Source organism: Paenibacillus sp. JT31N11, assembly GCF_056269285.1.
Genome location: NZ_JBWDNQ010000004.1, coordinates 57,672 through 173,014 on the forward strand (window position 1 = coordinate 57,672; position 115,343 = coordinate 173,014).

The 115,343-nt window shown below is 51.3% G+C and carries 89 protein-coding genes and 1 other annotated feature (1 of these 90 only partly in view); of the genes, 75 read left to right on the forward strand and 14 right to left on the reverse strand.

All coding sequences use genetic code 11. From position 1 onward, the window contains the following. The 15 genes from AC0YNV_RS16220 to AC0YNV_RS16290 form a co-directional block, all read left to right on the forward strand. Positions 1–153 carry the end of a TetR/AcrR family transcriptional regulator gene (locus AC0YNV_RS16220; protein ID WP_475768993.1) on the forward strand. 573 nt of this gene lie to the left of the window's left edge, so the window shows 153 of its 726 coding nt (coding positions 574–726); its start codon lies beyond the left edge, outside the window; it ends in the stop codon at positions 151–153. Positions 154–185: 32 nt separating this feature from the next. Beyond that, complete coding sequence (locus AC0YNV_RS16225; protein ID WP_475768994.1) at positions 186–1,166, forward strand: carboxymuconolactone decarboxylase family protein; 981 nt, start codon at positions 186–188, stop codon at positions 1,164–1,166. A 121-nt stretch (positions 1,167–1,287) separates the two neighbouring features. Further along, positions 1,288–1,779 (forward strand): hypothetical protein, encoded by a 492-nt coding sequence (locus tag AC0YNV_RS16230; RefSeq protein ID WP_475768995.1) that lies wholly within the window; start codon positions 1,288–1,290, stop codon positions 1,777–1,779. A gap of 91 nt (positions 1,780–1,870) precedes the next feature. After that, positions 1,871–2,524 (forward strand): TetR/AcrR family transcriptional regulator, encoded by a 654-nt coding sequence (locus tag AC0YNV_RS16235; protein ID WP_475768996.1) that lies wholly within the window; start codon positions 1,871–1,873, stop codon positions 2,522–2,524. A gap of 118 nt (positions 2,525–2,642) precedes the next feature. Further along, positions 2,643–3,887, forward strand: a complete 1,245-nt coding sequence (locus tag AC0YNV_RS16240) for an MFS transporter (protein WP_475768997.1) — start codon at positions 2,643–2,645, stop codon at positions 3,885–3,887. Positions 3,888–4,102: 215 nt separating this feature from the next. Then, entirely contained in the window at positions 4,103–4,639 is a 537-nt protein-coding gene (locus AC0YNV_RS16245; protein WP_475768998.1) for a hypothetical protein, read from the forward strand. A 327-nt stretch (positions 4,640–4,966) separates the two neighbouring features. After that, on the forward strand, positions 4,967–10,237 hold the full coding sequence (locus AC0YNV_RS16250; RefSeq protein WP_475768999.1) for an Ig-like domain-containing protein: 5,271 nt from the start codon (positions 4,967–4,969) through the stop codon (positions 10,235–10,237). 76 nt (positions 10,238–10,313) lie between these two features. Beyond that, entirely contained in the window at positions 10,314–12,119 is a 1,806-nt protein-coding gene (locus AC0YNV_RS16255; RefSeq protein ID WP_475769000.1) for an S-layer homology domain-containing protein, read from the forward strand. Between the two features lie 104 nt (positions 12,120–12,223). Further along, complete coding sequence (locus AC0YNV_RS16260; RefSeq protein WP_475769001.1) at positions 12,224–13,855, forward strand: response regulator; 1,632 nt, start codon at positions 12,224–12,226, stop codon at positions 13,853–13,855. Beyond that, a complete protein-coding gene (locus AC0YNV_RS16265; RefSeq protein ID WP_475769002.1) occupies positions 13,848–15,572 on the forward strand; it encodes a sensor histidine kinase in 1,725 nt (574 codons plus the stop codon). Before AC0YNV_RS16260 ends, AC0YNV_RS16265 begins: the two co-directional genes overlap by 8 nt. Continuing rightward, positions 15,548–16,546 carry a substrate-binding domain-containing protein gene (locus AC0YNV_RS16270; protein WP_475769003.1) on the forward strand — a complete coding sequence of 333 codons (999 nt, stop codon included), beginning with the start codon at positions 15,548–15,550 and terminating at the stop codon, positions 16,544–16,546. Before AC0YNV_RS16265 ends, AC0YNV_RS16270 begins: the two co-directional genes overlap by 25 nt. A 114-nt stretch (positions 16,547–16,660) precedes the next feature. Then, positions 16,661–17,698 (forward strand): galactose ABC transporter substrate-binding protein, encoded by a 1,038-nt coding sequence (locus AC0YNV_RS16275; protein ID WP_210044496.1) that lies wholly within the window; start codon positions 16,661–16,663, stop codon positions 17,696–17,698. 79 nt (positions 17,699–17,777) lie between these two features. Then, positions 17,778–19,313: a sugar ABC transporter ATP-binding protein gene (locus AC0YNV_RS16280; RefSeq protein ID WP_210044498.1), complete on the forward strand. Its 1,536-nt coding sequence runs from the start codon at positions 17,778–17,780 to the stop codon at positions 19,311–19,313. After that, positions 19,310–20,329: a galactose/methyl galactoside ABC transporter permease MglC gene (gene mglC / locus AC0YNV_RS16285; RefSeq protein ID WP_475769004.1), complete on the forward strand. Its 1,020-nt coding sequence runs from the start codon at positions 19,310–19,312 to the stop codon at positions 20,327–20,329. The genes AC0YNV_RS16280 and mglC overlap by 4 nt, the downstream gene beginning before the upstream one ends. A gap of 154 nt (positions 20,330–20,483) precedes the next feature. Further along, a complete protein-coding gene (locus tag AC0YNV_RS16290; RefSeq protein WP_475769005.1) occupies positions 20,484–21,242 on the forward strand; it encodes a cyclase family protein in 759 nt (252 codons plus the stop codon). A gap of 233 nt (positions 21,243–21,475) precedes the next feature. On the opposite strand, the gene AC0YNV_RS16295 is transcribed toward AC0YNV_RS16290, so the two are convergent. Continuing rightward, complete coding sequence (locus tag AC0YNV_RS16295) at positions 21,476–22,378, reverse strand: aldo/keto reductase (RefSeq protein WP_210044510.1); 903 nt, start codon at positions 22,376–22,378, stop codon at positions 21,476–21,478. A 374-nt stretch (positions 22,379–22,752) separates the two neighbouring features. Between AC0YNV_RS16295 and AC0YNV_RS16300 the strand changes: the two genes are divergently transcribed. The 16 genes from AC0YNV_RS16300 (at position 22,753) to AC0YNV_RS16375 (ending at position 48,939) form a co-directional block, all read left to right on the forward strand. Next, positions 22,753–23,316, forward strand: coding sequence for a hypothetical protein (locus AC0YNV_RS16300; RefSeq protein ID WP_475769006.1), 564 nt, complete (start codon positions 22,753–22,755; stop codon positions 23,314–23,316). A gap of 71 nt (positions 23,317–23,387) precedes the next feature. Continuing rightward, the gene (locus AC0YNV_RS16305) at positions 23,388–24,113 is read left to right on the forward strand and encodes a YebC/PmpR family DNA-binding transcriptional regulator (RefSeq protein WP_475769007.1); all 726 of its coding nucleotides are present in this window, start codon (positions 23,388–23,390) and stop codon (positions 24,111–24,113) included. Positions 24,114–24,350: 237 nt separating this feature from the next. Then, positions 24,351–25,655, forward strand: coding sequence for an ABC transporter substrate-binding protein (locus tag AC0YNV_RS16310; RefSeq protein ID WP_475769008.1), 1,305 nt, complete (start codon positions 24,351–24,353; stop codon positions 25,653–25,655). 68 nt (positions 25,656–25,723) lie between these two features. Continuing rightward, entirely contained in the window at positions 25,724–26,518 is a 795-nt protein-coding gene (locus AC0YNV_RS16315) for a Nif3-like dinuclear metal center hexameric protein (RefSeq protein ID WP_475769009.1), read from the forward strand. A 170-nt stretch (positions 26,519–26,688) separates the two neighbouring features. Further along, complete coding sequence (locus tag AC0YNV_RS16320) at positions 26,689–27,651, forward strand: carbohydrate ABC transporter permease (protein ID WP_475769010.1); 963 nt, start codon at positions 26,689–26,691, stop codon at positions 27,649–27,651. Then, the gene (locus tag AC0YNV_RS16325; RefSeq protein WP_475769011.1) at positions 27,648–28,490 is read left to right on the forward strand and encodes a carbohydrate ABC transporter permease; all 843 of its coding nucleotides are present in this window, start codon (positions 27,648–27,650) and stop codon (positions 28,488–28,490) included. The genes AC0YNV_RS16320 and AC0YNV_RS16325 overlap by 4 nt, the downstream gene beginning before the upstream one ends. Positions 28,491–28,593: 103 nt before the next feature. Continuing rightward, complete coding sequence (locus tag AC0YNV_RS16330) at positions 28,594–30,348, forward strand: cache domain-containing sensor histidine kinase (protein WP_475769012.1); 1,755 nt, start codon at positions 28,594–28,596, stop codon at positions 30,346–30,348. A gap of 121 nt (positions 30,349–30,469) precedes the next feature. Next, positions 30,470–32,077, forward strand: a complete 1,608-nt coding sequence (locus AC0YNV_RS16335) for a response regulator (RefSeq protein WP_475769013.1) — start codon at positions 30,470–30,472, stop codon at positions 32,075–32,077. 437 nt (positions 32,078–32,514) lie between these two features. Then, complete coding sequence (locus tag AC0YNV_RS16340) at positions 32,515–34,734, forward strand: helix-turn-helix domain-containing protein (RefSeq protein WP_475769358.1); 2,220 nt, start codon at positions 32,515–32,517, stop codon at positions 34,732–34,734. A gap of 535 nt (positions 34,735–35,269) precedes the next feature. Then, positions 35,270–38,647 (forward strand): glucuronyl esterase domain-containing protein, encoded by a 3,378-nt coding sequence (locus AC0YNV_RS16345; protein ID WP_475769014.1) that lies wholly within the window; start codon positions 35,270–35,272, stop codon positions 38,645–38,647. 88 nt (positions 38,648–38,735) lie between these two features. Further along, on the forward strand, positions 38,736–39,929 hold the full coding sequence (locus tag AC0YNV_RS16350) for an S-layer homology domain-containing protein (RefSeq protein ID WP_475769015.1): 1,194 nt from the start codon (positions 38,736–38,738) through the stop codon (positions 39,927–39,929). A gap of 237 nt (positions 39,930–40,166) precedes the next feature. Beyond that, positions 40,167–41,120: an ABC transporter permease gene (locus AC0YNV_RS16355; protein WP_210044559.1), complete on the forward strand. Its 954-nt coding sequence runs from the start codon at positions 40,167–40,169 to the stop codon at positions 41,118–41,120. Positions 41,121–41,133: 13 nt separating this feature from the next. Continuing rightward, on the forward strand, positions 41,134–42,006 hold the full coding sequence (locus AC0YNV_RS16360; RefSeq protein ID WP_475769016.1) for a carbohydrate ABC transporter permease: 873 nt from the start codon (positions 41,134–41,136) through the stop codon (positions 42,004–42,006). A gap of 96 nt (positions 42,007–42,102) precedes the next feature. Further along, positions 42,103–43,737 carry an extracellular solute-binding protein gene (locus tag AC0YNV_RS16365; RefSeq protein WP_475769017.1) on the forward strand — a complete coding sequence of 545 codons (1,635 nt, stop codon included), beginning with the start codon at positions 42,103–42,105 and terminating at the stop codon, positions 43,735–43,737. Positions 43,738–44,243: 506 nt separating this feature from the next. Next, positions 44,244–47,714 (forward strand): glucuronyl esterase domain-containing protein, encoded by a 3,471-nt coding sequence (locus tag AC0YNV_RS16370; protein ID WP_475769018.1) that lies wholly within the window; start codon positions 44,244–44,246, stop codon positions 47,712–47,714. 466 nt (positions 47,715–48,180) lie between these two features. Next, positions 48,181–48,939, forward strand: coding sequence for a 4'-phosphopantetheinyl transferase family protein (locus AC0YNV_RS16375; protein WP_475769019.1), 759 nt, complete (start codon positions 48,181–48,183; stop codon positions 48,937–48,939). A gap of 304 nt (positions 48,940–49,243) precedes the next feature. Here AC0YNV_RS16375 and AC0YNV_RS16380 read toward each other — a convergent pair whose 3' ends face one another. Both AC0YNV_RS16380 and AC0YNV_RS16385 read right to left on the reverse strand, forming a co-directional pair. Next, positions 49,244–49,525, reverse strand: coding sequence for a DUF6171 family protein (locus AC0YNV_RS16380; protein WP_475769020.1), 282 nt, complete (start codon positions 49,523–49,525; stop codon positions 49,244–49,246). Positions 49,526–49,536: 11 nt separating this feature from the next. Then, positions 49,537–51,039: an alpha-N-arabinofuranosidase gene (locus AC0YNV_RS16385; RefSeq protein ID WP_475769359.1), complete on the reverse strand. Its 1,503-nt coding sequence runs from the start codon at positions 51,037–51,039 to the stop codon at positions 49,537–49,539. A gap of 331 nt (positions 51,040–51,370) precedes the next feature. Between AC0YNV_RS16385 and AC0YNV_RS16390 the strand changes: the two genes are divergently transcribed. The 3 genes from AC0YNV_RS16390 (at position 51,371) to AC0YNV_RS16400 (ending at position 54,569) form a co-directional block, all read left to right on the forward strand. After that, a complete protein-coding gene (locus tag AC0YNV_RS16390; protein ID WP_475769021.1) occupies positions 51,371–51,868 on the forward strand; it encodes an RNA polymerase sigma factor in 498 nt (165 codons plus the stop codon). Positions 51,869–52,357: 489 nt separating this feature from the next. Beyond that, the gene (locus AC0YNV_RS16395; protein WP_475769022.1) at positions 52,358–53,209 is read left to right on the forward strand and encodes an NAD-dependent epimerase/dehydratase family protein; all 852 of its coding nucleotides are present in this window, start codon (positions 52,358–52,360) and stop codon (positions 53,207–53,209) included. A gap of 523 nt (positions 53,210–53,732) precedes the next feature. Next, positions 53,733–54,569, forward strand: a complete 837-nt coding sequence (locus tag AC0YNV_RS16400) for a transglutaminase domain-containing protein (RefSeq protein WP_475769023.1) — start codon at positions 53,733–53,735, stop codon at positions 54,567–54,569. Positions 54,570–54,621: 52 nt separating this feature from the next. Here the strand turns inward: AC0YNV_RS16400 and AC0YNV_RS16405 are convergent, their stop codons facing one another. The 3 genes from AC0YNV_RS16405 to AC0YNV_RS16415 form a co-directional block, all read right to left on the reverse strand. Then, entirely contained in the window at positions 54,622–55,773 is a 1,152-nt protein-coding gene (locus AC0YNV_RS16405; RefSeq protein ID WP_475769024.1) for a metallophosphoesterase, read from the reverse strand. Between the two features lie 262 nt (positions 55,774–56,035). Next, on the reverse strand, positions 56,036–57,016 hold the full coding sequence (locus AC0YNV_RS16410) for an SPL family radical SAM protein (RefSeq protein WP_475769025.1): 981 nt from the start codon (positions 57,014–57,016) through the stop codon (positions 56,036–56,038). Between the two features lie 340 nt (positions 57,017–57,356). Continuing rightward, entirely contained in the window at positions 57,357–58,502 is a 1,146-nt protein-coding gene (locus AC0YNV_RS16415; RefSeq protein ID WP_475769026.1) for a conserved virulence factor C family protein, read from the reverse strand. 223 nt (positions 58,503–58,725) lie between these two features. Between AC0YNV_RS16415 and AC0YNV_RS16420 the strand changes: the two genes are divergently transcribed. From AC0YNV_RS16420 to AC0YNV_RS16445, 6 genes are all read left to right on the forward strand, one after another. Then, on the forward strand, positions 58,726–61,443 hold the full coding sequence (locus AC0YNV_RS16420) for a CHASE3 domain-containing protein (RefSeq protein ID WP_475769027.1): 2,718 nt from the start codon (positions 58,726–58,728) through the stop codon (positions 61,441–61,443). Positions 61,444–61,597: 154 nt separating this feature from the next. Continuing rightward, positions 61,598–63,220, forward strand: coding sequence for an ABC-F family ATP-binding cassette domain-containing protein (locus tag AC0YNV_RS16425; protein ID WP_475769028.1), 1,623 nt, complete (start codon positions 61,598–61,600; stop codon positions 63,218–63,220). 324 nt (positions 63,221–63,544) lie between these two features. Further along, complete coding sequence (locus tag AC0YNV_RS16430; RefSeq protein ID WP_210045475.1) at positions 63,545–64,051, forward strand: zinc ribbon domain-containing protein; 507 nt, start codon at positions 63,545–63,547, stop codon at positions 64,049–64,051. Between the two features lie 420 nt (positions 64,052–64,471). Next, the gene (locus tag AC0YNV_RS16435) at positions 64,472–65,380 is read left to right on the forward strand and encodes a cation diffusion facilitator family transporter (RefSeq protein WP_475769029.1); all 909 of its coding nucleotides are present in this window, start codon (positions 64,472–64,474) and stop codon (positions 65,378–65,380) included. Between the two features lie 277 nt (positions 65,381–65,657). Beyond that, on the forward strand, positions 65,658–65,906 hold the full coding sequence (locus AC0YNV_RS16440; protein ID WP_210045477.1) for a hypothetical protein: 249 nt from the start codon (positions 65,658–65,660) through the stop codon (positions 65,904–65,906). A 483-nt stretch (positions 65,907–66,389) separates the two neighbouring features. Continuing rightward, positions 66,390–67,379 (forward strand): C40 family peptidase, encoded by a 990-nt coding sequence (locus AC0YNV_RS16445; RefSeq protein ID WP_475769030.1) that lies wholly within the window; start codon positions 66,390–66,392, stop codon positions 67,377–67,379. A 190-nt stretch (positions 67,380–67,569) separates the two neighbouring features. Here the strand turns inward: AC0YNV_RS16445 and AC0YNV_RS16450 are convergent, their stop codons facing one another. The 4 genes from AC0YNV_RS16450 to mnmL are packed head-to-tail and all read right to left on the reverse strand — an operon-like array spanning position 67,570 to position 70,591. Further along, positions 67,570–68,538 (reverse strand): type I phosphomannose isomerase catalytic subunit, encoded by a 969-nt coding sequence (locus tag AC0YNV_RS16450; RefSeq protein ID WP_475769031.1) that lies wholly within the window; start codon positions 68,536–68,538, stop codon positions 67,570–67,572. A 40-nt stretch (positions 68,539–68,578) separates the two neighbouring features. Further along, positions 68,579–68,974: a VOC family protein gene (locus AC0YNV_RS16455; RefSeq protein ID WP_475769032.1), complete on the reverse strand. Its 396-nt coding sequence runs from the start codon at positions 68,972–68,974 to the stop codon at positions 68,579–68,581. Positions 68,975–69,015: 41 nt separating this feature from the next. Next, on the reverse strand, positions 69,016–69,618 hold the full coding sequence (gene mnmM, locus AC0YNV_RS16460; RefSeq protein ID WP_475769033.1) for a tRNA 5-(aminomethyl)-2-thiouridylate-methyltransferase MnmM: 603 nt from the start codon (positions 69,616–69,618) through the stop codon (positions 69,016–69,018). A gap of 7 nt (positions 69,619–69,625) precedes the next feature. Further along, positions 69,626–70,591, reverse strand: coding sequence for a tRNA modification radical SAM protein MnmL/YtqA (gene mnmL / locus AC0YNV_RS16465; RefSeq protein WP_475769034.1), 966 nt, complete (start codon positions 70,589–70,591; stop codon positions 69,626–69,628). Between the two features lie 311 nt (positions 70,592–70,902). Between mnmL and AC0YNV_RS16470 the strand changes: the two genes are divergently transcribed. Beyond that, a complete protein-coding gene (locus AC0YNV_RS16470) occupies positions 70,903–71,106 on the forward strand; it encodes a hypothetical protein (protein ID WP_210045483.1) in 204 nt (67 codons plus the stop codon). Between the two features lie 161 nt (positions 71,107–71,267). Continuing rightward, positions 71,268–72,050, forward strand: coding sequence for a tRNA (guanosine(46)-N7)-methyltransferase TrmB (trmB, locus tag AC0YNV_RS16475; RefSeq protein ID WP_475769035.1), 783 nt, complete (start codon positions 71,268–71,270; stop codon positions 72,048–72,050). Here the strand turns inward: trmB and AC0YNV_RS16480 are convergent. Continuing rightward, positions 71,969–72,526 carry a phosphatase PAP2 family protein gene (locus tag AC0YNV_RS16480; protein ID WP_475769036.1) on the reverse strand — a complete coding sequence of 186 codons (558 nt, stop codon included), beginning with the start codon at positions 72,524–72,526 and terminating at the stop codon, positions 71,969–71,971. The genes trmB and AC0YNV_RS16480 overlap by 82 nt on opposite strands. A gap of 706 nt (positions 72,527–73,232) precedes the next feature. On the opposite strand from AC0YNV_RS16480, the gene AC0YNV_RS16485 reads away from it, so the two are divergent. The 5 genes from AC0YNV_RS16485 to AC0YNV_RS16505 all read left to right on the forward strand — a co-directional run bounded on the left by AC0YNV_RS16485 (position 73,233) and on the right by AC0YNV_RS16505 (position 76,578). Next, positions 73,233–74,471 carry a glycosyltransferase family 2 protein gene (locus AC0YNV_RS16485; protein WP_475769037.1) on the forward strand — a complete coding sequence of 413 codons (1,239 nt, stop codon included), beginning with the start codon at positions 73,233–73,235 and terminating at the stop codon, positions 74,469–74,471. A gap of 84 nt (positions 74,472–74,555) precedes the next feature. Beyond that, positions 74,556–74,720: a sequence feature (ribosomal protein L20 leader region), on the forward strand. A 5-nt stretch (positions 74,721–74,725) separates the two neighbouring features. After that, complete coding sequence (gene infC / locus AC0YNV_RS16490) at positions 74,726–75,268, forward strand: translation initiation factor IF-3 (protein WP_379219634.1); 543 nt, start codon at positions 74,726–74,728, stop codon at positions 75,266–75,268. Positions 75,269–75,295: 27 nt separating this feature from the next. Continuing rightward, the gene (gene rpmI, locus AC0YNV_RS16495) at positions 75,296–75,496 is read left to right on the forward strand and encodes a 50S ribosomal protein L35 (RefSeq protein WP_210045487.1); all 201 of its coding nucleotides are present in this window, start codon (positions 75,296–75,298) and stop codon (positions 75,494–75,496) included. A gap of 52 nt (positions 75,497–75,548) precedes the next feature. After that, entirely contained in the window at positions 75,549–75,908 is a 360-nt protein-coding gene (gene rplT, locus AC0YNV_RS16500) for a 50S ribosomal protein L20 (protein ID WP_210045488.1), read from the forward strand. A gap of 310 nt (positions 75,909–76,218) precedes the next feature. Then, a complete protein-coding gene (locus AC0YNV_RS16505; protein WP_210045489.1) occupies positions 76,219–76,578 on the forward strand; it encodes an eL33 family ribosomal protein in 360 nt (119 codons plus the stop codon). A gap of 27 nt (positions 76,579–76,605) precedes the next feature. Here the strand turns inward: AC0YNV_RS16505 and AC0YNV_RS16510 are convergent, their stop codons facing one another. Then, complete coding sequence (locus tag AC0YNV_RS16510) at positions 76,606–77,061, reverse strand: GNAT family N-acetyltransferase (RefSeq protein WP_475769038.1); 456 nt, start codon at positions 77,059–77,061, stop codon at positions 76,606–76,608. Positions 77,062–77,772: 711 nt separating this feature from the next. Here AC0YNV_RS16510 and ilvB point away from each other — a divergent pair. The 23 genes from ilvB to AC0YNV_RS16625 all read left to right on the forward strand — a co-directional run bounded on the left by ilvB (position 77,773) and on the right by AC0YNV_RS16625 (position 104,834). Further along, positions 77,773–79,518 carry a biosynthetic-type acetolactate synthase large subunit gene (gene ilvB / locus AC0YNV_RS16515; RefSeq protein ID WP_475769039.1) on the forward strand — a complete coding sequence of 582 codons (1,746 nt, stop codon included), beginning with the start codon at positions 77,773–77,775 and terminating at the stop codon, positions 79,516–79,518. Then, entirely contained in the window at positions 79,515–80,000 is a 486-nt protein-coding gene (ilvN, locus tag AC0YNV_RS16520) for an acetolactate synthase small subunit (protein WP_210045492.1), read from the forward strand. Before ilvB ends, ilvN begins: the two co-directional genes overlap by 4 nt. A gap of 134 nt (positions 80,001–80,134) precedes the next feature. Then, positions 80,135–81,127 (forward strand): ketol-acid reductoisomerase, encoded by a 993-nt coding sequence (gene ilvC / locus AC0YNV_RS16525; protein WP_210045493.1) that lies wholly within the window; start codon positions 80,135–80,137, stop codon positions 81,125–81,127. 191 nt (positions 81,128–81,318) lie between these two features. Further along, positions 81,319–82,863 (forward strand): 2-isopropylmalate synthase, encoded by a 1,545-nt coding sequence (locus AC0YNV_RS16530; RefSeq protein ID WP_475769040.1) that lies wholly within the window; start codon positions 81,319–81,321, stop codon positions 82,861–82,863. Between the two features lie 201 nt (positions 82,864–83,064). After that, the gene (locus AC0YNV_RS16535; protein ID WP_475769041.1) at positions 83,065–84,426 is read left to right on the forward strand and encodes a sensor histidine kinase; all 1,362 of its coding nucleotides are present in this window, start codon (positions 83,065–83,067) and stop codon (positions 84,424–84,426) included. Further along, positions 84,423–85,085, forward strand: coding sequence for a response regulator (locus AC0YNV_RS16540; protein WP_475769042.1), 663 nt, complete (start codon positions 84,423–84,425; stop codon positions 85,083–85,085). Before AC0YNV_RS16535 ends, AC0YNV_RS16540 begins: the two co-directional genes overlap by 4 nt. A 261-nt stretch (positions 85,086–85,346) precedes the next feature. Further along, positions 85,347–86,426, forward strand: coding sequence for a 3-isopropylmalate dehydrogenase (gene leuB, locus AC0YNV_RS16545; protein ID WP_475769043.1), 1,080 nt, complete (start codon positions 85,347–85,349; stop codon positions 86,424–86,426). A 246-nt stretch (positions 86,427–86,672) separates the two neighbouring features. Beyond that, entirely contained in the window at positions 86,673–87,221 is a 549-nt protein-coding gene (locus AC0YNV_RS16550) for a peroxiredoxin (RefSeq protein ID WP_210045498.1), read from the forward strand. A gap of 216 nt (positions 87,222–87,437) precedes the next feature. Next, the gene (locus tag AC0YNV_RS16555) at positions 87,438–87,863 is read left to right on the forward strand and encodes an FH2 domain-containing protein (protein ID WP_210045499.1); all 426 of its coding nucleotides are present in this window, start codon (positions 87,438–87,440) and stop codon (positions 87,861–87,863) included. A gap of 99 nt (positions 87,864–87,962) precedes the next feature. Beyond that, positions 87,963–88,793, forward strand: coding sequence for an RNA polymerase sigma factor SigI (sigI, locus tag AC0YNV_RS16560; RefSeq protein WP_475769044.1), 831 nt, complete (start codon positions 87,963–87,965; stop codon positions 88,791–88,793). Beyond that, positions 88,790–90,217, forward strand: a complete 1,428-nt coding sequence (locus tag AC0YNV_RS16565) for an anti-sigma factor domain-containing protein (RefSeq protein WP_475769045.1) — start codon at positions 88,790–88,792, stop codon at positions 90,215–90,217. The genes sigI and AC0YNV_RS16565 overlap by 4 nt, the downstream gene beginning before the upstream one ends. A gap of 236 nt (positions 90,218–90,453) precedes the next feature. Continuing rightward, positions 90,454–90,825 (forward strand): ATP-binding protein, encoded by a 372-nt coding sequence (locus AC0YNV_RS16570; RefSeq protein WP_210045501.1) that lies wholly within the window; start codon positions 90,454–90,456, stop codon positions 90,823–90,825. Positions 90,826–90,855: 30 nt separating this feature from the next. Further along, positions 90,856–92,229, forward strand: coding sequence for an ATP-binding protein (locus tag AC0YNV_RS16575; protein ID WP_475769046.1), 1,374 nt, complete (start codon positions 90,856–90,858; stop codon positions 92,227–92,229). Positions 92,230–92,322: 93 nt separating this feature from the next. Then, complete coding sequence (locus tag AC0YNV_RS16580; RefSeq protein ID WP_475769047.1) at positions 92,323–93,846, forward strand: leucyl aminopeptidase; 1,524 nt, start codon at positions 92,323–92,325, stop codon at positions 93,844–93,846. 65 nt (positions 93,847–93,911) lie between these two features. After that, positions 93,912–95,186 carry an MFS transporter gene (locus AC0YNV_RS16585; protein WP_475769048.1) on the forward strand — a complete coding sequence of 425 codons (1,275 nt, stop codon included), beginning with the start codon at positions 93,912–93,914 and terminating at the stop codon, positions 95,184–95,186. Between the two features lie 24 nt (positions 95,187–95,210). Then, positions 95,211–95,819: a sulfite oxidase-like oxidoreductase gene (locus tag AC0YNV_RS16590; RefSeq protein ID WP_379112919.1), complete on the forward strand. Its 609-nt coding sequence runs from the start codon at positions 95,211–95,213 to the stop codon at positions 95,817–95,819. A 351-nt stretch (positions 95,820–96,170) separates the two neighbouring features. Next, on the forward strand, positions 96,171–96,545 hold the full coding sequence (locus tag AC0YNV_RS16595; RefSeq protein WP_210045504.1) for an IDEAL domain-containing protein: 375 nt from the start codon (positions 96,171–96,173) through the stop codon (positions 96,543–96,545). A gap of 203 nt (positions 96,546–96,748) precedes the next feature. After that, positions 96,749–98,530 carry a sensor histidine kinase gene (locus tag AC0YNV_RS16600; protein WP_475769049.1) on the forward strand — a complete coding sequence of 594 codons (1,782 nt, stop codon included), beginning with the start codon at positions 96,749–96,751 and terminating at the stop codon, positions 98,528–98,530. After that, the gene (locus tag AC0YNV_RS16605) at positions 98,531–99,592 is read left to right on the forward strand and encodes a response regulator (protein WP_475769050.1); all 1,062 of its coding nucleotides are present in this window, start codon (positions 98,531–98,533) and stop codon (positions 99,590–99,592) included. A gap of 101 nt (positions 99,593–99,693) precedes the next feature. Then, the gene (locus AC0YNV_RS16610) at positions 99,694–100,998 is read left to right on the forward strand and encodes an ABC transporter substrate-binding protein (protein WP_475769051.1); all 1,305 of its coding nucleotides are present in this window, start codon (positions 99,694–99,696) and stop codon (positions 100,996–100,998) included. A gap of 97 nt (positions 100,999–101,095) precedes the next feature. Then, positions 101,096–101,980 (forward strand): carbohydrate ABC transporter permease, encoded by an 885-nt coding sequence (locus tag AC0YNV_RS16615; RefSeq protein ID WP_210045508.1) that lies wholly within the window; start codon positions 101,096–101,098, stop codon positions 101,978–101,980. Then, positions 101,977–102,804, forward strand: a complete 828-nt coding sequence (locus tag AC0YNV_RS16620; RefSeq protein ID WP_210045509.1) for a carbohydrate ABC transporter permease — start codon at positions 101,977–101,979, stop codon at positions 102,802–102,804. The genes AC0YNV_RS16615 and AC0YNV_RS16620 overlap by 4 nt, the downstream gene beginning before the upstream one ends. Positions 102,805–102,830: 26 nt before the next feature. Further along, positions 102,831–104,834, forward strand: coding sequence for a beta-galactosidase (locus AC0YNV_RS16625; protein ID WP_475769052.1), 2,004 nt, complete (start codon positions 102,831–102,833; stop codon positions 104,832–104,834). A gap of 81 nt (positions 104,835–104,915) precedes the next feature. On the opposite strand, the gene AC0YNV_RS16630 is transcribed toward AC0YNV_RS16625, so the two are convergent. Further along, positions 104,916–105,902 carry a LacI family DNA-binding transcriptional regulator gene (locus tag AC0YNV_RS16630; RefSeq protein ID WP_475769053.1) on the reverse strand — a complete coding sequence of 329 codons (987 nt, stop codon included), beginning with the start codon at positions 105,900–105,902 and terminating at the stop codon, positions 104,916–104,918. A 355-nt stretch (positions 105,903–106,257) separates the two neighbouring features. Here AC0YNV_RS16630 and AC0YNV_RS16635 point away from each other — a divergent pair, with 355 nt between their 5' ends. Genes AC0YNV_RS16635 through AC0YNV_RS16650 form a run of 4 tightly spaced genes read left to right on the forward strand, consistent with a single transcriptional unit; the run spans position 106,258 to position 112,100 of the window. Further along, positions 106,258–107,589: an ABC transporter substrate-binding protein gene (locus AC0YNV_RS16635; RefSeq protein ID WP_210045512.1), complete on the forward strand. Its 1,332-nt coding sequence runs from the start codon at positions 106,258–106,260 to the stop codon at positions 107,587–107,589. A gap of 59 nt (positions 107,590–107,648) precedes the next feature. Beyond that, positions 107,649–108,542, forward strand: coding sequence for a carbohydrate ABC transporter permease (locus tag AC0YNV_RS16640; protein WP_475769054.1), 894 nt, complete (start codon positions 107,649–107,651; stop codon positions 108,540–108,542). 18 nt (positions 108,543–108,560) lie between these two features. Next, complete coding sequence (locus AC0YNV_RS16645; protein WP_475769055.1) at positions 108,561–109,439, forward strand: carbohydrate ABC transporter permease; 879 nt, start codon at positions 108,561–108,563, stop codon at positions 109,437–109,439. 18 nt (positions 109,440–109,457) lie between these two features. Then, a complete protein-coding gene (locus tag AC0YNV_RS16650; protein ID WP_475769056.1) occupies positions 109,458–112,100 on the forward strand; it encodes a GH116 family glycosyl-hydrolase in 2,643 nt (880 codons plus the stop codon). Between the two features lie 130 nt (positions 112,101–112,230). Here AC0YNV_RS16650 and AC0YNV_RS16655 read toward each other — a convergent pair whose 3' ends face one another. Then, positions 112,231–113,100, reverse strand: coding sequence for an AraC family transcriptional regulator (locus AC0YNV_RS16655; protein WP_475769057.1), 870 nt, complete (start codon positions 113,098–113,100; stop codon positions 112,231–112,233). A 320-nt stretch (positions 113,101–113,420) separates the two neighbouring features. On the opposite strand from AC0YNV_RS16655, the gene AC0YNV_RS16660 reads away from it, so the two are divergent. Then, the gene (locus AC0YNV_RS16660; protein WP_475769058.1) at positions 113,421–115,103 is read left to right on the forward strand and encodes a DUF4091 domain-containing protein; all 1,683 of its coding nucleotides are present in this window, start codon (positions 113,421–113,423) and stop codon (positions 115,101–115,103) included. Positions 115,104–115,343 lie beyond the last annotated feature (240 nt).

Here is a 115,343-nt window from a genome sequence, read left to right on the forward strand (position 1 = left end):
ATTGAACGTATTGTCACAGTTCATGCAGCCTATATGGACGCCATCGAGCGTATGCTTGGCGCGCTCCCAAATACCTTATATCGCATTGACGCAGATGTGGTCGAGGTGTGGGTGAATGCAATAAAAGATGATGCAGAGAACGGATTGGACTAAAACAACGTTTTATTTAAAGGAGGAAAAACCTGATGGAAGAGGAAATGAGGAACAAAACGGACGGAGCGGCACAAGTGAACGTCCGGCAGGGGCGTGGAACGATTAAGCGGCCGACGGAGGCTCGGATTCCGCTGTTGGATGTGTCGGCGCTTTCGAAAGATCAGCGTGTGTTGGCTGGTACCGGAGCGTCGAATGTGCTTCGAATGCTTGCACACCGTGGAGACCTGCTGGAGGCCTGGCTTGAGTTCGGGGCGCACCTCACGACCGGAGGACGGGTGTCAATGCGAACACGCGAGCTTCTGATCCTACGTGTTGGACTCCACTCCTCGTGCGAGTACGAGTGGGCCAACCACGTTCCCGGAGCTCTCGGTGCCGGAATGACCGCCGCCGAGATTGCTTCCCTAGCACAAGGCGCTGGCCCGTGGTCCGATGCTGATGCGGCGGTACTAGACTTAATCGACGACCTCTGTGCAGACGACTGCGCTTCGGAGAAGACATGGAAGGCACTGACAGCATCGTACGATGAGGGAGAGATCATCGAATTGCTGATGCTGATTGGCTATTACCGGATGAACGCCGGATTCCTGAATTCGCTCGGAGTGCAGGCTGAGCCTGGGCGCCCCCGTCTCGGCGAAGGTATGTCCTGCGAGTCATCCTTGCCTCCCCAACGGTCGATCAGCAGCTCCACGGCCCGAGAACGATCGGAGGCAAAACCAGATGGGACGTGGCATCTGAAATTTTACCACCCCGCGGCGACACAGGAACTCCGGCTCATGATCGTGACGAGGGAGGGGGTGCTATCCGGCTCGCTCATCAATGAGGTATTGGATGTCACTGTGCCAATCTCAGAGGGAAAGGTATCCGGGCATCAGGTGACATTCACGACTGTCATGACGAAACCGTATCCAATAACCATCACATGGGAAGGGACGATCGATAACGACTTCCTCGCGGGCACAGCCAAGATCGACGGCGCGGCCTCGTTCCCGTTTGATAGCGAGCGGGTTGGATAGTTGGCATCCTGTTGGCGACTCTATGTTTGGTACCAGGGAAAGATAGTACTAGTTAAACATGGCGTTCTGAATTATTGTTAACTCAACCACAACAAGGTGTATATTAGGACGGGCGACTGGCATGCAACAACGGGTGGGAGGGAGAAAGATACTTAATTGGCTATTGAGTGATTGGATGGCAAGTATCGTAATCATTGTATTATTAGTGGTCATTTTCGTTATACTCTTTAGTTCCCTGGTATTCAAAAACTTGGTTATAAAAATCATCTCCGCGGCACTCATACTTACCTTACTGATTTCGATACCCTGTATTGGATACTCGGATTGGAACCGCGAATATCAATTAAAGGCCGGGATCAATAATTTACGTTTAGAAGATATAACGATTTACTCCGATAAGAATGCTATTAAAGAAATAATTGCCAGCCCACACCCGATACAGATCAATGTCCCTAGCGGTTTAAAAATTCAGAATGAAGGAAGTACTCTTTTCTTTACACAAGTTGTGCAAATAGAAGATAAGAGCTACAGCATAAGAATGGCTTGTTATATGTACCCTTTAGCATGGACACCGTATCAAACATGGGAAGTAAATTTAATAAGAAGGGCCTGATTGATCTTCTTTTTTATTTAGCTTGACAATTCTAAAGGGACCCGATATATTAGTTACATACCAACCGAATGTATGAAAGGAGGAAGAAATCTTGGCAAGAAATAAACACCCTGAAGAAACGATAAACCAGATTCTCAACGTTTCGCTGAGCCTGTTTATGGAAAGGGGTTATGAACACACCTCTATTCAGGATATTATAGACGGCCTTGGCGGGCTTACGAAGGGAGCCATTTATCACCATTTCAAGTCAAAGGAGGATATCATGTTGGCGGTGATCGAACAGCTCTTCAAAGGAGTTGACGATAATTTGATCGCCATCCGGGACGACAGTGAGCTTAACGGTCTGGATAAGCTTCGCCGAATCATCCGCGTCTCTTTGGATAATCCCGTACAACTGGAAATGATGTCTACGGCGCCTAATCTCCTGAACAATCCAAGGATGCTGGCAGCCCAAATGCAAAGCATAATTGAGGATGCAGTGCCCATTTATATCCAGCCCATCATCGAGCAGGGAATAGCGGATGGCTCCATCAAAACCGACTATCCCAAGGAGCTTAGTGAAACGATCATGCTTCTCAGCAATCTGTGGCTGACCCCCTTGATTTTTGAAGCTCCAGCCGAGGATATGCTTCGCCGGTGCCGGTTCTTCCAGATCGTATTGCAAGGACTAGGACTTGACCTGCTCGATGAGCAAATGATCGACCGGTATGCGGAGTTTTATCGTTTGTACAGTGAAAAGATATGAAAGCCGACTGAAGGTTGTAGGCTTAAAATAACTGCTTCTGAGGCAGATTATTTTTTGGCATTATACATACCTTCGGTTGGTATCAAAAAAATACGAGCTAAAAAATGGAGGAATACTTATGAAACAGCAATGGAAAAAAACATTCGCCTTAATCTTCAGCGGTCAGCTCTTCTCGATTCTGACCACATCCATGGTTCAATTCTCGATCATTTGGCATTTGACGGCGACGACCGAGTCTGCGATTGTCCTGATGATCGCCGGGCTTGCCGGATTTTTGCCGCAGGTCATTCTGGGTCCTTTTATCGGTGTGTGGCTTGACCGCTGGAACCGCAAGAAAACCATGATTGCAGCGGATGGGACCATTGCCCTCTTCAGCTTGGCTTTAGGTATCTATTATTACGTGGGTGACCCGAGCCTGGTATTTGTTTATGTCATCCTGTTGATCCGCTCGACCGCTTCATCGTTCCATGCTCCGGCTTTCCAGGCGGCAATACCACTGATTGCTCCGGAAGATCAGCTGACCCGGGTGGCAGGCTGGCAGCAGATGATCCAATCTGTCTCGATGATAGCCGGACCTGTCCTCGGCATTGCGGTATACTCGGCCACTTCTCTTGGCATTGTATTGTTTCTGGATGTGTTTGGCGCTTTGATCGCCAATCTGATGCTTTTGCTCACGAGAATCCATCAGCCAAAGGCGGAATCCACTCCATCAGCTCCTTCCTTCTATAGCGAGTTCAAGCTTGGCTGGCAAGCCTTTATTCAGGCAAAACCGATTGTTCTGCTTACCGTCGGCACCGCGATTTTCGGTATTGCGTTCATGCCGCTTCCGACCTTGTTTCCCTTGATGACCCTGTCGCATTTCGGACGCGGCGGCTACAACGCGAGTATGGTCGAAGCCTTATTCGGTATCGGAATGATTCTGGGCGCGATCTTGTTATCCATGCTTGGTTCCCGCTTGAAAGACATTGCGTATATTTGCATCAGCCTGGTTGGAATCGGCCTCACCTGCGTAGCGATCGGTGTCATCAGCCAAGAGTCGTTCATCCTGTTCGTCATCCTTTCCTCCGTCATGGGAATGGCGGCCCCATTCTTCAATGGCCCTTATATGGCGATGCTTCAACGAGCATATGAACCTGCCATACTGGGCCGCGTTATCTCTCTGGTGACCAGCGTCACGCTGCTCTCCGCGCCGATCGGGCTCGCTCTGGCAGGACCGATTGTGAACAAATTCGGCGTGCAAACGTGGTTCTTCTGGTCAGGCATCGCCACGATATTAACGGGCTTCTTCATGTATGTCCAGTTCAAACGCATGCATGCGAGCGAACGTTTAGACAGCCTGGGCAGCGTAAACCAGTCCCTTTAAGGGGGCTGGTTTTTCCGGTTCATATGATCTGTTTACGTGCTAAAGCTGTCGTTAACACAGGATTCAGCCCCGTTGAAAGGAGTGAGGGCAAGGAAAGAGATTGCTGCCAGCAGGCGGGGGGATGAAAGAAACTTTCCAGACACTGGAAACGTATAATGGTTGAGTTGAAAGCTGCAGAAACGTCTTTTTAAGTGTTCTGGTGAGGAGATGGTTTTTTGTCAAAAATAATGAAAATCATTTTATCCATCGCTGTGATATTAATCGTTTCGCTCGGACTGAAGGACGATACACAAGGCATTAAAACGGCTGTTCTTTCTTTAAACCAGCCAATGACAAACCTTGTTCGGATTGAACGATTAGAAAATAAAAATGCTATCGCATTTTATGAATGGGGCGCTGCTCCACAAGAGTATTTCGGTATTGCAATGGTAAAGAAAAATCTATTTGGCTGGCATTTTATTGGCGGCTCCACTTCGCAAACTCCAAAGGGATATAAGTTAGGCTGGTCTTATTCAGACTTAAGGGGGGAGTTCTCAAAGTACACGGAGATTAGTTATGGAAAAATTTTCGACTCCGATGTTGAAAGCGTACTTGTTACGACTAACAAAGGAAAGCAATATCCAGCAAAGATACTTGAATACGATAGCGGCGAAAGGTTATGGTTCTTAATAACAAATGGATTAGACCTGGCAGGTTCCACTGTAATAGGCCGTTCTGCAAATGGAGAAATAATTGAACAGATTCCAAGCTAAGTGACGAGAATAAATATCTGCTGGAAATTTACGAGAATATGAATGATAACATCGATATGAATGCGGGAACGATTATTGACGCAACGGAAACGATCGATCATGTCGGAAGTAGAGGCCGAATGTTACACTTGCTGATTATTCAAAAAAGCGTATTGCTCCCGTCGGCAGTAGGCTTTTTGTCGTTCCGACGCTGACGCAGATATAATTGACAGTCCTGTCAAAGAATATGAGAAATTCGATAGAACGCATGAGAATATTCAATTCCGCCATGGTCTCCCCGGAAGCATAATGAATGAGAAGTAAATCACAATCGGGGAGGTTGTAAGATTGAATCAAATTTTATTGCATTTTAAACTCCGCAAGAGATCATCGTTAGACAAGGCTCCACTGTACCAGGACAGGGTTAAGCAAAGTAAAAATGGAAGCGCAATCAAAAAAACCGTAAGTATGATCTTATGCGGCATACTTGCAGTAACGCTGCTGCCTTCATTCCCGGCAATCGCCGACTCAAACCCGGCAGCTTCGGCTTCGAAGGTTATCACAGCAGTAGCGGAAAATAATGAACGCAGCATTGATTTTAATGACAACTGGCAGTTTTATCTCGCAACCCGTACGCCGGCGCTCATCTCCGGCAATATCGTCAATGGGCTGCAGGATCCTCCCGATGCACCCGCTGCTGCCGACATTGTTAAATCCGGTTTTGACGACCGTTCATGGAGAACGCTGAATGTTCCTCACGACTGGAGCATTGAAGGACAGAAGCTTGCAGGCTCAAGCAACTCGCAAGGTTATTTGCAGGGAGGGCTGGGCTGGTACCGCAAAACCTTCACGCTGCCGGAATCCATGGGAGACAAGAAGATTGCCATCGATTTTGAAGGCGTGTACGCAGACTCCGTTGTTTATGTGAATGGCAATCTGGTTGGCGAATACCCGAGCGGCTATACCGGATTTTCTTACGATATCACTCCTTATGTGACGCTGGGAAGCGATCAGCCGAATGTCATAGCCGTCAAAGTGCAGAATATGGCCCCATCGGGCCGTTGGTACACAGGCTCCGGCATTACAAGACCGGTCAGCCTTGTCGTAACCGACAAAACGCGTTTTCTGCGGCATGGCCTCACCTATACCACGCCTGGACTTGAAGCCGCGTACAAAGCGGATAAAGGCACCGATTTGGCGGTGACCGCGGATATTTACTCTGAAGCTTCCAATGGGGTAACAAACATCCGCACGTCCGTTATTGCTGCTGACGGAAGTGTCGTCGCGACACATACCAGTGATGTGGTCGATTATAATCCGTCTACAAAGCTTACCTTGAACGACAGCTTTAAGGTGCCGGATGTTCACCTCTGGTCGATAGACGATCCGTATCTGTACACGATCCGTACGGAGCTGATTACCGAAATCAACGGCGGCACCGGACCGAATGTCGTCGATTCGATCGATACGTCATACGGCTTCCGTTGGGTTGAAATCAAGGATGTAGATGTGACGGATGCCGATGCGACCGCTAATTCCGGCGGCTTTTATTTGAATGGCGTCTATACGAAGCTCCAGGGCGTCGATCTGCATCATGATGACGGGGCACTGGGAGCAGCCAGCACGCTGGATGCGGCCATGCGGAAATTCAGGATTCTCAAGGATATGGGCGTCAACGCCTTCAGAACCTCGCATAACCCGCCGAGCAAAGAAGTTATTCTTGCTTGCGAGAAGCTGGGGATCGTCGTTATGGAAGAAGCCTTTGACGGTTGGGGGAGCCGCAAGGCTACCTACGATTTTGGCAACTGGTTCCTGACAAGTATGCCCGAGGGCTGGGCGGGCTCAGTCCTTCCGCCGGTTCCGAGCACCAATGGCGCTCAATTTATGTGGAGCGACTGGGTTTTGCAGGAAATGGTAAACCGCGATAAAAACTCTCCGGCCGTCATTATGTGGTCGATCGGCAATGAGGTGCGGGGAGTCGGCACGAAGCCCGCCTGGATGAATACGCAGGAATTGTATGGCGTCGCCTCCTTCAACGAGTACAGCGAAGCCATCCGCCTGAAGCGCGATGTTTTGGCAATCGACCCTTCCCGGCCGGTCGTCATGGGCGGCGACCAGGAGCGGACTCCGCCGACGCCTACCAGCGTTTGGGGTCTCATCAATAATTATCTGGATGGATACGGCTTGAATTACAATACGGCGCAATCCGTGGATACGCTGGCAACGCGGTTCCCGAATACGTTCTTCTTTGAATCGGAATCTTCTTCGCAAACAAGCGCGCGCGGAGTCTATCAGGACGTCCAATTGGTCAATACCGGCGTGAACCAGACACCGGGCTCGCGCGGAACATCGTCGTATGATAACAATTTTGCTTCCTGGACGATGGGCAACGAGTACGGCTTGAAGAAAGACCGGGACAGAAAACCGTTTATTGGCCAGTTTATATGGACGGGCTTCGATTACATAGGCGAGCCCACTCCGTACAATGTATACTCGGTAGGCGTCTCCTCCTTCGGCGCTATTGACACGGCTGGATTCCCCAAGGACTCCTTCTATCTCTTTCAAAGCCAATGGACATCGAAGCCCATGTCGCATATCGTGCCCATGGACTGGACCAGCTGGACGCCAGGGGAGATCGTGGACGTATGGGTCAATACCAACCAGCAAAGTGCGGAGCTGTTCCTGAACGGCGAGTCGCTTGGCCGCAAGAGCTTCGATATCAAGACAACCAATTACAGCAAAAAATACTACGAAACCTCCGAACCGACCAAGGATGACAAGCTGAATACCAGCGGCACCAACACAGGCGGATATTTGAGCCCGACCGGTGAGTACGGCAAGCTTCATCTCACCTGGAAGGTGCCCTTCGCGCCAGGAACACTGGAAGTAAAAACGTACGCGGATCCAACCAGTCCGGTGGTGACGTCCACCGATGTCGTAAAAACGGCAGGCCAGCCCTACACGCTTAAAATGACGGCGGACAAGCCGGTTATTACCGCCGACGGACGCAGCCTGGCTTATATTGAAACCGATGTAGTGGACGAGAACGGCAGCCTGGTTCCGGATGCCAATCAACTGGTTAAATTCAATGTTACGGGCGGCTCGATTGTCGGTGTGGACAATGGGCAGCAGGAAAGCGCGGAGCTCTATAAATGGGACAATGTGGACCGCAGCGCATATTCGGAACGCTCCGCATACAACGGCAAGGTGCTTGTCATTGTCCAGTCGAATAAAGGACAGACAGGCCCGATCACGGTAACCGCCTCCTTCGACGGCTCCGCTCCGGCGCAAGCGACAGTATTTGCCGCTGCTGCAGATGCGACCGGCAATGTTGGAATAACACCGGTCACCCTTCATGTGAAAAAGGGAGACGATGTCAATCTTCCGGCGCAGGTGACCGTAGTCAAGGCGGACGGGACGACTTCCCGGCAAGCCGTCTCCTGGAGCAATATTCCGGCTTCAACGGTGGCGGGATCCTTCCAGGCCACAGCGTCAGTCGGGGGTCCGCAGGCCATTGCTTATGTAGATGTATACGACTTTGCCGAAGCTGGCGTCAGCGTTGCCGCTGCCAAAGGGGACATGCCGGTCTTGCCGGCTAATGTGAAGGTTCGTTATACCAACGGTCTGAGTGTAATGAAGCCCGTAACATGGGAGGAAATTGCGCCAAGCCAGCTGGAGTCAAACGGCGTAATCACGGTGAACGGTCAAATTGCAGGACTGCCGAATCCGGCAAAAGCCACGGTTGTGGTGACGGATCAGTATACGCCTGACGTCAATCTCGCCCGCAGCGCGGCGGGAACTGGAACCCAGGATACCGTTTCGGCTGCCGGACCGCTTGCAACGGCTACATTTACAAACGGCACATCCTATCCTAATTTAATGTTGGACGGCAACAAGGCAAGCGCCGGCTGGAGCAACAGATACAGCATCTCGGCAACGGCGAATCTGCCGGCAGTCAACAATACGCGTCCTTATGAATTTGTGCAGGTGTATTGGCCGAAGCAGCAAAACTTCGATTCCATGAAGCTTTATTTCGCGATTGGCGGTACGGCTCCAACGAATAATCTGCCAAAATCGCTTGATGTTCAATACTGGGACGGCTTGAAGTGGGTATCCGCCGGTAATCAGAACATTGCGTGGGCGGCAGCTGCTAACGAAGCGACCACGATCACATTTGACAGCCTAACATCCGCCAAGGTGCGTGTGGGCATGGAGAATGCCACTCCATACTCCAGCGCGGCCGGAGCCATGACCATTACTGAACTCGAAGTGCTCGGCAATCAGTTCAACGAACCGGTTATCCAGGAAATTCCGGGAATCCATGTGACGACAACAGCGGGGGTCGCGCCGATATTGCCGCCGGTAGTCGAAGCGGTATATTCCGATGGATCGAGGGCCCAGGTTGCAGTAACATGGAATGCTGTTGATCCCGCTTCCTATGCTCAAGCCGGAAGCTTCACCGTTAACGGGACCGTCAGCGGTTCCAATGTGCAGGCGGCAGCGACCGTTGCAGTAACGGAAGATTCCAAAGTGACGGGAGTGAGCTTGAACAAAGATAAACTGTCGCTGACAGTCGGAGGGAGCGAGACGTTAATCGTCACCGTTGAACCTGAAGGGGCGGCCAATAAAACGGTAACATGGTCGGTCTACGATCCGGCAATCGCGGCAGTAAGCGATAACGGTACCGTTACGGCTGTGTCTCCCGGCGAGACCTATGTAACGGCAACGACGGCAGACGGAGGTTTTACCGCCAAAGCCGATGTTACGGTAACGGCAAGCGATGCCCCGAACACATCGTTAACGGGACCGGCGCAGGTGTCGCGCGGTCAAACGTTCGTGACAAGCTATGGTCTTGACCGAGTGCAGGGCAGTGTCATACAAGAGATTTATGCGCAGGATGTCTCGATTACCTTTGATACGGCGGCATTTGAATTTGTGGAGGCCGTATCCGTGAAGGAGGGGCTGGCAGTTGTGGATCATCAATTAACGGATGCAGGGCAGCTTCGCCTCATTCTGGCAAGCCAAGGGCCGGGCGGCGCCATTCGTTCGGACGGACCGCTGGTCGATTTGAAATGGAAAGTGAAAGATAATGCGGGCATCCCGGCAGCTGCGATCCAGGTGGCCTCCGCCACATTAAGCAGCAATACGGGTCAGGAGGCGGCAGCTAACGGCTCTGTCCTGAACATTCAGCTTTTATTGGTGGATAAGTCCGCATTAAACACTCTGATTAGTACAGTGCAGGCAGCTTTAAGCGCGGCAGTGGAAGGTACCAAGTCAGGGCAGTATCCTGCAGGCTCCAAAGCGATTTTGCAAGAGGAGCTGACGTCCGCCGAACAAACAGCTAGTGATTCTGCAGCGACTCAAGCTCAGGTCGATCATGCCGGAGAATCTTTGAACAACGCTCTGCAATTATTCCTGGGCAAGCAAATCGCCGCGATTCCGGGCGATGTCAACGGCGATGGCAAAGTGTCGATCGGTGATCTGGGAATAATTTCGGCGAACTACGGATTGAACAGCGAGGACAGCAGCTGGAACGAGATTAAGCGGCTGGATTTGAACAATGACAACGTCATCGATATTATGGATCTGATCGTGGTCGCCAGAAATATTTTAGTGTAAACGGCTGTGAGGGAAAGGGGTCCGCTATCAATGGGGTCACCCCTTTCCCGTTCAGCAAAACGGAGGCATGGGATACATGGGAAGGAAAGCGCGCCGGAACGGGTTAATGGTTGTAACGGTCATCGGTTTGAGCATCATGTTGTATCTGGTTGGAGCTGCTGCAGCTTCGGCAGAAGCCGTGTTTGCATTGGATACGGATGCGGGGCAGGTGCAGCCAAACGGGGAATTTATTGTCACTGTTCAGGCCAAAGACGTTCAGGACGTTTATGGATATGAATTGAAACTGAGCTATGACAGGCAAAAACTTGAATTTGTAGACGTCGTTCAGTACATGACAGACGCTGGCTATAAGGTTCCTCCCGTTCAGGAGGGGAATCAGGTTACGATTCCATTTACCAAGCTTAGAAATGAAGCCGGAGAATCCGGCGATGTAATGATCGCGAAGGTGAAATTCAAGGCCAAAGCCAATACCGAAGGCAAGGCGGCCATACAACTGGACCGGGTAAAACTAGGGGACAGCCAATTGAATGCGCTGGTATGGGATGCGGGAACAAGTATTGATGTTACCATCACGAACTCTGGCAGTCCCGGCAGTCCGGGGAGCGGTAACGGCAGTCCCGGAAATTCGGCCGTTCCAACTCCCCGATCCGAAATTCCATTGAAGGAAAACGATAAAACAGTAGAAATTACGGAAGCACAAGACGGTACGCAGACGGTTCATGTCAAGGTCAAGCCGTCTATATTGGAGGCCTATCTGGATGAACTTGGCAGGGTTCCGGATGGCGGAAAACTCGTGATTGATGTAGAATCGGCCGATGCGCTATTGTTAGATATACCTGTGCAGGCACTTCAGAGGTATGAATCCGGGAAAACCATCATTTCGATACGCAGCGGGTTTGCATCGTACGATTTGCCTCTGCATGTTCTGCAAACGGCATCATTAGCCGGCAAGCTTGAGGCCGATGCCGGGCAGATGACTCTTGTCATTGCCATCCGCAAGTTAAATGAAGCGGAAACCGGGCTGTTGAAGAGCCGGCTGAATGCCGGCATGACGCTGCTCGGAACGCCTGTCGAGTACCGGATTTCCGTTGCGGCCAACGGAAAGACGATCGGGATCAGCGAATTTGGCCAAACCTTTGTGAACCGCAGCATCATTATTCCCGGTCTCCAGGACTCCGTGACCGCGACAGCGTTCTACACCGATACGGTCAGCGGCGGGATCTTGTTCGCACCGTCGCAATTTGCGCCCCGGACCGACGGAAAGACGGAGGTTGTCATAAAACGCAACGGAAACAGCGTCTACGGCGTCGTTTCCTACAAGCAGACGTTCTCTGATATTAAGTTGCACTGGGCCGCCGGTGAAATTGAAAGATTAGCGTCGAAGCTGATTGTAAAAGGCGACAGCGGAACGTCGTTCTCGCCGAACCGGACGATTAACAGAGCGGAGTTCGCTGCCCTTCTGGTGCGGGCTTTAGGCTTGAAGGGGGAGGGGGAAGCATCCTTTACAGATGTAAATGAAGATGCATGGTATGCGGAGCCGGTTCAGACCGGTGCCGAGTTTGGGCTTATAGACGGCTTTGAAGACGGAACGTTCCGGCCAACTCAGCTTGTTACCCGCGAACAAATGGCCGTGATGGCATCCCGGGCAATAAGCTTGACAGGGTACAGGGCATATACGGCAACCGATCCGGTTACTCTCCTGTCGGGCTATCTCGACAAGGCTGAGGTTGGCGCATGGGCCAGACAGGCTGTGGCCGAGAACATAGACATCGGCTTGCTGACCGGCATGACGGAAAATACGCTGGAACCACGCAGTACCGCTACGCGGGCCCAGGCTGTTATGCTGCTGTCGCGCTTGCTGATGCATATTAATTTCATATAGTCGTTTGGCAGCGTTTTTTGAACGGCTCCCGTATCCGCAGATACGGGGGTCGTTCTTCCTGTTATGAAGCGGCCAAACAGGCACCGCGATATGGGGGATATCGAATGTATAAATTAATGTTGGTTGATGATGAGGCGGATGTGCGCGAAGGCATGCTTGGCGAGGTAGACTGGGCAGGTCTTGGAATTGAGGTCATTGCGACCGCCGAGAACGGAAAAGAAGCGTTGGACATGCTGGACCGGGTTACGCCGGATGTCGTCGTAACAGACATAAGTATGCCGTACATGAACGGTCTTGAATTAGCGGAGAAAATCCGCGAGCTTCGGCCGACTGTGAAAATTATTATCTTTACCGGGTTCGACGAATTCGAATATGCGCGGCGCGCGATCAAGCTTCACATTGATGAATATCTGTTAAAGCCTTTCTCCTCGCAGGAGTTTACGCATGTGCTGCGCAAGGTCAAGCAGACCATCGACGAGGAGATCGATGCCAGAAAAAATATAGAAACGCTCCGCGAGCATTACAGGCAAAGCCTGCCTTTGCTGCAGCAGCTGTTTTTGTCGTCGCTCATGAGCAGAAAGCTGACAATTCTTGAGCTGCACAGCCATTCGGAATTATGCGGCTTGCAGTTGGAGGGGGGCTCCTTCATCGTCGCGGTTATACGCGTGGATTCCCAGCCTGAGGAGGACGTTGGCCTCGCTTCGGATAAAGCGCTCCAATTGTTCGCCCTCTACAACATTGCCGGGGAAATTGCCGGGCGGCTGGAACCGCCGGCCAGGGCATTTATTCACGGCCATGATGTTGTCATTCTGGCTTCGGGTCCGGAAACCTCCCGGAATTCGCTCATCTACCGCATATCCGCCGCAATGGAGGAAATCAGGCAAGGCGTCGAAAATTATTTAAAATGCACCGTCACCATCGGTCTGGGCACGCCTATCGGGCGGCTGGTTGACGCTAAGGAAGCTTACGATTCCGCTGCACAAGCGCTGGATTATCGTCTGCTGCTGGGCAATAACCGGGTCATTCTGATCGGCGACGTTGAGCAGAGGACGCCTACCCCTGCCGCCCGGTTCGATGAGCTGAAGCAGCAAGCGCTTATGCGCTGCATTAAGGTCGGCACGGAACCGGAGCTGCTCACGATTATTAGCGAGCTGTTTCGGGAACTATCCGATACGGGCGGAACGGTGATGGATTTGCAGCTCTATTTGCTTGAGCTGGTAACGGCAATATTTCGCGTTGCGAAGGAGGTTGGAACTGCGATTGAACAGGTGCCGTCCTCCGAGACAAGCCTGTTTGCGCAAATCGACCGGTTTCAAAATCTTGAAGAGGCGAAGCATTGGGCCGTCCATGTCAGCATCCGTCTTATGCGTCAAATTGCGAGTGAACGACGCTCTACGCAAAGATCTCTGATTGAACAAGCCAAAGAATATGTGAAAGGGCATTATGCGGATCCTGAGCTGAGCGTTCAGAAGCTGTGCGGCGAGCTCTACATCAGCGCGGGCTATTTCAGCGGCTTGTTCAAGAAAGAAACCAAGCAAACCTTCGTCGCCTATCTTCAGCAATTCCGTATGGAGATTGCCAAGGAGCTGCTTTGCACGACAGATATGAAAGCGTTTGAAATAGCCGAGAAGGCAGGCTATGCCGATCCGAATTATTTCAGCTTTTCCTTCAAGAAGATGTACGGCATTTCGCCGAAGGAATACCGGAGCAGCGCAAGGGTGCCGGTCGATGAATAATCTCCTGCGGAGTATCCAGTTCTGGATTACAGCCTCGTTCGTGTCTTTGTCCGTGCTGGCGATGCTGCTCGTCGGATTTTTGCTGTACAGCAAATTTGCCGCAACGGCCGGATTGAACGCGGAGAGGAGCACCCAGCAAATTGTGCAGCAGGTTTCCTATAATGTTGAAGCTTATTTGAATGGCACCGCCGGCACCTTCTCACTGATCGAAGATAAAATTCAGAAGTCCCGGCAATTTCCCGACTCTCAGCTGCAGCGGGAGCTGGACACGGTGCTGGATACGAGAGAGGACATTGTATCGATTATCTTTTTTGACCGCCATGGCAATCTTGTAGCCGATATTCCAGAGGGGGTGCAGCGCAAATATACCAATGTCCCGACACAAGGCTGGTTTGTGCAGGCACTGAAGGATCGGGATCCTGTCTCGTTCTCGTCCCCCCATATTCAGAATCTGTTCAAAGGCAGGTATCCCTGGGTCGTATCCTTGAGCAAAAAATTGACACTTGAGAAGGAAGGCCAAGCCATCGAAGGCGTGCTGCTGCTCGACGTCAACTTCAAGACCATCGACACGTTGATGCAGAAGGTCAGCCTGGGGGAAAAAGGATACGTCTATATGATTGACTCCTACGGTAATATTGTCTATCACCCGCAGCAGCAGCTTATTTATGCGGGGCTGAAAAGCGAGAATGTCGAGAAGGTAAGCCGGGTCTCCAATGCTTCCTTTAAAGACACCGCTTTAGGAGAGGAACGGCTTATTACGGTTCAGACCATCCCCGGCATCCAGTGGAAGGTGATTGGCGTATCGTTTATGGACGAGGCGGTTACGACGCGCAGGGAAATGACGGAATTCATGCTCAAGCTGATGCTTGCCGTTCTGGGCTTCGTCGTCATTTTGGCTTATTTTGTCTCCTCTTATTTGTCGCGGCCGATCAAAAGTCTGGAGCGTTCCATGAAACGGGTCGAGCAGGGCAATTTCGGCACGACGATTAATGTGCGCGGCTACGTCGAAGTCGTGAAGCTGTCGGCCCGTTTCAATATTATGGTCACGCGGATAAGAGATTTGATGAAGCAGATCGTTGAAGAGCAGGAAGAGAAGCGCAAACGTGAATTTGAAGTGCTTCAGGCGCAAATTAATCCGCACTTTTTATATAATACCTTGAATTCAGTCGTCCGATTGGCCAGCTCCGGGAAGAACGAGGATGTTGTCCGGATGATTACCTCGCTGTCCCGGTTTTTCCGGATTTCGCTGAGCCGGGGAGACAATATTATTTTGCTTAGCGACGAGCTTGAGCATATCCGCAGTTATTTGACGATCCAGGAAATCCGGTTTAAAAAGAAATTCACCTTTTCCATTGAAGCAAGCGAAAAGGTGCTGATGTGCAAAACGATAAAGCTGATCCTGCAGCCGATTGTGGAAAATTCGATTTATCACGGCTTTGAGAAAATGGTGGATCCCGGTATGATCCGGATTTCGGCTGAAGCGGTCGGGGACCGGATCCGTCTTCAGGTAAAGGACAACGGACTGGGCATTCCGCCTGACCGGCTGCGTGTACTGCTGCGGGGCTCGCGCACGGAAGGAGAAGGCTCGGGTGTGGGACTGCGCAATGTGCATGAAAGGATTCAATTGTATTTCGGCATGCAGTACGGCATTGAAGTGGCAAGCGAGCTGGAGGAAGGAACGGAGGTGAATGTATGGATTCCGCTTGGGTTGGAATAAAGCCTGCGTCTGCAGCCAGATGCCTGCTTCTCATAAGTGCCTTGATCCTGCTTGTAACCGGATGCAGCGGAGGCAGCGACGCAATGGCTTCGGTCGGCAGGAAGAAAATCGCCATGGTCGTGAAGATGAACCAGGGCGAGTATTGGGGAACGGTGCAGATGGGAGCGGAGGTTGCGGCGAAGGAATTCGGGGTTGATCTGCGTTTTACGGCCCCGCCCCTGGAAACGGATGTCCGCGGGCAAATCCGGTTGGTCGAGCAGGCCATCGACTGGAAGGTCGATGCTCTTATATTGGCTGCCAACGATTATTTATCGCTCGGCCAGGCGACTGACAAGGCCGGAAGCGCCGGAATTCCCGTTATCTCGATTGATACCGAGGTGGCTTCAACGAAAGCGAAAAGCTACATCGGCACCGATAATTATGCCGCCGGGCGGAAGGCCGGGATGGAGCTGATCGAGCAGACCGGCGACAACAGCAGGGTCGCCGTCGTCAGCTTCGTCGAAGGCGCGCGAAATGCCGTGCAGAGAGAGGAGGGCCTGCTCAATTTGCTTGCGCAGTATTCCGGCGTGCAGGTCGTCGATCTGCGGTATGCCCAGTCGGATATTGCGACCGCGGAGCAGGTTACAAGAGAAATTCTTCAGGAATACGGCCAAATAGACGGCATTGTTGCATTGAATGCCATTGCGACGATCGGCGTCATGAACGTGGTGGCAGAGCTTGGTATGGGCGAAAAAATCAAGGTAATCGGCTTTGACAGCACTTCGGAAATTATGGAGATGCTGCAGGAAGGCGTCATCCAGTCCACGATTGTGCAAAATCCCTTTACGATGGGTTATCTGAGCGTCAAGTATGCGGTGGAGGCGGCAGACGGGAAAAAGCTCCCGGAGCGGGTGGACAGCGGTACGGTCGTTATTGATATAAACAATATGCTGGACGAGAAAAACCAGAAGCTGCTGTTTCCCTTTATCAAATAAAGGCATGAGAAAATCGATAGAACACATGAGAATAATCAATTCCGCCAAGGCCCTCCCGGGAGCATAATGATAACGTAGCGGGAACAAATACACATTAATCGGGAGGTTGTATGCATGAAAAAGATGATTTCAGTACTTGCCATTGGCGCGATGCTGTCCACGGCAGCGGTCGGCTGTTCGAATGAGCCAAATACGGCATCAAACGGGGGCAGCGGCGGTGATTTGCCGACAGTCGGCGTGGCCATTTACAAATTTGACGACACGTTTATGACGGGCGTCCGCAACGCCATTTCCGAGGCGGCAAGCGGAGTGGCGACTGTCGATATCGTCGACAGCCAAAACTCGCAGCCTACGCAGAACGACAAGGTTGATTTGTTCATTACGAAAAAGGTGAGCGCTTTGGCTATCAACTCGGTAGACCGGACAGCGGCAGGCACTCTGATCGATAAAGCAAAGGCAGCGGATACGCCGATTGTATTCTTCAACCGCGAGCCGCTGCCGGAGGATATGCAGAAGTGGGATAAAGTGTATTATGTCGGCGCAAAGGCCGAGGAGTCGGGCACGATGTCCGGGGAGCTGATCGTAGACTACTGGAAAGCCAACCCGGCAGCGGACAAGAATGGCGATGGCGTGCTGCAGTATGTCATGCTCAAGGGCGAGCCGGGCCACCAGGACGCGGAGCTTCGTACGGAGTATTCGGTCAAGGCAATTGAAGCGGCAGGCATCAAGGTAGAGAAGGTTGCGGAAGATACGGCGATGTGGGACAGAGTGAAGGGACAGGAAAAGATGTCGGCGTTCCTTGCAGCCAATGGCGATAAAATCGAAGCGGTGCTGGCGAACAACGACGATATGGCTCTGGGAGCGATCGAGGCGTTAAAGGCGGCTGGCTATTTCACAGGCGATAAAACAATGCCTGTCGTCGGCGTAGATGCAACGGCTCCCGCGCTGCAGGCGCTGCAGGACGGGACGATGCTGGGCACTGTCCTGAACGATGCGGTCAATCAGGGCAAAGCGACGCTGAACATTGCCGCAGCAGTCGCCAAGGGCGAGACGCCCAACAAGGAAACGACCGGCTACGACCTTGTAGACGGCAAGTATGTATGGGTACCGTACGTGAAAATCACGAAGGACAACATGGACGACGCAAAGTAAAAAGGGAAGCCGGAAAGGGGCAGGCGGAAAGCTCGTCTGGCCCTTTCTGCTGCATTAAACGGGGAGTGGAGGGATCGTAATGGGCGAATATCTTTTGGAAATGAACGGCATTTCGAAGGAATTTCCGGGTGTGAAGGCCCTTGATCAGGTTGCGCTGCATGTCCGGCCGGGGACCGTTCATGCGCTGATGGGGGAGAACGGCGCAGGCAAATCAACGTTAATGAAATGTTTATTCGGCATTTATCAACCGGACTCGGGCGAGATTAAACTTAGCGGTCAGCAGGTAGCGATCCAGAATTCCAGAGATGCCCTGAATCTGGGCGTCTCCATGATTCATCAGGAGCTGCATCCGGTGCCCTACCGCAATGTGATGGAAAATATTTGGCTCGGACGGTTTCCCACCTTCGGCTATGGGCCATTCCGGTTAGTAAATGAAAAAAAAATGTATCAGGATACATTGGAGATCTTCCGCGACCTTGATATCGATATCGATCCGCGGGCTCAGACGGGATCGCTGTCCGTCTCGAAGATCCAGTCGCTTGAAATCGTCAAGGCCGTATCGTTCCATTCGAAGGTAATCGTCATGGACGAACCGACATCCTCGCTTACCGGCAACGAGGTGGAGCAGCTGTTCACCATCATTAACCGGCTTCGCTCGCGCGGTGTATCCATCATCTATATCTCTCACAAAATGGAGGAAATCCTGCGTATTTCCGACGATGTGACAATTATGCGTGACGGCAAGCGGGTAGGGACATGGGCGGCTGGCGAGCTGACGATGGATCTGATCATTAAACGGATGGTCGGCCGCGACTTGACGGAGCGCTTCCCGGAACGGACGCATGTGCCGGGGGATACGCTGATGAAGGTCGAGTCCTTAAGCTCGGCGAATCCGAAATCGTTCCAGAACGTATCCTTTGAACTGCGCAAAGGGGAGATTCTGGGTCTTGGCGGACTTGTCGGCGCGCAGCGGACCGAGCTGGTCGAAGCGCTTTTCGGTCTTCGCAGCGTCGCTTCCGGCACCGTATCGATCCATGGCAAAGCCGTAAGGATCAAATCGCCTTCCGATGCGAAGAGGCATAGAATCGCCCTGCTGACAGAGGAGAGGCGGGCCACCGGCATATTTCCCGTGCTGTCGGTGTACGAGAATACGATTATAGCCAATTTGGGCCGCTACCAGAACCGGGCCGGCCTGCTGAATGAGCGCAAAGGAAGAGAAGAGGCGCAGCAGAATGTCGAGAAGCTGCGGACGAAGACGCCGTCGGTGAATACCCAGATCCGTAATCTGTCGGGAGGGAATCAGCAGAAGGTGCTGCTTGCGCGCTGGCTGCTTACCGAGCCGGATATTTTGCTTCTGGATGAGCCTACGCGCGGCATTGATGTCGGCGCCAAATATGAAATTTATACGATTATTGCACAGCTGGCCAAACAGGGAAAAAGCATTATTATGATTTCCTCCGAAATGCCGGAGCTGATTGGCATGTCCGACCGGATCATGGTCATGTCCGAGGGCCGTAAGACGGGAATCGTAGAGGGCGGCGCGGCAACGGAGCAGGAGATCATGAGGCTGGCCGCACAGCAGCGGTCGGTCGAATCAGGGAGGGTTAACGAATGAATACACAAACCATGATGAAAGTCAGAACTTATTTGGCGCAGCGCGCTATATTCGTTGTATTGATACTGCTGGTTATCGGAATCGCGATTGCGGATCCGCATTTTTTGGGCTTTTCGACGCTGCGCGACATTCTGCAGCAATCCTCAACAAGATTGATTATCGCGCTGGGCGCGGCGTTCATTCTCATAACGGGCGGGGTGGATTTATCCGCGGGCCGGGTTGTCGGGCTGACAGCCGTCATCTCGGCTTCCATGCTTCAGATCGAGTCGTACACAAACCGGTTTTTTCCGGATCTCCCACAGCTGTGGGTGGGCACTCCCATTATTGTGGGCATTATCGCGGGCTTGCTGGTGGGACTGGTGAACGGCTTGATCATCGCCAAGCTTCACGTGCCCCCGTTCATCGCCACGCTGGGCACAATGGTCGGCATATACGGCGTCAACTCCATCTACTTCGACATGGAGCCGAACCAGTCGCAGCCGATCGGAGGCCTCCGCCCGGATTTCACGAAATGGGGCTCCGGCTTTATCGATCTCGGGGGCGGCTACTCGATCCCCAACATTGTCATTATCGCAGTCATTGTCGCCTTGATTTGCTGGGTCGTGTTCAATAAAACGCGGCTTGGCAAAAACATGTACGCCATCGGCGGCAACGTTCAGGCGGCGCATGTATCGGGCATTAATGTTGCCCGCAGCCTCATTGCCGTCTATTCCATCTCCGGGGCGCTCTACGGACTCGCGGGAGTGCTGGAGGCGGCGCGCACCGGCGGAGCGACGAACAATTACGGCAATATGTACGAGCTTGACGCCATTGCGGCCTGCGTGGTCGGGGGTGTTTCAACGGCCGGCGGCATCGGTACGGTGCCAGGCGTTATGGCGGGCGTGCTGATCTTCGGCGTGATCAACTACGGTCTGACCTTTATCGGCGTCAGCCCTTATTGGCAGCTGATCATTAAAGGTCTCATTATCGTCGCAGCCGTTGCATTCGATATCCGCAAGTATATGGCTAAAAAATAATTGGCTCCTGGAGCGCTTATTCAGATACATCAGTTGACTGATGTATCTGAATAAACTGAAAGATTAAGTTATCGTAAATGTTCATAACGGCAGGTGATCTGCAGTTAGAGCAATATGGTATAATACCCGGTGACAATGAAGGGGGATTTATGTGATGAAGCTTATCGACTTGAGCGTGCCGATCAGTCCGAGCATCCGCGAGCCGCTGCCGGCGAAAATCGAGTATGCGACTCATGAGGACGGGGCGCTGCAAGCGGCGGAGGCACTCGGCCTCAAGCAGGAGGATTTTCCGGAAGGCAAGGCGTGGGCGACGGAAACGGTGACGCTGAACACGCATGCTGGCACTCATATTGATGCGCCGTGGCACTACTGGCCGACTTCGGAAGGAAAACAGGCAAGGACGATTGACGAGCTGCCGCTGGAATGGTTTTATTCTGATGGCGTGGTGCTCGATTTCAGCGGGAAGCCGCCTGGTTACGAGATTCAGACGGATGACCTGATTACCGAGCTGAAACGGATCGGGTATACGCTGAAACCGCTCGATATCGTACTTATCCGGAGCGATGCGGACAAACGGCTGTATCACGAGCATTATGCGTTCCTTCACGCCGGGGTATCAGCCGAGGCTACGCTGTGGCTGCTGGATCAAGGGATCAAGGTAGTCGGTACTGACGGCTGGGGCTGGGATATCCCGCTCAACCTGCAGGCTGAAGCGTATAAGAAGCAGCCGAGGGAAGGCGTCCTCTGGGCAGCGCATTATGTCGGCAAGGACCGCGAATATTGCCAAATCGAGAAGCTGGCCAATTTGGAGCAAATTCCGAAGCCGTTTGGCTTCAAAGTCAGCTGCTTTCCGGTCAAAGTCGAAAAGGCGAGTGCCGGCTGGGCTCGTCCGGTCGCAATCGTGGAGGAGTAATACGAGAAAACAAAAGCCGATTTTTCCTGCGACAAGAGAGGAAGAATCGGCTTTGTTCAAATAGAAGAATGTTTTAAACCCACTATGCCTTTGCTTATATTTCTGAGGGAAGAAACTCGTTGCGCTCCCAGAGGACGGCGTTAGCCGGTTCTTCTTGGTTTCAACAGATCCCCCCGTTACAGACCAGAGCAAGGGGACTTTCATCCCAACTTATAGACTTTATAAGCTGCGGCTCAGCCGAGTCCGCGCCAGTCCGGCTCGGCCCTTTCCTTCCAAACAGCGCGGATCGCTTCATATTCGGCCTGCCCGAGTACTCCATTCTGCAGATAGGCGGCATTCTGCTGCCATCTGCCTTCCCTGGCCGTGCCGACGATCGCCGAATGGACGCCGGGAACGGCCAGGGTGAAGCGGAGCGCCGTCTTCAGCACGGCTTCGCCGTCCTTTTGCAGAAAATCGTAGTCCAGCTTCTGCAGCCGGTTCCAGTTCTCCTGATGGCGCTCGTTATTGATATTCTCCGGCGCGAACCAGACTGCGTTGGCGACGGGGCGCTTGGCCACCACGCCGATGCCCTGCCTGGCCGCCTCCGGCAAAGTCAGCTCGATCGCTTCCTGATCGGCGATGCTGACAGAAGTCTGGAGCGACTGGAACGCTCCGCACTGCACGGCATAAAGCGCGGCGTAATGGTCGCCGCTGTAGCCCGCGAAGCGGATTTTCCCCTTCTCTCTGGCCCGCAGCAGCACCTCGATCACGTCGCCCTGACGCAAAATGTCCTCGGAGCAGTTATGCAGATGAATGACGTCGATATAGTCCGTCCTCAGCCGCTTCAGGCTGCGGTCGATCGTCTCCTCCAGCAGCGAAGGCTCCCAGTCCGGGCGCTCATATCCCGCCACCTTGCCATGCCCGCATTTGGTAAACAAATAATAATCGCTCCGGCGATGGCCGACTGCTTGCCCGATCAGTTCTTCGCTGTCGCCGTAGCATTCGCCGGTATCGATCAGATTCAATCCCGAATCAAGCGCGCTGCCGAGCAGCCGTTCAATTGTCCTGGCCTCTGCTTGAATAAACCCGATTTCTGCCGCGCCAAAGCCCAGCATGCTCACCTGCATGCCGGTATTGCCGTATTCCCTTCGTTCCATTTCCGCCACTCCTCTTCTTCAGCATTGAAGTTGAATTGCCTGTCATCATCATTATGGCATATGCCTGGCGTTCGTAATGTAGAGGATTCTGACCTGTTTAACAAAATCACAATGGAGGCTCGTGGTTCGAAAATACGGATCGCAGGCTGCAAGCTGCAGCGTGCAGTCCGCACTGTGAAGGCTGCAGTCTCAGGAGCAGCGGTTTGAGTTGATTTTGCTTGGCATGAGCTTTAAAATTCATATAGTCAGAGTAAGATATAAAAGGGAGTGCTGCTTTATTGAGTGTGACTGATTAATTTGTGGAAGAATGAATGGCCTTCTCGATAAACAATATGGGGGACTTATAAAAGCTTGTTCAAAACAGGGAGCGCTTTATGACTAAATTGATAGTAATTCTAGCAGTATTGTCTCTAAGTGTAATAGGCTGTCAAAAAGAAACTGAAAGCAAAAAAGAGTCTCAAGAATATTCGGATCAAGCAATTGCAGAAGAAATAAAGAACGATATCGATCCGAACATTATTGACAGTACATATTATACAGAAGACCCGTTTAATGGAATTGCCCAACTCAGCGTAGAACATGGCGAGATTTTAAATGTAATACAATTGTATTTCGGCAATTATAACGATATAAATCGGTGGAAGGAGTACGCTTCAACTAAATTCATAGAATCAGTAATTGAAAATAAAATTGATATTTCCAATAAATCATTGGATGAAATGGTTAAAGAATATTCGAAACTTGGAAAACAGGATGGTGTCTATAAAATTACAGAGTATGCATTAAAGCAGGTGAAATGGATAAATGACAGTGAAATTTTAATCCTGGTAACTTATCTTAATGAAGATGGATATGGAATAGATCGTACTTATCGAATAAATAAATTGGAAAATAAATGGTTGTTTGATGAATTCTTGCTGGATTTCGAGTGGTTCTAGTTGCAAGACTGGCCTACAGCTTAATAAATCGGCTATAATTAATGTAAAGCAAAGTAGAAAGCGGGGACAGTATGGGACGTAAGTGGAACAATATTAAAGAAAAGAAAGCATCCAAGGATGCGAACGTGAGCCGTATTTATGCAAAGTTTGGCCTGGAAATTTATGTGGCGGCCAAGAAGGGCGAGCCCGATCCGGAATCAAACCGGACGCTGAGGGTTGTACTCGAACGGGCTAAAACATACAATGTGCCAAAAGCGATCATTGACCGCGCAATTGAAAAAGCAAAAGGCAGCGGCGATGAAAACTATGTAGAACTGCGGTACGAGGGCTTCGGACCGAACGGCTCTATGGTCATCGTGGATACGTTGACGAATAACGTAAACCGCACGGCTCCGGAGGTTCGCTCCGCATTTAATAAGAATGGCGGCAGCATGGGAGTCAGCGGTTCGGTATCGTATATGTTCGATTCAACGGCTGTTTTTGGCCTGGCGGACAAGTCATTGGATGAGGTCATGGAGCTATTGCTGGAATCTGGCGTTGATGTGAGGGACATTGTGGAGGAAGACGGGATTATTATTGTTTATGCTGAGCCCGATCAATTCCATGCCGTCCAGGAGGCGTTCAAGAATGCCGGTATTACCGAATTTACCGTTGCGGAGCTGACCATGCTTGCCCAGAATTACGTAACTCTTCCAGAGGATTCCCAGGCGCAATTCGAGAAATTAATTGACGCGCTGGAGGATTTGGAGGATGTTCAACAGGTCTATCACAATGTGGAGCTGGGCGAATCGGACTAGCTTGTGAACCATGCTGGCGGGATTCAAAATCAGGATCATTCCACGGGAAGCCGCGTATATCGCGGCTTTTTTTGACCTTATAGCCCCGCAGCCTCCGGTCGGGCGGGTGAACTGATCCTGAGAAATCGGGCTATTTTAAAATAATTCGTGCATCGCTCTTATATGAACTTTCATGCTAACTTGTTACTCTTAATAGCAGAGCAGGATATTCATTGTTCAAAAACAGGAGGGTTAACGATGTTGAAATGGAAGCGTTCTCTGACAGTCTTCGCTGCAATTGCTTTAGTGGGCTTGCTGGCCGCATGCGGCGGCGGAAATGAGCCAAACAACGGTTCGGAGTCTGCGGGCTCTGCAGCAGAAACGGGAGATAAGCCGGTCAAGCTGCGCATTATGTGGTGGGGTGCCCAGGAGCGGCATGAGGCAACACTGGCGGCGCTTGATCTGTACACGAAAAATAATCCGAATGTTACGTTCGAACCGGAGTATTCCGGCATAGACGGTTATCTGGACAAGCTGTCAACGCAGGCTGCGGCCAATAACGCGCCGGATGTTATTCAACTCGATCCGGGCTGGACTCCGGATTGGGCGGCCCGTAATCAACTGGCTCTCTTGACGCCGGAAGTCGATGTAAGTAAAATTGATCCGAAATTGCTGGCCGGTGGACAAGCAGACGGCAATCAATACGCCGTGCCGCTGGGTTCTGTCGCTTATGGAATGATCTTCGACAAGGCGGCGCTGGATAAGCTCGGAGTTAAAACGCCTGCCAATGACTGGACGTGGGACGATTTCTTCGCGTTGGCGGAGGAAACCAAAAGCAAGCTGCCGGACGGACAGTACTTTACCAAGGATTATGCAGGCGACTATTTTGCCTATTCGGCATTCCAGTACAGCAAAGGCAAAGGCACGATTGTGTCGAAGGACGGCAAATTCAACGTGGATGAGGCTACTTTTCTGGAATGGACCAAAAAATTCGAAGAGCTGCGCAAGGAAGGAATCGTTCCTCCGGCAGATATCAATTCATCAGACAAAGAATTTGATCCCCAGCTGGATCTGATGGTTGCCGGCAAGATTCTCATTCGTTTCAGTTTTTCCAATAATTACGGTTCATGGGACAGCTTAAAGCAGGGCGCTTACGCGCTTGTAGAAATGCCTCGTTCGACAGAAGCGGGCGGATGGCTCAAGCCTTCCATGTATCTGGCAGTTTCCGCAGCCTCCAAGAAAACAGACGAAGCCAAAAAATTCGTCAATTGGTTCGTAAACGACCCTGAGGCGGCTAAAATATTGAAGACCTCGCGCGGGCTGCCGGTTAATAAGGACAATGCGGCCGCACTGGAAGCCAGTATGAGCGATATCGATAAAGTCGGCATGGGGCTTCTTCGCGAAACGCAGAAGGACGGACAAACCTGGACAGCCGGACCTGGGGGCTGGACGAATTATGTGGACAAGGATTGGCCGCTTGTCCGCGATTCGCTCAGCTTCAACAAAATAACACCGGAGCAGGCTTTCGAGCAGCTGAAGTCGGCAGCAAAGGCATATGAATAACAAATAAAGAACGTGAGGCCCGGAACAGACATTGTTCCGGGCCTGGCGTTATTGAGGGGGAGGCAGCCATGACGATATCCATTAATGATGTCTTGAATAAATTAACGGAGCCCGTTGACCGGCTTGAGCAAACGGTAGACGGGCTGGAGTCAGGAGATCCGTCCACAGCTGTGAAGGGAATCGCGACCACGTTCATGGCGACGCAGGACGTGATTGAACAGGCAATTGCAGCGGGAGCGAATCTGATTATCTCGCATGAGGGAACATTTTACAGCCACCATAACCAAGGAGAAGCCCTGCAGCATGATCCGGTCTATCAGCAAAAACAAAAGCTTGTCGACGAGTCCGGCATCGCTATTTACAGGTTTCACGATTATTGGCACCGTTATCGGCCTGACGGGATTATGGCAGGGTTAATCGAGGAATTGGGCTGGGCATCCTGTGTGATTGAGCATCAGCCGGCGGCTTCAATTGTCACTGTTCCGGCTATGACTGTCCAAGAAATAGCCGAATGCGCGAAGCGCAATCTGGACATCCCCAACGTACGCGTGGTCGGGGATTTATCCATGACATGTACTCGGATCGGGTTGCTGGTAGGGTACAGAGGCGGAGGCGCCTTGTCCATCCCGCTCTTGGGGAAAGAGAATGTGGACTTGATTATAGCAGGGGAAGGCCCGGAATGGGAGACTCCGGAATATGTGCGCGATGCTGTCCATCAGCACGGACGGAAGGCTTTGATCATGCTGGGTCATGCCCAAAGCGAAGAACCCGGCATGAAGTATCTGTCCAAGCGGATCGAAGACTGGTTTCCTGCAATTCCGGTTCATTTTATTTCCGGGAAGCATATCTTCCGAATGGTGTAACCCCGGGGGAGCGGCGTGACCGCGGGACCTTCTGGAAGAAGCGGCGAGAATGCCGCTTCTTCTTTTTTTTTCGTTATATTTTGAAAGAATTCGAGGATTCCTCTCCTTTAGTCTAGGGGAACCCGCCTTTATACTTAAAGTATAAAATTGATTACAAGAGGTGACTACACATGAAACGTTCCACAGCCGTTACCGCAAACATTACTGAGAACGCCAGGAAAAAGCGTTCTACCCCAAGCAGATGGAACGCTCCCGTTGCGGGCTACTTGTTTATTTCACCTTGGCTGCTCGGCTTTATCGGACTTACCGCGTATCCACTATTCTTGTCATTGTATTATTCGCTTACCGACTACACCTTGATGGAGCCCATCAAATGGGTAGGCACCCGCAACTACGAGCTTATATTTACGGAAGATCCCAAATTCGTGCAGTCCGTAAAAGTAACGTTCATGTACGTCATTGCATCCGTTCCGTTGAAGCTCGCCGCTGCCCTGTTCGTAGCATTGGTGCTTAATAAGGCGATAAAGGGTATCAGCTTCTACCGCACAGCGATATATTTCCCTTCGCTGATTGGCGGAAGCATAGCGGTGTCGCTGCTGTGGCGGAATATTTTCGGCGTTGATGGGATATTCAATAAAATTATTGCGGTCTTCGGCATAGAGGGAAAAGGATGGATCACAAGCCCCGATACGGCACTGGGGACGCTCGTTCTGCTCACGGTCTGGCAATTCGGCTCGACCATGGTCATTTTTCTTGCAGGACTGAAGCAGATTCCAAACGATCTGTACGAAGCCTCGTCGGTGGACGGCGCCAACAAGCCCATTCAGTTTTTCAGAATTACGCTGCCCATGCTTTCGCCGATCTTGTACTTCAATCTTGTCATGGCCGTTATCGGCGCGTTCCAGATGTTCACTTCGGCTTTTGTCATTACGAACGGGGGGCCGATGAACTCCACCTATGTCTATGCTCTTTACTTGTATGAGCGGGCATTCAGCCGGTATCAGCTGGGCTACTCCTCGGCATTGGCCTGGATTATGCTCGTCATCATTGTGGTGGCAACGGTCGTTATCGCCGGCACCTCGAAATATTGGGTGTTCTACGAAGCTCAGCCGGGAGGGAGAAAGCGCAAATGACAAAAAAATGGAGTCTGGCTGTCCGGCATATTTTCATGATCGTCTTCAGCATCTTGATGCTGTACCCGGTCCTTTGGTGGATCGGCGCATCGCTCAAACAAAACAGCGAGCTTAGCTCGCCGAACATATTTCCTTCCGTACCCCAATGGAGCAACTTTGTAAAAGGCTGGAACTCGGTTCCCGGGCATTCCTTCACGGATTTTTATCTCAACACATTCGGACTGGAGCTTGCCGTGCTCATTGCTACGCTTATTTCCAGCACGCTTGTTGCGTTCGGATTCGCAAGGCTGGACTTTCCGCTCAAAAGCTTCTGGTTCGCACTGCTCATGCTGACGCTGATGATGCCGGGACAGGTGCTGATTATTCCTCAATATGCCTTGTTTTATCAGCTGGGCTGGGTCAACACGTATCTGCCGTTTATCGTGCCTCACCTGCTGGCAAGCGGGGCGGGCGGAACGTTCTTTGTCTTCCTGCTGATTCAATTTGTGCGCGGGATTCCGAGAGAGCTTGACGAATCGGCCAAAATGGACGGCTGCACCTGGTTCGATATTTATTGGAGAGTCGTCATGCCCCTGACCAAGCCTGCTATCGTTACCGTCATGATCTTCTGCTTCCTGTGGAATTGGGACGATTTCCTCGGTCATCTGCTGTACATCAACTCGGTAGACAAATATACGGTCGGCCTGGCGCTGCGGATGATCAACGATTCCCAATCCGCCCAGCAATGGGGCCAGCTGCTGGCGATGTCGCTTGTATCCATCATTCCTGCCACGCTCGTCTTTATGTTCCTGCAGAAGTATTTTGTTGAAGGAATTGCAACAACCGGGATAAAAGGATAAGATGAAGAACAATTAGGAGTCCAATAGCGGTAAAGCGGCGAATCTCATTCGCGGCTTTACCGTTTCTTTCGCCTGAGACGGAAGATAAAGGAAGTGAATCGGCATGACCAATCCGTTCAAAAAATTCAGAATCGACCGCCTCTTCTTCCGCAGCTTCGCCTTGCTGATCATAGTGGTCCTTGCCTTCGTCGCATGGACAAGCTACAACCTCTCGTCGAAGGCGCTTGTGCGGACCACCTCCCACTACCAGCAGCAATTGCTCGATGAGCTGAATAATGAAATCACGACGCGTCTTGTCATGATCGAGCAAATCTCGCTGTCTACCTCCCGGGACAATGAGCTGATCACCTTTCTTGTGAACACGCAGGATGAATTTGACCGGTACCGGGGGTACGTGGGAGTTGAACGCGCGCTGGCGAATCTGACCTATTCCATACCGCTTATCCAGGGGATCGATTTGTACATGGACCGCCCTCAAAGCGGGGATGCCAAAAGCTATATCCAATTTCGCAATATCAAGGATCTGAATAAACAGGATTGGTCTCAATATCTCGTCAACAGCGATTTTGCGTGGTCCAGCGAGCATGAGATTCCGAGCTTTCAAGGCGATGTTCCCGTGCTCAGCTTTGCCAGAAAGATTGTGTATGAAGACAAATATTTAGGTGTGCTTGTCGTTCATGTGAAGGCCAAGGAAATTCAGACGCTGCTGAAGGGCAATTCCTCGGGATCGAATCGTATGATGACGAACACCGAGGGGCAGCAGTTTCTGAAGATCGGCCAGGCGCTGAATCAGACGGAGCTGTCCAAATGGATCGATGTCAAAAGCGACCAATCCGGTTATGTCCATATCCGGGGAAATCCGGAGGTGCGTGATTCACTCCTTGTTTATTCGAAGCTGACTGATTCCAGTTGGACTTTGGTGGAAATCACGCCATGGGATCAAATTACGGCAAGCAGCTTCCAGTTGGCCGAGGTGATTGTACTCATCGGCATTGCAGCCGTTCTGTTGGTGCTGCTGCTTACCCACTATCTAAGCGGACAGTTCACGAAGCCGATCAAAGAGATGGTAACGGCGATGAGACAGTATTCTGTAAGCGGCAACAATGTGGAGCTCCCGGCGGATTACGAGAATGAATTCGGTTATTTGTTTGCTGGTTACCGTAAACAGAATGAGCGCATCGAGGAATTGTATCTATCCGTTCAACGCCGGTATGAGCAGCAGAAAAAAGCCGAGATTGAGGCGCTGCAGGCCAATATCAACCCGCATTTTCTGTACAATATGCTGGATCAGCTCAACTGGATGGCCATTGAAGCCGGACAGGGCGAGCTCAGCCGGATTCTGGAGCTGATGGGGCGTATGTTCCGGATCGGCTTGTCCAATGGCGAGAGCTTTATCACAATCAGCGAGGAGCTTGAGCATATCAATTGCTATCTGGAGATCCAGCAGCTGCGCTGGGGAGGCGGATTGCAGTATACGATAGAGGTTCCGCAAGACATCCAGCATTTGTTTATTCCGAAGCTAACCCTTCAACCGTTCGTGGAGAATTCGGTCGTCCACGGCTTTAATAAGCGAATTAACGGTCACATCCGTATTCAGATGAGCAGCAGGAACCATTCTTTACAAATCATCATTGATGATGACGGTACCGGACTCAAGCGCGTGGCGGAGGGGAAACAGAAACGTCGTACGGGAGGCTACGGCATCCGTAATGTACGGGAGAGAATCGCCGGTTATTTCGGAGATTGCTATGGTGTTGTCCTGACGGATCGGGAAGAAGGGGGAACCAGGGTCGAAATTACCCTTCCGCTGCTGACCGAGCCGCAGCCTAAAGAGCAGGCAGATAACAATCCCGTATAAATTGTTAAGCTTTTAAAAATAAAGGGTGAATCTCTAAGATTTGCATGTCTGATACGGATTGGTAGTATAAAGAGTGAAAGCGATTTCTTCACTGCTGTTGAAGTTAAAGGAGGTCTGTTTTGTGTGGAAGATTGCCATCATTGACGATGAACGCCATGTGCTGCAAGGAATGAAGCGCGTTATACCCTGGGATGAGCTGAATGCGCAGTGGGCGGGGGAAGCCTTGAACGGCGAAGACGGACTGGACTTGATCCGGGAGACCGAGCCGGATATTGTGATCACCGATATTTATATGCCGGTGATGAACGGCCTGGATATGATGGAGCAGCTGCGGAAAGAAGGGTTTAACGGCAAAATCATCATTCTTAGCGGATATTCGGATTTCGAGCATGCCAGACAGGCGCTGAGGCATAACGTAAGCGATTATGTATCCAAGCCGATCAGCGTGCCGACTTTAAAATCAATAATAGGTAAAGTTATTCAGGAGCTGGTGGAAGAAGAAGAGAAAAGAGTCCGGCAAGGCGAGCTTGAGCATAAGCTGATGCTGTACGAGCCTTTCATCGAGAAGGAGTGGGTGCGATCGGCTGCGGTCGGCACACTGGACAGCTCCTACCAGAATGGCAGCCATCTGCCGCAGCCTTACCTCTACTGGCTGGAGAGCAATCATGCAACGCTCGGCGTTGATCTGGTCCGCGATGTTCGTGCAAGCGAGCTTTCCCTGTCTGACTGGAACCTGTTTCGTTTTGCCATCAGCAATATCGCATGCGAGGTCGCCGGTAAAGTGTTCCCCCATATGGAATACACGGAGCTCCACAGCACAAGAGCGCTGATCATCGTCCACCCGGGAGCCGGAAGCCCGGAGCAGGTGGAGAAGAAGCTGGAGGAACTGGGCCTCAAGCTGATCGACAGCATCAAGCTTTACCTGAAGCTGGTTATTCGCGTCGGGATCGGTGGCGTCAAGGGGGAATGGGTGAAAATCCCGGATTCGACGGAGGAAGCCTTCCGAGCTATTGATTTGAGGGACCGGCGGGTTGTCCCTGCTTACGATTTGTTTGCCTACAGACAGAAAATAAGAGAGCAGGAAGCGGTTGTCCTGTTTCCCGTCAAATTCTCTTATAAACTGGCAAGCGCCATCAAAGCGTCCAAGGAGGCCGAAGCGCATCAGCTTGTTGCCGATTATATCGGAAAGCTGGAGAAGCAAGGCGGGATGACGCAGGATTATATACAGATGCTGGGAAGCGAACTATGGGGCATTTTTACGTATTGCCTGTATGAAGCAGGCCTGGTGCTTGACGATCTGTTCGCGAATGATCAGATTGCCAAAGAATTGTTCGGCCTGACCCGGCCGGAGCAATTGGCGGAATGGCTCACAACCAAAATATCCGTGATTTGCAGCAACCGGCAGTGGAAAGGGAGCAGCAAGCACAGGCAGGTCGTAGATTTTATGACGCATTTTATTCATGAGCATTACGCGGAGGAAGTGACTCTTGCCGAGCTGTCGGACAAGGTTTTTATTTCGCGGAATCATTTATCTATTATTTTCAAAAATATGACGGGTGAAACCTTCAACAACTATCTTACCCGGGTGCGGATCGAGAAGGCGAGAGAGCTGCTGCTTGAGCAGAATCTGATGGTATACGAGGTAGCCGAACGGGTCGGCTATAAGAATGTCCCCTATTTCAGTACCCTGTTCAAAAAAATCACCGGCATGAATCCGACAGAGCTGTGAAGGGCCCGGCCTGCCGCCGCCATGTATGACAATTTCAATTTCAGCAAATCAGAAAGGCATGCTTGAATTCCAGATGTTGAATCCGGAATTCCGGCATGCCTTTCTTCCTGATGTTCAATAGAAAGGCAAACCATTTAACCCGAAGAAAATGGAAAGGCCTCTCGATCTTCCGATAAATAAATGTATACGCTTACAAATATCGTGCTATTTTAAAGCAAATCGTGCATCATTCGCATATGAATTTCTATCCATAGTTGATACAATTTTCCCCATAGTCTGATTTGCTCGTCAGGTGAGCGTGAGAGGGTGGTGACCGATAAAATCAATAAGGCGTAATAATCCGGACCCCATTACATACCCGGTGGCGATTCCCGACTGACCTTCTGCTTTTTTTTCTAATCGAAACGCCGAGAACAGGAGCGTGGATTCGATTGAGGATGAATTGGTATTACCGCATGCTGCTTTCGTATACTCCGATTTTCTTCGTAGTTATTTCTTCCATTATTTTTGTGTTTTTCACCGTGCTCAATAATGCCTCCGAGAACAGATACATGGATACGAATCGAACAATTGTCGAGCAAATGATGCGCAATACCGATGCGAACCTGAAGCTGATCGAACGCAACGTCGTCAGCGGACTGGTGAATAATAACGCGATACAGGACTATTTCTCCGACAGGCCCAAAACCGTCTATGATTACTTCGTCATTCAAAAGAACCTGATCGATTTGAAATCGTTGTTTCCTTTTGTCCATTCCATCTATCTGTACAAGGAGTCCGACAGGCGGGTACTAGCCGACTCGGGAGCCTATCAGCTGGCGTCGTTTGCCGACAAGCCGTTTCTGATGTCCGCCTACGGCAGCCAGGGGCTGTCCGGCTGGACGAACCCGAGGGCTTATTCCCTGTCGATGCCGGACCATAATCCCCAGAAGGTCGTTTCTCTCGTCAAGTTATTCCCGAACGCATCGTTGAAGCAAGGAGCGGTGGTCGTCAGCATTTATACCGACTCCATCGTCGAGTTTCTGAACAGTTTCGTTGAGAAAAGCAGCGGCTCCGTCTGGTTGCTGGATTCGGAGCGACAGCCTTTTCAAACAAGAAGCGCAGCGGTCGATCCGCCGCAAATATATGCTCATTCCCCCTATACGGGATGGTATTACTATACCGACAGCGTGCATGCGAAGCAGTTTACTGTGCTGTCCTTTCTCTCGAATGTTTGGGTAATTGTTGTGCTGATCATGATCGTGCTTGCGCTCGGCGGATTTACATTCATTACCCATATGCACTACAAGCCGCTTGAGGCTATCTTCGGAAAGGTCGGCGGTTATACGGCCCGCAAAGGCGAAGAGATTGGCAGGAAGACCCCCCGCAACGAGTTTGCTTTCATCGAGACCGCACTGGATCATTTGCTCAAAAAGTCGCTTGATTACGACAATCTGTATAAAGAAGACACGGCACTGCGCCAGCAGCAGCTGTTTCAGGAGCTTCTGGCGGGACACCGGACATCAAGCCAGGCCGAGTGGGGGCGGCAAATGGCCGCACTCAGCCTGCCGCATGCATTCGACCGTCTTGGTATCGTCGCGCTGGAAATCGATCATTATACTGCATTTACCAAAAAGTATAAGCAGAGCGACCAGCATCTATTGAAATTCATTTTGGAAAGCGCTTTCCGGGAGCTGGCACAGCAGCGGGATTTGTTCGTATGGCATGCCTGGATGAAGCCTTATCAAATTGTGTTTGCCGTTCATTTGTTTGAATCGGGAACGCCATACGGCGACACGATGCAATTGATATGCGAGGAATTTCGGACATGGATCAACCGCCATCTGGAGCTGACCATTTCGGCAGGGATCGGCGAAGAATCAAGTTCCGTCCCTATGATCGTTCAATCCTGTCGCAATGCGCAGGAAAATGTCTCCTACAAAGCGGTTTTCGGAACGAATACCGTTATCGATAATCGAATGAGGCAAACAAAGGCTGACGGGGATGCCTATTTCTATTTCCAGGCCGTTCAGGATATGACGCAGTCCTTCCGAAAAGACGAGAAGAGCTGGAAGGAGAAGCTCATCCGAATTTTCGAATCGATGAATGCGACTTTGGTGACCAAACAGGCGATGGAAGAGTTTATGAGCAATATGACGAGGCAGCTGACGAAAGAGCTAGGCATGTTGTCCCCGGATATTCAGCTCCTCTGGATGGAGTATTATGAGCTTTTATTCGAGGAGCTGGTGGACGATTCCGAAACGCTGGCTGAGCTGCAGAAGCAGCTGACGGCTGCGATGGAAAAGCTCGAAGGCGAGCTCATGCGGCAGCGCATCAACAGAAAGCATCATAGCGTTGCCTTCCAGGTGAAAAATTATATTGATGAGCATTACGCGGACCCAGGCTTGTCGCTCATACAGATTAGCGACAGATTCGGCCTGGAGTCCAGCACGCTCAGTCATTTGTTCAAAGAAGAGCTTGGTGAGAAGTTTATCGACTATGTACTGAAGCTGCGGTTTGGCCATGCCAAACGGCTGCTCGTGGAGTCGGATGAACCTATCTTAATCATCGCGGAGAAGGTCGGATACAATCATGTCATTTCCTTCCACCGGGCCTTCAAGAAGCTGTACAACCTCCCTCCCGGAGAATACCGCAGCCTGCACCGTTCCGACCGTTAGATTACTGCGTTTTCCGGGGAAATTCCCCGGTTTTCAAGAATGGTTAAGTCTGTTAAAACCGTAATAATCACGTTGTGCAGGGCTTGTTTGGTGCGGGTTAGTTGCCCAATTATTGTTAATTTCCAAGTGTGGCGGACGGGTGTTAGATTGGTGGTCAAGAATGTTTGCCACAATCAGGAAGGGGAGGGCTCATGCGGCTGCTGCACCGGCAAACAGGCAAGAAGACAGCAGCCGCGCACGGCATGTCCGCTGTTAATAGATGACAGCGGGATTGGCAACGCTCGAAGCGAACAAACGGCACCGGAAGGGGAACATGATTTGAAGGAATGGAAGCGATTTCATTTCTGGCCGTGCCGCTGCAAGGCAAAATAACAGCTGATTTCGAAAGGGAGGTGGAGCTGCTTCCAAGCGGCAATGCTGCCTTAAACTGCAAAGTCAATCAAACAGCAGCGGATAAATGGAACCGAAGCTCTGGCTGTTGGCTGGTTCCAATGTAAATGAACAATGTCTACTCAAAAAAACAGGAGGAAGATGCATGAAAACCAAGAAAAAACTGTTAAGTGCCATCCTGGGCGTACTTCTGAGCTTCTCAATGGTGCCCTCCGTCTTCGCTACAAATGCGTATTATCCATCCAACCAGGGTCCGTCCCAAGCCCAGCCTCCCGCGGGACGCGAGTATTTCCCTACGGACATCAATAAGCTGCCCAGCTCCGACGGCCTGCCCGACCTGTTTAAATTCCTTGACCCGACGAAGGGAACGAACGGTTATGCGACCACAAAGGCTGAGTGGGATCAGCGCCGGGCGGAGATCTCCGACGAACTGCAGTACTACTACTACGGCCATAAGGAACAGACCAGGAAGGAGGATGTTACCTATTCCGGCACCTTCGGTACGAGCAACGCAGCGTTGACGGTTACCGTCAATAACCCGGAAAACGGAAAATCCGGCAGCTACAACGTGACCGGCATTTACATCCCGACCTATAAGGAAGGTGTGGCGGATGCCGATCTGAAAAACGGCGAAACGAACATCGCGCCTCCCTATCCCTTTGTTATCGGCGTAGGCGGCGGCGTTTCCGCCAATATGCGCAACGCCTTCCTGCGTCATGGCTATGCCGTGATGAACAACCCCACCGGCACGATCTACAGCGACAGCGCCAGCCGCACCGGCCTGTACACCACGTTGTATCCATTCAACAAGGATACGTACGAGGGCGATTCCGGCGCGCTGATGGCATGGGCATGGGGCATCTCCCGGACCATTGACGCGCTCGAGAACGGCGCGTATCAAGGCCTTATCGACCCGACCCGCTCGGTCGTCACCGGCGTGTCCCGCAACGGCAAGGGCGCGGCTCTCGCCGGGGCGTTCGACGAGCGCATCAGCATTGTTGTGCCCGTAGATCCCGGTCAGGGCGGCATAGCGTCCATGCGCTATTCCTCCGAGGGCCGCATCTACAACTACAACGTGCCGAACAGCGCGAACGGGGCTCCCAATGCCTCCTACAGCAACTCCAACATGAACCGCAGCTTCTTCCGCAACGAGAAGCCGACAAACCTGCTGTCTCCAAGCGAAGCCCACTGGCTTGGCGTCAAGGCCGAGGATTTCCGCTTTGACCTTGACAAGCTTCCGTTTGATTCGCATGCTCTTGCGGCGCTGGTCGCTCCGAGGCCGCTTATCACCTTTACCGGGGAAGGCTTTGATTGGCTGGGCTCCCCGTCCAACGTGCTTGCCACTGTCGCCGCCAAAGAGGTCTATGAGCTGCTCGGCGCAGGCGGCAATATCGGCGTATATGTCCATGACGGCGCGCATGCCTTTCAGGACCGCGACCACGCCTATGTGCTGGCTATGATGGACCGCGAGTTCCACGGCGGAAAATACGGCGATCCTCTCAAGGTTGAGGGACCCGATACGCTCGGCGTTAACGTCAACCCGCCGGTTCGCCCGGCGGCAACCTACGGCAGCGTATGGGAAATGTCGAGCTATCCGTTTGAGGTAGACAGCTCGTATATTCAATGGTCACGGCCGGGCAAATATTCACTCTATACCACGAACGAGATGGTAACAGCAGGTTATCCGGCAACGATCAAGGCGTATTCCGACGCTTCGCAGGTGATGTTGAACACGGGTGCTGGCGTCTATACCGCTGATGTTGTTGGCGGCGTCGCCACCTTCACCCTCAGCGCCGACAAGGTTGCGGCGGGCCGCTACACGCTCTCCACCATCGGCAAGGCCAAGGACAGCCAGACGGTCTATCTCCAGAGCTATGACCTGACGGGTATCCTCCGTACCAGCCTCACGGCTGACGACACCGGCGACAATCAACGCTGGATCTTCGGCTTCACGAGCAAAGTAGACGAGAATGCCATCAAGATCTTCGCCAACGACGTGCCGGTTCCGGCCAGCGTGAACGAAGCACAGGAGCCCGGCTGGATTCTTCCTTACGGCGCTTCTATCCTGACAGGCTATTCCAGCGCCGATGCGGACAACACCAACAAGCACTCATTCTTCCAGGAAGATGTTCCCGGCTTCCCGGCCGTTTATACAGCAGGAGTGAACAGGGTTGTCCGTCTTGAGGATGTCAAACTCGAATCATTGCCCGATTATAATTTCCAGTTCTCTTATGATTTGAACATGGCCAAGGCTGTCCTGCCGCCGTCCTGGCCGTCCACCAATATCAAGATCGGGCCGAGTCCCAACTGGCCGCAGTTCCCGAACAAGAACACTGATACGGGCGAAAGGCCGGAATCGCTTCCGTGGCCGACCACCAAGCTGGGAGACGTTACCTTCAATCCCAAGAACACGATGATCACGGCGGCCGACACCAGCGTATCCGTAGGCTTTGCGAATCCGATGGATCCGCAGAACTTCGGCTTCGGCACAAATTTCGCCGAGGATTACACCGTCCAGTGGAGTGAGAACAACACCATCGTCACCATCGGCTTTGACAAGCCTCTCTCTGCAGGCAGCGAACTCACGCTTGTCCGGCTGAAGGATGCGGCGGGCAACGTCAATGTCAAGCCTTACGTCTTTGATCTCGCGCCGAAGGCCGTTACCGGCATCACCGTCACGCCGCCGAACAAGGTGGAGTACAAGGTTGGCGAGCGCATTGATCTGACGGGGCTTGTTGTTACCGCAGCCTTTGAGGATGGCACATCCAAGGCAGTCAGCAGCTATGAAACCGACGTGAAGGACGGTACGCTGGTGCAAAAAGCCGGCACCACAGAGGCGACAGTCAGCTTCTCCGGCTTCACCGCCAAGTTCAATATTACGGCCACATTGCCCGAGAGCATCATCTACACGGTCAATGTGCCGGAAAGCGTCATCGTCAACAGCAAAGATAAGGAAACATCTGTAAAATTCACGCTTGACGCAGGAAATTACACCGGCTTGCAGGGCTTCAACGCCAGGGTGAAATACGACGCGGATCTCACATACGTAAGCGCAGTCGGCAAATCCGGCGTATCGGTTGTAGACGCCAAGAACGACGCAGACAAGAAGGAGCTTCAGCTTGCCGTTGCCAAGCTGGGCGCTCCTATCTCCTCCGGAGAGAATCTTTTGAACCTGCTTGATCTGAACTTTACCGTTCCCGCGGGTTATGTCGGCGACGTGAGCGTGGAGATCATCATTGAGTTTGCAAGCAATGGCAAAAACGAATTAGCTGTCACTCCGCTGAATAACACGGCGACGGTGACGGTGGGCTCCTATATGGTGCTTACCTACGATATTAACAACGACAAAGTCGTTGACTGGAACGACTTCTATGCCGTTGCCGGCTACTACGGAGCCTCCAGCCTCGACAGCAACTGGCGGGAGAACGCCTATCGCGCCGATTATACGGGCGATGGCAAGGTGGGCATAGACGACCTGCTGGTCTTCATCCAGGTTCTTAATGACAACAGCATAGGATTTTAACAGCAGCCAAATCGTTCATTCAGGAAAGATTGTGACCGGCGCCGGGAGTACGTTATCCCGGTGCCGACACGCTTAGGAGGAAAATATCATGAGAGTTTTGAGAAAATCGCGTCACGCAGTATGTATTGCGCTCTCATTTGTTCTATTGGTTTGTATGGCCGGCCTGCAGGTGAATGCCGCTCCATCGAATGCCGAAGCCGCACCGATCAATGTGGAAACTGCACTGACCGAATTCACGGTGACGATTTCCCTCACGGAAAAAGAAAAATATGCCGGCGTGGAGATGTCGGTAGAATTGTCGGATGGCATAAAGTATGTAAGCCATGAGATGGAGTCGAGTTTTACAAGCCTTTATCAGTATAACGGCACCCGGCACCTCATTGGCGGCATGACGACAGAAGGAAAGAATGTTTTCTCCGGCAAGCTTGAGGTAGGTGTGTTGAAATTAAATTATCAGGGTAACGCGAATGAAACCATCTCTATTTCTCCCGCGGTAAGCCGTTATGACGGCGACGGCAAACCGGTTTCCACTCCAAAGAAAGAACAGACCATTCAGATTTCCCGTCCTGGCAGCGAGGCCAATCCCGGCGGAGAAAATTCCGGTACAGGCGGCGGCAGTGGCGGCGGCAAAACCATTATCCTGGATGAGCAAAACGCAAATATTGAGATCGTGCTTGACGATGCTGTCCCTCTCGCCGGTTTGCCCAGCTTCACCGATATAAGCGGACACTGGGCGGAAAGCTACATTCTTTCTCTCGCCGCACAGCAGGTTGTGTCCGGCGTTGGAAACGGCAAGTTCAGTCCGAACGGCAAGCTCACCCGCGCCGAATTTGTGCAGATGTTCTACAACGCGTTTGGCAGCGGAGCGCAGCCCGGCGGCCCGCTGACCTTCAGGGACACTGTAACCGGCGGATGGTATACGAACGCCATAGCCTGGGCCACGGACAACGGGATTGTGACCGGCTACACCGAAAAAGCGTTTGGCCCGAACGATCCGATCAGGCGTCAGGACATCACGGTCATTATGTCGCGCCTTGCTTCCACTTTCGACATGGATCTCAAGGCAGGACAGGAGAAAGCAGCATTTGCGGATGATCAATTGATAGGCGGCTATGCAAAAGCTGCCGTGTATCAAATGCAGTCGGCCTCCATCATCGCAGGCAAGGGGAACAACATTTTTGATCCTCTCGGCAACACAACGCGCGCCGAAGCCGCCAAAATTCTTTACATTATTCTTGAAAAAGCCGGCAAGATCGACCCGGCTTACGCGATTCCCTCCTGATGGAGCGCTAACGCCGCTGAGAATTTCTTCATACTAAGCGGGGTTTTGCCTGTGGATCAAGGGAAATTCTCCGTTTTCAAGAAAGGTTAAGTTCATTAAAAAGTGTTAACTGCCCCGGCGCCTAGCAGATTTTGGTCAGGTTAACCTCCCGATTATTGTTAATTTCCAAGCGTGGCGGACGGGTGTTAGACTGGTGCTCAAGAACGGTTTGTCACATTTAGGAAGAGGAGGCTTACCATGGCTACTGCAACGACCAGCCGGCAAGAAAAGACGGCAGTCCGCGTACGGCGTATCCGTTTCAAGACGCTGAAGCGGGATTGGCAATTATATGCGCTGTTGATATTGCCCTTGGTTTATTTTGTCTTGTTCAAGTATGTTCCCATGTTTGGCATCATTATTGCGTTCAAGGACTACAACATGTTTAAAGGAGTTCTGGCAAGCCCCTGGATCGGTTTTGAGACATTCCGGGAAGTGTTCGCCATGGATGCTTTCTACAATGCGCTGCGCAACACCTTTGTACTGAATTTTCTGGATTTGGTGATCAGCTTCCCCATCCCGATTATTCTGGCGATCCTGCTTAACGAGCTGCGTGTGAAGTGGTTCAAGAAGGGAGCCCAGACGATCCTGTATTTGCCGCATTTCATTTCCTGGGTCATTATTGGCGGGATGGCTCTCCAATTGCTCGCAACGAACACCGGTATCGTGAACATTATTTTAAAATCATTCGGATTGGAAGCGATTCCATTCCTGACCGAGCCGCTGTATTGGGTTCTCTCTTACCTGGGCATCGGCATATGGCAAAGCGCAGGGTGGGGAACCATCATCTATCTGGCCGCTCTGACCGGCATCAACAGAGACCTGTATGAAGCGGCAGATGTGGACGGAGCGAACCGGATGCGGAAAATCTGGCATATTACCATGCCTGGCATCAAGCCGACGATTATCATTCTATTAATCATTAATATCGGACATATGGCCAGCATTGGCTTTGACCGTCCTTTCGTCCTGAGCAATCCCCTTGTAACGGATGTATCTGAAGTGATCAGCACCTATGTGTACAAGATCGGGATCCAGTCGGCGCGTTATACGATCGCTACCGCTATCGGCCTGTTCCAGGCTGTTGTCGGGCTCATCTTCCTGCTGTCCGCCGATTTTATTTCCCGCAAAGTCAACGATCAAGGCATTTGGTAGGGGGAGGAGAATTATGACCAGAAACGGAAACGAAAGAGTCGTCGATGCGATCATTATATGCTTTATCACCGTAGCGGGAGTATTATGCCTCGTGCCTATGCTCCATATCTTCGCCCTGTCGCTTAGCTCCAACAGCCCGATCATGGCCGGTAAGGTCACCATTATTCCCATGGACATCGATTTGACGGCTTACAAGACCGTATTCGGCAATCCGGAAATGATTCGCTCCCTGGTGTTTACCATCGGGCTTGTCACGCTGTTTACCGTTTTCTCTATGATTATGACGGTTATGGCTGCTTACCCGCTAACCAAAGAGAGGCTGAAGGGGAGAACTCTGTTCCTGCTCATCATCGTGCTGACCATGTTCTTCAGCGGCGGCATCATTCCGGAATATTTGCTGATCAAAAACCTGCATCTGCTCGATACGGTCTGGGCGCTCATTCTGCCGGGAGCGATTAATGCCTTCTATCTGCTCATTATCAAGACGTTCTTCTCTTCTATTCCGCTGGAGCTGGAAGAATCCGCGCGTATGGACGGAGCAGGCCATTTCAAGATTCTGATCCGACTGGTGCTGCCCTTGTCTCTCCCGGTGCTGGCTACGCTCAGCCTGTTCTACGCCGTAGGACGCTGGAACGGGTTTATGGACGCGCTTCTGTATATCACCAAATCGGAGCTGTACCCGCTTCAATTGAGGCTGTACGAGATGGTTATCAACAGTCAGGTCATTGATATGGCTACCGCAGAGGGGATGAATGCCGCTGCTCCGGTGCCGGAGAGTCTCAAGGCAGCGTCCATTATGTTCGCAACCCTGCCCATTCTTCTTATCTATCCATGGCTGCAGCGGTATTTTATCTCAGGCATGATGATCGGGGCAGTCAAAGGCTGATAGTCGCTCTTCGTCAGATCATACGGCCCTTAAGCCGTCCTCGCGAAGGTTGCTATAGATAGAAAAATACCAAAATATGAAGGGAGCCAAAGTCTGATGAAACTCGCAATCCGAAAAACAGGCATGATTATGTTCACCCTGCTGTTGTTTGCATCCGTATTGGCAGGCTGCAGCAGCGGCAACAATTCGGACAACGGCACAGCGCCAGCAAACACGCCGGCTGAAGCGCCAGCGGACAATCAGGGGGATGAAAACAAGCCGGCAGCAGAAGAGCCTAAAGGAGATCCAATCACACTGCGGGTAGAGCTGTTTGACCGCAATAACACGCCGGCCGGAGCGCCGCCTATCACGGACAACTTTATGACCCAGTTTATTCAAAAGAATTTCGGCGATCCGAACAACATCAAGGTGGAGTTCGTCACCGTCCCGCGCTCGCAGGAGGTGGATAAGCTGAACGTGCTGATGGCTGCGAACCAGGCCCCGGATATCGCCTACACGTATGACCAGCCAACCGTTCAGAAATATGTCAAAGACGGCGGGTTGACCGATCTTGGTCCCCTGATCGAGCAGTTTGGCCCGAACCTGAAGAAGACGATGGGCGATGAGCTCCTCAGTTACGGGATATTTGACGGCAAGCAGTACACGGTTCCGGCAAAACGTGTGCTGACCGCGCAAATGACGACGTTTATCCGCGAGGATTGGCTGAAGGAGCTCAATTTGCCGCTGCCGGAAACGACAGAACAATTTTACGAAACATTGAAAGCGTTCAAGGAGAAGAAACCGGGAAAATCCGGCGATAACGTCATTCCATACGGCTATATCGACTATTTCCATATGCACGCCCTGCAGTATTCATTCTGGGAGTGGGATAAAATCTCGCAGGAAGACCTGTATGCGAATGCGGAATGGCTGATGCCGGGAAATAAGGAAGCCTACCGTTTCCTGAACAAGCTGTATAATGAAGGGCTGATCGATCCCGACTTCCCGCTGCAAATGAACAAGGATACGCAGCAGTTCCAGAAGGACCTGATCAATGGCCGGGTCGGCGCCGCTACACCGAATACCAACGAGCCCGTATACATGGGGTATTACACGGAATTGAAGAAGGCGGATCCGAACGCAAGCTTGGCGCTGATTGACCCGTTCACGGACGCAAGCGGCAAGCATCCCAAGCCGGTGTATTCCCCGAACGGCATGTATATTTTGGTTCCGAAGGCCAGCAAAAACGCCGAGGCCGCAGTCAAATACCTGGACTGGATGTCCCAGCCGGAAAATATTATTACGCTGCAGAACGGTACGGAAGGCGAAACCTACAAGATGGAGAACGGTCTTCCCTATACACTTGACAATGATTTGGTCAATCAAACGCTGTATAACTATTTCGATTACTGCATTATTCTGAACGGCAAATATGTAAGCAACACGGACGAAAAGCTGAATATCGAAGCGAACGCATCCGATCCGGCATTTAAGGATTTTACGGTAGAGAGCATCGAGAAAGGCATGTCCGATGGGATCGTCAAGCCTCGCGTCTTAACCCCAATCGAGTCGGAGATCAAATATGCGACCACCCTGGATGCCAAGAACGACGAGATTATGGTCAAAGTCGTAACGGCGAAAACAGCAGACTTTGACAAGGTCTACGACAAGGAAGTTCAGGATTATATGAAAATCGGCGGACAGGAAGTCATGGACGAGAAACGCAAAGCGTTTAAAACGGAGAATCCATAAGCTCCGTACTTAGAAGCTGGGAACCGTCCGGCAGACTGCCAAGCAGGTATTGAGTGCGGGAATCAAAGAAAGCTGCAGGAAAGCAGCCGGCGTGAAGAACAGGGTTGTGGATTATGAAAGATAAGAGAAACTGCTGTTTAAGGCGGTTTCTCTTTTTTTTTAAAATATCGGAAAGTATAACTTCTGCTGCTCTGGCAGCAATAGTTTTTGGAATTTTGATATGAATAGGAAAAAGGTTATTAGACGGGAATATCGCTGGTTTCATTACAGGCTAGCAGTAGGATAATGGATAATATTCAAATAGATAAGAAGATGATAAGTTGTTTGAAAGCGCTTGTATGACTTGTATACATGGTACAAGCAGCTAATTGAATACAGGACAGGGGGTTACATTCTCGCAGCCTATATCAAGCACAAACCGGACTTGAATACCGCAGCGTCCCGCATTTTTCACAGGCCAACTAACATGCAAAGTGCTATTAATTCTAACAAAGGAGATGTTTGTAATGAAAAAGCCAAAACGCATCATCGGCCTTATCCTGGCCGCTCTGATGCTCATGCCCGTTCCCCTGAACACGGCGCAGGCAGGTTCGGCTGACAGCAATCTGGAGAAAGTCGCGTTTTCCGTCAGAGGATATGCCTCGACTCAGTTGGCTGCCGCTGACTTTACCGTTTCATTCCAAACAAACGGTGGCAATGCTGTACCGGAGCAAAGTGTTGCAGCCGGGGAACCGGCAAAAAAACCTGCTGACCCTGTAAGAGAGGGGAAAGAATTTGCAGGCTGGTTCTCTAATGAAGATTTAACATCCGCCTATTATTTCAATGCACCTGTAATTGGAAGCCGGACCCTATATGCAAAGTGGATATCTGCTGCAACAGAATTCAAAAGCGCAGCGGAATTGGACAAGGTCTATGAGCTTCCGAACCCCTTCCGGTTTTATGATGGAACGATGGTGACTGATCCTTCCCAGTGGCCGGAAAGACGGGCAGAGCTCGATGAAATGTATCAAACCTATTTTATGGGCAATATTCCTGATGCGCCGGAGGAATTAAGCGCCATGAGAAATGGAAACAAGCTTACCATTACAATGAAGGTTGGAGAAGTTACGCAGTCGGTAGATGTTACCATCACATTGCCTACGGAAGCGCAGGCCGCTGCGGCAGGCGTTACCGCTCCTTATCCGCTCGTCATTGGCGATAGCGGCACTGCTTATACCAATGCCGGTTACGCTACAACCTCCATACCGGCGTTTGCCAGCCAGAACGCGGCAAGAACAGGTATTCTGAATAATCTGTTCCCGTACGATGCCAAAACCAATGATTTTACCTACATTTCGGCCCAAGGCTGGGGTGTCCGCCGTTTTATGGATGCTCTGGAAGTTGTGACTGCTGACGGCAAGGTGCTTTTTCCGGAAATCAATTCCAAGCAGGTTATGTCGATGGGACTTTCAATAGGCGGCAAGCTTTCGCTGGCTATGGCGGCTTTCGAGCCCCGTATCGCAATTGGTGGCTCCGATCAATCCGGTCAATTCGGCGCAGCAAGCATACGTCTCGGATATGACGGCAGAGTCTATCCATGGAGAATGGGCCAGTCCAACGAATCCATGCCGGCTGCAAGCCAGAGCAGCGGCTCATGGACGTCGCTGAATCTCCAAGAAATGGCCATTGTCGGTTCGACGAACGGCTATACGGATGGCAAAGGATTCGGAGGGGCCGGCACAGCCAAACAGTATCCTTGGGGACTGTCCGTTCCAAAGGACGGGATTACCTTCGAAGGAACAACCACTCCCGGTTATGATGACCTGTTCAAAGTGCCTGTAGACGCAAACTCGCTGGTTGCTCTGATGGCGCCGCGTCCTGTCATCGTAATGGGCGGTACGGAACACGGCTGGACGATTGCCGAAAGCCAGGCACAATCTGTCTTCGCCGCCAGAAAGGTATATGAATTTCTTGGCGCTGACCCGCGCCGCGCTCAGGTTACCCTTACCGTCCAGGGCCATACCATTACTTCGTATAACCGCAACGCCTTGCTGATGATGGGTCAGAAATATTTCCGCGGTATCGATAATCCGATCCTTGACCAGGACATCCGCTGGACTGAAGCGTCGTCCCTGGGGATTACATCTGCGACAAACACCGCATATGCGGATGCAAACGCATACACCACTCCGTATACGCCTTCTTATGATGCCATTCCCTGGGGGATTCCAGGCCACTATAATATCGATCTTGATGCCAGCAGATTCCTGCAGGGCTACGGCGCTTCGTTTACGGCGAGCACAACGGCGGATACCATTTCCATTTATGAACCGTTCGGAGCTTTAATCCGTACCGTTGCGGTTGCAGACGGAAAAGCGAAAATTACGCTTTCGCCCGGGGAAACGAAGGAATACGGTTCATACAAGCTCGTAGCCAAAGGCGCAGGCTTGAAGGACGGTGTTCAATACATCGAAGTGGCTACGAACAAAATAACATTCTTTGGCAGCAATAACATGTTCAAATATGCCAAGGTTATTTTCGATCCTTTGATCACCACGGTCAAAAACAACAATGATGTTGCCGCTGACAACGGCAGCAGCGTCAGATTCATTTTCGGCGCGAGAATAGACCCGACGAATGTCAAAGTGAAGGTAAACGGAAATGAGAAATTCAACGGCGAAGTGATCGACCGTTCGGGTTATACACAGGAAGGCCAGGAGCCGTATTGGTATTTTCCTGCACCAGGCTACTATTCGAACAATGCTGTCGCCGTTAACGATGTTTCATTGGCCAATTATCAAGAGGCAGAATTCACCGGTGTGAGATTCCTTGATTTCTTCCCTGATCTTACGTTCAGCTTTAATTTCTTCAAAAAAGCAGGAGAGCCGACAAGCAGCTATGATCAGCTTCCATCCTGGACAGTCGATAACTATCAAGCGATCGGCGTTTCCGGTGACAGAATCCTGCTTTCATGGCCTAAAGCCAATAATGCACAAAGCTATTCCGTGTTTGTTGACGGCAAGCTTGTTGGAAGCACTGAGGATAATGTATTTCAGCTTAACGAATTGGCTTCCGGAACAAGCTATAATGTCAAGGTAGCTGCCGTTAATCAAACAGGCACCGCTGCAGAGAATCTTGCTGCTGACATTCGTACACTGGAAGGCCCTGCGCCTGAGGGAGTTGTTCTAAACGGGACCGATGCCGTCAAAGCAGGCCAATCCTTCGACCTGACTTATGGCTTGAATGGGGTCGAAGCCGAGATCCTGGCTCAGGATATCACTATAGAATACGATGCGGACTTAATCGGGCTTGTATCTCCTCCGGTCTCGACGGACGATAAGAAATTCGTCGTCGTCGATTACGAGGATGAGCCAGGAAAGCTTCGTATCCTTGGCATTCATCTTGGCGAGCTTCAGGCTGACCCGAACGGCGGACTGATTACATTATCCTTCAAAGCGAAATCGGATGCCATGGCAGGTATCGCCAATATCAAGGTTGCGAATGTGATCGCGGCCAACAAAGAAGGCGTTGAATCGACACTTGAGGGAACCACTCATAATGTACAAATCGACGTTATCAATAAAACGGCTCTGAACGAGCTTATTGACGAGGCGCAAGGGGCACACGATCATGCGGTGGAGGGCAAGCTTCCAGGACAGTATCCTGCAGGCTCGAAAGCGCTTCTGCAAGCGGCAATTGATCTGGCCCAGGGCGTGGCAGCCAATGAGGATGCTTCACAAACCGAGGTGGAGCAGGCTGCGTCCGCATTGAACGAGGCTCTGCAGACATTCAAAGCATCGGTTATTGAGAAAATTCCAGGCGACAACAACTACGATAACAAAATAAGTATTGGCGACCTGGCGATCATGGCGGCTGCTTACGGCAAAACGTCGGCGGACGCAGACTGGGATTCGGTGAAGAACTATGATAGGAATGCGGATGGAGCGATCGATATTCTGGATTTGGTTACGTTGGCAAGAGAAATTCTTAACTGGTGATGATAGAGCAGATTTTACCATCAGGGGATAACAGCATTTATGAATGCGAAGGGTTTAAGGAGCAGATGAAATGGCCGGGATGACTACAGTTTAAGCAATAAGGCCCTCGGAAATGTTATTGGAGTGATCAGGGCTCGCTGCCCGTCGGCTCCACCAAGAAAACCCAGACTATATGCGTCTGGGTTTTCTTGCATTTTTTGTAAACGACAGGTTAAATCAAATAGAGCAGACTCATATATGATGAGCAGCAGTCGGCAGGAATTATGCCATATTCCCGGCTAAAAGCTAAGACTATTGGTTGACAAATGATTGATTTTACTGGAAGGTCAGATTAATGATATCCTATTTTCCAAAACAACGCGGAGGATTCTATGAATAGCTTCAACCATATCAATTACCCCGTGCAGGCGGCAGGCGGCCATCGACTTCGTTCAGGGGGAATTATTGCGAGCAGGAGGGGACCGGGATGAGAGTGACGGCAGTGCGCGTCCATACGGAAGGAAGCCGCGGGCGATATGCTGAAGTGCTGGGGCACATATCGTCCGGAAAGCTGGACAGGCTGCAGCGTTTCCGTCATAACAAAGATTTTAATTTAGGACTGATGGCGGAGCTGCTCATACGTACCATGATTGGCGAGGAGCTTGGGCTAGACAATTCGGCATTGCGGATCGTGCCTGACAACTACGGGAAACCGCAGCTCGAAGGGATTGCAGACTTTCATTTCAACGTTGCGCATTCAGGAGAGTGGGTAGCCTGCATCACGGACCGGCAGCCAGTCGGCATTGATGTAGAGCAGATCAAAGAGGTTGAGCCCGGCATTGCAAGACGATTTTTCACGGAGCAGGAAGCGGCGGATCTCGATAGATTGACAGGCATCGAGCGTACGAGGGCCTTCTACCGGCTGTGGACGCTGAAGGAAAGTTATATGAAGGCCGACGGGCGGGGGATGCGGCTTGGACTTGATACGTTCAACTTCTCTATTGACGATAGCGTCGGGAGCCCCGGAATTAAGTTGAACACAGAGCTTCTGCTGCAGCATTGCAGTTTTCGGCTGTACGATTGCTGCCCAGGATATGAGCTTGCGGTATGCGCCATGCATGATTCGTTCCCTGATGAAGCATCGGTGTGGGACGAGGAAGAGCTTCTCCGGCGATTCGAATCCATCCGTTCACCTTATAATTTCCTGCAGGCAGGGAAAAGGCGATGGGAGGGAGAGCATCTATGAGCAATCCGTTTGAAAACATGGACGGAGCTTACCTCATAAAATCAAATTTGTTTGCCTCCCCCTAGCGGGAGGTTTTTTGTTGGCGCTTAATAATGCCGCCAATCAGATTCATCCAAGGATTCGTGATTGCAGTATCCGTTTGTCGTTTTGTCCAGCACCGGCTTTGTAAATGGGGCCTTCAGCGCTGCTACTTGCCGAACAGCATAAGATTTCATGTATCGGCGTTGAACACATCCAGTAGAAAACAGATAAACAAGGGGAGTTCAGCATGATAATCATGATGCACTCCCCTTGCTGGCTTCATTTATGGCTCTGCCATCCACCGGTCTCCGCCCGGATGGGGACAGCGCTTTTCCGCAAACTTGGCGGAGACGCGGACAATACAGCCGCACAGCATGCAGGTTGTGCCATCCAGCAGCCTGGCGCATTCGCGGCAGGCGCCGAGTCTTCGCTCGTACAGCTCATCGGGCACACAGCTGCCGTGCTTGACCAGATTCGACGACAAGATCCGGATGATTTGCTCTTCCGTCACCTTGTAATGATCGGAGCAGCCTTTGCAGGAAGAGGTATGATTCATAGGATTCATGGAGATGGTTCCTATTCCGCAGCAATTTCAAGCAAGACTACTGACATCGGCGCAAGCTTCGCCTTGATTGCGGAGCCTTCTCTGGTGAAGGACTGGAATGGGGCTGGCTTCACATTGTTGGGCTGATCAAACGTATTATGGGCATCGATGACATCGGCAGACAGCCCTGTGCCTGTGATGGAGAGCGTTTTGTTTTCCAATCCCCGAAGCTCAATCTCAACTTCAGCTCCGTCCTGATGGCTTATATTGCATAAGCTGACATGAATGCGGCCTTGCCCATCTTCAGTGGCGGAAGCGGAGATCTGCGGTATGCTGCCGCTTTCTCCTTCATAGTCCTGCGATATGCTATGTGTATGCAGACGGGCCGCATCCTGATGAACCTTGAACAGGTCGAACAAATGATAGGTCGGCGTCAGAAGCATTTTCTCCCCCTCCGTCAAGATCACGGACTGCAGCACATTCACAATTTGGGCAAGGTTCGCCATCTGCACTCTGTCGCAGTGCTCTTGGAAGATATGAAGGGTGATCCCGGCTACGAGCGCATCGCGAATCGTATTCTGCTGGTACAGGAAGCCCGGATTGGTGCCAGGCTCTACGTCGAACCAGGTCCCCCACTCATCCACAATCAATCCGACCCGCTTGCCGGGGTCATACTGGTCCATAATGGCGGAGTGCTTCGCGATCAACTCCTCCATATAAAGCGCTTTCTTCATGGTTAGATGCCACTCGTTTTCCGGGAAGCCTGTCGCTGCTCCTTTTCCATCCCAGAAGCTGCCGGGAACCGTATAATAATGAAGACTGATCGCATCCATCTTCGTATGGGCTTCCTTCATCAGCGTTTCCATCCAGCGGTAATCTGCTCCGTTAGGGCCGCAGGCGATTTTGTATATCCGGTTGTCTTCGTAATTGCGGACATACGTCTGGTATTGCCGATAGAGATCGGCGTAATATTCAGGACGCATATTGCCGCCGCAGCCCCAGTTTTCGTTGCCCACGCCAAAATATTTGATGTGCCACGGCTTCTCCCGGCCGTTCTGCTTGCGCAGATCCGCCATCGGGGACACGCCGCCCGAGGTCATATATTCCACCCACTCCGACATTTCCTGTACCGTCCCGCTGCCAACGTTGCCGGATATGTAGGGCTCGCATTCCAGCATTTCACACAGCATCAGAAATTCATGGGTACCGAAGTGGTTATTCTCAATGACACCGCCCCAATGCGTATTGATCATCCGCTTGCGGGATTCTCTTGGACCGATGCCGTCCTTCCAATGATACTCGTCGGCGAAGCAGCCTCCCGGCCAGCGCAGTACAGGAATTTTAAGCTTCTTGAGCGAAGCAACAACATCATTACGGATACCATTCGTATTCGGAATGGGAGAATCCTCGCCAACCCAGATTCCTTCATAAATACATCTACCCAAATGCTCGGAGAAATGACCGTATAGATTGCGGTTGACTGTGCCCTCTTTTAAATCCGTATTCACAATGACTTTGTTGGTTACTGTTTTCAGATCTGCCACTGCCAGCTTCATCTCCTTGGATTAATATTATTATTAATTAATATAATGATTATATTAATTAATATCATAATAGGAGTTTTTGGAGTTATTTGCAACTTTTTCTGCTTGGTGAACAGAGGGATTAAAAGACGGGTAACTTTGTTACATGCTTTTTACAAGTTGGAGAAGCTTTATTCATATCGAACTTATAGGATAAGAGAGGGATAGACCCGGTTAAGGAGAGAAAGATCGTCATGACAGGGTGAACGATGATGGGGGAGATCATCTTTCGAGAGGGTGGGCTTCTATGCTAAAGGATGAACAGACAGCGAAGGATGGAGCAATGGACGAAGCTTTCAGCGCTTTATATCAAAAGCACTACAAGCAAGTTTATTATTCTGCCTATTCGATTATAAGAGACCACTTTCTGGCTCAGGATGTGGTACAGGAAACCTTCATGAAGATTTTCCGCCGTTTCCATACGTTGAAGGATAAAGAAAAGAAGGAAGCCTGGCTAAACGCCATTTCCAGAAATACAGCTATCGACTTTTACCGGAAAAGACTTAGAAGACAGGAAATATGGAACGATAATATCGAATTCATCACTGGGGCTTCCGAAGAAGGAATGGAGCATTCACTAGAAATGAAAACCGTCCACGAGCTGCTCTTGTCATTGGAACCGGAGCATCGGCAGTCTCTTTTGCTTATATATGAATACGGGATGTCCTATGAACAGCTGGCACGTTTTCAGAACACCTCCGTTAGTGCAGTGAAGTCACAGCTACACCGCTCAAAAAAGAAACTGCAGTCCATGGCACGGGAAATGGAACAGTCATGCTGACCCTATATTGGACAGATGGTTAAAAGAGATTTTAGCCAATCTGCAGGAGATTGGTCGGTAAGCAGACAATGATGGGATTGAATCGGCATCAGTCTCATCCCCGGAACATGGAGCGGGAGCGGTTTTGTGAGCCAATAAGAGACCAGGCTCGGCATGGAGTCCAGAAAACAGCAGGCTTGTGATTGATGGACAGAAGCCGTATGTACGAGAGATAAGGTCTGCGTCTGTGACTACTGCAGTCCAGGCAGCAGATAATGAGCCTTTTATTATAGAATTTCAATGAAATGCGTTGAGCAGTCGATCAAGGTACAGATGATAATAATCAGAAGGGCAACGATTATATGGAGGTATTATAAAGTATAGTAGATATATCATCTATAATTAAATGTAAATAAATTCACTACTTTTAATTGTATAGGGCGGAACGTATACTATAAGAGGTTTATAGAAAAGTTCTGGTGAAAGACCAAATAGGAGGAGGCCAGTAGAATGGCGAAAGTAGTGGTTACCGGCGGAAGCGGGATGCTGGGCAAATGGGTGGTCAGGCATTTTGTCGAACAGGGCTATGACGTAATAAACGCGGACGTAAAGCATCCTGAGGAACCGATTTGTCAGACGCTTCTCATAGATCTGAACAACCTTGGCGAAACATACGGCGTACTGGCGGGAGCGGATGCCGTTGTGCATCTTGCGGCTATTCCGGCTGCGCATATCAAGCCAAGCGAAGTGACCTTCAACAACAATGTCATGTCTACGTACAATATTTTGGAAGCGGCTGCAGGACTCGGAATCAAGAAGGCGGTTATCGCTTCAAGCGAGTCTTCCTACGGCATCGTGTTTGCGGTTAACCGCTTTGGTCCGCAGTATGTGCCGGTCGATGAGGAGCATCCGCAGCTGCCTCAGGACAGCTACGGCCTGTCCAAGGTAGTGAATGAGCAGACAGCGGACATGTTCCACCGCCGCACCGGCATGCAGGTCGTATCGATGCGGATCGGCAACGTTATTGCGCCGGATGCATACAAGGGGTTCCCGCGTTTCATTCATAATCCGGACATGCGTGACCGGATTCTGTGGAGCTATGTGGATACCCGCGATGTTGCCGAAGCATGCCGTCTGGCGATAGAAACGGACGGGCTCGGTTCGGTCGCCCTCAATCTGGCCGCCGACGATACGAGCATGGCTGTGACGAGCCGCGACCTGATGGCTGCGCGTTTTCCCGAGGTGAACGATTTCCGCCAACCGCTTGCCGGCTACGAATCGCTGCTGAGCAACGAGAAAGCGAAGCGGCTGCTCGGCTGGCAGCCCAAGCATGTCTGGCGCGATTATGTAAAAGAAGAGTAGGAAATTTACAGGGAAGATTGCGTAAAAAAAACGCAGTATAAGCGGTAAATATGAACGCCTCTTGATTCGGCTATGCCGGGTTGATGGGCGTTTTTGCGTTGAACATGATATGAAGGGCAGCAACGGCAAAGTGTATCAGATTGCCGCCAAGCTCTTGCTATCAGGATGTGAAATATTTTAACCGCGTGTTCAAGAAAGAGTTCTCTCTTACGCCCGAGGAATCTGCGAACTGTGCAGGCAGACTGATCGTCTGGGCCGTGAATAACGTCTTTGTTTCGTTTCCCCTATAATCATAAACCTTATACGGGTCCGCTTATTTAGACTGTTTTTTTCCTGCAAACGGTATGAGAAGAACTTGTGCCAAATACTGTGCCGAAATCTTGATAGACGGGACAGGCGGGAAGGACAAACAGCAGGATTTGCACTATAAAGATAACGGATCATGATTAATTGCCGCCAAAGCTTTATTCCCCCTTCTGCGTTAGGGTATAATGGAACAAAATGGAGAAAAGGGAGGCGGACTATGAACAGGCTTTCTTCTATCATGGGGGTTATCATCATCCTGCTAACCTTTGTGCTCGGCTCGGATTTCAGCTTCACCAAGGTTAAAGCCGCTTCGGACCTGTCCACGCTTGGGGAGCTTAAAGACCATGTGAAGCAGCAGCTGCTGCTGCAGAAAACCGAGATGAATATTGATTATTCAGGGAACAAAGATGAGCTCTCGGCTCATATTGCTAGCCTGCTCAAGGAAGCCTTCGAAGCGGATGATTATACGGCGTATATCGTGGATTCTTATCTGTATGCGGTTCATACATGGGGCGGAGACGCCAATATCAAGCTGACGGTCAAATACCGGGAGACCCCGGAGCAGAAGCTTATCGTGCAGGAGAAGGTCCGTGATCTGCTGCCCGACATTATACAACCATCAATGTCCCAGAGGGAAAAGGTAAAGGCGATCCACGACTGGATCGTGCTGCATCTGGCGTATGACGAATCCCTGCAGCGTTATACGGCCTATGAGGCGCTTGAATACAGGCAGGCGGTATGTCAGGGCTATGCGCTGCTTCTATATCGAATGCTGTCCTCAGCAGGTATCGAATCCCGTATGATTGAGGGCAAAGTCGGTGAAATCAGCCATGTCTGGAACTTGGTCAATATCGATTCCAACTGGTATCATCTGGATGCAACATGGGATGATCCCACACCGGACCAGGCAGGAGTTGTCAGCTACAATTATTTTCTGAAAACCGACGCCCAGATGAGGATTGACCACCAATGGGTCAAACGCTATCCTGCAGCTGTCACCAATGATTCAGCCGCTGCTGCTCCAACATCTCTTAACCTGCCGCCTTCTGGGTAAGGATACTCCATAAACCAAAAGCAAATGCTATTCCGATCAAATAATCTTCAGCTTAATGATCGAAAATGATATCTCTCATCGTTACGGATGAGCCGGATTCGGGTGAATCGCTGGTTAAGACGGCACTGCGGGTTAACCCGGCGGCTGTGGCATCCAACTGATCCGGGCTCATATCATCCATGAATGGATGATCGCTCAAGCCTGCTGACAAGGGATCCTGAAGAGGAGCATGGTCGAAAACCTCTCCTATGGGCCGATCCAGCCATAGCTGTGTCTGCTGCTCATGCCGCTCGGTTAATTTCATGATCTGGATGTCGGGCTGAACGGTTTCATTCGTAAAGATAAGCGAGGCCGTTTTCTGGGCAATCATCCACGCCTCCTTTCGTTTGACCAGCTGAATGCTGACTTTACCAAGTGCCAGCCCATTACAGCCAGGCTGCAAAATCGTCACCCCGTTTACCTCATCGGTCAGCAGCTGGTGCTGATGGCCGGTGAGCAGCACATCCACTCCCTCCAGCTCGGTGCACATCGCATAGGCCTGATTCTCGCCGCTTAAAACTTCGACGGCTTCTCCAGTATCCGGATCCCGCTCAAGACCGCCATGATAGGAAATGATCATGACGTCCGGCTTCTCCACATTCCGTATAAGCTCCACCCATTTCTTCGCTGCGCTCAGCGCATCGATGAAGGTTAACCCGCGAATAAATTCGGGAATTTCCCATTGAGGAATGAAGTGTGTCGTAAGACCAAGAATCGCTACTTTGGCTTCTTGACGAATTTGTCTGATGAGATAAGGCTGGCCGAACGCCGGCTGCCTGGTCCGGGAATCGATGATATTGGCAGACAGCCAAGGGAAAGCCGAGTCATGGACAGCCTGCCGGAGGATTTCGAGGCCATAGTTGAAATCGTGATTCCCGAGCACCGCAGCATTGTAGCCCAGATGATTAAGAGTCATAATGGCAGGATGAATGCCCGACCGGTTATATTTGACAAAGTGGTGCATCAACGGCGTTCCCTGAAGCAGATCGCCATTATCGATCAGAAGCAGCTGCGGATCCCGCTCACGCTCCTGCCGGATCATAGCAGCCAGCTTCGCCAGTCCCAGATGCTTGATTTGCCGGCTTTGGTAGTCCGTGGGGTAGATATGGCCATGAATGTCGCTTGTGCAAAGTAAAGTGAACGACTGAGTATCCGTATGCACCATTTTTTGTAGGGGCTCCTTCTTCAATTTTGCTTTTCAAAAGCGCAGCAGCATGAGTACGGGTCTGTATTAGGTTTGCATAATACGAAGAAATTATGAGCCGCTTTACGAAAAAAAATGTGATCTAATTTGGCCAAATAAAAACATGGCGGGCACAATCCGGTTAATTCGGATAATCCCGCCTTGTTTTCATGTCTATAGGGCTTATGAGAAGAAACTTGCAGTGTCTTCAAAGGGCGGCAAGTTTCTACTTGAAGACACAGAATCAAAATAGAAATTCAAGCTGCTCAACCGCTCCGCCTGCAACGGAACGGGACTGACGTAATTCCTGTTCGGGGGGTCTGGAACCCGTTTGTAAATCCCTGCGGCGCTGCGGTCGACCGGACAAGCCGTATTGCTCGAGCAGCTTATGCACCATCTCCATCAGTTGATCCGCATAAGCGCGGTTGGCGTATGCGCCCGGAAACAGATTGCGGTAAGCGGCAAGAAGCTGGGGGAAATGGAGCTCCAGCATATGCAGATACCATGCTTTCACGTCAGGAGACAAACGCAGCAGGGAAGCGTGCGCGAATGCGGTGCCGTGGTCCCGGGCGGCGGCAATCAGCTGCTCAAGATCCCTGCCAGAGTCGGTCAGACAAGGGAGAATCGGAGCTATGAAAATTCCGGCCCGAATGTCCCGCTTCATAAGAGCTTCGACGGTTTCCAGCCGTTTGGCCGGAAAAGGGGTTGCGGGCTCCATCTTGCGTGTAACATCGGCACGCAGCGTGTTGATGCTGATGTTAATGGACGAGATGCGCATCTCTGACAGCAGGTCGAGGTCGCGCAAAATGAGCGGCGAGCGTGTAGTAATCGAGGTGAGAATCCGGTACTTGGCCAGCACCTTAAGGATTTCCCTTGTTATCATCGCCTTGCCTTCAATGGGCTGATAAGGGTCGGTTGCCGTACCAATTGCAATCAGACCGATCTGATCTGCAGCTGCATCGAGATCTCCGCCGAATTTTTTGGCTTTTTTGGCCAACTGGGCTTCAAGCGCTTCTGCCGCGTTTTGCTTGATCGTGATCCGGTTTTGAAATTCATCGTCGGCTTCACGGCCGATAAAGCTCTGAAACGCACGCGCATAGCAGAAGCTGCAGCCATGGGTGCAGCCGCGGTACGGATTAATGGACCACTCGAACGGCATTGATTTGGCAGTGACTTTATTCAGCGTTTGCTTCGCCACCGCGTATTCATATATTTTTTTCGCCAATTTTCATGTACCTCTTTCTTGGATTGGGAACGGATTGCTCCATGCTGCAAATCAGCTGAGGTCAGAACATTAACCGGAACATATGTTTGATAGAACAACTATACCAAACGTACGTTCTCGTGTAAACAGGAAGATAAATCCGGGATTATTCATGGAGCGGATTGGATTCATGCATGCAAAAAAGGACAGCCCCTACGAAGCAGCAGCTCGCTTGGGGTCTGTCCTTTTATTTTCGGCTATTGGTGTACAACCTGACTGGGTGCCCAGCAATCAAGGAATGAAGAGATTACCGAGCGATTAAATGAAGCAGCAGAGGCTGCATCCTGCATATCCGGTATACTTAATCGCGGTTTCGTGAGGTCATTTGCTGCCAGACGGAGCCGGCGGCTTCTTCGCCGCGCTCGATCCGTTCAAGCGCAATCCGCGCCTGCAGGCTGACTTCGAACTCGGAATCCGCAGCAGCCTCACGCAGCGCCTCGACGGCTGTCTCGTCTCCGGCCTCGTAGAGAAACCGGGCCGCGCGCCAGCGGACCAGCTTGTTGCGGTCCAGCAAGGCTTCGATCATCGGACCGGTGGCCGAAGGATCGCCCAGATCCGAGAGCGTATCGCCGGCGGTGCGCCGTACGGAAGCGGAGGAGTCGCGCAGCGCCTGAAACAACAGCGGCAGCGCCTCGGGCACGCGCAGATCGCCCAGATAAACGACGGCCAGTCTGCGGATGGAGACGTTGTCGTCGGCAATTGCCTTGGCGAGCAGCGGCAGCATCGCCGGCTCCGGCGAAGTGCGCGAGAGCGCCTCGTAGCGTACGCTCCAGTCCGGCGAAGCGAGCCGCTCGTCAAGCTCGGCCGCCGACAGCGGGGCGGGCCGCACCGGGGCTGCCGCCGCTTGGGCATCGCCGCCGCTTTGACCGGCAGCGGCAGCGGCGGCCACAAGCTCGTCAAGCCGCTCCTGCGGGTAGGCGGCTTCGAGCTCCTTCACGAGCTCCGCGGCAATCTCCTCGGGCTCGCCGTAGCGGATCCCGAGCTCCTCCAGTTTGCGCTCGCGAATGAGGGAAGCGGCAGCCGCGGCGGTTACCGCTTCTGTGAATGCCGCAGGCAGGGCGGCCTTGATCTCGTGGTCCCCCATACGGACGCGCACCTGCATCGGGATGCCGCGGTACATTTGCACCGATGCGTGGGCTTCGCCATAATGCTCCTGCGATATCCCGCCGCCGGCTTCCTGCTCGTCTTCGCCGCTTTGCAGCAGAGCCCGCGCCTCTGCCAGAATTCGCTCCCAGTCGGCACCCGGCTTGCGGTCCAGGGCAATGAAATCCGCTGCGCGGAACAATCCGCGCACTCCGTCTATGTCCAGCAGCCCGCGCAGCTGCTCCGGCGCGTCGCCTGCATTTTCTTTCTTATAGCTGAGCCGTTGTCCCTGCGGAAGCTTCTCGTCAACGTTGAGCTTCATGGAATTGGGGCTTGGCGTCGGTTCAATGGATAATAGCTTCATGATAATGCCTCCATTTCGGATTGATTCATTCCCTTACAAGTTTAAACCATTACCGATTCCATCACAAACGTCTCCAGGCGGTACGATGCCAATGGCATATCATTTATCGTCTGAAAATTGCCATTAAGTTTTATGCAAAACTATCAGGATATAGTATATTATTTAGTAAGAATGACACTGGGCAGAAGCAAAATCTGTTACGAAACAAGGGCAGGAGCAGATAATGATGTCGATTTATTCAGGGCGGAGCATACGTTTCAAAATATTTATCGGTTACCTTGTAGTAGTCTTATGTTTGGCATTATCCGTTTTCCTCGTCTCGACCCGTATCTCATCGCTGCAGAACGAAATTGATTTTATTTCTGATCACGATATCGAAGTTCACAATCTGACCAATGAAATCGAGAAGAAATTTCTTAATATGGAAACCGCGCAGCGCGGCTATATCATTACAGGCGATACCAATTATCTTGCCCCTTATAATGAAGCGATAGACAGCTGGAAAGATGATTATACCCGGCTATATGCTCTTCTGACCGATAATGCCAGCCAGCAGGACAAACTTGCAAAGCTGAAGGTGACGCTTCAGCATTGGATCGATATTGCCGGAGCTCCGACGATCGACATGAAGAGAGAGAATAAGACAGCCGAAATTTTTGAATTTTTCAAGACGGATCCGGGCAAAGCGGATATGGATTCGATCCGTTCCCAGTTTGAGGATTTCCGCGCAACGGAGAAAGTGCTGACAAACGACCGCGCGGAGCGGCTGAAAGAGCAGAATAATATTTTGAAAATCGGAATGTACAGCCTGTTGGTCATCGTCGCCTTGATCTCGGTCTCGGCTGCCTTGATTATTTCGCGTGCGATCGTGAACACGATCAAGGAAGTGACCCGGTCAATCGGCGAAATCGCCTCTTCCGGCGGCGACCTGACCCAAAGAATCGAAATCAAGACCAGGGACGAAATCCGCGATCTTGCCATTGCTACCAACAACCTGCTGGAGTCGCAGGAGCAGCAGAACTGGAAGCAGATGAAGCTGACCGAGGTGGTCAGCATGTATCAGGGGGTAGGAGAACTCGATTTGCTGGCCAGGCTTTTTATTGCCAAAATAACGCCTCTCCTGGATGCCTCTTACGGTGTGTTTTATATCCATAGCGGTCAGGGCGAGCATTTCAGGCTTGTCAACAAAGCCTCTTATGCCGCGTCAGGCGCCGAGATTGGAGCAAGGAGCTTTCGGCTTGGTGAAGGCCTTGTGGGACAAGCCGCAAGAGATAAAAGGATTATTCAACTGGACCGGGTACCCGGCGATTATATCCAGATCAGCTCGGGACTGGGACAAACCGCTGCAAGCCAGATTCTGATCGCTCCTGTGGAGTTCGAGGGAGAAGTCGTGGCCGTTATTGAATTGGCGACGCTCGGGGCCTTCAATGACCTGCAGTTAAAGCTCCTCAGTACAGTTCTGGAGACCTTCGGGACGACGATTAACAGCGTTGAAAGCCGGATGGAGGTTGAGCGGCTGCTGAAGGATTCCCAAACGATGACCGAGGAGCTGCAGGTGCAATCCGAAGAAATGCAGACGCAGCAGGAAGAACTGCGCGTTGCCAACGAGCATCTGGAGGAGCAGAACCGTTTTGCCGAGGAGAAATCCAACGAGCTTGAGAAAACGCGCATTGTGCTTGAGGAGCATGCGGGCAAGCTTGAGCAAAGCTCCATCTATAAATCGCAGTTTCTGGCCAATATGTCGCATGAGCTGCGCACCCCGCTTAACAGCATGCTGATCCTGTCGCAGATGCTGGGTGAGAACCGCAATGGCACGCATACCCCTGAGGAGCAGGAATATGCCCGCATTATACATTCGGCAGGCCAGGATCTCCTGACGCTGATTAACGATATACTGGATTTGTCCAAGGTCGAGTCAGGCAAAATGGACATTGTCATAGAGCCCATGAATATGACGGAGCTTCCCTCCATGCTGGAGCAGCAATTCTCCAAAGTGGCGGAGCAGAAAGGGCTTGATTTTGTTATCGAATGGGGGCCTGATGTTCCCGAGCTGTTCTATACCGATACGCAGCGGCTGCTGCAAATTATCAAGAACCTGCTGTCCAACGGCTTCAAATTTACGGAGAAGGGCTCGGTTATGTTCAAGGTCAGCAGGCTTGACGCCGAGGAAATGGGCAGATTGCTTGGGGTGGACAAGAGCAGGGTGGAATATGGGCTGTCAATTTCCGTTACGGATACGGGAATCGGAATCGCGCCGGACAAGCTTACTCTCATCTTCGATGCTTTCCAGCAGGCGGACGGCACCACGAGCAGGCATTACGGCGGAACGGGTCTGGGCTTGTCCATCAGCCGCGAATTTGCCAAATTGCTCGGCGGGGAAATAAGGGTCGAAAGCGAAGAAGGCGCAGGAAGCACCTTCACTTTGATTGTGCCTTCCAAGGAACAGGAGATTTTGGAGCTGCTTGCCGCTCAGGCGGAATTTATGGCTGCGGAAGAGAAGCAGGCTTCTGGCGGTGGCTCTGTGGAACAAGCGGCTGCCGTTCATATGGAAACTTCCGGTTTCAAGAAGAAGAAGATCCTTGTGGTCGACGATGATATCCGGAATGTATTCGCGCTGACGAATGCTTTGGAGAACGAAGGAATGAACGTGCTGTCGGCTCAGGATGGGCAGGAATGCCTGAGTATTTTGCAGACGGAGACGGATATTGATATGGTGCTGATGGATATCATGATGCCGGTAATGGACGGATACGATACGATGAGGGCAATCCGGAGAATTCCGCGCCTGGAGCAGCTGCCTATTATAGCAGTTACGGCCAAGGCGATGAAGCAGGACCGCGAGAAATGCCTGGAGGCGGGAGCGTCGGATTATATCAGCAAGCCGCTTGACATGAATCAGCTGTTCTCCCTGATGCAGGTATGGCTGAGAAAAAGATCGTAGTCAAAGCTTGAAAATAGAGATGGCGGAGATTGACGTGATTTCTGAATCTTCAAAAACGGGCGCAGAAGTGAAGCTCTCATGGGAATAATGCGCCTTCATGTGTTATAATGGTGTGATGAACTAGATTTTGGAGTGAAGGACGGGATCACACACAATGATTAGTACAAGCGGCATTACGCTTCGCTACGGCAAGCGGGCGCTATTCGAAGATGTGAATATTAAATTCACGCCGGGCAACTGTTATGGATTGATCGGCGCCAACGGAGCGGGCAAATCGACGTTTCTGAAGATATTGTCCGGCGAGGTTGAGCAATCAAGCGGCGAAGTTCATATTACTCCGGGAGAGCGCTTGGCGGTCCTGAAGCAAAACCATTACGAGTACGATGAGTTTCGTGTACTTGAGACGGTCATCATGGGCTACAAGAAGCTGTTCGAGGTAATGAAAGAGAAAGACGCCATCTATTCCAAAACGGAATTTACCGATGAAGACGGGATGCGCGCCGGCGAGCTGGAAGCGGAATTCGCCGATATGAACGGCTGGGAAGCGGAGTCCGAAGCGGCCAGCATGCTGAACGGTCTGGGCATTCCGCCGGAGCTGCATGACAAGACGATGGCAGAGATCTCCGGCAACGAGAAGGTACGGGTCCTGCTCGCGCAAGCTTTGTTCGGAACGCCGAACATTCTGTTGCTCGATGAGCCTACCAACTACCTCGATATGGAATCGATCCACTGGCTTGAGGATTTCCTGGGCAATTATGAGGGCACCGTCATTGTCGTTTCTCATGACCGGCATTTCCTTAATCAGGTATGTACGCATATTGCGGACATTGATTTCGGCAAAATCCAGCTGTACGTGGGCAACTACGATTTCTGGTACGAGTCCAGCCAGCTTGCTCTCTCCCTGATGAGGGATTCGAACAAGAAGAAGGAAGACAAGATCAAGGAGCTGCAGGCGTTCATTCAACGCTTCAGCGCGAACAAATCCAAGTCGAAGCAGGCAACTTCACGTAAGAAGCTGCTCGACAAAATTTCACTTGACGACATTCGTCCGTCGAACCGCAAATATCCGTTTATCAACTTCAAGCCGGAGCGCGAAGCGGGCAAACAGCTTCTGCTGACCGAAGGGCTGACGAAGGCAGTAGACGGAGTTACGCTGATCGACAACTGGACGCTGGCCGTCAATAAAGGCGATAAGATCGCTCTAGTTGGTCCGAATACGCTGCCTAAGACGGTGCTGTTTCAGGTGCTGACCGGCGAGCTCGAGCCGGACTCCGGAAATTATCAATGGGGAGTCACCACGACACAGGCTTATTTTCCGAAGGACAATGCGGCCTATTTTGATGGCGTGGAGATGAACCTTGTCGACTGGCTTCGCCAATATTCCAAGGATCAGGATGAGAGCTTTATCCGCGGCTTCCTGGGCCGGATGCTGTTCTCGGGGGACGAAGCGCTTAAGAAGGCAAGCGTATTGTCCGGGGGTGAGAAAGTCCGCTGCATGCTCTCCAAGATGATGCTTTCGGGCTCGAACGTACTGCTGATGGACGAACCGACCAACCATTTGGATCTCGAATCCATTACCGCGCTGAATAATGGTCTCATTGATTTTGACGGTACATTGATCTTCACCTCGCATGACCATCAGTTCGTCCAAACGATCGCGAACCGGATTATCGAAATTACGCCAAACGGCGTAATTGACAGGATTATGTCCTATGATGAATACCTGGAAAACGATGAAGTCAAGGCGCTTCGCGAGCGGATGTATCCGCCCGAGTAAGATCTATCCTTGAGCAGCATAATGTTCTGGCTTGTCTTGAATGATCAGGCTGGCAGCGGAGTGGTTGAGTTTCCTCTTATGAGGAGGCTCAGCTGCTTTTTTTTGTTGATCCGGTAATAAGTAAGTGCTCTGTGCCTCCTTTGGCAATCGATTGGATCGGTTGCTGAGGCAAGCAAAGGAAGGGAACGGCGATGGAACAGCTGAATAAGAACCGTTCGCTCATCGTGCTGCTTATCATCCGCACAGACATAGCTTGAAGGATACTCATGTGTTAATATAAAAGAATTATAGAAAAATTTTGACGAAACGAGGGAGAAGATAGCTATGTCTTTTTTCGATAAAATGAAGCAGGGAGCAAGCGACGCGGCCAGGAAGGCGCAGCAGACCGTAGAAATCACGAAGCTCAAATCGCAAATATCCGGCAAAGAGAAAGAAAAGGATAAATTATTTTATCTCATTGGAACAGCTATACATGCCTCTCACCAGGAGGGGAATATTGCGCAATCCGAAGAAGAGGTTGTAAGCCACTGTCTGAAGGTGGATGGCCTGAATCAGGAGATTCAGTTTCTGGAAGAGCGCATCAAGAACATCCGGTTTGAGAAAACCTGCCCGACCTGCAGCATTGTTGTTCCATTGGATACGAGATTTTGCCCCGGATGCGGGACGCCTTTTCCTGAGGAGCCAAGACCTGAGAACACGATTGGCGAGATCCGTGTCATCTGCAATCATTGTCTGACGGAGAATGATCTTAGCAGCAAGCACTGCCTGTCTTGTGGAAATAAGCTCTCGGGCGGTGAACCGGAGCGGCTCGAGGAAGAACCGGGATATTAAACACAGCGCACTGTTCTTATTTCATGTGATGGCAGCCTTCGAGGAAGGCTGTTTTTATTTTGTCCTTTATAAGTATGATTTGAAGAATTAACGTTACTGGCAAGCTGTGCCGGTATGGCATAATCGATACTATTGTTTTTGTGAATACGCTAGGAGTTGATGCTCTCCCGCCATCCAGAGGCAGGGTTCTTTTGTCGTTGTGCAGCATAAGTTTCATTTTCTCCCGGAACGGATATGCTAGAATGCAGCAGGCGGAAACGCCAATTTGAGCCGGCGCAAACAAGTTGTGCCGCGGCATAAATGTAAGGTCTTTGCCAACACTGTTTCTCTAGACCCACACGATATTGGTTTAGTATGATAACGACATCAGAAAAAAATGGCACGAGCGTAAGTTACATAAACAGAAAGAGGTGCCTGGCATTGAATCAGTATCAGGAGATAAGACAGGGCGAGAAGGGAGCCTTGGTGAGTATCGGGGCGTATATCGTGCTGTCGGGCTGCAAGCTCGTGGCCGGGTACGGGTTTGACTCCTCGGCGCTTGTCGCCGACGGTTTTAATAACCTGACGGATATTGTCGCCTCGACCGCGGTCCTGGTTGGACTGCGGATCTCACAAAAACCGCCGGATAAGGACCATCCTTATGGACATTTCCGTGCGGAAACGATCGCGGCTCTGATCGCTTCTTTCATTATGGCAACAGTAGGGATTCAAGTGCTGATTGATGCCTTCAAGTCTTTGTTCGCCGATCATAAGGCTGTTCCAGGTCTAGTCTCAGCATGGATAGCGCTGGCGGCCGGAGCGGTAATGGCGGGTGTCTACATATATAATAAAAGATTGGCCAAACGGATTAATAACCAGGCTTTGCTCGCAGCGGCCAAAGATAATTTGTCGGACGCGCTTGTCAGCGTTGGAGCGGCTGTGGGGATAATCGGCGCACAATTCGGTTTGCCGTGGCTGGATCCGGTAGCTGCACTGGCGGTAGGCGCTATTATTTGCAAAACGGCCTGGGAAATCTTCTACAGCTCGACTCATGCGCTCACGGATGGTTTCAATGAGAACGAGCTTCACTCCTTGCGTGGGACGATTGAGAGCACACATGGTGTCCGTTCCATCAAAGACATTAAAGCCCGTGTTCATGGCAGCAATGTCTTGATCGATGTCGTAGTGCAGGTCGATCCGGAGCTGACGCTTGTTGAGAGCCACCGGATAAGCGATGAGATTGAGCGGCGCATGGAGCGCAAGCATAATATAATGAGTGTTCATGTTCATGTGGAGCCTCTGGGAATGGAAGATGGGGAGCAGCCTGGCTCAGAACCGGCTCAGACCTGATAGCATTAACCGGCGCGTATAGCGCTGGTTTTTTTTGTCACCATTCTAATGCGGGAGAGCCAAACATATAATAGCCATCTAACGGATATTTTTTCTCCATGATTCCAAAAAAATGGGTTTCTGTCCAGAGAATATGGGTAAGGATACAGTAGAGCCTTTAGTTGGCTTATGTTGCTGTTCATTGAGGCAGAGATTTCTCTATCATAAAAGCAGCAGCATTGGGGAAAAAGATACAAGCAAGGCTGTGTGCATACTCAGATACAAAGGAGGCGTTTTTATGCTTTTGCCAGTGGAATCCAAACAAATTGCTTTCTGCTCTTATAACGAAAATGAGTCCTTGCTGCATGTCTATTTTCATACCGGTGAAATTATTGCGTTTCCTTCTATAAAAAAAGGGGAATATCAATCCATCATTGACGCGACAAACCGCTATGACGTATTAATGGATATCACGCAGAAGGGACATGAGGTGCCGGGCTATCGTGTGGATTGGCAAACAAGTGCCGAGGCTTGGCAGAACATGTAATTGAAAGGATTTCCAATGAATGAATTATGAGACAAATTTAATGCAGAAGAACCATAAATGTAAAATATGAAAGACCGGATTGATAATGGAAACAATTACCTCGGAACTAAAACTACTGGGATAAAATAGTTCCAAAGTACTTATATAGGACCGATTGTAAAAGGTATATTAATGTCATGAAAGTAAGATTTGGCAATGGTTTTATTCCAAAAGCATCCCCTCGGGGGTGCTTTTTTTTATTATTTATGTAATCGCTTTCATGATCCTAATATCCTATACCTGCCATGGTAAATTAAGCCGAAGGTATGATTTATCCTTGAAACGGGTGGAAAGTACAATGGGAAAGGGCGAGCAGGATTGACCTAAATTGGCAGATCAAGGAGGGGTATGCTAAAGGAACTAAATTGTTATCCATCGGAACATGAGAATTGAAATCACTGCGAAAATATCAAAAGCAAGCGAAAAATGGAGGTCATTACTGGAATGAAAAAGCGTACAACTATGATTTTGGCCCTTATTCTGATTGCTTTATTGAATGTCCCCTTGACGGCTATGGCAGCATCGGCAGAAATTGTCGCCTCGGTCAGCTTTCGAAGCGGCCCATCGACATCCAGCAGTGTGATGAAGTATCTGCATGCCGGTGACAAGGTTGAAATATTGTCTGAAGTCAACGACTATTGGTACCAGGTGAAAGATGCCGGGGGCAGCACCGGTTATGTGTCCACCTCCAGCCGTTATATCAAGCCGTCGGCAGCATCGGGAGGCAGCGCGCCGGCAGGTACGGGAACTGGAACAATTATATCCTCCGTTTCCTTTCGTGAAGGACCTTCCACCAGCGCTGCGCGCATGCGTTATCTGGCCAGAGGTGAAACGGTAACCATTCTGAGCCAGCCGAACTCATACTGGTACAACGTAAGGGATTCGCACGGAGTGACGGGATATATCAGCACGGACAAGCAGTACATACAAGTAAGCGGACAGCCGACGGCTCCTGTTAATCCGGGCAATGGAAACAGCGGAGGCGGCGATCAGAACGCACTGGTAGAAAAGGTGATTGCTGCCGGTATGAAATATTTGGGCACGCCTTATGAGTTCGGCTCCGACCGCAATACGACGACAACCTTTGACTGCTCCGATTTTGTCCGGACGGCATTCAAAGACGGCATCAACCTTACTTTGCCGGCAGATTCCCGCCAACAGGGAACTTATGTCAAGCAAAAGGGCCATACCACAACAAACTGGCAGCAGCTGAAGCGCGGAGATCTCATGTTCTTTATGTCCTATAAAGGAACCTCCAAATCGGCCTATTCCGGCATTGATAAATCAAAACAGACGATTACCCATGTTGGAATCTATCTGGGCAATGGCCAAATCCTGCAGACGTACTCCAAGGAATCAGGCGGCGTCCGCACGGACACGATTGCCGGCAAGCATTGGGAATACCGCTTCATGTTCGGCGGAAGCGCGATTTGATGATAGAACCGGGCATCATGCTCATAAGGATCAACTGAAGCCCGATAGCTAATTAAAAATAAATCCCCGTCAGGAAGCGTGATCGAAACGGTCTCGTTCTGGCGGGGATTTTTTATTGGACTGCGGATAGCTTCTTGGATACACTCGCCCTCGCAAAACATGGGGAGTCAATGCTGATTATGCGCGAAAGTTAAGGAGTGGTGCTGCGCAGGACGGTCATTTCGCCGTCAAGCTCATAGGCGCCAAGACTGGCGGGAAGCAGAAAGCATTCTCCTGCCTTGATCTCCTGCTTGCCTCCGCTCCAGCCAATGGCTCCCGTGCCTTCGGCCACCACGAGGATTACGAAGCTCTCTGCAGTCGTGGAGAGCTTCCACGGTGCCCGCACCAACCCTTTTTCAACGATAAAATAGGGTGATTTGGCAATTTGCAGCCATTCATTGGCCTTGGCCGCATCCGTCTTCATCCTGGTTGCGCCTGCGCCCTCATAAGCAATGACATTCAGTGAATCTTCAACATGCAGCTCGCGGAGCTTGCCGTCCAGACCTGGGCGGTTGTAGTCGTACACCCGATAGGTCGTATCGGAATTTTGCTGAATTTCGGCTACGACGACACCGGCGCACAAAGCGTGAACGGTCCCTGCCGGAATATAGAAGGCATCTCCTGCTTCCACGGGGACCTCCTGCAGACAGTCCATAACCTTGCCTTCCTCAATGGCTTTGGCGAGAATGCCGCGGTCAACGCCGTCTTTGAGGCCATAAATGATTTTCGCACCAGGTTTGGCTTCAAGAATATACCACATTTCCGTCTTTCCGAGCTCGCCAGCGGGCAGGCCTTCGTAAGAATCAGTCGGGTGGACCTGAATGGACAGGTCATCATTGCAATCCAGCAGCTTGATCAGCAGCGGGAAGCGGCCGTTACGCTCGGAAAATCCTTTTGTTCCGAAGAATTCCCGTCCGTATTTTTCTCTGATGTCGTCAAGTCCAAGTCCGGCCAGCTCGCCATTCATAACTTTGGTTATACCGTTAGGATGATCGCCAATCATCCATCCTTCGCCAATAGCGCCATCCGGAAGCTCGAGTCCAAACTGTTCAAGGGCGCGGCCGCCCCAAATGCGTTCTTTCATTTCGGCTTTGAATTGCAGGGGATAAGCTTGTGTCAAGTGGATCTCTCCTTTATTTATGTATAGTGGTGTGCCGGTTCTATCGGCCAGGGGCAGGCTGGAACATCTCGAGAAACTCGCCATCGGGGCCATAAAAGAAAAAATAACGCGCTCCATTGGGCAATGTCGTGATTTCGGTGTCTTTTAATGGAACGCCAAGCTGCTTGATACGGGCAAATTCTGCCTCAACATCATCCACGGTGAAAGCGGTATGATGAGTTCTGCCTTCAACAGCCAGCTCTCCTTCGTAGCCTTCCACCAGCTCAAGCTGGGATTCCTGGGCGTCAGCCCCCGCGAGAAAAGCAAGACGTATGATGCCGTTGGTGTGCGTCATGGTATACAGATGCTTCAAACCGACTACTTCGGTATAAAAGGGAAGTGATTGATCCAAATCCTTAACCATGATGCCTACATGCTCCAGTTTACGTACAGCCATTATAAATTCCTCCTTATAAATTTCAAGCGATTGCCCCGGGATTAGTCTTTGGTCTGGATTGATTTCTTCTCTACCGCCAGCAGGAAAGGCGAGGCAGGCTTCTGCGGCATGCGGTACAGCACGGCTTGTCCTGCACCCTGGGGCAGCGAGGACGCCCATTGCTCCACAGCAGCGGCTTCCTGATCGCCTCCGGGGTGGCCGGGATACAGCACGATTGTCAAAATGCCGCCCGGACGAAGCAGCCCAAGGGACGCATCCAGGGCGGCGAGCGTAGATGCGGTCTTTGTGATAATGGAAGTATCGGCCTCAGGTCCCGGGAGGAAGCCAAGATTGAACATGACAGCGCCCAGGCGCTTCCTGGAATCCTCCGCGATATGCATGGCCATGCCGGCATGGCTGCCATGGATCAGACACAGCTCGGGAAGCCGGTCCCGGGGGAGGGCCGAAGCAAGCCGCTCCTTCGTGCGCCGGAGAGCCTGCTCCTGAATATCGAAGGCATACACACGGCCGCGGGGGCCGATCTGCTCGGCCAGGAACAGAGTGTCATTGCCATTGCCGCATGTCGCATCAACAGCTGTATCTCCGGGAGACAGGCGGTCGGCAGCCAGCTTGTGCGCCATGCCCAGAACGGATAGGAACCCCATTCTCAGCCTATGCCTCCCATAACCGGCCCTGCCAGGTATTGCGGCGGCTGAGCTCATCATCAATGGCATTGAGTACTTCCCACTTCTTCAGGCTCCACATGGGTCCGATAAGCAGGTCGCGGGGAGCGTCGCCGGTCAGCCGGTGGACAATCATCTCCGGAGGGAGCAGTTCCAGCGTATCGGCGATCAGACCAATATATTCATCCTGGTCAAGAAAACGCAGCAGACCGGCTTCATATTGCTTGACCATGGGTGTCTTGCGCATCAGATGCAGCAGGTGGATTTTGATTCCCTGTATATCCATGGCTGCCACCGCGCGCCCTGTATCCAGCATCATCTCATGTGTTTCCTGGGGCAGCCCGTAGATAATATGCGCGCATACGCGTATTCCTCGCGCCCGCAGACGTGCGACGGCATCCTTATAGCATTCGGTATCATGCGCCCGGTTGATCAATTTCGACGTGGATTCGTGAACCGTCTGCAGTCCCATCTCTACCCATAGATAGGTGCGTTCGTTCAGCTCCGCCAAATAGTCCACCACATCATCCGGCAGACAATCCGGTCTTGTCGCGATCGACAAACCAACGACACCAGGCTGGCTCAGAATCGCTTCATAATATTCACGGAGCTCTTCAACAGGAGCATAGGTGTTGGTATAAGCCTGAAAATATCCAATATAACGCGCCTCGGGCCATTTTAGATGCTGCAGATCCCTGACCGTATTAAACTGCGTGACCAGATCGTCCCGGCGGCTGCCGGCAAAATCTCCCGATCCCCGCGCGCTGCAGAATGTGCAGCCGCCGGCAGCGATGGAGCCATCGCGGTTGGGGCAGGTGAAGCCTGCATCCAGCATGACCTTGAATACTTTCCCGCCGAACTGCTCGCGCATTTCATAGTTCCAGGTATGGAACCGTTTATCCGACCACTGCCTGGGCGCAGCGCCCGGATGGTCAATCTGCGTAATCGCCTGCATAGCATGTTCTCCTCTTGCATAAGTCATCTTGCAATCATTAATCACAATTGTATCGAAAATTTGCACGGAGCGCTACGCCGCCGCCCCATCTCAATAATAATCCAGTTTTAAACGACTGGAGAACCCCATTATTTACTGGAAAAAAATCCGCTCAAATTAACGAAAAAGGCTTGCAATACCTTACATAAAGTGTTATATTAAAAGTGCGACAAATCAACATTTTCGGTTATTTCACCCTTATTCCAATCACTTGTCATAGCTTGTCGGTTTTCTGGAAATTCTATTAACTAAAAACCGTGAGGTGATTCAGGATGAACACGCAAGTGAAAATTCCCCAAGGGGACGAGAAGGTTACGATTCAGTTGACGCGCAAGGAAATGATGGCACTGGCCGGTATACGCTTTCATGGCAACCATAATATTGAAGTTTCAGCTCGCAAGAAGCTGAATGAAGCTTTGGTGGAAACCTATGAATCGGACAGCGCGCAGGGCAATTCCCGTCAGATACTTAATTAAAAGAAGATTTTTTGAATATACACCCTAAGCCGAGCGGCGAGACTTCTGACGCCATCGGCTTTTTGTTTTTTTATATTTGAGGCTGGTCTTTACAAGCGGGCTGTTGTTCGGCACAATAAGGACGAATAAGGGTAAAGCGATATTGGAGGAATCAAGCGACTATGCGTCTTAGAGGAAGAAAAGGAATTCGGGAAAGCTTGGAAGCGCAGCCGGAGCTCGTCGTTCTGGAGGCGGCGCCGCTCAAGGGGCGCTGGAGCGAATTATTTGACAATGACCATCCTATTTATGTGGAGCTTGGAATGGGCAAAGGACGTTTTATCACGGATATGAGCGTTCGCAATCCTCAGATTAACTACATCGGCATTGATATGTACGACGAGCTGATTCGCCGGGCAAGCGACAAGGCGCGCATCGCCTGGGCGGAAAAAGGGGAAGAGAATCCGCGGAATCTGGCGCTCGTCCGTGCTAATATCGAGACGATCGAAGACATTTTTGCTCCCGGGGAGATCCAGCGCATACATTTGAATTTCAGCGATCCCTGGCCAAAAGGCAAACATGCGCGAAGAAGGCTGACCCACTCGCGGTTTGTGTCGAAATACATCGAGATTCTGAATTCACTCGGTGAAATTCATTTCAAGACAGACTCCCAGTCTCTGTTCGAGTTTTCGCTCAACAGCTTCGCGGACATGGAGCTTCATATGCGGAGCATTTCACTCGATTTGCATAAGGAGGGATTGCGCAACGATCTCGTGCTGACTGAATATGAAGCCAAATTTGTCAATCGCGGCAATCCGATCTACCGGGTGGAGGTTGTTATCGGCCAAGAGGCTTTGTCTGCGCACAGGGAAACCAAGCGGCAGACTCAGTTGAAGGACCAGGCGGCGCACACCAGCATCGAGGTCAGCGATCCCAGTACAGCCCCTGCTGCAACGTCAGAGGGATAATGCAGTCCCAGATACATCCTCGACCATCCGACGGAGACGCCAAGAATAAGAGCGACCGGCAGCAGCAGAGGCATCAGAGCGGATTCTGCGGCCAGCCAGGGCATCAACCAGGCAAATATAGCTGTGGTATGTCCGGATGGGAATGAGGAATCACATAATGGCTTGAGCACTGTGTTTACCTTGGGCAGAGCTTGATGCGGTCTCAAACGCCGGAATTTGCGCTTCACAAGCGCGACCGGTAAATGGCTGATGGCGACTGCAATCGCCGCCTGCCAACCAGCGGTATGCCAGGGCTCGGCGGCCAGCAGCGCGCATAATAGGGCGGTGACCAGTGTGAACGTCGCGCCGCCCGTATGCGTGATCATATTCAACCATCTTCCCAGCCATTTATTCAAACCCCGATGGGAAGGTCCGCGGTTCACCCACAGAAATATCCGCTGCTCATTGGATTGCAGCCAGTACACGACTCGACTCACAGAGCAAACCTCCTTCCTTAAGGCGAAGCTGGATTTTCCGAATTTATTTTCAGTTTACAGCCGATTTGTTCACGCTGTGTCAATCCGCATCATTTGCTTATCACTATTTAACCACATATAGGCTTATACGAACTAGGGTGCAAATTAGAGTTCCAGTTCGTTTCTTGTATCTTGCGAGCTATTTGGGGGCGTTTATTCAAAGAAAAACGCCTATTTTGCATGGACAGGAGAATTTAATCGTATTTTGACCGAAATTTTCCGTTTTACAATCGGCATAGGATGGTTAAGATGTTATGGAGATACATGAGAAGCTTAAGTTAGGATACTGTCCAAAACGCCGTATCCAATGGTGAATGATGGAAATATGCCTTTGCGTTCATCATTTCGTCACATTGGAAACAGGCTTGGATGAAACTTTTCCCATTGTATTTTCGTTAAGTAAATGGGCAGCATTTTTCGTAAACGAGTCAAAATAAGGGAGTAACGACAGAAAAACATGGTTTGAGCTCATTGAATGGTTATGTAAGCCCTTTTCCAAGCTTACATGACCGAAAAAAGGCCATTTGCGCTTTTGACAAAAAGAATAATTGTGTGGAAAATCATTATGGCTGCGGAAAACAAACATAAAACCGCATCAATGAACAACGCACGCAACAAAAAACAGAGAGAATATGAAAAATGGGGTCTCAAGGGGGCAGTAAAAGTTATGGTCAATTCTCTTTTAATTTTTTTCCAGATCTTCTTGGCTTTCGTCGGTGTTTACCAGTTTACAATTTCGTTATTCGGTATCGTCAGAAAAAAGAGACATCTCAACCACAAACCGCAAAAGTCATTCGCAGTGCTTGTCGCCGCTCACAATGAGGCGCAGGTGGTCGGGGCATTAATCGAAAACCTGAAAAAGCTTGATTATCCGAAAGAACTTTACGATATTTTTGTCATTTGCGACAACTGCACAGATACCACCGCCGACATTGCACGAAGCCATGGCGTTCATGCCTGCGAGAGGAAAAATCCGCATTTGCGCGGCAAAGGACATGCGATTGAATGGATGCTCAAGGAGCTGTGGGGCATGCCCCGCCAGTACGATGCGATCGTCATGTTTGATGCCGACAACCTGGTCGGTAACGATTTCCTCGTCCACATGAATAATGACCTTTGTGAAGGCAAGAAAGTCATTCAGGGTTATCTGGATACGAAGAATCCTGCCGATTCATGGGTTACAGCATCGTATGCCATCACGTACTGGTATTGCAACCGGCTGTGGCAGCTGTCCCGCAGAAACCTGAACATGGCCAACTACCTCGGAGGAACAGGCATGTGCTTTGACTCCGAGCTGTTGAAGGAAATGGGTTGGGGAGCAACCAGCCTGGTAGAGGATCTGGAGTTCTCGATGCGGTGTGTAAAACGCGGCATTCACCCGGTACTTAATTACGACGCCAAGGTATACGACGAGAAGCCGCTGACCTTCAAGGCTTCATCACGCCAGCGTCTGCGCTGGATGCAGGGGCATTTTACAGTAGCGCGGCATTACTTCTTCCCGCTGCTGTGGGCGAGCATCAAGGAGCGCAATTTTGTGAAATTCGATGCCGCACTGTATTCCATCTCGGTGTACAATACCTTTATCGGCTTTGTAGCGACTGCGATGCTCTGGATGGATAATATAATTCCTGCCCATAATGCATTTACGTCGATTTATTATTACCTGCCGTATTGGGTGCCGATTGTTGCGATCTCAGCAACAGCGGTCATGTTCCCGCTCGTGATGATTCTGGAAGGCATCAAATCCGGCAAGATGTATGCGCATCTGCTGTCCATGATCGTATTCCAGCTCTCATGGCTGCCTATTACGTTCTATGCCTTCTTTACACAAAACAACAAGCAATGGAGCCATACCCAGCATACGCGTGTGCTTCGTTTGGAAGAAGTGCAAAGCAAACAGGTCTGATCTGACTTCGCTTGTCATTTGATGATTGACATCAACTGGATTGTTATGCTATATTAATTCGGTAGTGCCAGTATGTCTGGTGTTAAGCAAAAGCAGAAGCACCCGCTTCTCACCTGTCCGGCAGTCGGCTGGCTGGTTCGCGATCGATGATTGACTTAGGCTCGCCGCTAGAGAGTGGCGATGATTGAAATGCCTACAATCTTGGTTAATGGAATGCGGGTCCGTGCGGATCCGCATTTTTTATTTTGTTTGTGATTCGCAAAATTTGGAGGTGGCAGGTTATTAGCAGGGAACATCAAATCAACGATGAAATTCGGGCCCGCGAGGTACGTGTAGTAGGTGCCGAGGGAGAACAAATCGGAATCAAATTATTTCGTGAAGCGCTGCAAATGGCAATCGATTTAAACATGGATCTTGTTAACATTGCGCCCACTGCGAAACCGCCGGTTTGCCGCATCATGGATTATGGCAAATTCCGCTATGAAACGCAGAAGAAAGAGAAGGAAGCCCGCAAGAATCAGAAGATTGTGGACACCAAGGAAGTGTGGTTCCGTGCCAATATCGACGAGAACGACTACCAGACAAAGTTCCGCAATGTTGTGAAGTTTCTGGGTGAAGGCGACAAAGTGAAATGCTCCGTCCGTTTCCGCGGCCGCGAAATTACGCATGCATCCGTCGGTCAGAAAATTCTTGACCGGCTGGCGAAGGAAGTTGCCGATCTGTGCGTGATGGAACGTATGCCGAAGCTTGAAGGCCGGAGCATGATCATGATATTGGCGCCCAAAACAACCAACTAACGTTTAATCTATGAGGAGGATCATCAAATGCCTAAAATGAAAACACACAGCAGTTTGAAAGACCGCTTCAAAATCACCGGAACCGGCAAAGTGAAACGCTTCAAGGCGTTCCGCAATCATTTGCTCTCCGGCAAGTCAGCCCGTCAAAAGCGCGTACTGGCAACGCAGCCGCTTATGGCAGCAGGCGATGTACGCCGCTTGAAGCAAGGTCTTTCAAACTTGAAATAGTACATTACGAGAGTAAACATAAGCATAACCAACATTCGGGAGGTTTCTATTCATGGCAAGAGTTAAAGGCGGATTTGTCCGCGCACGTCGTCGTAAAAGAGTTTTGAAGCTGGCTAAAGGCTACTTCGGCTCCAAGCATCGCCTATTTAAAACAGCAAAAGAGCAAGTGATGAAATCGCTGCTCTACGCATACCGCGACCGTCGTCGCAACAAACGCGATTTCCGCAGACTGTGGATCGTTCGTATCAATGCTGCAGCACGTTTGAACGGGCTGTCATACAGCAAGTTCATGTTCGGCTTGAAACAAGCTGGAGTTGAAGTGAACCGCAAAATGCTCGCTGACCTTGCCGTCAATGACATTAATGCATTCAACTCGCTTGCAGGCATCGCAAAAGAGAAAGTAAACGCGTAGCGTTTACACATAGCATGAAACAAAAAGAGCCTTCCATCTATGGAACAGGCTCTTTTTTGTTGTGTCCATTGAAATTTGCGAAATTCAAGGCATGTGACCCTATCCCGCTGCCTATGCTCAAAGAAGTAACTAAAAACAGGACAACCGCACGGCCTATCTTTGTCCCTTATGGACAACGGTACAGTCCCTAATTGCCGGTTCCGAATAAGCTATATAGGACAACTAAGCTTTCGGTGCCTCAAGCGAATGGCCCTATGCAGCGGGATGCCGGAAGTAAAGGTTCGCTAGAAAATTAGAGGAGGGATTGCATATGCAACGCGTCTCCAATGAGCAAGCTCGTAAACTTGTTGGCAAAACCATTTATGCGGTTCGCAAAGACGGCTCGGTACGGACGGGCAAGCTCGTCCGCGTCCATCAGAATAAGCTCTATTTGCGTCCGGCCGGCAAAGATAAAGCAAAATCAGTCAAGACCAAAGCGATTCTGCCGCTCGTACTGTTTGATTTACTGGCAATCGGCACACTTCCGTTTGCCGGCGGCTTCGGAGGTGGCTTTGGTGGCTTCGGAGGTGGCTTCGGAGGCGGCGGCTTTGGAGGCCCTTATGGCGGCGGCTTCGGAGGCGGCGGCTTCGGAGGCCCATGCTGCCAGCCGGGATTTAAAAACTTTTATTAATAACTGCCGTTTTGCAGCCCGGGGGAGTTAAAAAGAGGTTGTCAATGATTTGATCATTTCATAACATTGATAATCTGGCAGATCACGGACGGTTTTATAGCCGAGCTGGGTATAAAGCCGCATTGCGCGGGGATTGCTGTAATCCACGAATAACCGGGCTGTTTTACATTTGTGAATCCGTCCGTATGCTTCCCCTTGTGCCATCAATTGGGTTCCCAGCTGTTTTCCCCGATGCTGGGGATGAACGGCGAGCATGTCGTAAAGCAGCGTCTCACCTCGTATATAGAGATGGACGAAGCCCATCGGCGTGCTCGTTTTTGTTCGTGCAGCGACGAAGGTGACGCCGTCACGAAGCCGCTTGGGCAGATCGCGGATTGCTTGCGCATCCCTGGGGGATGTCGTATAGGAAAGTGGGATCAGTTCCCTGATTATCAGGCGGATAATCTCGGGATCATCGGTCCGCGCCCGTCTACGTCTAATCAATGAGATCAACCCGCTTTCGGTCAGGCTTGAATTTGCAGCTGCTGATACCGGCTTTTATAATGTTTTACCATCTTATGTACGGACGCCGGGAATTGCTCCGCAGTGCAAGGATGGATTTCTTAAGTTTTTGCTTCGGCAGAAGCTTATAATGGTTCTTGACTAACCCGGTGCCGAAGCATATAATAAGCTGTAAGCAAGACGAAGCTCATCATATGACGCAAGTAATCGCTGGCACGAAGTATCGGGCTGGGCTATGTGTCGTCATGGATGATAAGCGTTATATTCCGGAAATATCGGAACGGCCAAGCAGGTTTAGTTCTGATATTCACAAAATAATGTATCTGCTATGAAGAGGACGAAGTGTTAAGGGCTCTTTTGCTCAGAGAGCGGACGGATTTGCTGCAACCGTCGCCAAAAACCCTTTCCAACGAGCTCACCTCGGAGCTGTTTCCCTGAAAAGCTTTCCCGATTGGATGATGATTGAAGCATCTAATAGTGGAGACCGTATTAGGGGAAATCGTAGGGCACACGTTAATGTGCCAGGGTATGAACGATGGCGTGCACGCCGTTCTTACCTGTTGAGGTTATTTGCTGCGAAGTGAATAACAAACCTGGGTGGTACCACGGAAGATATACCTTTCGTCCCTAGACGCTGAACAAGCGTCAGGGCGCGGAAGGTTTTTTTGTTTTTCTAGAGAGGAGGACGACTTAATGGTCGCTCAAAGTGCAACGCTAAGGTCAAAAGAAGAATTGATGGAAAGAATGAGTAAACCAGATGTCATTACCGGTTCGGAAATGCTGCTTCGCAGCTTGGTGCTTGAGGGTGTCGATTGCGTCTTCGGTTATCCCGGAGGAGCTGTATTGTTCATTTATGATGCGATGCATGGATTCTCGGATTTCCATCATCTGCTGACCCGTCACGAGCAAGGCGCCATTCATGCGGCAGACGGCTATGCGCGTGCAAGCGGTAAAGTCGGCGTATGTATAGCGACGTCGGGACCGGGAGCTACGAATTTAGTGACAGGTATCGCAACCGCGTATATGGATTCGGTGCCGCTTGTCGTCATCACCGGCAATGTAGCGACGAATTTTATCGGGACGGATGCTTTTCAGGAAGCGGATATTACCGGCATTACGATGCCGATTACCAAACATAGCTATCTGGTGCGCGACGTTAAGGATCTGCCCCGCATTATCCATGAAGCTTTCCATATTGCCAACACTGGCCGCAAAGGCCCGGTATTGATCGATATTCCCAAGGATGTATCCTCGCATAAGGCGATGTTCAAGCCTGTGAACGAAGTCAGCATCCGCGGCTACAATCCGACGGTTTCGGCGAAGAAGCCGCAAATTGACAAAATGATCAAAGCCATTGAGGAAGCGGAACGTCCGGTCATTCTTGCGGGCGGAGGGGTTGTATATTCCGGCGGGCATGAGGAATTGTATGAATTCGCCACCAAAGCGGGCGTGCCGATTACAACGACGCTGCTCGGTCTTGGCGCATTCCCGAGCGGCCACGAGCTGTGGATGGGAATGCCGGGTATGCACGGCACTTTTACAGCTAATAAAGCTATCCAAGGGGCCGACCTGCTGGTTAATATCGGAGCGCGCTTCGACGACCGGGTAACGATGAAGCTCGACGGCTTTGCTCCGAATGCAAAAATTGTACACATTGACATCGATCCGGCGGAAATAGGCAAGAACGTTCCTACCGATATTCCGATCGTTGGCGATATCAAAACCGTGCTGCAGCAGGCCAACAAGGAAGTGAAATATGCAGCCAAAGCCGATGCCTGGCGTGCGCATATTCAGCAGTCCAAGCTGGATCATCCGCTGGGTTACGTCGATTCCGAAGTGGTGCTGAAGCCGCAGTGGGTTATCGAGATGATCCATGAGACGACCAAGGGTGAAGCGATCGTAACGACAGACGTCGGCCAGCATCAAATGTGGGCGGCGCAGTATTACCGTTTTAATCAGCCCCGTTCCTGGATCACATCCGGGGGCCTCGGCACGATGGGCTTTGGATTCCCGTCCTCCATCGGCGCCCAGATGGCGCATCCTGACCGGCTGGTTGTCTCCATCAATGGAGACGGCGGCATGCAGATGTGCGCGCAGGAGCTGGCGGTTTGCGCGATTAACAACATACCGGTCAAAGTGGCTATTATCAACAACCAGGTGCTTGGAATGGTTCGTCAGTGGCAGGAGCTGATTTATGAGAACCGGACCAGCCACATTGATTTGGCGGGCAGCCCGGACTTCGTAAAGCTGTCTGAAGCTTATGGAGTAAAGGCTTTCCGTGCGACGAACAAGGAAGAAGCGCGTGATGCCTGGATTGCGGCCTTGGATCATCCGGGACCGGCTGTTGTCGAATTTGTCGTCCGCAAAGACGAGAATGTCTATCCGATGGTTACGCAAGGATCGACGATCGATGATATGCTATTGGGGGATTCGGAATGAAGAAACATACAATCGCCGTACTCGTAAACGATCAACCCGGCGTTCTGCAGCGCGTTTCCGGCTTGTTCGGACGCCGGGGGTTCAATATTGAAAGCATCACCGTGGGGACAAGCGAAGAACCGGGCTTGTCCCGGATGGTCATCGTCACGTCTGGCGATGATCACACGCTTGAGCAAGTAACAAAGCAATTGTACAAGCTTATTGACGTTATCAAGGTTATCGATCTGAGCGCCAACCCTATGGTCGGCCGCGAATTGGCACTGATCAAGGTCAATGCCGAACCCTCATCCCGTCCGGAGATTCTCGGAGTAGTGGATACGTTCCGGGCAGCTGTGGTAGATATTGGCACAAGCACGCTGATGGTTCAGGTTGTCGGCGATACCGACAAGATTGATGCCATGGTAGAGCTCCTGAAGCCTTACGGTATCCGCGAGCTGTCACGCACGGGCGTAACCGCTATGATCCGCGGCAGCGCCAAGTAGTAGAAGAAGCTAAACATGAACCGCCATTTTGGGCGGGAGTTAAAGCGGGGGAGCTCGGGATAGCAGCTTTATTCCGACCATCCCTCCTTTAACACCCGCTCAAAAGGGTCAAATTAAAGGAGGCTTTATTATCAATGGCAGTTACATTGTATTATGAAAAAGATGCAGACCAAAGCGTTCTGCAAGGTAAAACGATCGCCGTTATCGGTTACGGCAGCCAAGGACATGCACAAGCACAAAACCTGCGCGACAGCGGTTTGAAAGTGGTTATCGGTCTTCGTTCCGGTAAATCGGCTGACAAAGCTAAAAACGACGGTTTTGAAGTGTTATCCGTAGCGGAAGCGACGAAAATCGCTGATGTCGTACAAATCCTGATGCCTGATGAAACGCAAGCCAAAGTGTACAAGGAAGAAATTGAACCAAACCTGAAAAAAGGCGCGGCTCTCTTGTTCTCCCATGGCTTTAACGTTCATTTTGGACAAATTATCCCTAATAAAGATACCGATGTACTGCTCGTCGCTCCTAAATCGCCGGGCCACATGGTTCGCCGCACCTATGTAGAAGGCTTTGGAGTTCCAGGGCTTATCGCAATCGAGCAGGATGCTACAGGCAATGCCAAAGCAATCGGCCTTGCATATGCAAAAGGTATCGGCTGTACTCGTGCAGGCGTTATCGAAACATCTTTCCGTGAAGAGACCGAAACCGACTTGTTCGGTGAGCAAGCGGTACTTTGCGGAGGAGCAAGCGCACTGGTTAAAGCAGGCTTCGAAACGCTGGTTGAAGCCGGCTACGCGCCAGAGATGGCTTACTTCGAGTGCTTGCATGAGCTGAAGCTGATCGTCGATCTGATGTATGAAGGCGGACTTGCTTCCATGCGCGATTCGATTTCCAACACTGCTGAGTACGGCGACTACGTTTCCGGACCTCGCATTGTAACAGACGAAACGAAAAAAGCGATGAAAGCCGTTCTGGAAGACATCCAAACCGGACGTTTCGCCCGTGACTTCATCCTTGAGAACCAATCCAACCGCGCTATGCTGACGGCTACACGCCGCAACGAAGCCGAGCATCCAATCGAGGTTGTCGGCGGACAGCTTCGTGAATTAATGCACTGGATCAAGAAGTAATCGACTGTTGAATTAGCTGACGGGGAAAGAAGGCTGCGTCGTTCACGCTATGTGAACGGCGGGCTTGTTTTTCTTCTTAAATACGGTTGCATCTTATCCCGGATTATCGGGACGCTCCCCGCACTGCCTGCCTGGCAAATGAGGGGGGCGTCTCGCCATCCGGGATCATTCCGTTCATGGAGGTGTACGACTTGCGTAAAATTTATGTATTTGATACGACGCTTCGCGATGGCGAGCAATCACCCGGTGTGAACCTGAACACGAAAGAAAAGGTCGAAATCGGCCTGCAGCTGGAGAAGCTGGGCGTCGACCGGATTGAAGCCGGTTTTCCTGCCGCCTCGCCAGGCGACCTGGAGGCTGTTAATGCGGTTGCGCGCGCCGTCAAGAACGCGACAATCATCGGCCTGGCCCGTTCGCGGGAGCAGGATATTGACGCGGTCAAGGAAGCGCTGAAAGGAGCGCAGGATCCCTGCATCCACTTGTTTCTGGCTACGTCGCCGATTCACCGCAAGCACAAGCTGCGGATGGAGAAGGAGCAGGTGCTGGAAACAGCCGAGAGAGCGATCCGTTATGCGAAACAGTATTTCGATAAGGTGGAATTCTCCCCGGAGGATGCCGGCCGCACGGAGCTTGATTTTCTCTGTGAAGTAACGGCGATGGCCATTCGCGCCGGTGCGACGGTCGTTAATATTCCGGACACGGTGGGCTATATGAATCCGTCCGAATTCGGCCATATATTCAAAACGCTGAAATCGGAGGTTCCGGGCATCGAGAAGATTCAGCTGAGCGCGCATTGTCATGATGATTTGGGAATGGCAACAGCCAATGCGCTGGCGGCGATTCTGAACGGCGCCGATCAGATTGAAGGCACCATTAACGGAATTGGCGAGCGTGCGGGCAATACCGCAATCGAGGAAGTCGCGATGGCGCTTGCGACGCGCGCTGATTTCTTCCAGGCGAAGACGTCGCTCACGTTGAGTGAAATTGCCAAGACGAGCCGTCTGGTCAGCAAGCTGACCGGCATGGTCGTACCGGGCAACAAAGCAATCGTGGGAGCAAACGCGTTCGCGCATGAATCCGGGATCCATCAGGACGGCATGCTGAAGGAGAAAACGACCTACGAGATTATTTCGCCTGATATTATCGGCTTGAAGGAATCCAAGCTTGTTCTTGGCAAGCACTCCGGACGGCACGCCTTCCGTGAGAAGCTTATCGATTTGGGATATGAACTGGACGAGGAGTCCGTGAACAAGGCGTTCGCGAAATTCAAGGATCTGGCCGATAAGAAGAAGGATGTCAGCGATGAGGATATTCGCGCGCTTCTTGAGGAGAAGCTGGTGGATACGCCCGAAGTCTTTACGCTGGAGACGATCCAGGTCAGCTACGGCAACCAGTCGGTGCCAAGCGCCACTGTCCGTATCAGCATTGAGGAGCGCGGTGTAAGGGAGCAAAAAGCGGAGGGCAACGGCTCCGTCGATGCGATCTACAATGCGATTGACGCGGTGACAGGAGAAGTGGTCGAGCTGGAAGACTACTCGATCAAGTCAGTTACACAGGGCAAGGACGCGCTTGGCGAGGTCCATGTCGTGCTTGGTCAGGAAGGCGTATCGGCGCAGGGCCGCGGCCTGAGCACCGACATTCTGGAAGCCAGCGCACGCGCCTATATCGATGCTCTTAATCGTTTGATCGATAAACGCAAGTCGCCGGGCCGGCGCGATAAGATGAGCCTGATATAAAGCCGGAGTCCGTAATTATAGCATGACCGCAAACAGAGAACGCCTCAGCCTCCCCTTTGATTGGTGGAGCTGAAGCGTTTTTTTTCGGTTCTTTCAGAATATATAGCATTTCATGTCTCCCTGTCTTCGTTTTTTCCCCGCTTAGGTCTATGAACCCATGCTATAATGGGGTATATATGTTTTGGGAGGATCATAAAGCGGATGTTATTTGTTTGGATCGCGCTGTGGACCACATCTGCCTTGCTGATGGCAACCAACCGGAAGAGCGTCGCCGTTCGCTGGCTCAGTCTGGTCGCGTTCTGTGGCGGGACTGGCGCACTGGCCTCCAATCTTGATGGCTGGATTTTGGCCTGGCTTGAATCCCGGCTGATCAATGACGATCGTGAGAAGCTGCTGCGCATTCTTCAGCGGGGCTGCTCCTGGATAAGCTATTATGTTCTGCCATACGCATTTCTCTGCTTTGCTTCCGCCTATCATGTGGGGGCGATTCCATTCTCCTACGCCAGGAAGCTTCCATTCGCAGCGCTGCTGTTCCCCGTGGGGATGCTCGCGGTTCCGGTCACCTCGAATACACCTGTCCATTTTGGACTTTTGGCGATATGGGCAATTCCCTATTTGATTCTGGGAGCCGTACTGCTCCTTATGAAGCGTGACCGTCATCCGGCTGACCGGCGGGCGCATGCGGTGATGATGGCCGCGGTCCTTCCAGCGGTCCTGATTGCGCTGTTTATGAATTATTTGCTGCCTTTATTCGGCGTTTACGGCATGTGGCGTTATAATGTGTGGCCAATCGCCTTTGCATTTGTTGTTTTTATAATAGCGTTGTTTAATTTTGGTTTTCTTGGGGTTCAGCTTCTTATTGAGCGTAAAAGATTGGATTTCTCGCTGCGGGCGATTACAAGCGGCACAGCCATGCTCAATCACGCCATCAAGAATGACATTGGGAAAATCAAGCTGTTCAGCGACAAAATCGAGCGGGCGGCTGAACCGGATCAGGAGCTGCGGGATGATATCCGCGTCATCGGATCTGCTGCCGTGCACATCGAGGAAATGATCCGCAGCGTGCACGAGCGCACCCAGGAGCTCCGGCTGCAGCCGGAGCAGATCAGTCTCGCTCCCCTGGTTCGCGAGCAGTTGAAGGCGCTTAAGCCCCGGCTCCAGGGCAGGATCGTTCTTTATGCCGACTATGATGAGGGAGCTGCTGTTCTGGCTGATCCCGCACAAACGGCTGAGGCGATCAACAATGTGCTGTCCAACGCGGTTGAAGCGATGCCGGAAGGCGGAGAGCTCAGAGTGAGAGTGATTGGCGGAAAACGCGGCAGCACAATTGAGGTACGCGACAGCGGCGTGGGGATCGAAAAGCGGCATCTACGCAAAGTCACAGAGCCCTTCTTTACGACGAAAAGCGGCAAAGCCATGAATTTCGGGCTTGGTCTGGCATACTGCAGCCAGCTGATGCATCGGCAGGGCGGCGAACTGAAATTGCAAAGCGAGTCCGGCAGGGGAACTGTAGTGTCTTTCCATTTTCCAGCGATTAAACAGGCAAAAGGAGCATGGCGATGACAGATGTTAACCGCATACGAGTGATGATTGTGGAAGATGATCCCGATTGGCGCAGAGGGTTGGCCGCCTACATTAACAGTCAGCCTGACATGAGTACGGCCGCGGAGGCGGATACGGCGGAAAATGCACTGCAGCGCGCGGTTGAGGTGAAACCGGATGTCATCCTGCTTGATATTATGCTTGCCGACAGCCCTGATGGGCTGAGACTTGCAGGAGAGCTCCCTTTGTCGTCGGATGCGCGGATTATTATGCTGACCTCTATGGACGATAAAGCATTCGTTGTGGAAGCGTTCCGTGCCGGGGCGGTTAATTACCTGGTCAAATCGGATTTCTCGACAATCCCTGAAGCCGTCCGCAAGGCGGCAGCCGATCACTCGTCGATTGATGCCTCCGCAGCCCGCCAGATGCTGGAGGAGTTCCGGCGCCTGAAGCATCTGGAGCGGGAATACGAGGTGGATAAGTTCAAGCGGCAGGTTACTCCTTCAGAACTGCAGCTGCTGTCCATGATTCACGAAGGATACAGTCAATCCGAGATTGCGGAGAAGGAATTTCTGTCGCTGCGTACGGTCAAAAATCATGTAACCAATATTTTGCGCAAGCTGGGCGGCAAAAGCAGCAAGGATGCTGCCCAAAAAGCCAAGGACATGGGGTTGTTCTAGAGACTGCGTAGAACTGCCCAAAGATGATTCCACGAAAGCAGAAGCAATATAAGCCCGTTTACTCTTAACTGCCCGGTTATAAGCTTATGCATAACGCCTATAAAAGTCATAGCTTTAATATCTTTGTCTTATGCGCGGAAATATGGTACAACTGAACATAGACTGAGAATCATAATCAAAAGGGCTGTCAGCTTCGGCAGCGAAACGCATCGCGTCCTCAAGAGCGGCAGCAGCCCATTCAAAGGAGAGTTCATTACCATTATGGCAGACGTGAAAAAAATAGCGGTCATCGCGGGCGACGGAATCGGACCGGAAGTTGTAGCCGAGGCGCTTAAAGTATTGAAGAGAACCGAGGAGCTGTTCGGTTACCGGTTCGAAACCGAGCATGGCTTGTTCGGCGGTATCGCCATCGACGAGAAGGGCACTCCGCTGCCTCAGGAAACGCTCGACATTTGCAAAGGGGCCGACGCAGTGCTGCTTGGAGCGGTTGGCGGACCCAAATGGGATAACAATCCGAAGGAGCTTCGTCCCGAAACCGGACTGCTCGGCATCCGCAAGGCACTCGGCCTGTTCTCCAATATTCGTCCGGCAACTGTATTTGACTGCCTCAAAGAAGCTTCTACATTGAAGCCTGAAGTACTTGAAGGCACAGATCTGATTGTTGTGCGCGAGCTTACCGGGGGAATCTATTTTGGCGAGAAATTCCGCCGCGAGGGTGCAGGCGGCGAAGAAGCCGTGGATACTTGCGTTTACAATGTAACGGAGATTGAGCGCATTGTCCGCCAGGCGTTCGAGATTGCCCGGACGCGCCGCAAGAAGCTGGCGTCGGTCGACAAGGCGAACGTACTGGAAACCTCCCGCCTGTGGCGCGAGGTTGTGAACCGGATCGCCCCTGACTATCCCGATGTGGAGCTGGAGCATGTTCTGGTGGATAACTGCGCAATGCAGCTGCTCCGCCGTCCGTCAAGCTTCGATGTTATTGTAACGGAAAACATGTTCGGCGATATTCTGAGCGATGAAGCGGCGATGCTGACTGGTTCAATCGGTATGCTGCAATCCGCATCCCTGGGCGAAGGAAGCTTCGGCCTCTACGAGCCGGTACATGGTTCTGCGCCTGATATTGCGGGACAAGGCATTTCCAATCCGATCGCGACTATTCTTTCAGTTGCACTGATGTTCAGACTGACCTTTGACTATAAGGATGCTGCGCAATCGATCGAGGATGCCGTTGAATCCGTGCTTAACGCCGGCCACCGTACGGGAGATATCGCAGTTGATAAAAGCAAGGCGATCGGTACCGTTGCCATGGGCGATTTGATTATTGCCGCTATGAAGAAATAATTTATAATAATTATTAAAAAGTAATTATTTCATTCTTGACTTTGTTACAAAGTGATGTTAGGATTTTAAACAGGGCAAGAATTCTTTAGGCGCATGCAATTCCCAAATCCGGTCATCCGTACCAATCGGGACTGGGTGAAGGGAGGCGCCGAATAATCAAGCGCAAGCTTCCCGGGGCTGACTACCGCACAAGCGGAAGTGGTCAAGGAAGCAAAAGCGCGAAAAAAACTTAGGAGGTATTCACAAATGGCAGAACGTTTGGTAGGTCGTCCGGCTCCTGATTTCTCATTGGAAACCGTGACTGGAAATGGACAAGATTTCGGCAATGCATCCCTTGCAGACTACAAAGGCAAATGGTTAGTGCTCTTCTTCTATCCTTTGGATTTCACTTTTGTGTGTCCGACAGAAATCACTGCTCTTAGTGAAGCAGCAAGCCAATTCAGCGAGCTGAAAACCGAAATTCTGGGTGTCAGCGTAGACAGCAAACACAGCCACCGCGCTTGGATCAATACACCTGTTAACGATAACGGTCTTGGCAAATTGAACTTCCCTCTTGCCGCAGACATCACGAAAAGTGTTGCCCGTGACTACGGCGTCCTGATCGAAGAAGAAGGCATCGCGCTTCGCGGCCTGTTCATCATCGATCCGGAAGGCGAAATCAAATATCAAGTCGTTAACCATAACGATGTAGGCCGCAGCGTTGAAGAAACGCTTCGTGTTCTGCAGGCGCTGCAATCCGGCGGCTTGTGCCCGATCAACTGGAAACCAGGCGACAAACATCTGGTTGCGAAATAAATTTTTCCTTTATTAATCAATAAAACCCGGCAGTCTCCGTGAGACTGCCGGGTTTTCGCCGTATTCCCCACCTGTGGCAAACGAAGGCCGGTCAAGTAGGGCGGGTATTAATCCGCAGTCAAGCAGGAATTATAAACATAGGTGACGAATACCTTTATAAAAGTTTAAAACCTGATTCTTACAGATGTTCAATGTGGAGTAAGGAGGGAGACTGTCATGAGTTTCTGTTGCGGTGCAAGCATGATTGGCACAAACGGTACGTTAAAACATTTTCGTACACATATTCATAATGTTCCTATTTTATTCTGTCCGGTATGTCATCGAGTGGAAATTCATCATATGGTTGAGAACGAATATGAAATCTTGGCTGAATATGCCCACGGCGACGGTGCTTCCGAAGTCGATTTTCTTGAATATGTGGAGCAGGACAATGTCACCCTGTTCGAGAACTGCGTAAACAACGAGGACGAGGATCCCATGGACGTCGTACAAAATCAGATCGATATGGCACTTGATCTGCTCTGCTTTGCTAAACAAATTTCTGATGAAGCTTGGCAAACGGAATTGAAACGAAGGCTGGGAACGCTAAGCCAGCGGCGTAACAAACTTCGTAAGCGGCGGACATCTGAAGGATATTGTTAACGGTTTACGCCTCCTTGTCAAGGGGGCTTTTTTCTTTGATAAGGCCAGGTTGTTACACCCCCTCAAGACAGAGGATCAGCACGAAGCATGTAAGGTGAGGTGGAATGGTTGCTACTCGTCGTATTCAAACGATTATTCGGCAAACACGGGGCCGGCTTGCCGCCGCAGAAGCACGACAGGGCCAGTCCCGAGACGATGGTGGAGCTTATCCGTTCCGGTGAAGCTTCGCGCGATGAATTCATCGCTGCCTATAAGCCGTATATCGCTAAAGTTACGAGCCGTTTTTGCAAAAGATACATAGATCCCATGCGGGATGATGAGTTCAGTATTGCGCTCAGCGCCTTCAACGAGGCGATTGAGCAGTTTTCAAGCCAGGCAGGAAAATCGTTTCTCGGCTTTGTCGAAACGGTGATCCGGCGCAGGCTTATTGACTATGTGCGAAAAGAACAGCGCCATCACTTATGTGTACCCTACAGCGCTTTTGATAGTTTGGATGAAGAGGGACAAAATGTAAATCCCATTGAACTGCGGGAATCGGTTCACCGCTATCAGCTTTCTCAAGAAGCGGACTCCAGGAAAATGGAAATTGCTGAATATAACCGCAATTTGCAAATGTATGGCATTTCCTTTATGGATTTGCCGGATTTATCGCCTAAGCATACAGATTCCCGGCAGATGCTGATTGCTATTAGCTGCAGTCTGGCTTCGGATCCAGGGATGTACATGACATTAAAAACGACCCGCAAGCTCCCGGTTAAAGAGCTTTGTGAGGTTTCCGGAGTTTCGAGAAAAACCATTGAGCGGAACCGCAAATATCTGATTGCACTAGCTGTGCTGCAGCATGGGGACTACCCTTATCTCCAGCATTATTTGGAGCCCGTTCTATCATCTTACAGGGAAGCAGCGCCGTCGAAGGGAGAGAGAGTATGAATCGCGGAATCATAATGGAGGTAGGCAAACGTCATTTGATCGTGCTGACGCCTGATGGCTCATTCTATCGGGTGCCTTTCAAACCGGATGCATCCATCGGCGAAGAGATAACTTTTCCGGCGAGTGCCAGACGGAATCGTCCGCGCAGCATATACCGCTTAAGCGCGCTGGCCGTCGCGCTCACGCTTCTTCTTCTCATACCTTTGCTGCTGATACCCTTCAAGGAACATTCGGCTGTGGCCGCATATTTGACAATGGATATCAATCCTAGTCTGGAGCTGGGAATTGACGAGAGCGAGCGCGTGATTGAGCTTCGCGCCCTGAATCAGGCGGGAGCTGCTGTCATTACAGATCTTCCCTTCCGTGATTTGCCTCTGGAGCAGGTGACGGAGTCGATCATGGAGCGTATTCAAGCCAGGCCCTATTTTGCAAATCATGAAGGCAATATTGTCATTACAAGCATTATGATGAGGCAGGATGACGACGTATTCTACGAATCGCTGCTGACGCAGCATATGGATGAAGCCGTTCAAAAGGCGCTGGCCGAATCCTCTCTCCCAAGCGAAGCCCATGTTGAAGTGACGACGTTGTCTGCGCCGAAGGAAGTGCGGGATGAAGCCAATGAACAGGGGATATCTACTGGAAAGATGGCTGTTTATTTGCTGGCCAAGAGCCAGGGGCATGAGGTTACCGTAGAAGAATTGAAGAAACATTCGATTTCCCACACCACGGAAGACTGGGGAGGAGTCAAAGCGGTTGTCGGTGATACGCAGAAGGTTCAGCCTGATCAGAACAAGAAACAGCTCCAGGAGCTGCTGAAGCAGGAGAAGGATTTGCAAAGCCAGGTGAAAAATACTGCGTCTGATCAGTCGCAAACGGCGGATAAGGAGAAGCAGCCCGGAACAACTGAGAAGGATGCTGCGCCATTGGGAAATAACAAGGATAAGAAAGAAGCGGCTGCCAGCAAGGATTCCGGGGATAAAGAACGTTCCGCTAGCAAAGCGAATACCAGCAAAACTTTGCCAAGGAAGGGGAGCGAGGTAAATACGGCGCTGCATCCAAATGAGGCAGACGGGGCACTTGCAGATAAGAAGCATCCCATCCCGAAAAGGCATGATAAGGATAACCCCAATCAGAACCAGGATAAGGTTAATAACCAGCGCGGCAGCAGTAAAAACCAGGACAGCAGTCGGCATCGCAGCAGCGATAACCGGGACGGGCTGAATAATAGAAGCTATGGGACCACAAGGGGCGGGAATCTGCAGCATCAGCAGGAGCGCTCCCGGGACGGCCAATCGGTTTCCAAACAAGGACGCGGGCGGGAAGAGGCAAAAGACACTTCCAAAGGCCGCGATTTTGACGCAAAAGGGAGAAAAATCCAAGGAGGCGCCGATGATCGGCGATCAGGTGGGAACAAGCAGTAATAACCAGAATATTACAGGACTGTCCCGGAATAAATGATATTTACCACAATATTACAGATTAGTCCCGGAACAGGGACGAAAGCTTGGGTATATTGTTCCTTTTTGGAACAGCGTATTTCGACAGTATCTCCTGTTGACACAAAATAGATGATATCTCTATGATTAGTATAGGCATATCCCTACTTGGAAGCAGACCAGGAATAATTGGTTTAACGAAGTGGAGGCGATATCGTATAGTGGAAATGTTCCATTTTCGCGGGACGGCCGATGTCATCATCGCACGTCAGAGAGGAAGGGGCATTGCAAAAGCGATCGGCTTTGGTCTCGTTGATCAGACGATTATTGCGTATATCATTTCAGAATTGGCAATAAAGCTGAATGCATTCAGTGAGAAAGGATATATGGGAATACGAACCATCGCCGGATGCAGAGAAGAATCGGAGCTCGGCATCGAAGTGCGGCTGTTTGACCAATTTCATGGACTGAGCCGGGGCCAAATAACCAATGTGGAGAAGCTCGTCGATGATATGGATATGATACGTGATCGTGCACACGGGACTGTGATGACGTTTCGTAAATGGCTGGTCTCTCCGCTTCATATCGATTAACCGATTTGTGCTGCAGGAGAGGGGTAGAACATGCAAGCAATTCGAAAACGCTACTTTCCGGCTCTTGCCGAGTATATTCGCAGCGGCAGCGAGGCATCACTCTTTCAAGCGACCGAAATAGGAAAATTGCTGCATGGCATTCATCCGGAGGACATCATCGCGATACATGAGGAATCCATGCAAACGCTGGTGGCGAATGTGGAATCTGAAGAAGCGCTTCAACTATACAGCCGGTCCTTTATTTTCCTGATTGAGCTGATGGTCGCCTTCAGATTCCGGCTGCAGCCGGATGAGACTCCGGAGCAGCGCTTTAATGAAATGCGCGATATGCTGCTGAGTTCCCATCGTTCATTTCGGATGGTCAAAAATAAATACGAGAATGTGCTGCAGCACATGGACAGCGGCATTGCGATATTTGACAGCGATGGCATCCTGTCCTTTATTAATTTGCAGATGGCCAAGATGCTTGATATTCCCCGCAAAACACTCATCGGTTGCAATCTTCGGGAAATTCTGGCCAACTCGCAGCTGCGGCGGGGCACCAAACGTATTTTGATAAAGCTTTACAAGGAAATGTTTCTGAGAAGAAGCCGTTATATGGAGTTTCAGGATTCCAGCGGCCGCCATATGCTGGTGACGGTTACATACGGGGATCAGCTGGATGGCGATTATTTGTTCAGCGTGAAGGATGTAACGGAGTATAAGCAGATCGAGCAGAGCGCTTACCAGAACGATAAATTGGCGATGCTGGGCAAGATTGCGGCGGCGATCGCCCACGAGATCCGCAATCCGCTGACATCGATCCGGGGCTTCATTCAGCTTCTGCGCCCACATTTGCTGCAGCTTGGAAAAGAAGAATATGCCCGGATTATATTGGCTGAGATCGATCGGGCTAACGATATCATTTATGAGTTTCTTAACTCCTCCAAGCCGTCTGCTCCCATGAAACAGAATATTCCCATCAACTCGCTGCTTCGGGAAGTGATTTTGCTGTGCGAAAGCGAAGCGCATATGAAGGGCTGCCAAATCCAGTTCGAATCCTATGATGAAGAGCTTACGGTATCGATTGATGTGAAGCAGATCAAGCAGGTTATTCTGAACATCGTGCGCAACGCCATGGATGCCATCGAGGAGATGAAAGACGAACGTTCGGGGTTGATCGATTTTGTGACCATGAGGGATGGCACCTATGCGGAAATTACGATACGCGACAATGGACAAGGCATGGATCATACGACGAAAGCAAAGCTGTTTGAGCCCTTTTTCACAACAAAAGCAGCCGGTACCGGTCTGGGTCTTTCGGTGAGCTACCGGATCATCCGCAACCATGGCGGGACCATACGGCTATCCAGCAACAGCGGCGTGGGAACGGAGTTCAATATCTATTTGCCATTGGTGGAATAAACGATTAGAATCGGGTTATAAACTTGGTTCTGGGTATGTACTCAGAAATCGGTTCAACCCGATTTTTTGCATACAAAAAAAGGAATATGAATAATGAAAGCGGTGATTCGGGTGAGTATAAAGTTTACATACGCGGCGCAGGAAGCGGAATTCGATACGATTGTCTGTTTCGTGAGCCGGGAAGAGTTGCGTGCGGAGGAGGCAGCGGATGCCCAGTGGGTTCATCCCCAGCTTGATGAATCTCTCAGAACGCATTTTCATAACAAACTATTCAACGCGGAGCCCAGGGAGACACTTTGTCTGGCTACGCTTGGACTTCTTCCGCAAGCCTATGTTATTTACGTCGGCGTGCCGAGCACGGATCTGAGCGCTGATAGTCTTCGTGATGCTGCAGCGGCAGCCGCGAAGTCGGCTAAACGGGTGAAGGCTGTTTCTGTCCGCCAGATTCTGCCCGGAGGCATCTCTATCATTACCCAGGAATCTATGGTTATAGAGTTTGCGCAGGCCTTGACGGAAGGCTACCTGCTTGGCAGCTTCAGCCGCAAGTCGGAGAAGAAGGACGAGGAGAAGCGGCAGTCGACGCTTCAGACCGTCAATTATACGCACGCAGGCTCGCAGGCGCATGCAGCCGCTTCCTGGGATGCAGGGATACGGCGCGGCACGGTATTCGCGGAATCTGTTGGCTATGCGCGCGACCTGGTCAATCTGCCGGGCAATAAGCTTACCCCCGAGATGCTGGCGGAAGAAGCGGAAGCCCTGGCTTTGACGCATGGTCTGGATTGTGAGGTTCTCGATGAATGGTCCGCAGCGGAGCAGGGGATGGGGGGACTCTTGGGCGTCGGACAGGGAAGCGCCAATCCGCCAAGAATGATCGTACTTCACTATACCGGTGCTCCACAGGACAAGGATGTCTGGGGTCTTGTCGGCAAAGGCATTACCTTTGATACCGGAGGGATTTCGCTCAAGAAGCCGCAGGGAATGGAGGCTATGATCTCCGATATGGGAGGCGCCGCGGCTGTGCTCGGCGCTATGCGGATAATCGGCGAGCTTCAGCCAGCGGTTAACGTGGTGGCTGTAATCCCTACTGCTGAGAATATGCCGTCGGATCGCGCGTTCAAGCCGGGCGATGTGATCAAGACGATGAGCGGTCTCACCATTGAGGTTGTCAATACCGATGCCGAGGGCCGTCTTGTACTGGCAGACGGATTGACCATGGCTATCCGCCGAGGAGCAACGAGACTCGTCGATGTGGCTACATTGACAGGCGCTGTACTGGTCACGCTGGGCAATGTGGCTACGGGTGCCGTGACCAATGATGAGACCCTGCTGCAGGAAGTGATGCATGCGTCCAAGAAAGCAGGCGAGCGGATCTGGCAGCTGCCCGCATATCCGGAATTCCGCAAGCAGCTGGAGAGCGATGCAGCGGACATGAAGAATAGCGGCGGCCGGTTCGGCGGCGCCAGCAGCGGTGGATTGTTTATCGGGGCTTTTGCCGAGGAGAGGCCTTGGGTGCATCTGGATATTGCCGGAACGGCGTATCTGGATCGTGAGCGCTCCTGGGAGTCCAAGGGTGGAACAGGCGTGATGGTGCGGACGCTCGGTGAGCTGTTGGTGTAAAAATTTTGACAGTGGTGTTAGCAGAAATACAGTCGGGCCAGTCATCCAGAAGGGGATAAAACACCATGTCATTTTGGCTTCATCTCATTTCGGTTTTTCGCCGAAAGAAGCTATCCGACCAGCGTAGAGGTCTGCTAACCTCGATTATGGAAGGAATTCCGGCTACCATTATCGGCAATTTGCTGGGCGGCCCTATGTTAACGATTTATATTGTATTCCTGGGAGGCAACTCGGAGGATGTCGGTCTGGCCGTTGCGATCCCGCAGCTGGCCAATCTGGTGCAATTGGTGGCCGCTTTCTCGATGCAGCGCTTTAACAACCGCCGGCTGCTGCTCACCGTCTTTGGCATAACCCACCGGATTATTTGGGTAGCCACCGGATTCATTCCTTTCTTCGTGACTGAGGAGCTGCGCGTTCCTGTATTTATCGGGATGTTCCTTGTGTCCTTCGTAAGTGCGTCCACAAGCGGTATGTTTTTTACCTCGATGATCGCCGATATGGTGCCGATGAAGGTGCGCGGGCGTTATTTTGGCATCCGCAATACGATCCACTGGGCATTTGCCAGTATTTCGCTGCTGGTTGGCGGTCAGATTCTTGATCATTTCAACGAGCAAACCGGCTTTGTCATCTTGTATGCTGTCAGTGCGGTTTGTACGGTGTGGAATGGAATTGAGCTGTGGCGCTATCCGAACCTGCCCTTCGAGCGGTCGATGGCGACAAGCTCCGCAGCGCTGTTTCTCAAGCCGCTGAAGGATTCGGCTTATATGCGGGCAGTAGTGTTTATCGCATTGTTTATTTTGCTGCAAAATGTGGCCATTCCGTTGTTTTCCTTCGTGATGCTGGAAATTCTGGATATCAGCAAATGGAGAATTACGGTGATCACGACGGTTCAAATGATTGCAATGATGTTTAGCTATTATTATTGGGGCACACTAAATACAAGATTCGCCACGCGCACACTGCTGCTCTGGACGCTGCCGATTATTTCGGCTTCCTGCATGCTGTGGGCGGGTATCGAGATTTTGCCTGCGCTGCTGGTGCTGATTATTGTTCATTGCGCGCTCGGATTTGGCCTCGGCGGATACAACCTGCTGGTATTCAATCTGATCATTGGCGACACGCCCAAATCGGATCGTCCAATGTATGTGGCGGTTTATTCCGCGCTTACCGGCCTTACCGGCTTCATCGGGCCGCTGGTTGGCGGCTATATCTACAACTGGATTGATGAAAGCCCGTTTTGGCTGCAAAGCTATGGCATCTCCTTCCTGTTTGGAGCGGCCATGCTCGCGTTGTCGTTAACAGTGGGACCATTGGTATTTCGTACGCGGCGAGGCCTATAACCCCTAGTTTGGAGGCGATAAGTAATGGGAATGGAATTGGATCTTGCTCAAGGCAGAAGGGATGACGAGGCATTACGGGTCCCGCCCGGACAGCGGCTGACGGCGGGATTCCCGGTATTGCATTACGGCGAGGTGCCTTATTACCGGGATATGAGCAAATGGGATTTGCGGATATTCGGCTTGGTGGATGAAGCTGCGGTTATTCCCTACAGCGACTTTATGAAGCTGCCGATGAAGGAATTCGGCAACGATATCCATTGTGTTACCACATGGTCCAAGCTGGACAATGTGTGGGAGGGCGTACCGGTGGCAGCGGTTATGGAGAAGGTAAAGCTGAGGCCTGAGGCGAAATTTGTCATGCTGCATGCGGAGCATGGCTGGTCGACGAATTTGCCATTGGAGGATTTTATGCGGGATACCTCTTTCCTGGCCATCCGTCATAACGGGGAGCTGCTGACGCCGGATCACGGTTACCCGGTGCGGATGGTCGTACCGCATCTCTACTTCTGGAAAAGCGCAAAATGGCTGCGCGGCATCGAGTTTATGGCCGAAGACAAGCCGGGCTTCTGGGAGCGCAACGGGTATCATATGTACGGGGATCCCTGGAAGGAACAGCGCTACGATTTTGAGTGAGAATAACTCTTCAGCCCTAAAAAGCGTCAGCACGCGACCCTCTCCTGGAGGGGGCTGCACTGATGCTTTTTTGAACGTTGGATGGAAGCTTATATCCACAAAAATACTTCATAAATTCCCCGTGTGAGGAGACGTGGCTCTAGCAGTCCCAGGATGATTCAGCTTTTACATGCTCTCAATATTTCTCAGCGGAAGGATTGACAATAGTAACTGTAACAGTTATAATTACAGTATGCCAGACAATACCAGACGGGAATTCAGCATCATGCTGTGAGTCGTCAAATTGTCTAGACAGGTGTAACTTAGTTTGTTACAGATTGTTAGTAAATTTCACGATGGGTGGTGTTGTAGATGACATTTGAAATAAGCGATTGGGTACAGGCGAATACGAGCAACGGAGAATTGATTCATGGTTATATTGAATCCATGGACGGTCAGCAGGGAATAGTGAAGCTGATGGTTGTTAAATCCGATAATGAAGAAGCAGTTGGGAAATCGATCACGGTTCGTGAGCATGGCCTGAAGCGTTTACCGGTAGCCTCGTTTGACGATGTCGGGCAAATACTGAACCTCATCGACTTGGCTCTTTCAACGCATGACGAAGCCTGGTTCACGGAGCTGACCGCGAAGCTGAAACCAGCCGAACAGAACGCTCAGGAAAGCCGCAATTTTCCCAGAATCCATACATCCTTTACCAACCGTCTCGGGCTTTATGACATCAAATAAGGACCAACGGTATGGTAATAAAATAACCTCAAACTAGTCAATCGTCAAGTATTATACTTGGCGATTTTTTTTGTGTCTTCATTTGGGGATACTTTACAGACGACTCCCGGCTTTTTCAATTTTGTGCTATGTTAGGAAGGCCCGAAAAAAAGCGGTATACGAACCAGGATATTTCGGCGCATATTTTTACGAGGAGGTCCAATATGGCTTTTTTGAAATCCGTTTATATCGCAATAACGGGGCCTTTCCGCAAAAGCATCCGCAATAAGCTGATCCTGATCATGGTGGTCCTCACGGTGCTGCCGGTTATTATTGTGACGCTGCTTGCAACGGACAACACGAGGGCTTCCATGGAGGACGAGGTGCTGGCATCGAATCTGTCACGAATCGGATGGACCGGGGATTATCTGGAACAGGAGCTGTCCGGGCTCAACACCATTGTTTATACGATCTTCATCAGCCCTGCCCTTAATGAATATCTGCGTGTACTGGATGAAACCAGCAATGCGAGCCTGTACGATGTGCAAAAGGAAGTCATCGACACGATTACCTCCGTCTCTTATTCGGCGAATGAGAATTTGTTCGATATCCAGCTGTATATGCTGAAGAATCATAAGCAGTTCAAGATCAGCATGATGCAGACGGCGATCAAAACGCCGCCTCATATTCCGGACATGTATTTGCGGATGATTGCCGGCAAAGAGGATTATCTGATTCAGAACAGCACGGAAACCCCGGGCTATTTTGAGCTGACCCGGAGCTTGAACCGTTTTGAGACGAAAGAGCAGCTAGGTTTTGTCACGCTCAAGGTGAACTGGAAAATAACCGCTGATGCCATGGACCTGATTAATCCGGGTCTTGAGAGCACGGTGTTCATAGCCGATCAGGCCGGCAAAATCATGTTTCAGCCCAGCGGCACACAGAAGCAGGAAGACGTGGAAGGATTGCTGCAGCAGATGGGCAGCGGTCCGGGCTACCTCAAAACCAAGGATAATTATGTCTTCTACGATACGCTCGATCCCTGGGGCCTGAAGCTCGTCAAAATGATTCCGATGTCCCAAATCAATCAAAGCGCCAGAACGACGCTGCAATACGGGTTGATTGTCGGCGCCGTGTCCATTGTCGTGTCCCTGGCGATTGCCATTATTATGGCCTGGACCTCGTCCAAACCGATTGTGAAGCTGGCCCGGTCCATGCAGAATCTGAGCTTCATGAAGGACGAGAACATCTCACCTACCAAACGGGTCGATGAAATCGGGCTGCTTGAGCTCAAAATGTACAATATGTCACAGCGGATACGTGATCATATCAAGACGGAGTACAGCATCAATCTGGAGAAGCAAACAGCTCAGCTGAAAGCGCTGCAGGCCCAAATCAACCCGCATTTTCTGCAAAACACGCTGCAGCTTATCGGCGGAATGGCTTTCTCGCAGACGCCGGACCGCCTGTATGCGGTGATCAAGGCACTGAGCGATATGTTCAGATATGTCATCCGCGAGCCGAATGAGTGGGTGGAGCTGGAGAAGGAGTTTAATCATCTGCGCAATTATCTGTTCATTCAAGGCCAGCGGTATCCCAACCGGATTGTGACGCAGATCGCGGTGGAGCCGGGCCTTGAGATCTGTCAGATACCGAAGCTGATTTTGCAGCCGATCGCCGAGAATGCCTTTATGCACGGTTTTGATCTGAAGTCGTCAAGCTGGACATTGACGGTGAAGGCCGCCAGGTACGGACAGGGGATGCTTATTACCGTTCAGGATAACGGGAAGGGCATGAGCGCAGAGAGGCTGGACAAGGTGAACCGCAAGCTGCAGATTGATGCGGATTCAAACGGGACAAGCGGGGATCATATCGGGCTTAGCAATGTGGCGGCGCGAATCAGACTGCATGATGGCCCTGACTATGGCGTCACGATGGAGAGCGTTCTGGGCTTGGGAACAACGGTAAGAATTTATTTGCCAATGACGGAAATGGGGGAGAACTAAATGATCAGGGCGATTATCGTGGATGACGAGCAGTGGACAAGAGATATTATCAAACGGTTCGGCTTCTGGCAGGAGCTTGATATGGAAATTGTAGGCGAGGCCGAGGATGGGCTGGAGGCTGAAAGGCTGATTCAGACGTGTGCTCCGCAGCTTGTCATTACCGATATGCATATGCCGGGCGCAGGCGGCGTGGAGCTGCTGAAATATTTGAACGAGAACCATCCGGAAATCAAAATTATTGTGGTGAGCGGCTACGATGATTTCGAATTTACCAGGCATGCCATAAGGTATAAGGTCAACGAGTATCTGTTGAAGCCGATCGATGCGGCGGAGCTCAACCATGCCCTGGGCAAATGCAAGGGTGAGCTGGAAGCCGAACCGGCAGGATCAGGCGGATATGTTCCTTTCGACGCCGATATTCTTCATTTGATCAAACGGTACAAGCTGCTCTTGTCCGTTCATTACCATGAGCTGAATGAAGAGGAAATCAGACATGTTCTGGATGCCTTTTTGCAGGAGCTTCAGTCGGGGGGATATAGCGATAAAACCTCGATGAGACAGCTGTATCAGGAATTTCTGTCCCATCTCAAGGAGCTGACGGTGAGCAATTCCGTTGAGCTTGGCCAGGCGGAGTTTGATTCAGAGCTCATGCTTCCCGGTCTTGAAGGGATGGTTCAGCAGCTGGGCGAGCGTTACTTGACCTCTCTGCAATTGCTGATCCAGCAGCGGAAATTCCGCAACAAGCTGAATCTGGATGAGATCAAAACCTTTATCGATTACAATTTTGCCGAGTCGATCTCGCTGGATAAGGTTGCCCGCTCATTTTTTGTATCGAAAGAGTATTTAAGTAAAATATTCAAGCAGGAATTTGGACAAAATATGACGGATTACGTGCAGCAGGTGCGAATGATAAAGGCAAAGGAATGGATTCTCCAGGGGATTCCCATCAAGACGGTGGCCGAGATGTGCGGGTATGAGGAACTGGGATATTTCTACAGAGTGTTCAAGAAACAGCATGGGATTGCCCCGGGGGAATTGCGCAAAGGAACGCATGAGGTTTAAAAAAGTGCAAAGAGAGAGGATAATTCCGTCCAATTAAACGCTTTCATTTAAGTATTACAATGAAACCGTATTCAAATCAGGTGTCAGGGAGGTCTTCACAGATGAAAAAAGCATGGAGTATTGTACTTAGCACGGCTCTGTCTGTCGGTCTGTTGGCAGGATGCGGCAGCGGTGGCGGCACAAATAACAATACGAATGGTGCAGCAGATGGAGGCAATGCGAACGGAGGCAAGCCAAAGTCGGTCACTCTTAAATTTTTTATTGGCCAGCCCCGCTTCAAGCAGCAATACGAGGGTTACATCAATGATTTTGTAGCCAAAGAGAAGGCGGAAAAAAATGTGGATATCAAAGTTCAGTTGGAAATGCCGAACTCGGATAACGCTCCGCAAATTTTGAAAACGCGTATGGCATCCAATGATGCCCCGGATATTTTCAGCCTTCACGCGGTCAATGAGGCTCCTTCTTTCTACAAGGCCGGATACCTGGAAGATTTGACGAATCAGCCGCTTGCCGACAAGCTGCTGGACAGCGTCAAGCCTTCCGTAACGATTGACAATAAAATTGTAGCTGTTCCGATGGAATCTCTGGCATGGGGCTTCCTCTACAACAAGAAAATCTTCGCAGACAACGGCATCACGCCTCCGACAACCTTGACGGAAATGAAGGCGATCGTCGAAAAGCTCAAAGCGAAGAAAATTACGCCGTTCCTCCTCTCCTATCAGGAGGCCTGGATTCCGCAGCTGTTCCTGCCGCTTTCGGTAGGCGCGCTTGTCAGTACGGATCACAAGGATTTCATCGACAAGATGAATAAGGACGAAGGTTCTTTTGCCGAAATGAAGGATATGTTCAACATTATCGACCTGGTTAATGCGAACGGTACGGACAAAGCGATGGAAGTTAACGGAGACGACGGCGCAGCAGCGTTTGCAGCCGGCAAAGCGGCCATGTGGATCCAAGGTCCATGGTTTGCCGATACGATTCTCAAATCCAAAGCTGATTTTGATTTTGGCGTTGCGCCCCTGCCGGTTAACGATAACCCGGATGCAACGAGAATCGATCTGAGTACTTCAACGGCGCTGGCTGTATCGCCTTCGAGCAAAAATAAAGAATACGCGCTTGATTTCCTGAACTATGTACTGGATGACAAGACTTCCAGCGCATTTTATGAAAGCCTGAAATTCAATCCGGTTGCCAAGTCCCATACGTTTGAAACGTATCCTTGGGTAAATGACGCCATGGTCTATGTGAAAGATGGCAAATCCTATCAGGATGCGGTTATGCCGCAAGCTGTTAAGGATGAAGTCGGCAAAGCGCTGCAAAGCTATTTTGTGAAGCAAATGTCGCAGGATGACGTGATTAAAGCGTTGGATAAAGCCTGGAAGGACTTCAACAAAGTAAACAAATAAGCCAATCCGCTGCGGAAGAGAGCAAAGTCCCCCGGGCCTGAAGCTCCTCTTCCGCCTTTTTCCAAAGTCTGCGACTCCAATCATGAGGTGATGGAACATGTTAGCAAAGCAAGTTAAAAGGTATGCCTCTTTGTTTGGTTTCTTGGCGCCTTCTCTGATCCTTTATACCGCTTTTCTGCTGATTCCGATGCTGGGTGCCATGTATTACAGCATTACGGACTGGAATGGCCTGAACCCGACCTATGATTTTGTCGGGCTTACCAATTTTGTTGAAGCGCTCAAGGATGACCCGGATTTTCTGACTTCTTTGTGGTTTACATTGAAGTATGTTGTGTTTATGGTTGTACTGCAAAATGTTTTTGCACTGTTTCTGGCTGTACTTATCGAATCGCGGACCAGATCCAAAGGGTTCTTCCGGACGTTATTCTTTATGCCTAATATGATCAGTATGATTATCGGCGCCTTTATGTGGACCTTTATCTTCACGCAGGTCACAACACAGCTTGCCGAGAAAACATTCCTGACCTTCATGGATCAATCCTGGATCGGCGATCCCAAGTTTTCCTTCTTCTCGATTATTATCGTTTCCCTATGGAACGGTGTCGGTTATATGATGATTATCTATTTGGCTGGCCTGCAGGGCGTTCCGCAATCCCTGAAGGAAGCGGCGGTCATCGACGGGGCCAATGCCTGGCAGCGGTTCAGAAGCGTGACGCTTCCCATGATTACGCATGCGGTCACCATCTGTTTCTTCCTGACGCTCAACGGAGCCTTCAAAGTGTTTGAGGTCGTATACGGGCTGACAGGCGGCGGACCTGGCAGAAGCACACAGGTCATTACGATGAACATCTACGAGGAAGCCTTCTCCAACAACTTCCGTTATGGCTATGCCAGCGCCAAATCGATCATTTTGTTTATTATCGTATTGATCGTTACGATCATTCAAATCAGCGTCACGAAGCGAAGAGAGGTGGAGTCATGAGTAAGAACCGGTCTGCTTCCATTCTGATCAATGCCGTCCTCACGGTGCTTGGAGCCATATCCTTCTTCCCGATCTATATGGCGTTTATCAATTCGTTCAAAACGCAGGGGGAAATGTTCAGCTCGGTTATGTCTCTTCCGACCAAGCTGCACTTTGAGAACTACAGTCAGGCCTTCACGCAGATTCATCTGCTGAACAGCACCCTCAACTCGGTCATTGTATCTGTTATCGGCATCGCCGGGATTGTCTTCTCGGCCGGTCTTGCAGGCTACAAGCTGTCCAGAACGCCTGGCAAGCTGAGCGCTTTTATTTTCTTCCTGTTCGTTTCTTCCATGCTGGTGCCGTTCCACTCGATCATGATATCACTGACGCGGGTGGCCAAAAGCCTGCATCTGCAGGGCAGCGCCGCAGGGCTTGGCCTGATCTATATCGGGCTGGGCGTCAATATGGCCATCTTTCTCTATCATGGCTTCGTCAAATCGATTCCGCGGGAGCTGGAGGAATCGGCGCATATAGACGGCTGCGGCGAGTTTCAGACGTATTTCCGCATTATTTTCCCGCTGCTGCTGCCGATTACGGTGACGATCGCCATTCTCGATTTTCTGTGGATCTGGAATGACTTCCTGCTTCCGCTGCTGATGCTGACGGATGTCACGCGCTATACGCTCATTCTTTCGACCAATATGCTGTTTGGCGAGTACAACAAGGAATGGTCGCTTATTCTCGCGGCACTGGTGCTTACGGCGATTCCGGTCATTATCATCTATGCCTTCTTCCAGCGCTTCATCATGGAGGGAATTACGGAAGGCGCCATTAAGGGCTAAGCGTGCGAATTGAAGGGGGCGGCAGTGTGAAGCAGCTGTTGTACGGCGTGGCCTATTATGATGAATATATGCCTTATGAAAGACTCGACCAGGATATTGAAATGATGAAAGCAGCAGGGATCAATGTGGTGCGGATTGCGGAATCAACCTGGAGCACGCATGAGCCGCAGAATGGCATATTTGATTTCTCCTCCGTCGACCGGGTACTGGACGCGATGCATCAGGCGGGAATCGCCGTTATTGTGGGAACGCCGACTTATGCGGTTCCGACATGGATGGTCCGCGAGCATCCGGATGTGCTGGCTGAAACGGAGAAGGGGCCGGGGCGTTACGGCGCAAGACAGATCATGGATATCACCCATCCTGTCTATCTCTTCTACGCGGAGCGGATCATCCGCAAGCTGATCTCCCGCGTCAGCGCCCACCCCGCCGTGATCGGCTATCAGATGGACAACGAAACGAAGCATTATCACACCTCGGGACCGAATGTACAGCTTCGTTTTGTCAAATACATGCGGGATAAATTCAAGTCTCTGGATGAGATCAACCGCCGCTTCGGGCTGGATTATTGGAGCAACCGGATCAACAGCTGGGAAGACTTCCCGTCCGTAATAGGGACGGTCAACGGCAGTCTGGGGGCGGAATTTGCCAGATTCCAGCGCAAGCTGGTAACGGATTTTCTCGCCTGGCAGGCGGCGATTGTAGGCGAATACAAGCAGGCGGGTCAATTTGTTACGCAAAATTTCGATTTTGAATGGCGGGGCTATTCCTACGGCGTTCAGCCGGATGTGGATCATTTTGCCGCTGCGGAGGCCTTTGATATTGCCGGTGTGGACATCTATCATCCCTCGCAGGATGAGCTGACCGGTACGGAAATTTCGTTCGGCGGCGATATGGCGCGATCTCTGAAAGGGAGCAATTATCTCGTGATGGAGACGCAGGCCCAGGCCTTCGCCCACTGGGTTCCCTATCCGGGTCAGCTCCGGCTGCAGGCGTTCAGCCATCTGGCTTCGGGAGCCAATATGGTCGCTTACTGGCATTGGCATTCCATCCATAACTCCTTCGAGACTTACTGGAAGGGGCTGCTCAGCCACGATTTTCAACCTAATCCGGTGTACAATGAAGCCGGAACGATCGGTCGGGATTTCGGTCGGCTTAGCACTCATTTGATCAACCTGAAGAAACGTAACAGAGCGGCAATATTGGTCAGCAACGAGTCCTTGACCGCTCTGGAATGGTTCAAGCTGCCTGGCGGTTTCAAATACAACGATATTGTCCGACGTCTCTACGATGGACTGTACCGGATGAATATCGAATGCGATTTTGTGCATCCGGGAAGCAGCAATTTGGCGGAATATTCCCTGCTGATCGTACCGGCGCTTTATACAGCTCCAAGCGAGCTGCTGGAGAATCTTAATGCTTTTGTCCGGGAAGGCGGCCATATCGTCTACACGTTCAAAAGCGGTTTTGCCGACGAGGATGTAAAGGTTCGCACAACCGCTCAGCCGGGGATGATCGGGGAAGCCTGCGGAATCTCCTACAGCATGTTTGCCGAGCCCCGCAAGGTCGGTTTAAGGGACGATCCCTATCAGGTTGGGGAAGAGGACAATGTGATTGAAGCCTGGATAGAATTGATCACCCCGCATTCGGCGGAGGTACTCGCATATTACGATCATCCGCATTGGGGAGAATATGCCGCCATTACCCGCAATCATTACGGGAAAGGCAGCGCCACCTACATAGGCTGTCTGCCGAGTCCTGCTATAACAGCCAAGCTGCTTGAGCAGGCTGTCCGGGAAGCCGGGTTATGGAGCGTGGAGCAGCGGCTGGCATTCCCGCTTATTATCAAGTCGGGAATGAATGAGCTTGGCCGCCGTATCCGCTATATTTTTAACTATTCGGATCAGCCGGCAAGCTTTAACAGCCCGTTTGCCGATGCACAGGAGCTGCTTTCGGGCAAGCCGGTTGAGAACGGACAGGAGCTGACGCTTGACCGCTGGGGATTTGTTATTCTGGAAGAGCGGAGCTAGTGCGGCTCGGCTGCCAGCTTGCAACACTTGCAAGTGTTGGAAGACGTTTCTCCATGCGCAGCACGATTTTTCACCGAACCTTCAAAGAGATTCGCCGGGGACGATGGCATGCCGGATAAACGACTCGTCCGGGACGTCGCGGCCCTGAATCCGTGCAATTAATGTATCAGCCAGACGGGCGCCGATTTCATTCACATTGTAATCCACGGTCGCAAGGGCCGGATTGACGTAATTCAGAATATCGATATTGTCAAAACCCATCAGCCCAACCTGCTCCGGCACACGGATCTTTTGGGCTTTTAGCCATTTCAGGATCTCCAGTGCATAGATATCGCTTGAACAGAGGATCGCGATTTTCCCGCGGGATTGCTCGTACAGAGCTGATATTTCCACTATATATTCCCTTGACATGACGACCTTGAAGTCAAGGTCCGGGTTTCTTCCGCAAGCCTCCAGCAGTCCGGCGTATCTCTGCTCGGGAACATAGATATTCTCCTCCCCCCGGCGGCGGAGCGGGAGACTGACATAGATCAGCTGCCGGTATCCAAGGCCTGCCAGATGATCGACGGCGTCGCTGATGGCCTGCTTGTCATTCAGCCAGACGTAGGGGAATGGCCCGGATATGCGGTTGCCGAAGGTGACAATGGGCGTACGGGATTTAAGCAGCGCGGACTCGAATTTCTTGCCCTCATTGATGGACAGCAGCGCGATCCCGTCCACCTTGCGGTCGAGCAGACTGTTGATATATTCGAGCTCGAGCTCCTTGCTGCGGTTGGACAGGACAAGATAGACAAAATAACCCTGCTTTCTAGCCTCGGCTTCGAAGGCGTGGAATAACTGGGAGAAAATCTGGTTCTGAATATCGAACAGCACGATCCCAAGCGTTTTTGTATGTCCTTTTACAAGACTTTGAGCCAGGAAGTGGGGGCGGTAACCGAGCTCCTCGGCCACCTTCAATATTTTTGCCCGTGTAGCCGGGCGGATGCCGGGACGATTGTTCAGCGCCCTGTCCACCGTTCCTCTGGTAACTCCGCATAGCTCGGCAATTTGCTTACTGGTAACATTCATGACGGGCTTTGCCTCCGCTGTAGTATCAATTTGACTTATCGTAACGCAGATCAATATCGGGGTCAAGACAGCCGGAAAAACCGACAAATTTCGCGTTCAGCAGGTCCTTAGGCGATAAAAATAAAACGTTTACATGAAAAAAAGCCTGTGCTATGATCAAAATGTTCACGTGAACGTAATATGAAAATTGGTGTTTGTGGAATGTCTGGAAATTGGGAGGACGCTCCCTCAAGCAGGTTATAATATTTTTTTGTTTAATTTCGTGCACGTGAACGAAAATGGCTGGTCTCCGCAGCTTCAATGACGTCTACCTATACGGGGGTCAGACTAAATTCAAGCAGGGATGGTGTTCATCTTGAAGAAATTATTGCTGTTTCCTCTTCTGATTATGATGATAATCGCAATGCTTGCCGCTTGCAGCTCGTCCGGTACGACAACCAATCAAACGAACGACGGCACTGGCGGGGACAATACCGCAGATAGTGAGGCTGCAGGGAATTCAACGACCGGCGAGAAAGCTGAACTGACGCTGGTGTGGGGCAAGGGCGACGCATCCGACGCCCAGCTTAAAGTCATCCTGGCGGAATTCAACAAGCTGTATCCCGACATTAAGGTCAAGCGGATTGAAGTGGTGAACAAGGGCTGGGCTGATTATTTCAACAAAATTCAAACGATGATTGCCGGAGGAAACCCGCCGGATGTCATCCGGGTAGCCATTGAAGGCATCCAGATGTTCGCCAGGCAGGATCTTCTGCTTCCGCTCGATCCTTACATGGAAGTAGATCCGGAAGCGCTGGACGATTATGACGATCTTCATCCCAAGCTGCAGGCTCCATTTGTCGTGGACGGCAAGACTTACGGCTTCGTGTGGGACTGGAACAATATCGTCATGCATTTCAACACGGATCTGCTGAAGGAGGCGGGCCTGCCGCTGCCAGGCAAGGACTGGACCCGGGATGATTTTCTGGAATATGCCCAGAAGCTGACAACGGATAAGAACGGCAGGAAGGTATACGGGTTTGCCATTCCGAATTTTTACTTCGGCGCATCGGCCTGGTTGTACAACAATGATGCCAGCATCCTGAATGAAGACATGACGGCCAGCAGGCTGGACGATCCCAATGCGATCGAGATCATGCAGTTTTTTCAGGATTTGATCTATAAATATAAAGTCGCGCCGGTTCCGGGTCCCAAGACGGATGCCACGCAAATGCTGATGAGCGGTCAGGTTGCCATGTATGCGGCAGGCAAATGGCCGTTCGCCTCCTATGACAAGAACAAGTTCACCAGCATCGGCCTGCAGCTGCTGCCGACCTTCAAGACGAACAAAGTAATCTTCGGCTCTGGTGCGTTCCCGGTACTGAAATCGTCCAAATATCCGGAGGCCGCGTATAAGCTGTCCGCTTTCCTGAGCGGGAAGTTCTCCCAAAAAACAACGCTCGCCAATACGTCGATTCCGACCCGGATCTCGGTCATGAAGGAAGTGCTTCCGACTACGCAGGCCGAGAACTGGCAGGTGTTTGAGGAAAGCGCCGATATTGCCCAAGCGGTTGAGGCGCCGATGCAGTATGCCGAAATCGAAGGGGTATTCAACAGGTATATGTCGGAGATTCTTGCAAACCAATCCGATGCCGCAACCGCAATGAAGAAGGCCAAGGCGGAGATTGACGTCATTCTGAAAAAATAAACAGGGCGAGCCGGCACGCCCGTACCGGCTCGCGGCTTAACAAGAAAGGATCGTGAAGCATGACACGAAACCGGACGCTCTGGGATGCTATCGCGGGCTATACCTTCCTTGCTCCTGCGCTGCTGCTCTTCGCTGTATTTATCGGGGAGCCGGTTGTAGTATCCATCTACCTCTGCTTTACCAAATACAATGTGATCACGCCGGCATCCTGGATCGGATGGGATAACTTCAGGCAGTTCTTTCAGGACGGCAGACTGCTGGAGATGTATGGAAATACGCTCAAGTATGTGCTAATTCTGACGCCGCTCCATGCTGTACTGGGCCTGCTGCTGGCACTGGCCGTGAACCGGAAGATCGCCAATGGCTGGAAATACCTGTACCGGACTGTGTTTTATTTTCCGGTGCTGACTACCTCGGCGGCGGTTGCCGTTGCCTGGCAGTTTATCTTTGACACCGATTTTGGCATACTGAACTACTTCCTGGGGCTGCTCGGGATCGATGCGATCCCATGGATGCAATCGCCGCATTGGGTGTATCTGGCTGTTGCGGTGTACAGCTTCTGGAAAGGGATCGGCAGCGCGTTCCTGTTCTACTTTATCGGTCTGCAAAATATCCCGGCAAATCTGTACGAGGCTGCCGAGATTGACGGGGCAAGGCCCTTGCAGCGCTTCTTCTCCATTACGCTGCCGATGCTCTCGCCTACGATCTTCTTCGTGCTGGTGACCACCCTTATTGGCGCGACGCAGATTTTCGATGAGCCTTATCTGATTACGGGCGGCGGCCCTGGCGACGCCTCGCGTTCAGTCAATATGTATATTTATGAGGTGGCTTTTCAAAATCAGGATATGGGGTACGCCTCCACCTTGTCGCTCAGCCTGTTCCTGATCATCCTGCTGATCACGGTATTCCAGTTCTCGCTCAGTAAAAGATGGGTCTACTATGATCAGGAATAAGAGGGAGAGGATATGCTTATGGAACCGAATGTTCAAACAGGAGCCGGAATCGCGCCAAAGCGGGAACGCGTAAGCCGCACCGGATGGGAGAGAGTGCTGCTGGACGGAGGACTGCTGCTGCTCTGTTTCCTGATGCTGGCTCCCTTCCTGTGGATCATTTCGACTTCTTTCCGGCTGCCCAAGGACTCGTTCTCGCTGCCGCCCGCTATTTTCCCGACCAGCTTTCATCTGGGAAGCTACGCGGAAGTGTTCATCCGCGTGCCTTTTCTGAATTTCATTCTGAACAGTATGAAAATAAGCCTGATTATCGTAGCCGGGCATATTCTCATTTCGAGCATGGCGGCTTTCGCCTTCTCACGAATCCGGTTCCCGGGACGGGATCTGCTGTTTCTCGTCTTTCTGTCGGGGCTGATGATTCCGGCCCAGGTGACCGTCATCCCGCGTTTTATTCTGATGTCAAAGCTGGAGATGGTCGACACGCATTGGGCGTTGATTTTGCCGGGGCTGATTAATCCGCTGGGGATTTTCCTGATCCGGCAGCTGATGATGACCGTCTCCACTACCTATGACGAGGCTGCTTATATGGATGGGGCAAGCCGGATGTATGTCTTTCTGAAGATCATTATGCCGATGGCTTTTCCCGCTGTCGCAGTTACCTCCGTTATGACCTTCATCGGAACCTGGAATGATTTTTTCGGTCCGCTCATCTTTCTCAATACGTTCGAGAAGATGACGCTGCCGATCGGAATGGCTGTTCTGAGCGGAGCTTTTGGCCAGGGGAATTTGTCCGCGATTCTCGCGGGAGTCGCAATGTCCCTCAGCATTCCGCTTCTGTTTTATATAGCGGGCCAGAAATATCTGGTTGAAGGAATCAGCACCGGCGGATTAAAGTTGTAATCAGATGAGGAGGCTATTATGATGCAGAAAACATTTGAACAAAGCTTATACCCGGCAGACAAGAAATTCACCTTCACCGGCGCCAGAACGGGACAGATTTCGTTTCCGCTCGGCGGGATAGGCGCAGGCAGCATCGGACTTGCCGGCAATGGGCGGCTGATCGATTGGGAAATTTACAACCGCCCCAATAAGCTGAGCTACAACGGTTTCTCCTTCTTCACGGTCAAGGCTGAGCATAACGGAGAGGTGAAGCTTGCGAAAGTGCTGCATGGCGATTTGAAAGCGCCTTATATGGGAGAGGGCAGGGGGAAATACGAGGGCTACGGCTATGGGCCAAGACGCGAGAATCTGACGGGCTTCCCCCATTTCTCGGAAACGGCGTTCAAGGGAGAGTATCCCTTCGCGGAAATCTCCTTTGCAGATGCCGGCGATCCTATCGGGGTTGTGCTGACGGCGTTTAATCCGTTTATTCCGCTGAATGACAATGACTCCTCGCTCCCCTGCGCCATTTTTGAATACGAAGTGACGAACAAGACGGCGGATACGCTGGATATCAGCCTGGCCGGCGTGCTGACGAATCCGTTCTTCAAGGGAGCGGTCAATAAGAAAATTAAGCTTGGCAGCAATCCGGCGATGACGTTCTCTTCCACTCATTACGAGGCCGATTCGCCGGAATTTGGCGACCTGACGCTGGCAACCGACCAATCGGATACCAGCTATCAATCGTATTGGTACCGCGGCAGCTGGTTTGATAATTTGACCGTGTTCTGGAAGGACTTTGTTACGCCGGGGCGGCTGCAGGAACGTCATTACGACAATCCCCGGGAACTGGATGCTGGCAGCTCGCATAACAAGCATCAGGATGTCGGGCTGCTGTGCGGGCATCAGAGCATCGCGCCGGGTGAGAAAGCGGTATTCCGCTTCGTCATCAGCTGGAGCTTCCCGAATTGTGTGAATTTCTGGAATCCCGGAAACAGGGGAGATGCGGATGCGGGCAGGAATCCTTCCTGGACCAATTATTACGCGACCCGGTTTGCGGACTCGACCGAGACCGCGCAGTATGTATTGACCGAATATGACCGGCTGCGCGAGGAATCCGGCTTGTTCCGCGACACGCTGTTCCGCTCGACGCTGCCGGATTATGTGCTGGACGCCGTTGCCGGCAACATCTCCATTCTGAAATCGCCAACCGTTCTGCGTCTGACCGACGGAACGCTGTATGGTTTCGAAGGCGTTCATACGAATGAAGGCTCCTGCGAGGGCTCCTGCACCCATGTGTGGAATTATGAGCAGGCGACGGCCTTTCTGTTCCCGGCGTTGGCCCGGTCGATGCGCAATATCGACTATAACTACGCTCAATTCGACAATGGCAAAATGGCCTTCCGGCTGTTCCTTCCAGCCGAGCGGACAACGAGGGAGAATTTCTTCTTCGCTGCGGCAGACGGTCAGATGGGGGGCATCATCAAGACCTATCGGGAGTGGAAGATCTCCGGCGATCATCAGTGGCTTCGCTCGGTATGGCCGAAGGTGCAGCGGGCGCTTGAATATGCATGGGAGCCGACCAATGAGAACCGTTGGGATTATGACAAGGACGGCGTGATGGAGGGACGGCAGCATCATACTCTCGACATGGAGCTGTTCGGTCCGAATTCATGGCTGACCAGTATGTATCTGACGGCGCTCAAGGCCGCGGCCGAGATGGCGGAAGCGATGGGAGAACCGGAGAAAACAGCCGAATATAACGGGATTTTCGCCAGCGGCTCGGAGTGGGCGAATGAGCATCTATATAATGGAAGATATTTTCACCAGCTGGTCGATCTGAAGGACAAAACGGTTCTGGAGCCGTTCGGAGCCGCTGCGGCCTACTGGAATGAAGAAGCGGGTGAAATCAAATATCAGATTGGCGAAGGCTGCGGCATTGACCAGGTGCTGGGCCAATGGTTCGCCCATATCGTCGGTCTTGGTTATGTGCTGGATGAGAGCAAGGTGAAGCAGGCGGTCAAATCGATTTATGACAACAACTTTATCGAGTGCCTGCGCGACTATCCCAACGCCTGCCGGATCTACGCGCTCAACGAGGAGGATGGTCTCTTAATCTGCACCTGGCCTGATAATAACAGTCCAGTCGTTCCGGTTCCTTACGCCGACGAGTGCATGAACGGCTTCGAGTATCAGGCTGCCTGCCATATGATTTACGAGGGGTTTGTGGAGGAAGGCTTAACCGCCGTCAGGGCGATCAGAGACCGCTATGACGGAGAGAAGCGCAATCCGTGGAATGAATTCGAATGCGGCAGCAATTATGTGCGTTCCATGGCTTCTTATGGTCTGCTGCTCGCGCTCAGCGGATTCGAATACGATATGACCAAGGGACATATCGGGTTTAATCCGAAGCTGAATGAGGACCAATTCAGCTGCTTCTGGAGCTTGAGCGAAGGCTGGGGAGAGTTCCGTCACCTGGGAGGCGTCCTCGAATTGGAGGTCAAACGGGGGAATTTGGCGCTGCAGTCCTTTGCGAGCGCTCTATTGGAGGGCAGGGAGATTACGGAGATCCGGTGCGGGGGTGCGGCTGTTCCTTTCAATAGAACAGACCGGCTGATTACATTCCTGGACTGTATAGAAATTGACCGGCATTCGACTCTACAGGTGTTATTAGAGTCGTAGAAGGTTCATGAACTGGTCCTGCATCCTGCAGGGCCAGTCTTCGTGATGAACCGGCCGAGTCTGCGAATTCTGACTGACGCAGCACGCCAATTAATGCAGGAAGGGTTGGGAAATACGGCCAATTGCAGAGCTATTCCAGAAATATCGTGTCATATGGATGGTCCAGCTTCCCGGTCCGATAGTCGCGGGGAGACAGCCCCAGGTATTCCCGGAATACTTTGCCAAAATAGCTGGGGCTGTCGAAGCCGCACATTCTGCCGATATCCTGCACGCTGACAGCGGTTCGGCGAAGCATGGTAACGGCAGCCTCCACCCTCCGGCGGCGCAGGAATTCCAATGGAGAGATGCCTTCTTTATGCTGAAACAGCCGGCACAAGTATGATCGGGAAATGCCGCATTGCGACGCGATGTCCTCCAGCGACAGATTGCGGGCATAGTGATTCTTCATGTAATCCTTTGCTTTCTTAATAATCGGATGAGACTCCGGACCAGGAGCAATGAATGTATCCGGCGCCAGCAGGGACAGCATGAATCCATACAGCAGCTGCGAGAGCGGAGCGGATTCGTATATCCGTTCAACGGCTACGGCCCGGTACAGCTCCCAAAACCGCGCCACCGGCTGTGATTCGTTCTGCAGCGATACAATCGGCCCTCTTCTGGCGAGGATACGGTCCCACATGCGGACGGCATCCTCGCCTTTGGCGTTCAGCCAGACAAACTCCCATGGCTTTCCCTGCCCGCCTGCATAATAGTAGTGGTGGGAGCTTGGAATCTTCACCATAAAAGCCTTGCCTTCCTGCAGGGTATGGGTCTGTCCTTCCATTTCGATTATCCCTTCGCCGCTTAAAGTATATTGAAAAATAACATGGCCATGGTCTGTCCGCTTAAGTCCCTTGTTCCCATAGCTTCCGGAGCTTGCGCTCTGCCAGCCCATGGAATCCAGCAGCATATAGGGAAGCGGCTCGGCATAACGGAACGCGAATGAATCGGGCTTCAGCATAATTGTCCTCCCTGCGAGTACGCTCATCAGGCGTAGCGCAGCTTCCTTGTTCCATAATAATATTGTTCTATATTCGAATAGCAGCTTATATGATCCTATCACAATAATTCTAACATACGCGGGAAAAGAATACATGGGATGCTGATGGACATTCCTTTCCGTAAGGTCAATTTTGTTATAGAATGGTTTAATATTTTGAGATTGCCGACAGGCTCCCCCATTGTTAAGATGAAGCCATAATAACTGACCGGAGCTTCCCTGATTGATCCAGGGTTCGGGGGCGGCATACGGATTCTAACCGGACAAAGGGGATTATGCCCATGAAGGAAACGACGACAGCTTTTGAAACACGCTCCTTAAGCTCGCTGGCAAAGGTGTTTGCCGATTCGGAGCTTCAGGATGAACGTTCAGCAGACGGAACCGCTCTATGGAAAGAGGTATTTTCCTTCCAGATCGCTTACCGCTCCAGCACAACGATTGCCGACCTCCGTGTAGAGGCGGATTCGCCGCTCTTACCCTATATGACCATTCGCTCCGTGGGACTTGCTCCTTCGGAGATGCCTGTATACGCCAATCCCGATGACCGTTACCTGCGTACGACGCCGGGCTTGTTTCCCGATCCGCTGTACCCGTTAAGCGACGGGCTGAGGGCGGTTGCCGGCCAGTGGCGTGCGGTATGGATCACCGTAAGTCTGCCCTCAAGGCCGGAGAGCGCTGCGCCTCTATATGCGGAAGAAACAACCTCGTATCCGATCGATATCAGGTTCAAGAATGCTGCCGGAGAACTGCTGGGAGAGGAGCAGTTCAAGCTGGGGATCGTGCAGGCCGAGCTGCCTGACCAGGAGCTGCTGCACACGGAATGGTTTCACTGCGATTGTCTGGCAACCCAGTACGGGGTTGAGGTATTCAGCGAGGAGCATTGGCGGCTGATTGAGCGTTATGTGCATAATGCCGCCGCTCATGGCGTAAATATGCTGCTTACTCCGTTGTTTACCCCGCCGCTGGATACAGCCATCGGGGGCGAACGCCCGACCGTGCAGCTGATCGGCGTGGAGCAGACAGCCGGGCATGAATATGTATTTGACTTCACGCTGCTGAAGCGCTGGATCGATATGTGCCATAAACAGGGGATTCAGCATTTCGAATTTTCCCATCTGTTCACACAGTGGGGCGCGAAGCATGCTCCGAAGATTGTCGCCTCCGTGCAGGGAGAGGAGAAACGGATCTTCGGCTGGGAAACAGAAGCGGGAGGCGAAGCCTATACGCGGTTCCTGGATCAGTTTCTGCCCCGGCTTGTACAGTTTATCCGCGGGCAAGGTCTTGAGAAGAACAGCTATTTTCATGTGTCGGATGAGCCGAATGCCGATCATCTGGAGGCTTACCGGCTGGCCAGCGGCATTCTGAAGAAGCATTTGGCTGAATTTGCATTTATTGAGGCGCTGTCGGATTATGCCTTCTACGATCATGGACTTGTTCCCGTACCGATTCCATCCAATGATCATATCGCTCCTTTTCTGGAGAACAATGTAAAGCCATTGTGGACCTATTACTGCTGCGGCCAGCATCAAGAGGTTTCGAACCGTTTCTTCAGCATGCCTTCGGCCCGCAACCGCGTGCTGGGGCTGCAGCTCTATAAATTCGGCATCCAGGGATTCCTGCATTGGGGGTATAACTTCTGGTATTCGCGGCATTCGGTCCGCGCTATCGATCCGTTCCGGGTTACCGATGCGGAATATGCTTTTCCATCCGGTGACGCTTTCGCCGTGTATCCGGGAGCGGAGGGACCCATCGACTCTATCCGCTGGGAGGTGTTCTATGAAGCGCTGCAGGATCAGCGGGCGCTCGAGCTGCTAGGGCGGCTTGGCGGCAGAGACGCTGCGCTGGAAGTCATGGAGCAGGAGCTGGAGGAAGCGATAACCTTCAAGACTTACCCCGCAGAGGCTGACTGGCTGCTGGGAACGAGGGAGCGAATCAACCGCCGGATTGCAGCGCTGCTCCGGTGAAGGGAATGAATAGACCCTTTTACCAAGGGGATAGCTTACAGGAATGACGCGACTGCTGGTGCCAAGCATCGGCAGTTTTTAACTGACGAAGTTTCCAAATAATGGATAATAATTGACGGATCCTACCCAGAAGAACAACAATGCTCATGTTGTCTATCCTTTGACGAGATGATATAATATTATTAATTGTCTTGCTTTCGGGAGTCTGCCTTCGCGCAGACTCTTTTCTTGAATACAAGG

Coding starts and splice junctions, on each gene's coding strand:
- AC0YNV_RS16290 (WP_475769005.1), top strand. CDS start 20,484: ATGAAGCTTATCGACTTGAGCGTGCCGATCAGTCCGAGCATCCGCGAG.
- AC0YNV_RS16230 (WP_475768995.1), top strand. CDS start 1,288: ATGCAACAACGGGTGGGAGGGAGAAAGATACTTAATTGGCTATTGAGT.
- AC0YNV_RS16585 (WP_475769048.1), top strand. CDS start 93,912: ATGTCATTTTGGCTTCATCTCATTTCGGTTTTTCGCCGAAAGAAGCTA.
- AC0YNV_RS16440 (WP_210045477.1), top strand. CDS start 65,658: ATGCTTTTGCCAGTGGAATCCAAACAAATTGCTTTCTGCTCTTATAAC.
- ilvN (WP_210045492.1), top strand. CDS start 79,515: ATGAAGAAACATACAATCGCCGTACTCGTAAACGATCAACCCGGCGTT.
- AC0YNV_RS16420 (WP_475769027.1), top strand. CDS start 58,726: ATGATGTCGATTTATTCAGGGCGGAGCATACGTTTCAAAATATTTATC.
- AC0YNV_RS16240 (WP_475768997.1), top strand. CDS start 2,643: ATGAAACAGCAATGGAAAAAAACATTCGCCTTAATCTTCAGCGGTCAG.
- AC0YNV_RS16605 (WP_475769050.1), top strand. CDS start 98,531: ATGATCAGGGCGATTATCGTGGATGACGAGCAGTGGACAAGAGATATT.
- AC0YNV_RS16370 (WP_475769018.1), top strand. CDS start 44,244: ATGAAAAAGCCAAAACGCATCATCGGCCTTATCCTGGCCGCTCTGATG.
- AC0YNV_RS16265 (WP_475769002.1), top strand. CDS start 13,848: ATGAATAATCTCCTGCGGAGTATCCAGTTCTGGATTACAGCCTCGTTC.
- AC0YNV_RS16390 (WP_475769021.1), top strand. CDS start 51,371: ATGGACGAAGCTTTCAGCGCTTTATATCAAAAGCACTACAAGCAAGTT.
- AC0YNV_RS16640 (WP_475769054.1), top strand. CDS start 107,649: ATGACACGAAACCGGACGCTCTGGGATGCTATCGCGGGCTATACCTTC.
- AC0YNV_RS16610 (WP_475769051.1), top strand. CDS start 99,694: ATGAAAAAAGCATGGAGTATTGTACTTAGCACGGCTCTGTCTGTCGGT.
- AC0YNV_RS16295 (WP_210044510.1), bottom strand. CDS start 22,378: ATGGAACGAAGGGAATACGGCAATACCGGCATGCAGGTGAGCATGCTG.
- trmB (WP_475769035.1), top strand. CDS start 71,268: ATGCGTCTTAGAGGAAGAAAAGGAATTCGGGAAAGCTTGGAAGCGCAG.
- AC0YNV_RS16355 (WP_210044559.1), top strand. CDS start 40,167: ATGGCTACTGCAACGACCAGCCGGCAAGAAAAGACGGCAGTCCGCGTA.
- AC0YNV_RS16400 (WP_475769023.1), top strand. CDS start 53,733: ATGAACAGGCTTTCTTCTATCATGGGGGTTATCATCATCCTGCTAACC.
- AC0YNV_RS16260 (WP_475769001.1), top strand. CDS start 12,224: ATGTATAAATTAATGTTGGTTGATGATGAGGCGGATGTGCGCGAAGGC.
- AC0YNV_RS16340 (WP_475769358.1), top strand. CDS start 32,515: ATGAATTGGTATTACCGCATGCTGCTTTCGTATACTCCGATTTTCTTC.
- AC0YNV_RS16590 (WP_379112919.1), top strand. CDS start 95,211: ATGGGAATGGAATTGGATCTTGCTCAAGGCAGAAGGGATGACGAGGCA.
- AC0YNV_RS16655 (WP_475769057.1), bottom strand. CDS start 113,100: ATGCTGAAGCCCGATTCATTCGCGTTCCGTTATGCCGAGCCGCTTCCC.
- AC0YNV_RS16485 (WP_475769037.1), top strand. CDS start 73,233: ATGGTCAATTCTCTTTTAATTTTTTTCCAGATCTTCTTGGCTTTCGTC.
- AC0YNV_RS16325 (WP_475769011.1), top strand. CDS start 27,648: ATGACAAAAAAATGGAGTCTGGCTGTCCGGCATATTTTCATGATCGTC.
- AC0YNV_RS16555 (WP_210045499.1), top strand. CDS start 87,438: ATGAGTTTCTGTTGCGGTGCAAGCATGATTGGCACAAACGGTACGTTA.
- AC0YNV_RS16315 (WP_475769009.1), top strand. CDS start 25,724: ATGACGATATCCATTAATGATGTCTTGAATAAATTAACGGAGCCCGTT.
- AC0YNV_RS16650 (WP_475769056.1), top strand. CDS start 109,458: ATGATGCAGAAAACATTTGAACAAAGCTTATACCCGGCAGACAAGAAA.
- AC0YNV_RS16310 (WP_475769008.1), top strand. CDS start 24,351: ATGTTGAAATGGAAGCGTTCTCTGACAGTCTTCGCTGCAATTGCTTTA.
- AC0YNV_RS16425 (WP_475769028.1), top strand. CDS start 61,598: ATGATTAGTACAAGCGGCATTACGCTTCGCTACGGCAAGCGGGCGCTA.
- AC0YNV_RS16550 (WP_210045498.1), top strand. CDS start 86,673: ATGGCAGAACGTTTGGTAGGTCGTCCGGCTCCTGATTTCTCATTGGAA.
- AC0YNV_RS16455 (WP_475769032.1), bottom strand. CDS start 68,974: ATGGCTGTACGTAAACTGGAGCATGTAGGCATCATGGTTAAGGATTTG.
- AC0YNV_RS16320 (WP_475769010.1), top strand. CDS start 26,689: ATGAAACGTTCCACAGCCGTTACCGCAAACATTACTGAGAACGCCAGG.
- AC0YNV_RS16580 (WP_475769047.1), top strand. CDS start 92,323: ATGAAAGCGGTGATTCGGGTGAGTATAAAGTTTACATACGCGGCGCAG.
- AC0YNV_RS16305 (WP_475769007.1), top strand. CDS start 23,388: ATGGGACGTAAGTGGAACAATATTAAAGAAAAGAAAGCATCCAAGGAT.
- AC0YNV_RS16280 (WP_210044498.1), top strand. CDS start 17,778: ATGGGCGAATATCTTTTGGAAATGAACGGCATTTCGAAGGAATTTCCG.
- AC0YNV_RS16470 (WP_210045483.1), top strand. CDS start 70,903: ATGAACACGCAAGTGAAAATTCCCCAAGGGGACGAGAAGGTTACGATT.
- AC0YNV_RS16505 (WP_210045489.1), top strand. CDS start 76,219: ATGCAACGCGTCTCCAATGAGCAAGCTCGTAAACTTGTTGGCAAAACC.
- AC0YNV_RS16270 (WP_475769003.1), top strand. CDS start 15,548: ATGGATTCCGCTTGGGTTGGAATAAAGCCTGCGTCTGCAGCCAGATGC.
- AC0YNV_RS16330 (WP_475769012.1), top strand. CDS start 28,594: ATGACCAATCCGTTCAAAAAATTCAGAATCGACCGCCTCTTCTTCCGC.
- AC0YNV_RS16540 (WP_475769042.1), top strand. CDS start 84,423: ATGACAGATGTTAACCGCATACGAGTGATGATTGTGGAAGATGATCCC.
- AC0YNV_RS16565 (WP_475769045.1), top strand. CDS start 88,790: ATGAATCGCGGAATCATAATGGAGGTAGGCAAACGTCATTTGATCGTG.
- AC0YNV_RS16395 (WP_475769022.1), top strand. CDS start 52,358: ATGGCGAAAGTAGTGGTTACCGGCGGAAGCGGGATGCTGGGCAAATGG.
- AC0YNV_RS16600 (WP_475769049.1), top strand. CDS start 96,749: ATGGCTTTTTTGAAATCCGTTTATATCGCAATAACGGGGCCTTTCCGC.
- AC0YNV_RS16365 (WP_475769017.1), top strand. CDS start 42,103: ATGAAACTCGCAATCCGAAAAACAGGCATGATTATGTTCACCCTGCTG.
- AC0YNV_RS16660 (WP_475769058.1), top strand. CDS start 113,421: ATGAAGGAAACGACGACAGCTTTTGAAACACGCTCCTTAAGCTCGCTG.
- ilvB (WP_475769039.1), top strand. CDS start 77,773: ATGGTCGCTCAAAGTGCAACGCTAAGGTCAAAAGAAGAATTGATGGAA.
- AC0YNV_RS16350 (WP_475769015.1), top strand. CDS start 38,736: ATGAGAGTTTTGAGAAAATCGCGTCACGCAGTATGTATTGCGCTCTCA.
- rplT (WP_210045488.1), top strand. CDS start 75,549: ATGGCAAGAGTTAAAGGCGGATTTGTCCGCGCACGTCGTCGTAAAAGA.
- mglC (WP_475769004.1), top strand. CDS start 19,310: ATGAATACACAAACCATGATGAAAGTCAGAACTTATTTGGCGCAGCGC.
- AC0YNV_RS16225 (WP_475768994.1), top strand. CDS start 186: ATGGAAGAGGAAATGAGGAACAAAACGGACGGAGCGGCACAAGTGAAC.
- AC0YNV_RS16430 (WP_210045475.1), top strand. CDS start 63,545: ATGTCTTTTTTCGATAAAATGAAGCAGGGAGCAAGCGACGCGGCCAGG.
- AC0YNV_RS16615 (WP_210045508.1), top strand. CDS start 101,096: ATGTTAGCAAAGCAAGTTAAAAGGTATGCCTCTTTGTTTGGTTTCTTG.
- AC0YNV_RS16345 (WP_475769014.1), top strand. CDS start 35,270: ATGAAAACCAAGAAAAAACTGTTAAGTGCCATCCTGGGCGTACTTCTG.
- AC0YNV_RS16645 (WP_475769055.1), top strand. CDS start 108,561: ATGGAACCGAATGTTCAAACAGGAGCCGGAATCGCGCCAAAGCGGGAA.
- AC0YNV_RS16405 (WP_475769024.1), bottom strand. CDS start 55,773: ATGGTGCATACGGATACTCAGTCGTTCACTTTACTTTGCACAAGCGAC.
- leuB (WP_475769043.1), top strand. CDS start 85,347: ATGGCAGACGTGAAAAAAATAGCGGTCATCGCGGGCGACGGAATCGGA.
- AC0YNV_RS16360 (WP_475769016.1), top strand. CDS start 41,134: ATGACCAGAAACGGAAACGAAAGAGTCGTCGATGCGATCATTATATGC.
- AC0YNV_RS16445 (WP_475769030.1), top strand. CDS start 66,390: ATGAAAAAGCGTACAACTATGATTTTGGCCCTTATTCTGATTGCTTTA.
- AC0YNV_RS16575 (WP_475769046.1), top strand. CDS start 90,856: ATGCAAGCAATTCGAAAACGCTACTTTCCGGCTCTTGCCGAGTATATT.
- AC0YNV_RS16535 (WP_475769041.1), top strand. CDS start 83,065: ATGTTATTTGTTTGGATCGCGCTGTGGACCACATCTGCCTTGCTGATG.
- rpmI (WP_210045487.1), top strand. CDS start 75,296: ATGCCTAAAATGAAAACACACAGCAGTTTGAAAGACCGCTTCAAAATC.
- mnmM (WP_475769033.1), bottom strand. CDS start 69,618: ATGGGGTTCCTATCCGTTCTGGGCATGGCGCACAAGCTGGCTGCCGAC.
- AC0YNV_RS16375 (WP_475769019.1), top strand. CDS start 48,181: ATGAGAGTGACGGCAGTGCGCGTCCATACGGAAGGAAGCCGCGGGCGA.
- AC0YNV_RS16380 (WP_475769020.1), bottom strand. CDS start 49,525: ATGAATCCTATGAATCATACCTCTTCCTGCAAAGGCTGCTCCGATCAT.
- AC0YNV_RS16275 (WP_210044496.1), top strand. CDS start 16,661: ATGAAAAAGATGATTTCAGTACTTGCCATTGGCGCGATGCTGTCCACG.
- ilvC (WP_210045493.1), top strand. CDS start 80,135: ATGGCAGTTACATTGTATTATGAAAAAGATGCAGACCAAAGCGTTCTG.
- AC0YNV_RS16620 (WP_210045509.1), top strand. CDS start 101,977: ATGAGTAAGAACCGGTCTGCTTCCATTCTGATCAATGCCGTCCTCACG.
- AC0YNV_RS16630 (WP_475769053.1), bottom strand. CDS start 105,902: ATGAATGTTACCAGTAAGCAAATTGCCGAGCTATGCGGAGTTACCAGA.
- AC0YNV_RS16255 (WP_475769000.1), top strand. CDS start 10,314: ATGGGAAGGAAAGCGCGCCGGAACGGGTTAATGGTTGTAACGGTCATC.
- AC0YNV_RS16415 (WP_475769026.1), bottom strand. CDS start 58,502: ATGAAGCTATTATCCATTGAACCGACGCCAAGCCCCAATTCCATGAAG.
- mnmL (WP_475769034.1), bottom strand. CDS start 70,591: ATGCAGGCGATTACGCAGATTGACCATCCGGGCGCTGCGCCCAGGCAG.
- AC0YNV_RS16595 (WP_210045504.1), top strand. CDS start 96,171: ATGACATTTGAAATAAGCGATTGGGTACAGGCGAATACGAGCAACGGA.
- AC0YNV_RS16300 (WP_475769006.1), top strand. CDS start 22,753: ATGACTAAATTGATAGTAATTCTAGCAGTATTGTCTCTAAGTGTAATA.